This window comes from Affinundibacterium seohonense, from assembly GCF_014284305.1.
In the GTDB taxonomy this organism is placed as follows: Bacteria; Pseudomonadota; Gammaproteobacteria; order Burkholderiales; family Burkholderiaceae_D; genus Undibacterium; species Undibacterium seohonense.
The window spans coordinates 1-86,035 of the sequence record NZ_JACOFW010000021.1 but is presented as its reverse complement, the minus strand read 5'-3'; the positions used below and the strand labels follow the sequence as shown (position 1 = coordinate 86,035).

Below are 86,035 nucleotides of genomic sequence, written 5' to 3'. Positions count from 1 at the left end.
GATATCCTTGGCAAGCTCTTTTGCCAAAGCTTTCAGTTTTTCTCTATCCATTAAAATGTCCATCGGTAATTCCTCGCTCGAGAGGTTAATAGACCGTGGACATTTACACAAATTTATTCACAGGCTCTAAGCGCACATACGTATTCCTTCAGGCGACGATTACTCTAATTTCATATGCCGCGTAAAAAACAAAAACCAAAAACAAAAAAGCCGAACATAAAGTCCGGCTTTCTCGCCTAAAGCTAACCAATCGCGAATAATCTAATCACCCGCCACGACGCATCATTTCGAAAAACTCTGAGTTGTTTTTGGTTGCCTTCATTTTGTCGAGGATGAATTCCATCGCTTCGATCTCGTCCATGCTATATAAAAGCTTACGCAAGATCCAGATTTTCTGGAGTTGATCAGGCTTAATCAATAACTCTTCACGACGTGTACCGGACTTGTTCAGATTGATTGCTGGGTAAGTACGTTTTTCAGCAAGGCGGCGTTCCAAATGCACTTCCATATTACCTGTGCCTTTGAATTCCTCGTAAATCACGTCATCCATACGGCTGCCAGTTTCGATCAAAGCTGTTGCGATGATGGTCAATGAGCCGCCTTCTTCAACATTACGTGCAGCACCGAAGAAGCGTTTCGGACGTTGTAATGCGTTGGCATCCACACCACCAGTCAAGACTTTGCCTGATGCTGGAATAACAGTGTTGTACGCACGAGCTAAACGGGTGATGGAGTCCAACAAGATCACCACGTCTTTTTTCATTTCGACTAAACGCTTGGCTTTTTCCAATACCATTTCAGCGACTTGTACGTGACGTGTTGCTGGTTCATCGAACGTCGACGCCACCACTTCACCGCGTACGGAACGCTGCATTTCAGTAACTTCTTCTGGACGTTCGTCGATCAGCAAAACGATCATCGTGACGTCTGGATGATTCGTCGTAATCGCATGAGCGATGTGTTGTAGCATGACGGATTTACCAGACTTTGGTGAAGCGACTAACAAGCCGCGTTGACCTTTACCAATCGGAGCGATCAAGTCGATGATACGACCTGTGGTGTTCTCTTCGCCGCGCATGTCGCGCTCTAATTGCAAGAGTTTGTTCGGGTGCAGCGGTGTTAAGTTTTCAAACAAGATGCGGTGTTTGGACATCTCTGGCGCTTCGCCATTGACCTTGTCCACTTTCACCAAAGCGAAATAACGTTCGCCGTCTTTTGGTGTTCTGACTTCACCTTCGATCGAATCGCCAGTATGCAAGTTGAAACGGCGGATTTGAGAAGGAGAAATATAAATATCGTCGGTGGATGCCATGTAGCTGGCATCGGGCGAGCGCAAAAAGCCAAAGCCGTCAGGCAAGACTTCGAGTGCACCATCGCCAAAAATTTGTTCGCCGCCTTTGGCGCGCTTTTTCAAGATCGCGAACATCAATTCTTGCTTACGCATACGCGCAGCGTTATCGATGTCGAGACCGATGGCCATTTCTAACAGTGCGGAGACGTGTAAGGCCTTTAGTTCAGATAAATGCATGTTGTGAGTGTCCCGGGATGGGAAAGTGAGGTGGGGGAGTGAGCAGAAGTGAAAAACGAACTACTGGATGATTAAAAACTGCAGAGCGGGTTTGATGCCGGTCGCTACTTATATAAATTATGGTGCTTCAATTTCAGCGTATTGTAAGACTTAATTCAGACGATGTAAAAACTTTCTTGTAACACCGTCTGAAATAAATGCCGAAGATATGTAACTCTAACTTAGTTCTAGCTCAGATTTAACTTAGATATTACCGTCGATAAACGCGGTCAATTGGCCTTTTGCCAGCGCGCCAACTTTTTGTGCAGCTGCTTCGCCGTTTTTAAATAAGATCAAAGTTGGGATGCCACGGATACCAAATTTAGCTGGTACAGCTTGGTTCGCGTCAACGTCCATCTTAGCAATAGTGATTTTGCCATCATATTCTTTGGCAACTTCTTCCAAGATCGGTGCAATCATCTTGCAAGGGCCGCACCATTCAGCCCAGAAGTCGACCAAGACTGGTTTGTCAGATTTCAACACATCGGCTTCAAAAGATGCATCGCTTACATAAATGATATTTGCGCTCATAGAATTCTCGTTATTCTGGTTGGTCTCTAAAAGAGGGGGATTATTCAATAAATTAAAGCAGGAATGTCGATTTTGGGGTGATTCTGCTTATTTCAAGTGCCACTTTCGCGTCTGCGCAGGCATCAACATAGGAAACACAGCGGTAAATAATACCCTATTTTTTAAAAAGTGGCTTATTTACTGATTTTTGTGAATTTTTGTCCGAATTTATTGGATGCTTTTTTATTTTCACGTTCCACTCGCATAAAATGCCAGCTCACTTTGATTTTGATTGAAACCAAGCCATGGCGCGAACAACTTATCTGATTCCAGCATCTGCTCAATTTTGGTCACAAGTCGCCCAGCAGTTTTTGGCGATGCAAAAAAAGGCTGGCATCCCTAGTGATTTGTTTGCTGAACCAGACCCCGCTGCTGGAAGGGATTTTTCTCATGTACGCGTGATCGTTCCCACATTTGAACATGCGCATTTGTTGAACCGCGCTTTGCGTTTGGAGATTGGTGATCATTTTATTCCTCCTAAGATTCAAACCATGTTTGCCTGGCTCGGCATGCAGTCACCGCTGCCAGTGTCTGTTTCGGCAAATAGTCAACGTTTGATGAGTTTGTACGCGGAGTTGCGACAGCATGCATGGCTGAAAACTTTATTTGGCGCGCAACGTAATACGGATTTGTTGCCACTGGCGCAGACTTTATTGGGCTTGGCTGACGAATTAACGCAGGTTTGGTTACCGCAGGCTGTGGATGGCAAAGAACTCGATCCGCTCAAAATGCAAGCTACCTGGCATGAAGCTTTAGCGCAATTGCCTTTGCCTGTGCAAAAGTTGGTTTCGGATGAAACGCAATTGGTGTGGACACTGTGGCAAGGTCAACTCGATCAACACGATAAAACGGTACAAGAATTTCAGCAAATGATGCGTCTCGCGGATAGTGCCAATATGGAGTTATTCTGGATCGCACCAACCATGCCAGATGCGCTGGAAAATGCTTTTTTGCAAGCCTATGAACAGCGACAGGCAGTGCATGTGATGAGTGTGGATTGGCGAGGCGAGGCTTTGCCAGAGGCGATGCGGCAGGCATGGGCTGATCTATCGTCGACTTCGGAATCGAATCCCGCAGTATCGCTGCAAAAGAACTTGAGCAGCGGTGCTCAATTTGACTGGTCACGTTTGCGTTTATGCGAAGTCAGTAGTCTGGAAGACGAGGCGGAGCAAGCTGCGCAACGCATTATTGATTGGTTGCAAGCGGGTAAGCAGAAAATCGCAGTGATCGCACAAGACCGTGTAATTTCGCGCCGATTGCGCGCATTGTTGGAGCGCGCACAAGTCTATGTTGCGGATGAAACAGGTTGGAAACTGTCGACCACGCGCGCAGCAGCTTGTCTGGCTGCTTGGTTTGAAGTCGTGGCAACGCGGGCAGATACGATGGCTTTGCTAGATTTTTTGAAGTCGCCATTTTTACCGCTGGGTGTTAGCGTAATAGATGCTTCTGAAGCAGCTGAAGTTGTTGATAAAGCCGATCTGGTAATGGACATCGAATTAGCTTTGCGCAGAAATAATGTAGTAGGTAATTGGGAGGCGGTGCTCTTCACATTGGAACGTCAACCGCAAGCGAGAGAATGGATTGCGCAGATCGCGCGTTTAGCGCATCAATATGGTAGTAGCGCGGGTGCGTCACGCCGTAGTTTGAAAGATTGGACACAAATTAGCATTCAGACCCTGACAGAGCTTGGCAAGTTGAATCCCTTGCAGGAAGATCTCGCTGGTGCGCAGGTGGTGCAAATGTTGCAGGCCTTGAGTAGTGATTGTCATGGACTGGACATGCACTTTAGTTTTTCGGAATGGCGCGCATTTATTAATTTGCAAATGGAATCAACCCCATTTAAGCAGGAGCAGTTTGATCAACGGGTCGTGATGCTGCCATTAAATGGTGCACGTTTGCGAACTTTTGATGCGGTGTATTTGATTGGTGGTGATGCTAAGCATTTACCGTCAAAACCACAAGAGACTTTGTTCTTCACCAATGCGGTGCGACGTGAATGTGGCTTGGTAACGCGTGAGCAAAGACAGTTGCAGCAATTGCGTGATTTTGCCGAATTGATTTTATTGAACGATGAAGTGGTGTTGTCCTGGCAATCGCAAATCAATGGTGAATTGAACGCTTTGAGTCCTTGGGTTGAACAAGTCAGACTGCATCTGGCGCGTCAACAACAGAGTCCTTTATTGATGAGTAAGCGAGCGCTGGCCGAGCATCGCTTGGTCCCCGTCATTCCCCAACAACCGCGACCTAGTGCCGCGTCTTTGATGCCAACAACACTGTCTGCTAGCGGACTATCAAGCTTGATTGCCTGCCCATATCAATTTTTCGCCGGACGTATGCTGAAACTTTCTGCGATCGATGAGTTGTCGGATATGCCTGAAAAACGCGATTACGGTGATTGGTTGCACGCTATCTTAAAAACCTATCACGATCGCTTGTTGGCGGATCAATTGAGCTTGACCGATGATCGTGTCGGCTTATTGCAATCGATTTCTGATACTTGGTTCACGCGTGTATTAAAACAAAGTCCAGCGGCTTTGGGCTACAGCATACGCTGGCGTAAAGTGATTCCGGCCTACGTCGCTTGGGCGAATGAGCGTGAAGCCGATGGCTGGCAGTTTGCCTTTGGCGAGGTCTGGGCTGAGGCGCAATTGGCATGGGACGACGGTGCGATTACTTTGCGCGGGCGAGTCGATCGAATTGACGAACGTCATCTCGATAATGGTGAAGTCGAGCGTGCCGTATTGGATTACAAAACCAAAAACAAAACTGCGCTAAGAGCACGATTGAAAAATTTTGAAGATCATCAATTAGCTTTCTATGGTTTGTTACAAGCCAAGATTCCACAGGGTGACGATACTAATGAACTTAATATGACTGTGTTGGATCCTGTCGATACTGCCTATTACGTCGCGCTAGAAACTGAACGTGACAAAACAGGCGACGTTGAAGCGCAAGATTACAGTCTTTGGAAAAGCGAATTAGAAACTGCGATCCGACAAAATATGCAGGCGATACAGCATGGCGCAGGTTTGCCCGCGCAAGGGGTAGAAAGTGTATGTGCGTATTGCGATGTGCGTGGTTTGTGCCGTAAAGGAGCCTGGTGATGAATGAAATGAATCAGGCGCAGGCCTATGAATTAAATGGGCAAGTGGTGGACGCGATGCGTTTTACTGCAGCTGCTTGCGACCCGCACCGCTCGGTCGTGGTTGAAGCTTGTGCTGGTAGCGGAAAAACCTGGCTATTGGTCGCTCGCATGTTGCGTCTATTACTTGATGGTGCAGAGCCTGCTGAATTATTGGCGATTACATTTACCCGCAAGGCCGCACAAGAAATGCAGCATCGTTTGATGGAATTGCTACAACAGTTGGCATTGGCAGATGAAGAGCTGGCCAGCACTATTTTGCTTGAACGTGGGGTTCCTGCTTCACAATTGGCAAGCAGCCTACCACGTGCACGTCAACTGTATGAGAACTTACTTGGTAATCCGCAAGGCTTATCGATGGATACCTTCCATAGCTGGTTTGGACGTTTGCTGAAGTTGGCACCTTTGGCTTCTGGCGTACCGCATGGTTTCAATTTATTGGAATCGACCAGCAGCATACAGCGTGAAGCTTGGGGACAGTTGATGCAAGCTGCGGGAATGAGAGATGAGAATACCGACAGTGGAACAAACGGCCTTAAACAGGAATTATTGTATCTATATGAAGAGTTAGGCGATTTCAGCACGCAGTTGATGCTTGATGCGTTTCTCGCGAAACGGGCAGAATGGTGGGCGGTCAGCGAAGACGCTGCATCAAGTGATGCTGCAATTTTACAGCTGCAAGACTTGATGGGCGAGGACGCGATCAGCGATGCGCGTTTGCGCGTTTGGCAGGATGAGGCTTTGCTAGAGCGTATCCAAAACATTGGTATTTGTTTAGGCAAGGGCAGTCCAGAAAATCAAAAGCGCGGTGTTGCCATAGAGACGGCAATAACAAATGCGAGACAAGCGAACGATCTCGTCAGCGTAGAACATTTTTCTGCCTTAGCGAATGAGTTCTATAGCAGTGAAGGCGTCAATCGCAAAAATCGGAAGACTAAGAATTTGAGTGCCGCGATTGAAGCTTGGTTGGGTGCCGATAATGAATCAGCTTTTCATGATGAGTGTAATGCGATTGCCGAGACCCTGAAAGTATTTGAACGTCGTAGCAAAGAAGCGTCGGTACTACGTTTGAATCAAGCCTTGTTTGTGGTCGGGCAAGCCTATGTTGAATGCTATCAAAGTTTGAAATCAGAACAGCGCATGCTGGATTTCGCCGATCTTGAATGGCAAGCTTATCGACTATTGGCGAATGAAGAATTTGCAGCGTATTTGCATGGCAGATTAGATGCCAAATATAAGCACATCTTGCTAGATGAATTTCAGGATACCAATCCTTTGCAATGGAATATCGTCAGCGCTTGGTTGGATGCTTATGGTGCAGATACCGCGAGGCCGACGGTATTTATCGTTGGTGATCCTAAACAATCGATTTATCGATTCCGTCGCGCTGATCCACGTGTGTTTGTCGCCGCCCGCGACATGTTGGCCCAGCAAGGTGCCGTCGTTCTCCGCACCAATCAAACGCGCAGGAACGCGCCTGCGATTGTTGAGGTTTTAAATCAGGCGATGATCGGTAATGCGATTTACACGGCGCAGACTACCGCCGCAAGTAGCGAAGGCGAGGTATTACGTTTGCCCTTGATTCGTGCAGATGTTCAAAATTCTTCAGACGAAAATGTCCCAGCGTTTCCACTTCGTGATCCATTGACGACGCCAGTCGTCGAGCAAGACGATCAACGTCGGTATCAGGAAGGGCAGCTAGTTGCGCAGCAACTTTTGCAATTGCGAAAAGAGGCGTCGGAAGCTTTTCAATGGTCGGATGTGATGCTATTGGTCAGACGCCGCACCCACTTAGCGTCTTATGAAAAGGCTTTGCGTGAAGCGGGAATCCCATTTGTCTCAAATCGTCGTGGCGGTTTATTGCAAACTTTGGAAATCGCCGATCTGATTGCCTTATTGAATTTCTTGATGACACCTGGCGATAACCGCGCCTTGGCACATGTGTTGAAATCGCCGATGTTTGCCACGACCGATGAAGATTTGATTGTGCTCGCCCAGCGCGAGGAGAGCGCCTGGTGGAAGCGCTTGTTGGCAATGGACAAAGGTACGCTGCCACATTTACAAAGGGCGGTGCGGTTGTTAGCAGATTGGATGCAAGCTGCGCATGATTTGCCCGTACATGATTTGCTTGATCGTATTTTGCACCAAGGGGAATTGGTCAATCTCTATGCACAACATGCATCGGCGACTAATCGCCAACAAATAATCGGTAACATCACCGCGTTTACCGAGCTGGCGCTCAATATGGATGGCGGACGTTATCCCAGCTTGCCAAAATTCATTGCGGCACTCAAAGAATTTGACCGAGGCGCAGAGACCGATTCGCCGGACGAGTCTAGTGTTGCCAGTGGTTTGGATGCCGTACGAATTTTAACCATCCACAGCGCAAAAGGTTTGGAAGCGAAGATTGTGGTGATGTTAGATTGCAATCATAGTGAGGCAGCAAAAGACAATATTGGTGTGCTTTGCGCGTGGCCTCTACAACCGGGTGAGCAAAAGCATTTCTCGGTGTTTGGTAAAAAAGATGATCGTGGTGCGGCTCGAGATCGCTTGTTTGCAGCGGAAGAAGAACAAGCCAAGCAAGAGAATTGGAATATGCTTTATGTGGCGGTGACGCGAGCAAAGCAAATTCTCATCGTCAGTGGCATCGCCAGTGACAGAGCCACCGATGAAACCGGCGTACAAACAGGAAGTTGGTATCAACGTTTCGTGTCCTTGGAGCCAATCGAGATAGCGATGTCGGAGGATGAAAGCGACGTTGGCGCAGCGGTGATAATAAATAATGCTGCAAATGCTTCATTTGTTCTGAATTCATTTACGCCACCGAATTTGGCATTGCCAGAATCGGTATTGTCAGAGTCTAGGCGCGCATCCGTCATGTCCGCTGAGCAAATCGAGGGCGTGGCCTTGCATGCCTTGATGGAACGCCTGACCAACGATATTCGCGATTGGCCGATTCGTATTCCATCTGCAGAGGTGATTGCGGCATGGTTGCCTTGCGCGCTCAGCGTTGCCAAAGTCGTACGTGAGCAAGCCGTGGCGATTTTGAATGCTCCTGCTTTAGAGCATTTCTTTAATCCTAAGCAATTTAGTTTCGCCCGCAATGAAATGGATGTCGTGTATCAAGAGCAATTAATGCGCCTAGATCGATTGGTGGTGTTGGATGACGATCTGTGGATTTTGGATTACAAACGACAGTTATTGGAATCGGAAAAATTCGCTTATCAGCAACAATTAAACATTTACGCAGAGGCACTCGCCAATATTTATCCTGCCAAAAAGCGAAGGCTAGCCTTGATCTTGGCGGATGGACAGTTTATTCCTATGAATTAATCTCTGAGCTTCGTTGATTTGATGGTAAATGATAGAAAAATCCCTTTATAATTAATGGGTTTCTCTTTAGAGTTCAAGTTAGGACTTACGCAAAACAGACGCTAGCGTTGTTGCAGTCGCCTCGCCGTACAAAAGTACTGTCTTCGGCGACGCGCCTAGCTAGCGCAATTTTGCATAAGTCCAGTAAATTTCGCTTGATACTCGATTGCAAACTCAACCACTTGAAGTTCTTTAGATAGCCAAGATGATTTCCGAATTTGAATTATTAGCTGAAAAGCTTAATCGCCTCGCCGAGATGACGCAAACCTTGCGTTTGGAAAATGCTGCATTACGCCGGACTGCGGTCGAACTGGCGTCGGAAAATAAAGATTTGCGTGAGCGTGTATCCGAAGCACACAGCCGAGTCGAAGCTATCTTGGCGCAACTACCCAACGATGACGAGAAGGATGCAGCATGAGCGAGCCAAAATCGATTCAGATTGATGTCAACATCATGGGCTTGTCTTACAAACTCGCTTGCAAAGAAGGCGAGGATCGTGCACTGCGTGAAGCGGCTTCGTATCTGAACGAAAAAATGTGCGCGATTCGTGATGCCTCTAAAGTCAAAGGCACAGACAGAATCGCCGTGATGGCGGCACTCGGTATGGCAGCTGATTTGCTATCGACCAAGGCCCATGATGGACCTTTATCGGGTCTGAGCATTGGCGAAGTGAAGCAAAAAATTCAGAATATGAACGACACCATAGACCAAGTATTAACACCGCAAGAAAACCTATTTTAAATTTGCTCCTTATTGTTTAAAACAATCAAAAAAATCTGTAAAAGTTGATGTGATTTTTTTGAGGAAGGAGTAAACTACAGTCTCCTACCGTGTTCGCCAGTGCCATATATTCCTTGAACCATTTATGTGCATAGGCTTTGGAAATTGTTCAATGGTGTGAGCGTCGCTTATGTCCGATGAACCCGATTTGAACTGACCTTGGCCGACTTGAACCGCCGGGTTCAGGATGCCGGCATAGCGGCACTGGTGGGAACTAATTCTTGAAAAAGCACTTATTGTATTTTGCGATAAGTGCTTTTTTTTTTGCGCCTCTTTTTGCGATTTTTTGTTGATTTGATTTGAAGTGATTTGTGATTCCGCAGCAAAGCGTGTTGGTGTCGAAGGATTTCTTTTTTTGCTTAGTGGCGCGAGGGTGCTCTGTTAGTTCGCGTTCTTTGAATCTTGTAACTAAAGCGTATTTTATTTAAATAAGAATTAAAAAAATATATGTATTTTTGTCTCGTTATTTGTGCAATGGTGGACTGATCTCAAGTTTAGAATCACTTTCTTAAATTAATTGGATAAGCTTTTCTAGGCCATTGAAAATTACATCTTGGATTATCTTTTTTTCGTCTGACATAAACCACAATAACTTTGAAAAGGCATCAATATGATCAATCAATACATCGTCGGGACCGCACAAGATGACATGTTAGTTGGCTCAACCGGTAACGATACCTTGGTAGGCTTGGCTGGAAACGATACGCTATCAGGCAGTTCAGGCTATGACATGCTTGATGGAGGTGATGGTGCAGATACCTACTTGTTTGGTCGTGGCGATGGTAAGGACGTAATCTTGGCGGGCGCAAGCGCGCCTGAAGATCAAGTGCAATTTGCTCCAGGCATTAGCATGGCTGACGTGGTCGTGAGTCAAATCAATGGTGATTTAATATTGAGTCTGAAATCTAGTAATGCCACTCTGACAGTGCCAGGTTATTTTTTCTTTGCGCCGCATGAGCGCATGTCAATTCATTTTGCTGACGGATCGATTTGGGATGGGGAGACCATAGATCGTAAAATTTTGTTGAATCACGACAATCTTTACGGTACCGCAGCCAATGATATTCTCGATGGGGGTTTAGGAAATGATGTGATCAATGGCATGGACGGTGACGACATCCTGTATGGCGGCACAGGTAATGACACATTGATCGGTGGTTTAGGCGCAGATACTTATCTGTTTGGACGTGGGGATGGTCGAGATGAAGTGCTTTCTAGTAGTTTTGCGCCCGATGAAATGTTGAGGTTTGGAGCCAGCATTAACATTGCCGATGTCAATGCTAGTGAAAATAATGGTGATTTAGTTCTTAGCCTGAAAGCGAGTAATGACAGTATCACGCTGAAAGGTTATTTTTTCTCAGCTGCTCCTTATCGTATGTTGATTCAATTTGCCGACGGGACCATTTGGGACGGTTTCACTCTAGATCGTAAAGTATTTAACAGTCATGACAATCTAAACGGAACGTCCGGTAATGACATTCTTGATGGTGGCTTAGGGAATGATGTTATCAATGGTATGGAGGGAGATAATGTACTTTATGGAGGCACCGGTAACGATACTCTGATTGGTGGCGCAGGTGCGGATACCTATTTTTTTGGGCGTGGGGATGGCAGGGATCTGGTGCTAAACAGTGGCTTTACGCAAGCAGATAAAGTGCAATTTGCATCAGATATTACGATGGCTGATGTGATCCTTAACCACGACAATGGTGATTTGGTTTTGAGCTTGAAATCTGGTACGGATACGTTGACAATACAAGGCTATTTTTTCATGCCACCGCACGAAAACTTACGGTTTCAATTTGCGGATGGCAGTATGTGGGATGGCGTGAGCGTCATTCAAAAACTAAATCTCATTAATGATAATTTGTTCGGTACCCCTGGTAATGACATCCTTGATGGTGGACTAGGTAACGATATGATTTTTGCCTCGGATGGCGATGACTTACTCTACGGCGATAGCGGTGATGATCTACTCAGTGGCGGTTTTGGTGCAGATACCTATCTCTTTGGTCGTGGCGATGGAAATGACCTGGTGCAGGCGAGCGGCTTTGCGCATGAAGATACCGTGAGATTTACCTCGGATATTACGATGGGTGATGTGATGGTAAGTCAGGTCAACGGTGATTTGATTCTGCGTTTGAAATCTGGTGCAGATACTCTTACCGTGGAAGGTTATTTTTTCGAGGCACCACAAAATCGCATACGGATTCAATTTGCCGATGGTGTCGTCTGGGACGGATTGAGCATGGAACGCAAAGTCATCTCAAGTCACGATGTTCTTACTGGTACGCCAGGCAACGATGTGATTGATGGTGGATTAGGGGACGATGTTATCCAAGGTTTGGATGGTGATGACTTACTTTACGGCGCTAGTGGTGATGACGAATTGATTGGTGGTCTAGGGGAGGATACTTATTTATTTGCTCGTGGTGATGGCCACGACGTCATTTTAAATGACGGATTAACTAAGGGTGACCGAGTTCAATTCGCTGCTGGGATTACTATGCCAGATGTCAGTGTTAGTCGAGTGAATAATGATTTGGTGTTGAGCCTGAAATCGGGCACTGAGACACTGACCTTGGAGGGCTATTTTTTCATTGCACAGCAAGAGCGGATGTTGATTCAGTTTGCCGATGGTGTGATCTGGGATGGCGTCACCTTGGAGCGCAAAGTATTTTCCGATGATGACTCGCTTGTCGGTAGTTATAAAAACGAGACCTTGGATGCAGGTTTAGGCAATGATTTCATTTCAGGTGGCGATGGCGATGATTATTTATATGGCGGGGACGGCGATGACGTCATGAAAGGCGGGGAGGGCTCTGATACCTATTACTTCGGCCGAGGTGATGGACACGATACCATTCTAAACTGGATTGCAGAGCCAGGCGCCATCGATACGATTCGTTTTGCTTATGATATTAACCCCAGTGCTGTTCGAGTCATACATCCTGTAAATTCAGACAATGCGGTCTTGCACTTGTCGGGTAGTGACGATACCTTGACGATTGCTGATTTTTTCTATGGTATTGGCGAATCTGTGATTCAGCAGATTCAGTTTGCCGATGGCACGATTTGGGATACGGCGAAGATACGATTATTGTCAGTGAATCATAGTCCTATCTTATCGACCCCATTGCCAACGGTGTTGGTGAATGAAGATTCAGCATTTAGTTATACGATTTCTGCTGATACCTTTATTGATAGTGATGTCGGGGATGCTTTGACTTATAGCGTTTTCCAGTTGAATGGCGACGTATTACCAAGTTGGATAAAGTTTGATGTGGGGACGCGCACAATGAGCGGAACGCCTGACAATGCCGCTGTTGCTAGCTACACGTTTCAAGTCAATGCAAGCGATCTGTCGGGAGCGAAGGCGTCGACTACATTGTCTTTGACTGTTCAGAATGTCAACGATGCACCAGTTGTCGCCATCGCTGTGCCCGATCAAAACGCTAAAGTCGGCGTTTCATTTAATTACGCAGTACCTGCGAATACATTTTTAGATGTCGATGCTGGTGATACGCTCAGTTATAGTGCTTCACTGTCGGATGGTACTGCACTGCCTGCATGGCTGAGCTTTGATGCTGCAAAGCTGACTTTTAATGGCATACCGACTTCAGCGGGTACAGGGAAATTGAGTATTAAGCTCAAAGCGATTGATGGTGCAGGTTTATTTGGTACGGATGTTTTTGATGTTTTGATTGCGCCGTCTAATATTAACGGATCAAGCGGAATCGATAATCTGATTGGGACGAGCGGTGATGATCAAATTAATGCGATGGCAGGAAACGATAAACTCACTGGCTTAGATGGAAACGATACTCTCAATGGAGGAAGCGGTGTAGATGAGATGCGTGGCGGTAAAGGGAACGATGTTTATGTGGTGGATAGTTTGAGCGACAATGTGATTGAGAACCTGAATGAGGGTAGTGACTCGATTCAGTCTAACGTTACTTATACACTGCCAACTAATGTCGAGAACCTCAGTTTGACGGGCACCTTGGCGATTAATGGCACTGGTAATATGGCGAGTAATATTCTCATTGGTAACTCAGGAGTAAATGTGCTGTCGGGTGGCGCAGGCAACGATATGCTTGATGGTGCAGCTGGCGCAGATAGGTTGTACGGAGGAACTGGCAATGATACCTACGAAATCGATAATGCTAATGATCTTGTTACTGAGTATGCTGGAGAAGGTCTCGATATTGTGAAGTCAATGATTAGCTACACCTTGACAACCAACCTTGAAGTCTTGAACTTAAAAGGCAGTCTAGCGATCAACGGGAATGGAAATGCTAGTCAAAATCTGTTGTTAGGTAATAGTGCGAATAATACTTTGAATGGCGGCTCTGGCAGCGATCTCTTGCAAGGTGCAGCTGGTGACGACAACCTAAGTGACACTTCAGGCAATAATTTATTTGATGGCGGGCTGGGCAATGATGCTTTAACTGGTGGCACAGGCAAAGATTTGTTTATTGGTGGCGGCGGCAATGACACCATAATTACCAGTACTGGTGCAGACGTCATTGCTTTTAATCGTGGTGATGGCATGGATGTAATTAATGCGAGCACTGGTAAGGACAATACGCTTTCATTAGGTCATGGCATTACTTATGCTGATTTGTTTTTGTCGAAAAGTGCGAATGATTTAATTTTGTTGACAGGTGGTGGTGATCAAGTGACTTTCAAAGACTGGTATGCCAGTGTCAATAATCATAGTGTTGCAAACTTGCAGATCGTCATTGAAGGCACGAGTGATTACATCAGTACCTCGAACAGTCAGTTGAATAAACATAAAATTGAACGATTCAATTTTGATGGTTTAGTGACGGCCTTTGATCAAGCACGTGCAACCACTCCCGATTTGTCGACCTGGGGCTTGTCAAGCGCGCTCTTGAACTATTACATCACGAGCGGTGATACCTCAGCCATCGGCGGTGATCTCACTTACCAGTATGCGATGAACGGTAATTTATCGACGATGTCGATGACACCAGCATTAGTGTTATTAGCAGGCGCAGCATTTGGAAATAGTGGTCAAAATTTGCAGACTGCCGCAGCATTGCTTGATGGGACACCAATCTTGATGTAATTTTTTTGATTGTGGTGATGTGTTTGTGAGGAAAGATCGGGGTGTATCCCCCGATCTTTTTTGACGATGAGGTCTGCACAAAGATAGCGTTAAATATTGCATGTATTTTCTTGCCGATTTTGTTAACTAAGTGCCTTCGTGTGAAATCAAGAAAAATAGATTTCGATCATCGCCGAGGGTCTGTTAACATTTAAATCAGGAGATGCGTTCAAGCCAAAAGGCAGGATGGCAAGGCGTAGTTCGCCGCTGAGACTGGTGCCTCGGCAAGAGCAGAAATAGACCTCGCGCTGTCCATCGCGCGTTTTGGCTTGAACCCTTCGGGAATGGGCGAATTGAATAAACTCGCGGGCACATGGCGTTGTTGCAAGTCGCTTACAGTGCTCGCACTGTGGCGCGCCTTGACGCCTAGCCCTGCGCCCGTTTTTCCGCATTCGCACTCCCGATTTAAATGTTAACAGGCCCTAGATGCCGTGTTGATAGCACGGTGTTATTTTTCGCATTAAGCTGTTAGAATATCGTCGTTGGTGCTCGCGATGTGGTTCACATGTCGCAGTTCAACGGGAAGCAGGAGGTGTTTTGTCCTTACAAAATGCTCACCTGCGCTGCCCCCGCAACGGTCAAGCGGACGAGTCTTCATCGACTCCGCTTCTGTCACACAAGCCACTGGACGCCTTGAACAAGCGACTGGGAAGGCGACAGAGGTAGTCTCCGCCAGCCCGGATACCGGCCAACGAGGTTGCGATGCGTCTCGTATTCAAACGCATCGCGTGTTTTGCTTTTTCATTGTCGGGGATGGCGATGAGAGCTGATCGAAATCTTTTATTTCACATTTGATTTTATTGTAATTTGCTGAGGGCTTTAGCAAGCTTTGTCATATCGACGAGTTTTGGTGAAATGCTTTTTTGCTTACATGGCTATTGCAGATCAACTGTATGTGCAATCGCGCCTAATCATTTGGGACTATCAGATTTTTCTCTAATGATGTGCCATGAAAAATTCTGTTTTGTTGTTAAATTCGCGAGCAGGTTTCTGCTTCGCCTGCATCACTTCGTCTGTCGCCTTGCCGTTCAATTTCGTACAAGCACAAACTTCAGTAGCACCTACATTGCAAGATGTCGTGATTACCGCTAATCGAATTCCTACCAAATTGACGGATGTATTAGCCGATGTGACGTTGATTGATCGTACCGAACTCGATCTTGTTGGGCAAAGTTCTCTGCTTGATGTATTGTCGAATCTGCCTGGCATACAAATCTCTCGTAATGGCGGCTATCGTTCTTCCAGTGGTGTCTTTCTTCGCGGTGCGACATCCTCGCAAACCGTGATATTACTGGACGGCATACGCATAGGTTCAGCGACATCAGGCGCGCCAGCTTTAGAAAATATGCCATTAGATCGCATTGAGCGTATCGAAGTATTACGCGGCGCAGCGTCCGCATTGTATGGTTCTGACGCTGTCGGTGGTGTGATCCACATCTTTACCCGTGAACCTGGTGTTAAACCTGTCTACACCGCAAACATCGGTGTTGGCGGCGATGGGCAGCAACAATCTGGTTTGGCTGTGCGGGGCAGTGTTGGTGAGCTTGGTTACAGTCTGGGTTGGTCGCGTGAAAAAGCAGACGGTATTTCAGTATTGGTGAATCCTTTATCGTCAGCATTTAATCCTGATCGCGATGGATTTCAAGCGACTAGTGTGGATGCCAAATTGCGTTATCAAGTCACGCCGCAACATCAATTGAGTTTGGGCTTATTGCATAGCGATACCGATTATCAATTTGATGGAGCTGCATCACCAAATCCTTTGAAACTCACCAAGGCCAATACCGATGCTCGCGCGGATTCGTCCTTGAATAATCTGTCTGCACAGTGGCAAGCGCAATGGCTGCCTAACTGGAAATCCACGCTGGCGCTTGGGGTTGCCGAAGACCAGTCGGTGACGAAATATTTCCGCAGCACGGATGGTGCTTTCGGTGGCAGCGGCAAATTTAACACCAACCGTCGTCAAGCCAGTTGGCAAAACGATCTTAGCCTCGGCCAGGATGTACTTTCATTCGCGATTGAACAGCGACGTGAAGAAGTCGATAGCAGCATGAATTATTCGGTTAAGGCGCGTGATTTAACCGGTGCGATGTTGTCTTATGCTCTGCGCACGGGTGATTGGAGTGCGCTGGCTGTTTTGCGTAGTGATCATAATTCGCAATTCGGTTCGTTCACGAATTGGTCCTTGTCGGGCGGTTACCAATTCAATGCCAACTGGCGTGCAGTGCTGAGTTCTGGCACCAGCTTCCAGGCACCTAGTTTTAATCAGCTGTATTACCCCGGTTTCGGCAACGCAGCCTTAACGCCGCAACAAAATCAGTCGAATGAGGTCGGCCTGAAATATCGCCACGCCAATCTGAATTTTGAAGCTACGGTGTATCAAAATGATGTACGTGGTTTTATTACTCCTTCGACGAATGTGCAAAGTGCATTGGCGATTTTGCGTGGCATCAGCCTAAGCAGTGCTTGGCAAATTGGTGCTAGTCAAATCAGTGCTTCCTACGATTATGCAGATCCGCGTACTCAGCCGAATAATTTACGTCTGCTGAGAATTGCGCGTCATGTGGCGAATTTCCGTGTTCAGCACCAGTGGTCCGATGTGTCCTTATTCACGGAAGTGAAATTCTCGAGTGATCGTGAGGACAATAACTTGAGCTTTACAGGTCGCGACAAATTAGGCGCCTATCGCTTGTTGAATGTTGGTGCGAATTGGCAAATCAGCCCGCAATGGGCATTGCTGGTGCGTATTAACAATCTAAGTAATACGCGCTATGCGCTGGCGAATAATTATTCCACGCCAGGACGTAATGCCTTCGTTTCGCTTTCCTGGAAATACTAAGTGAGTGCGAATCTGTCGATTGCCCGTTCAGAGTTAATTTTGGGCGGGCAAAAAAGTGGCAAATCAGCGCGTGCAGAAATGCTGGCACAAAGTTGGTTGCAAGCGAGCCCTGATCATCGTGCGATCTTCATCGCCACCGCGCAAGCTTGGGATGATGAAATGCAGGCCCGTATTGCCCGTCATCAGGCAGATCGCGCATTACGTTTGCCAACCATGCGCACGATAGAAGAGCCGCTCGCGGTTGCGGCGGCTATTCGTGCACATAGTCAGCCAGATTGTTTGATTGTGCTCGATTGCCTGACCTTGTGGCTAACGAATTGGCTGATGCCGTTGGATCACGACGCCTTGGATTTGAATGCCATCGAACATGCGATAACAGAGCTGGTCGATGTGGTAAAAAGCGCGCAAGGTCCTATCGTCATCGTCAGCAATGAAATTGGTTTAGGTGTGATTCCTATGGGACGAGAAGTGCGTGCTTATGTCGATCATCTGGGCAAGTTGAATCAGGCATTGGCAGCAACTGTCGAGCGTGTCAGTTTGATGGTGGCTGGTATGCGGTTGAGCTTAAAAGACAAAGAGAGGTAGTCAATGAATCCAAATGTATTCTCGAAGCGAATTTTTAAACGGGGATGTCTGCGTCTAATGGTTGTGTCGGTGATCGCCTTTATAGCGAATTTTGCACAGGCGATTGACATCACGGATGATCGACAAGTCACCGTGAATTTTAAACAAGCACCGCAGCGTATCGTCAGCATATTGCCGTCGTTGACCGAGTCTGTTTGTGCTCTGGGACACTGTGCACGTTTGGTTGGGGTGGATCGATATTCGAATTTCCCTGCAAGCGTGCGTTCTTTACCGCAGGTTGGTGGTGGTCTCGACCCAGGGATTGAAGCAATTGCTGCATTGAAACCGGATGTGGTCTTGATGTCGACATCGACACGCGCCGCGGATCGCTTGCAAGCCTTGGGTATAAAAGTGTTAGCGATGAATCCGGATAGTCAGGCGGATGTCCATCGTATTTTGCTTAAGTTAGGACAACTGTTAGAAGTGCCTGATGTCGAACGCATATGGCGTGAGATGGACAATGGTATTACGGCAGCAGCGAAAACCTTGCCGGCCTCGGTGAAAAATTTGCGAGTGTATTTTGAAGTCAGTAGTGCACCGCATGCAGCTGGTGAAAGTAGTTTTATCGGTGAAACTTTGGCTCGATTGGGTGCTGGAAATATCGTACCTCGCAGTCAAGGGCCGTTTCCGAAATTGAACCCCGAATACATTGTGCGCGCCAATCCTGATTTGATCATGGTTAGCGAACGTGGCTATGCCTCTTTGCCCACACGCCCGGGTTGGTCAAGTATCCGCGCGCTACGTGAAAACCGTGTGTGCGTGTACACGTCTGCGGAATCAGATGTGCTGGTACGTCCAGGACCGCGCATGGCAGAAGCTGCAGCGATTATGGCTAAGTGCTTGTTGAGTAAGCTACCGACTGATGCAGTGGGTAAAGCACCATGACACCGATGAGTGGAAGTGCGATGGTGACGGGATTGGATATTCAGGCCAAGCTTGAATCGCATTCTGCTGCCATACCGCATCAACGCGGCAAATTATTGTTTACGCTGATCAGTCTATTGCTTCTCAGTCTGATTTTGATCGTGCTCGGATTGGGCGTTGGCAGTAATGGCTGGGAGAGTTTGTCGAGTATGTGGCAGCAGTCATTGGCTATGCAAATTGTGTGGGATATACGCTTGCCACGTACCTTGGGTGCTTGGGCTGCAGGCGCTTTGCTTGGTTTATCCGGCGCAGTGGCGCAAGGCTTATTCCGTAACCCTTTGGCGGATCCGTATTTACTTGGTAGTGCTTCTGGTGCTTCACTGGGAGTGGCGACGGCCTTGGTTGCTTTTGGTGGATCTCCATTCGCCACGGCTTGGGTGGTGCGCTTGGGGCTGACTGGTGCTGCTTTTTGTGGTGCGGTGTTGGCGGTATTTTTGACGCTGCTATTGGCTCGTGGGGTGCAACACACTTTGCGCTTGTTATTAGCGGGCGTCATCGTTGGGGTGGTCTTAGGCGCCGTTGGGTCTTTGGTGACGATGATGCGGCCGGATATTGTTCAGGCTATGCAGGCTTTTATGTTGGGCAGTACCGGCTATGTGGGGTGGTCTAGTTGTGGCGTGATGTTGTTGGTTTTCGTGATTTGTTTGGTGATTAGCCTCGCTTTAAGTCAGGTATTGGATGGCTTGTCGTTGGGGGAAGCGACTGCCAGTAGTTTAGGTTTGCCTTTGCCACAAATGCGGATGGCCTTGGTGTTGATTATTGCTTTGAGCGCAGGTACCGCGGTCGCACAAACTGGCTTAATCGTGTTTGTCGGTTTGGCTGCTCCACATTTGGTGCGTTCTATGTTGAAGACCACACATGCTGGTTTGATTGTTTTATCGAGTTTGGCAGGTGGGATTTTGTTGAGTGCAGCCGACATTCTTAGCCGCTGGATGATCGCACCACAAGAATTGCCAGTGGGTGTCGTGACAGCAATTTTGGGTGGTGCTTATCTGCTGCGATTAATGCATAAACAGCGCCGGATGGAAGGGCATTGATGATGCAATCGACTCAATCAAAATCAACTACGGTCGCAACTACGCTAGCAATTCAGACCGAACAACTTCATGCAATGCTTGATGGGGCGCACATACTACGCGACCTGAGCTTGCAAATTCCACGCGCGGCATGGACTAGCATTGTGGGGCCGAATGGTGCAGGTAAATCGAGCCTACTCAAAGCGCTGGCGGGGCTATTGGCGTGCGACGGCAAAGTGCAGTTGTTGGGGCAGTCGGTGCTTGAGATATCACGACGAGACATAGCACGATGCCTATCGTGGTTAGGGCAAAGTCAAAGTGCGGCAGAGGATATGCGCGTGTGGGATGTCGTCATGCTAGGGCGCTTACCGCATCAAGCCTGGCTGGCAGCGCCAAGTGCTGCCGATCATGCCGCGGTAGAACAAGCACTGCGCGATACCCAAGCTTGGCAGTGGCGCGAACGTAGCCTTGGGCAATTATCTGGGGGCGAGCGACAACGCGTGCTATTGGCAAGGGCTTTGGCGGTACACGCCGAGATTTTATTGATGGACGAGCCTTTAGCCAATCTCGATCCGCCGCATCAGGCGGATTGGATGGCGTTGGTCAGACAACTAGTCGCGCAAGGAAAAACCGTGGTCAGCGTCCTGCATGAGATTTCTTTTGCGCTGCAAGCTGATCATTTATTAATCATGCAGGAAGGGCAGCTAGTTCATCAAGGAGCGTGTGATGATCCCGCCAGTCATCAGGCTTTGCGCGAGGTGTTTGAGCAGCGCATAGCGATACATTCGGTGGCAGGGCAGTGGGTTGCTTTGCCAAATTGAAAGCCAAGGTCGTAGTCAACGTAATCGTCATTCCTGTGTCGCGGGATTGAAACTAAAAATGTAAAAAAATGGAGAATAAAAATGCAAATTGAAACACCACCAGCAGAGAAACCTTATGAAAAACCGCAAGGTGAGCGTCGAGGTTTAGTGATCATCAACACCGGTGATGGCAAAGGTAAAAGCACCGCCGCATTCGGCTTAGCCTTGCGCGCACACGGACGTGGAAAAGCAGTGAAGATTTTTCAGTTCATGAAGGTTCCGACCGCGCGTTTTGGTGAGCACCGGATGTTTGAACAACTAGGTCTGCCGGTCATAGGCTTGGGTGATGGATTCAGTTGGAAGAGTCAGGACTTAGATCATTCTGCGCAGCTAGCGCGTGACGGTTGGGAAAAGGCCAAGGTCGCGATCATGAGTGGCGAGTATTTCATGGTGACCTTGGACGAAATTACCTATCCTTTAATTTACGGTTGGTTACCACTGGACGATGTCTTGGCAACTTTGCGCGCCCGCCCGGTGGATGTGCATGTGGTGTTGACAGGTCGCCGCTGCCCACCTGAATTAATCGACTTAGCCGATACGGTTACCGAAATGACTTTGGTCAAACACGCGTTTCGCGCAGGAATTCCAGCGCAACGTGGTATCGAAGATTGATACACACGATGTCTGTTCATAACGCTCGTTAGAGGTCGAATGCATGTTGCTTAATTTAAGTATGTCAACTTCTGAACATGCACAGATACTCGCACTAGCATTGTTAGTCGGCTGGCTGATCGATCTCTATTTTGGGGAGCCAAAAGCTGCCTGGCATCCTGTGGTTTGGATGGGGCACTATTTAAATTTTTGCGGAAAGCTCAGTGCTCCTCTCGCTGCGCCTGAGGCGCTTGAGCTTGAAAGTTCGAGCGTTAAGCGAAAGATGTTAGCGTTTTTCTTAGGGGCTTTTTTCTGGTTGCTTGCGGCGATCGTCTTGGTCGGTATTGCTTGGAAATTACAGCAAGCACTTGGTGCATTGGCGTGGTATTGGCAGGGAATCATCTTGGGTTTCTTGCTCAAACCATTGTTTAGCTGGGGAATGTTGCGAGATGAAGTGCTTGCGGTAGAGCTGGCCTTGCAAGACTCTTTGGATGCGGGTCGTCAACAATTAGCACGTTTGGTGAGCCGCGATGTTCGCCAATTGCAAGCGCATGAAGTGCGCGAGAGCGCAATCGAAACCTTAGCAGAGAATCTAAACGATTCCGTCATTTCGGTTTTGTTTTGGTTTGTCTTGGCTGGCTTGCCTGGCGTTTTGCTTTATCGATTTGCGAATACTGCGGATGCGATGTGGGGCTATCGCGGTGAGCGTGGTGGTCGGGTGTGGACTTGGGCTGGCAAGTGGGCGGCGCATGCAGATGATATTTTATCTTGGCCTGGCGCGCGACTCACAGCATTCATGATGTACTTGAGCGTAGCCAGAATGCCGAACTGTCAGCTATGGCGAGAAGCGGGTGTCACCACGTCACCAAATGGTGGCTGGCCTATGGGGGCGATGGCATTGCTCTTAAATATACGGCTCTCAAAACCTGGCGTCTACGTTTTGCATGCCAAGGGTTTGGAAGTCGATCACCAGCACATTGACCTAGCTGTGCAATTGTGTGAACGAGCGATTTGCGTATGGTTTCTTTGTGTCGGTGTGTTGTTACTGCTAAGTGCTTGGTATTGAATTTTTGGAAGAAATCAAACTATGTTGACTGTAAAACGCCTGCCACAACAGCCGCCAATGCGCTTGCATAAAAGTGAGCGACCAGCATCGCGCATGCATGGTGGTACTGATACTTTAGGGAAGCCAGCTTACGATTTTTCGACCAATAGCAATGCGCTAGGTCCATGTCCTGAAGTGCTGACGCAGATTCGTTTAAGTGATTGTGCCAGTTATCCTGATCCTGACTATCACAGCTTGCGCAACGCACTGGCAGCATGGCATCAGGTGTCACCACAGCGCCTCATGTTCGCTGCCAGCGCGAGTGAATTCATTTTTCGGATGTCCATGTTGGTGGGGCAGATTGACCAACGAGGGCGACTAGCGCCGTCTCAAAAAAACGTTTGGATACCGCCCCATAGTTATGGTGATTATGTATTAGCCGGACGGGCTGCTGGACTGAATGTAGTCGAAGATTTTCGCGCTGCAGACTTGATCTGGGCTTGTGAGCCAGGCAGTCCATTGGGACAAAATCAAGCTGGCTTAGCGCAGATGATTATGGCGAAGTCTGACAAAGCGCAGTTGGTACTCGATTGCGCATATCAGCCATTGCGCTTATCAGGTAGTGCCAGTTTGAGTTCACAGCAACGTGACGCTTGCTGGCAATTATTTACCCCAAATAAGGCACTGGGATTAACGGGAATTCGCGGTGCTTATGTGATCGCACCTTTACAAGCAGAAGTTTGGCAGCAGGAATTGGAACAGATGGCAGCCTCATGGCCGCTGGGTAGTCATGCGGTGACAATGTTAAGCGCATGGACTTTGCCATCAGTACAGAATTGGTTATTGAAAAGTCTGGAAACCTTACGCGAGTGGAAGCAAAGGCAAATTGCCTTGTGCGCGGATTTGGGGTGGCAGATCGAACCAAGTGATACGAATTTTTTCTGCGTCACACCAAGCAGAAAAATTCAAGAACATCGTACCGATTTTTTACATGCGATGCGCGCGCAGGGTATTAAGTTGCGGCATGCCGGTTCGTTTGGACTGGATGCCTGTTTCCGAATGCGCGTGTTATCTCCACCTATGCAAGATGCTTTTCATCGTGCAGTGAAACAGTATTCACCGCATTTTTAAATTTTCTTTTTTGATTAAGTAAAGGTTCAGTATGAACGTAGTAAATGAAGCATGGTTTGCGATGGCGGATTTGCAAAATCCAGAATTGCTGGCGCGTCTGCAACATAAAATTAACAACAAAACGAAACCGCTAGGTTCACTTGGCCGAATTGAGCAACTTGCCATACAACTAGGATTGATCTTGGGCACAGAGTCACCACGTTTGACACAGGCGCAGATGTTAGTGTGCGCTGGTGATCATGGCATCGTCAAACATGGTGTGTCGGCTTTTCCTAGTGACGTGACTTGGCAGATGGTGGAAAATTTTCTAGCGGGTGGCGCAGCAGTGAGTGTGTTGGCGCGTCAACACGGGATTGCCTTGAACGTCATTGATTGCGGTGTGAATCACGACTTCGCCCCGCGTCTAGGTTTGATTATCCGCAAGGTCGGGTACGGCACAGTAGACAGTCTGAAAGAACCAGCAATGAGCGAGGAACAATGTCAGCAAGCGATGAATCATGGGCGCGAGATTGTAAAGAGCTTGCCAGGGAATGTGGTTTTATTAGGTGAAATGGGTATCGGTAATACCTCCGCAGCGGCTTTGCTGCTGGCACGTTTAGGCGACCTAGATATTGCTGATTGCACGGGTGCAGGTACGGGACTCGATCATTTTGCGATTGCCAGAAAAGTAGAGACACTGCGTTTAGTGTTAAAACGCCATGCAAGTGCGACGACACCATTAGAAGCCTTAGCTTGTCTGGGTGGCTTTGAAATCGCCACGTTAGTCGGCATCGTGTTGCAGGCCGCGATCGATAATCGTGTGATCGTCGTTGACGGATTTATTGCTAGTTCTGCCGTGTTGGTGGCAACGCGTCTGGCGCCGAAAGTGCAGCAACGTTGCATATATGCGCATCGCTCCGCCGAAAGTGGACATCGCTTAATGCTGGACACATTGCAAGCGACTGCGCTCTTGGATTTAGGCTTGCGCTTAGGTGAAGGTTCTGGCGCAGCCTTGGCATGGCCTTTATTACAATCGGCTAGTGACATTTTGTGTGATATGGCGAGTTTTGAAAGTGCTGGTGTGGCGCGAAATGAATAGGATTGCCCAATCATGATTCGACATTACTTATTGGCGCTACAGTTTTTTACCCGCATTCCCGTCACCGGAAAATTAGCGACGTGGGTAGGCTATAGTCCTACCATGTTGCGTGCTAGTGCTGGGCACTTTCCGGGGATAGGTTGGCTGGTGGGCAGCTTGACGGCATGTTGTTTTTGGGGCGTGCACGCTTTATTGCCGCAACAGGCCGCAACGGTGTTTATTGCCGTTGTGTTGAGTACTGTTTTTAGTGTGATGTTGACCGGTGCCTTTCACGAAGACGGTCTGGCCGATTTGGCCGATGGACTAGGCGGTCACGTTAGTCGCGAAAAATCTTTAGAAATCATGAAGGATTCGCGCATCGGTACTTACGGTGCGGTGGCTTTGATTTTAGCCTTATCGACTAAGTTTGCTTTGCTCAGTTTGTTGGGGCAGTTAAACATACCAGTATGCCTAATGACGATATTTTTGGCGCATGTTGTTTCGCGCACGATGCCGTTGTTGATCATCAGGAATTTACCGCATGTTGGCGACACACCGCAGTCAAAATCCAAACCGCTGGCGGATGCGATTGATTATCCAACCTTATTGGTCGCTGCGCTTTGGTGCATATCTGCATTCGCGCTGATTGTGTACTGGCATCCAAGTCGACTATGGGTAACAGGAACTGTCGGGGCATTATTTGCTACTTGTTGGATGTATCGATTCTTATCACGTCGCATTCAAGGATTTACGGGCGATGCTTTGGGGGCGACTCAGCAGGTGAGTGAGTTGGCATTTTATTTCGGCGTACTTTTAGCGTGGGCTTGATTGATGGCGCATACGCTGTGTTTACTACGTCATGCGCGACCTTTGATAGAAAGTGGCGTTTGTTATGGGCATCTTGATGTCAGTGCTGAAGTCAATGCTAACGCGCAAGATGCACAGACTATACTGGACCGCATGAGCGCACGGGGAGTGACGCCCGATATGATCTACACTTCGGATTTGCAGCGAGCGCGACAATTGACTGATGCGATTCATTCGCATTTTTTGCAAACGCCCTTGATAGCCGATCCGCGTTTGCGAGAAATGAATTTTGGGTGTTGGGAAGGCCATGCCTGGAATGACATTCCCAAGGCTGAATATGATAGCTGGATAGAAAATTTCCCCGACTATCAATTTGGCGGAATGGAGAGCTGTCAGCAGGTATTGACACGAGTGATCGATTTTTATCGTGATATGCGGGCTACATTGGAAGTGAATACGCAAGCGACTCAGCACAGTCAGCAAATTCTTTGCGTGACACATGCGGGTGTCATGCGGGCTCTGCGGTATTATCTTGAGACTGGAAATGAGACGATCAGCTCGGCATCGCAATGGCCAGCAACAGTTGCTGGGTTTGGGTGTAGTGAAACTTACATGCTTGAATAAGCAGCGTAGTTGGGTACAGCGTAATTCGCTACAATACAAGACCGAACTTTATTTGAGCGTTTATGAATTATCTGGCACATATCTATTTGGCAAGCCATAGCGACGATGCCATGTTTGGTGCTTTGCTCGGCGATTTTGTCAAAATGGATGGTGCTTCAAAGTTTGCTTTGCCCATCGCACAAGAAATTCTATTGCATCGTAAAGTCGATAGCTTTACTGATCAGCATCCTATTATTCAACATGCCCGTAGTTTATTCGCTGCGCCGCGGCGCCGGTTTGCAGGTATCGCGTTGGATATTTTTTATGACCATGTGTTAATCAAGCATTGGACTCGTTATTCAGATGGGGATGTAAGCGACTTTATTGCTGGTTTTTATCAATCTTTATCAAAGCGAAGAGACCAATTTCCGCCGACCCTAGCCTATGCGGTTCCTCGCATGATAGAACAAGACTGGTTGGGATCGTATGCTGACTTTTCTGGTGTCGAAATCGCCATTCATCGTGTTTCAAGTCGTTTATCCCGTAATGCCGAATTGCTACAGCAGACGTCGTTGGATTTATGTTCGAGTTATGAGGTCTTGGAACAAGGCTTTATAGACTTTTTTCCGGATCTGCTTGACTATGTAGTGCAGCAAAGGAAGTTAATGCTTGCCAAAACTGAGTTGTAGTTTGTCGCTAATTGTTGAAGTGCTTACCCACAAAGGAAGGTCATCATGAACAGAAGAGATTTTTTACAGTCAGTGGCAGTGTCTAGTCTGGCTTTATCTGGCAGCGTGCTGGCAGCGAACGAGGGTAAAGCTCTGTCTTATAACCTACTAGGTACGGACGTTAGTGGCAAAAAAGTCCAATTGAAAGATTATGCGGGTAAGACAGTATTGGTCAGTTTTTTTACTTTTGATTGCCCGGTTTGTACCAATGACTTGAAACTGATGCGCGAGTTTTATGTCGGTAACAGCAATAAAAAATTCATCCTGCTCGGTGTGAATATCGATAAAAATAAAAAAGAGCTCGATGAATATAATGAAGTCACGACTCTGGCTTATCCCAAATCACAACGGTTTCCCAGTGTCTGGCGTAACGATCCTGCCCATAAAGACAATTTTGGCATAATCAACACTACGCCAACTCACTTTGTCCTCAATAAGCAGCATCAATTAGTGTTCAAACGCGAGGGCGCTTTTCAGGGGGAGGATTGGGATAATTTGTGGCTATCTTTGTCATAAATTGGCGCTGCCGGGAGCGAAACTGAGTTTTTCACTATAATCGTCGTTTCCGTTTAACGCAAAGCCAATATCTTGCGATTTGGTTTTGACATGAAAGTATTCGATGACCACGTCAATTCGCCCCCGTCTCGCACCAGACTTAACGACCGTCCTGTTAGCGACAGGTTTTGTACTTACTCTATCAATGGGCGTACGTCACGGCTTTGGATTTTGGTTGCAACCAATTTCACTAGAACACCAATGGACTCGTGAAACTTTTTCAATGGCGATTGCGATTCAGAATTTAATGTGGGGTGTATTTGGGCCGTTTGCAGGCATGGCCGCAGACAAATTGGGTACGGCAAAAGTAATTGTGTTGGGTGCGATTTTGTTCGCGTTAGGCTTGGTTTGGATGGCGCTAGTCAAGCATCCATTTGCTTTCATCGCCGGCTCTGGTGTGTTGATCGGTGCGGCATTGGCATGTACGACCTTTGGTGCAGTCAGTGGTCTAATCGGTCGCACCGCACCCGAAGCCAAGCGTTCTTGGGCTTTTGGTATGTCATCCGCGGCGAGTTCGTTCGGTCAGTTTTTCATGATGCCAGTCGATCAGCAATTGATCCAACATGCTGGTTGGCAAAACGCACTTTATGTATTGGCAGCTTTGATGTTGATTGTCATGCTGCCCATGGCATGGAAATTACGCGAGCCACCGCGTGAGGCTGATACAGGCCCTCAACAAAGCACGATGGAAGCCGTACGCGAGGCATTTGCCCACAAACCATTTTTACTGTTGTTAGCGGGTTATTTTGTGTGCGGATTTCAATTGGTATTTATCGGTATGAATATGCCAGCGTATTTGAAAGACAAAGGTATCGTTGATCCTAGTGTCGCCGTCATTGCTTTGTCATTGATTGGTTTATTTAATATTTTTGGCTCTTATGGTGCAGGCAGATTAGGCGGCTTATTCCCTAAACGTTATCTGTTGTCCAGCATTTATCTCAGCCGTAGCATCGTGATCGCTTTATTTGTTTTGGCACCTTTGAGTAGCTACAGCGTGTATGTGTTCGCCGCAGCAATGGGTGTTTTGTGGCTGTCCACGGTACCGCTGACCAATGGTGTGATTGCTGGAATTTTTGGTTTGAAATATTTGTCCATGCTATCGGGTTTCGTTTTCTTCTCACACCAGTTAGGCAGCTTTATCGGAGCGTGGTTGGGCGGTTATATGTACACCAAAAATGGGAATTATGATGCGGTCTGGTTGATTGTGATTGGCTTGGGAATCTTTGCCACTTTGATTAATTTGCCTATCAATGAAGCAGCGATACAGCGCGATGCGAAATTGCCGCTTGCTGTCTAATGACTTTAAGATGAAATTCACTTCTACAACTCGTCAATTTCTGATCGTGTTTGCGATCGCAGCGATTTTTGCGCTGGTTTTTTTTGCGTATCTGCAGCCGGAGTTCGTTGTTGATTTGGCGAATCGCTATGTGTTTTGTTAAATGATATTTTGGCGGACGTAAATCTGATTGTTGTGCAATGAATGTGAATCCATCAAGAACTCAATATTGATCGAAGTTGCAAATCACCTCGCTTTGCATTTATCGACAGTGAAGTTGGGATGGAAAACTGTCTCTCTGTTTTGCTTACACTTACAGAGTCACGGTAGGTCTGGTTTTTGATACTTAACTTTGACTAATAAAAGATTTGTCACAAACCAGAAATCGCAATCTTCAACCAGTTATCCCCCACCTTTTTTTCAACATAAATGACATCGCCATCAAGGCGATAAGATAAGTGACAGCAGTGGTGCGGATGAGATAACACATTTGGATTCAAGATCACATAGCAATGACCGGATGGATTGCGCACTGAGTGTGTGATTAATCCCGGATGTCCTTCACGATGTAATCGCGTGCCTATCGCTTGGGTGTAGCTATAGTCAGTCTTGTGCATCAGTCCAGCTTGGCTTTTGTGGAAAGGGCGTAAATCGAGTAGCGCTGCATCGCAAGCGACGGTGTAAACCTTGCGTTCCACTCGCACATCCTTCTCTTGAAAACCCGCGTCCGCCAATAAGCCGAAATACCAGTGATAAGCTGTTTCATATGCGGTGGTTGCTATCGATTCGGCACCGTACCAAACGCCAAATTGCCCATCAGAATAACGACTTGCCTGCCAATGTTGAAAAGGCCAGGTGATTGCATTAAACCAATGTGCGTCTTCGAATGGTCGGTGGATGATCGGTGTGGCGGATACGAATGTCGGTGGCTTTACTTCATCCTCGACTTTTTGCGCCAATGCCCAATCTTCTGGGCTATCACTTAAGTCGTCGAACAGGTCTTGTGAAACTTGGAGGGAGACGATATTCCGAAAGACGTTTTCATGAACATCTTGCAGTTTGACTTTGGAAAATAGAGATTGCATGTGCGGAGAGAGTTAGATGGTGTCGATGAAATGCAGTGGCGACGGACGAAAAAACTAAACGCCACGAGCACGATCAAGATAAGAGCGCACCATCAACAGCCCAGTAAATCCCCATTCCCGCACAACCTGTACTGGCGACAGATTATCGAAAGCACGATTACGGGTCGTCATCCAGCAATAAGCCAGCTCACGGTTTTGTGGGAAGAGAAGTCGCAAATTTTTGTGAATGCCGAGCAGATGACCGACTCGTTCATATTGATCACGATTAGTGCCTATCGCTTCCCCTTTACGATAACGCGTCAGAGTCGCGCGATTACTAGCAGCAATGCCCAACAAAGCCGCTTGATCTTCGGTTGATAATTGCCAGTGATCCATTAGCGTCATCACCATCTTTGCCAAAGCGCCACGATCTTCGGAGGCGGGAATGTGCGGTTCTGGATGGCGTAGTAAGGTTGACATTGATGTACTCCTGATTCGAAAGAGGATCAAAATACCAAAAAGGAATTGATGTGGAACTATAGCATTTCGTTTTAATGAAAACAAATTTTGTTTTAAAAAGAACGAATTTGTATGAGTGAATTGATTTCTTGTTCTTCATTCATGTTTTGGATTAGCCTAGATCTTTCGAATTGAGTCATGTTGCTTTGATCTGGTAAAAACATCCCATCGCTAGGAAATTATTCGTGAAAAAAGTAAGCCTGCTAAACATGCAAATGTCCCTCGTCGTGATATGTAAAAATTGTCAAGCAATCTGAATCCTTTTACAATGCTTCAAATTCGTCAACACGTGAATAGCAAGTGCACAATATCTGCAGCGAAAGATAGTGTGCACTTATTTTTTTGCTCAGAATAAAGGTAGGCAGCATGATAATCGGCATTGATTTGGGTACGACCAATAGCTTGGTAGCGATCTGGCGGGATGGGAAGTCGCAATTGATACCCAATAGTCTGGGCGATACCTTGACGCCGTCTTGTGTGAGTGTCGATGAAGATGGCAGTATTTTGGTTGGACGCGCCGCGAAAGAGCGCTTACAAACGCACCCTGAATTGACCGCAGCTGTGTTCAAACGCTATATGGGGAGCGACAAAAAAATCAAATTAGGCAAGCGCGAGTTTCGTGCGGAAGAGTTGTCGTCTTTTGTTCTCAAAAGTTTAAAGGCAGATGCCGAGGCTTTTTTAGGTGAAACTGTCACAGAAGCGGTGATCACGGTTCCCGCGTATTTTTCTGATGCGCAACGTAAAGCGACGCGCACTGCGGGACAACTCGCTGGTTTAAAAGTCGAGCGCTTGGTGAATGAACCAACCGCAGCCGCTTTGGCTTATGGCATGCATGAGTTCAAAGACGAATGTCGCTTTCTGGTTTTTGATTTGGGCGGTGGCACGTTTGATGTCTCGATTTTGGAGATGTTCGATGGCGTGATGGAAGTGCGGGCCTCTGCTGGGGATAATTATTTGGGTGGTGAAGACATCACTAAGATCATGGTCGATGCCTTTATTGAAAAGCACGCATTTCCGACCAAAGTACGTAACGATCCTCGCTTTATGCAACAACTGTTCGCGGCCGCAGAGAAGGCGAAACGCGATCTCTCCTCCGAAGAAAAAGCCAAGATGGAAGTGCAGACCACGGATGCACTTCTGGAACTTGAATTTGATGAAGAAAGCTTGTCGAAATTAGCTGCGCCACTGATCAAGCGTCTCCGTGAACCAGTCGAACGTGCATTACGTGATACCAATCGACGCAGTAATCAGCTCGACAGTATTGTGTTGGCTGGTGGCGCAACTCGTATGCCGATTGTGAAGCGTTTGGTGACTTTGATGTTCGGACGTTTTCCTGCCAGCGAGATTAATCCTGATGAAGTGGTGGCGATGGGCGCTGCGGTTCAGGCTGGTTTAAAGATGAAAGATGCTGCACTTGATGAAGTGGTGATGACGGATGTTGCGCCGTATTCTTTAGGTGTGGAAGTGGCAATGCGTTTGGCGAATAACAAAAATGTTAGTGGACACTTTTCACCGATCATAGAGAGAAATAGTACAGTGCCTATCAGTCGCGTAGCGCAATATTATCCGATTGAAGACAATCAAAAGTTATTGCAGCTTGATATTTACCAAGGCGAATCACGCCTCGTTAAAGATAATATTTTATTGGGCTCATTGGAAATAAATTTGGAGCCTTTACCACGCGATCAAAACGGTGTCGATGTACGCTTCACTTATGATGTAAATGGCTTGTTGGAAGTGCAGGCAACCGTTATTCGCACGCAACAAGTGCAAAAGATGCTCATTCAAGGTAATCCCGGTTTACTCACCGAGGATGAGATCGCTAAGCGTCTGGTTGAATTGGAAAAATTGAAAATGCATCCACGTGATGCGCTCGAAGTTCGAACTTTGTTGGCGCGTGCAGATCGCGTGTATCAACAATTGAAAGGCGAGGCACGTGATTGGCTGAGTCATCAGATTGCGGAGTTTGAACGCGTGATCGAAACACAAAATCCTAAGCTGATTACACCGGCGCAAAAGCAATTTTCCGAAGCGCTTGATCAAATTGAACAAGATGTCGTGCTGCATCCCGATTTTACTGAATAATCAAAGATCGCAATATGTTTGATATACCTTCTTTTTTTATTGATCATCAGATTGATCAAGACGCCGATGAACGCACGATAAAACGCGCCTATGCCAAGGCATTAAAACAAATTGATCAGGACAATGATCTCGAAGGATTTCAGAGTCTGCGTGAGGATTATGAACGTGCCTTAGCTTGGGCGCGCAGTAAAGATTGGCGCGAACAGTATGTTGCGGAGCAGAATGCAGAGGGTGAGCAATCGACGGATTTGGACTCTACTTCTGCTCATGTGAACAGCGAGTCGAATGTCGCCACCTCTAAGGAGGATGATGTCATTGCTGATACTTACGTAGACTCGAAGAACGTAGCATCGACGGAGCATGTTTCGCAAGAGCCAACTTCCAGTGCTGTAGAAAATGGAGAAGAGCAGGTCGTTTATGCAATCGATATTGCCCGCAATATTTTCATGGAGTTTCTCCATCATCTTGGTGAGAAAGCAGAAGAAGTCGGTCAGACGGAGTTTTTGTTGCGCATGTATCTCGATGATGAGCGTTTGATTAATGTTGAAATCCGTGATTTGTTTGAATGGCTGATCGCCGAGCGCTTAGCGCAAGGCTGGCAGACGGGCAATGGCGATTTGTTTGGTGCTGCAGTCAAGTGTTTTGGCTGGCATCAAGACAAACATAGAATATTGAGATTTCACGACTTTGGGTATTACCTTGATCGAGCTGTCGATGAAATGAGTGCATTCAATTTGCAAGAAGAGGCACGCACCAACCGACAAGTTGGCTTGATACGCCTCGCTAGAAATGATGCGCCACCAACCAAACAATTTTTGCGTGAGAATATTTATTTTATCGATGAGATGTTGAGCAATTATCCGACTTGGTTGGCGATGGTGACGAAGTATGAGAATTTGCAAACTTGGCATAAACGGGCTGAGGAGTATAAGTTTTTCCAGCCGCCGAAGTTGAGTCGAAAAGCTCTCAATAATTTTTTCGAAAATAACGATTGGTCGGCCGCAATCGCTTTTTGTATTTTTGTTTTGGTGATGTCGATTGGTATCATAATGTTAGACTCTTCGGGCACTCATCCATCAAAAGATAGTTCGAACACGCAAATCATATCGACAGATGCGTCGTCGGCTAATTTGGTTATTCAAGCGATCCGATTTCTCGAAGGTAAGGACGGCTTTAGCAAAAATGAAGATGAAGCACTTCGATACTTTAAGCTGGCTTCAGATAATGGATCCTTAGAAGGTGATATTGGATTGGCTCGAATTTACCAGAATGAGAAATCAAAGCATTACGATCCTGCTTCTGCACATAGGCTCTGGTTTGGAGCCGCAGAGGCTGGAATGCCCGAAGCTTGGCTTGCTGTTGCACTTCATTTTGATGAAGGCATTGGTGTCGAAAAAGATGTGACGAAAGCTTTGTATTGGTATCGACGATCCGCAGAGTTTGGCAATGCTGCTGCGATATATAATTTAGCAATCAAGTACGAACGCGGTGACGGAGTTCCAGTGAATCATAGAGAGGCATTTGAATTGTATGAATCAGCCGCAATGAAAGGAAATCATTTAGCCCAAGGTACTTTGTCTTCAGTTTATCTTGAAGGTAAGTTTGGAAAGAAAGTGAATCTGCAGAAAGGTTTAGATTGGCTAAAGATAGTGGCGGAGAACGGTGATCCAAAATCTCAATTTCTTTATGCAGAAGTATTTGAGTTTGCTAAATATGGAGTTACACAGGATCTTGAAATGGCAGCGAATTGGTATCGCAATGCCCAAACTCTGGGACATTTGGAAGCAAATGAAGCATTGAATCGAGTGTGCGTAAAGTTAAATCGCTATGGCTGTAATGTTTAGATTTGAATCTAGGCTAAATTGAGGTGATCAAATGAAATACTGGCTAATGAAATCAGAACCCAGCGAAGTCAGTATCGATGACGCTTTGCGTCTTGGTGCTACGCCTTGGTTTGGTGTGCGTAATTATCAAGCGCGTAATTTTATGCGTGATCAAATGCAGCTGGGTGATGGGGTTTTGTTTTATCACTCTAGCTGCGATGAACCCGGTGTGGTTGGCATTGCGGAGGTCGCTAGCACACCGTATCCCGATGCGACGCAGTTTGATGCGAAGAGTCATTATTACGATCCAAAATCGACGCCAGAAAATCCGCGCTGGATGTTGGTGGATGTGAAGGCGATTCGCAAAACGCGAGTGTTGAGTCTCGCAGAAATGCGGGCTAATGAGGATTTAGCGACTATGGTGGTGTTGCAGAAAGGGAGTCGTCTGTCGATTACTCCCGTGACTGCATCGGAATGGACGGCCGTACTGAAACTTTTGGATAAGGCGTGATGTTTGGTTTTTGTGAGGCGTCTTAAAATTAATTTTGGAACTGCTGCCTGAGACTATTTTTTTGCACTTTACCCATGGTATTTCTCGGCAGCTCGCTCACAAAAAAAACTTGCTTAGGCACTTTGAAATTAGCAATTTGTGATTTTAGACGAGTGATGAGCATTGACGCATCTAATTGCGCATGCTGTTTTAGCACAATCACTGCACAAACGGCTTCGCCAAAGTCGGGGTGGGCTAAACCGATGACGGCAGACTCAGCCACTTCTGGCATGTCGTCGATGACGCTTTCGATTTCTTTTGGGTAGACGTTGTAGCCACCGGAGATAATCAAATCTTTGCTGCGTCCAACGATACTCAAATAGCCATCTTGATCAAACTTGCCAACATCGCCCGTGCGGAAGTAGCCATCTTCGGTAAATTCTTCGGCGGTTTTTTCTGGCATGTTCCAATAGCCGTTAAATACATTCGGACCTTTGACTTGGATGTCACCGATGTCGCTGGCGCTGCATATTTCTCCTTGCGAGTTCACCACACGCACGCTGACTCCGGAAAGCGCTAGACCCACCGTGCCGCCTTTGCGCTCACCAACATAAGGGTTGGAAGTCAACATGGTCGTCTCGCTCATACCATAGCGTTCCAAAATCGTATGACCCGTGCGTTGTTGAAAGTCATTGAAAGTGTCGGTCAATAATGGTGCTGAGCCGGAAATAAACAAACGCATTTTGCTACACAGTGCTTGGTCTAAGCGCGCATCTTGCAGCAGCCTCACATAGTAGGTTGGGACGCCCATCATCACCGTTGATTGCGGCAAATAGTGGAGGACTTGATCTGCATCGAACTTCGGCAGAAAAATCATTTTGCTACCGTTTAGCAAGGCACCATGCGATGCGACAAATAAGCCATGAACATGAAATAAGGGCAGGGCGTGTAGCAAGACATCTCCCTCGCACCATCCCCATGCTTCTCTTAATACGAGCGCATTTGAGGACAAATTTTCGTGCGTGAGCATTGCACCTTTACTGCGCCCCGTTGTGCCCGATGTGTACAAAATCGCCGCTAAATCATTGGTTTGACTTTGCACAGTCTCAAATTGATCTGACATGGCGCTGGCTCTATCCAACAGACTGCCGCGATTATTTCCTTGCGCAGGCGCATCCAAGGTGAAGACATGCTTGCTACCAGCTTGAAACGCAATTTGTGAAACCCAACCAAAATTTTGCGGCGAACACACTACGACTTCGGGTGCCGCATCTTGGATGAAATAGCTGATTTCTGCGTGTTGGTAGGCTGTATTTAAAGGTAGGAAAACATAGCCGGCGCGTAGGGTTGCCAGATAGAGAATCAAGGCTTCAGGGGATTTTTCCACTTGCACGGCAATCCGCGCATCGGCACTTAGCTCTAGGCTACACAGCAGGTTGGCCAGCATGGCGCTGGCGCGTTCTATATCTGACCAACTGTAAAATCGACTATCGTGTGTTTCTATGCAGCAGCGTGATTGATCGTCTGGAAAATGACTTGCGAATAGAGCGTAGAGATTGGCATTCATATCAAGAACATCGTTATTATTTACCAGTGAAAACGGGAACTTTTTTGGCTAAGAAGCCGAGTACGCCTTCTTGATAGTCTTCGGTTTGTAGAAACGAGAAGGCTTCAAGTTGTTCTTCATCGTTGAGACGTTCTGGTACAAAGCTGAGGCGACGAATAAATTTTTTATTCAAACGAGCCGCTAGTGGGGCGCCGAGCGCGATTCTTTGTGCGGTTTCGAGTGCTTCAGCTGGAATATCGTCAGAAAGTCGTTGCACCAATCCTTTTTGCTTGGCTTCGATAGCATTTAGTATGCGACCTTCTAGTAATATTTCAGAAGCAACAGCTTTGCCCACTAAGCCCAATAAGCTTTGCAGCTCTTTTGGTGCTAAAGGGAAACCTAGTTTGTTAATGGGAATGCCAAAACGCGAGCCGGGTGAGGCGATACGAATATCACAGGAAATCGCAATTTCTAGACCTCCACCCACGCACACACCTTCAATTGCGGCAATCACCGGATGCTGGCATTCGCTGATCGCTTTTAAAGATGCTGCAATCACTTGATTGTGATAACGCATACCGTCGGCTAGTGTATTGCGTACGGTGGCAAATTCTTGTACATCAGCCCCAGCAGCAAAATTACCGCCGTCACCGCGGATGATAATGCAACGTAGATCGTCATTCTGATGCAGCGTTGTGAAGTGCGTGGTCAGCGCATTCCACATCGCCATATTTAGCGCATTGAGTCGGTCTGGATTGGATATTGTAACAAAGGCGATATTGCCTTCTATTTCGCAGCGAATATTGTCCATCTGGCTGTCTCCTCTTGTACGGGTTTATTTTTTTTGTTTTTTGGTTTTTGAACTCGATGTCTTGGTTTTGCTTGCCGGGGCAGGTGATGTTTGTACTGGGGTGAATTTGCCCGCATAGGCTAACCATAGCAATAAAGCGCCGACTAAAATCATCGGCAACGACAGCATTTGTCCAGCCGAGATCGTCATGCCAATAAAATTCACTTCATAATCCGGTGTGCGGAAGTATTCAGTAAAGAAGCGGGCGCAGCCATATAGCATCACAAATACTGCACCGACTGCCAGTGCTGGTCGTGCTTTGCGAGCAAATAGCCAGACGATGATAAACAGTAATACACCATCGACCAACATTTGATAAAGGGGTGATGGATGAACTGGGTAGGCAATCCCTGGCCAATTCATAGACCAAGGAAGTTCGGCAGACGCCGCGCGGCCTGGCAATTCGTGGTTGATGAAATTACCGAAACGGCCTGCCGCGTAACCAAGGGGTACTAAGGGTGCGATAAAGTCATACACATGCGCCAGTGGCATTTTTGCGTGGCGCGCCCACAAGGACATCGCAATTAAGACACCGAGAAACCCACCGTGAAAGGACATGCCGCCTTTCCAGACCATAAAAATCTCTAAAGGATTTTGTAGGAAATACATAGGCTGATAAAAAATCACTTCGCCCATGCGACCACCAATAATGACGCCGAGTACGCCATAAAAAAGCATGTCGTCGATATGCTCCTTGGTCCAACCAAGTGCTGCCACGTGTGGCATCCTTAGGCGCAAACGACCTAATAAGATGAATTGTGCGAACGCGATCAGATACATGATGCCGTACCAATGGATTTTGAAGAAGCCGAGATCGAGCGCGACAGGATTAAAATTAGGATGATCCAACATGAGTTTATTCTTCTAAAAGGTCTAAAAAAGCTTGAATAACGGGTGAATGGGTATCTCGACGCCAGGCGATCCCTAATTCAACGCAATACTGCATGGACTGTGATAATTCCAGCGTTTGATAGTGCACACCAGCACGCTGTAAATTGGCGACCGATTCTGGTACTAGCGCCATTCCCATATTGGCAGATACCAAGGCAATAATTGTTTGCATTTGTATCGCCTCTTGCGCGATCACTGGCGTTAAGCCAGCTTCACGAAAGCAGCCCAAAATGGTGTCGTGTAAAGCAGGCGCAATTTTGCGCGGAAAAAGTATTAATGGCAAATCTTTATAGGTACTTAATTGTTCTGCCATGGGTCGGCTTTCCAAACCATCCGGTAATGCCAAGATCAAATTTTCGCTGCGGATTTTACGATAGTTGAGTAAAGTAGTTAGGCGATCTGGAATGGGCGGGATGAGTAGAGCGAGATCGATCTCATCATTTTCTAGCAGATCAAGTTGCCGATCACTCGTCGCCTCGTGTAATTCTATCTTGACACTATGATAGTGCTGGCGAAAGCGGCGTAATGCCGGAGGTAAGATGCTGTAATCGGCAATTGAGACGAACGCCAAACGCAGTTGTCCTATCGCGCCAGCGGCAGCTCTCTGCGCCATCGCTGGTAGCAACTCGGCTTGTGCCAGCAGGCGCTTGGCTTCTGGTAATAAAACTAGACCGGCAGCGCTTAATTGAATTTGGCGTGTGGTTCGATGAAAAAGTGCCGTGCCTAATTCTGCTTCCAAGCCTTGAATTGCTTGCGATAACGGTGGTTGCGTCATGTGCAGTTTTTGTGCAGCACGACCAAAATGAAGTTCTTCTGCAACGGCGACAAAGTAGCGCAATTGCCGCAATTCGATTTGCATGAGGACGGTTAAAGATGAAAGCAGCTAGAGGTTGATGAAATCGAAACAGATTGATGTTGGTCTTATTTTCTGTTATTTTTGAAATCACGTTTAAGTCTTTCTTTGCGCATTTTTTCGTGCAGCATTTCGTCTTTACGTTTGTCCAGACCCAGCATGCGTTCAAAAAATTCAAACCATAAGAAAGCGGCCAGTCCCAAGCCATTGATCCACCACCATGAGATATTCTCCATGAAGCTTAATTCAAGTAATTTCATTCCATATGCGAGCAAAACGAGGATCAGAAGTTTCATAGTATCGGTAGGCGATTGGATAAAGATGTTGAAATGGGAAGACTACAAAACTTTATCATAGGAATAGTTGCTGTAGTGGTCAACGAAGCAGAATTGAATCACGTTGGACACATCAGTATCATGGAAAAAGCGGTAAAATACCACGATTGATTTTTTAACTGGAGATTCTTGATGAAAACATTGTTAACGTTGGCTGCTAGTTTGTCGATTGTTGTATCTGGTTCTGCAATGGCAAATTCAGATTTGGCAAAATCTAAAAATTGTATGGCTTGCCATAGCGTTGATGCTAAGTTGGTCGGTCCTGCTTTTAGGGACGTTGCGAAAAAGTATGCTGGTGATAAAAAAGCAGAAGCAATTTTGGTGACTAAAGTGTTGAAGGGCGGTAGTGGTGTTTGGGGTGCAATTCCAATGCCAGCGAATGCTCAAGTGTCAGAGGCAGATGCGAAAACATTGGTTAAATGGATATTGAGTGTTAAATAATTTTTGATTCTCAATGGAAAGCTCGGTGAAGACCGGGCTTTTTTTTATTTAAGCTAGATCTTCAGCACTTCATGTTTTTCGTATTTTTTCCTAAATATGCCTAAATTTCACACACTCGATAAAGTTGATCGTAAGCTGCTCAATATGCTGCAAAAGGATAATCAAACGCCGACCCGAGTGCTGGCTGAGAAATTACACATCTCACAGCCGACATGTCTGCGAAGAATTAAGACTTTGCGTGATGCTGGTGTAATTAGTGCCGACGTCGCCATGGTGGATCCGTTTTCTCTCGGTTTTGGTATGTTGGCTTTTTTAGAAATTTCTTTGCAAAATCAATCAGATGAGCATATGCGTGATTTCGAGGCATGCATGAATCATGAGCCTGAAGTGATGCAGTGCTATTTTGTATCGGGAGAGATCGACTATTTTCTGGTAATCCACGTGGTTGACATGGAAGCATATTATCAGTTTGTGCGCCGGGCGATCTCAGGCTCAGGCAATGTTAGGCATTTTCATTCACGTTTTCCAATGAAGCGCGCCAAGTTTTCTACTCGCATTGCCTTTGATGAAAAAGCCCCTGAGTTGAATGTCAGGGTAGGCCGATAATTAACGGTTTATGATGTAGTACGATGACTACTTTTGATCTTACTTAATTCTTGTGTCACTGCGCGTGTCACCACTTCTTCGATGCTGTGTCGTAGCCCAGCACGAATATCATCAGCCAAACGATCTACTGCATTTTGCAACACCTCTGCCAAGCTGTCGCTGACTCTGTGTTCGAGGACAAAGTCGACGCGAGATAAAACTTGACGCAGTACGTTTTCTCGCACTGTGAGTTCTAACGCTTTCCAATCTTCCGCGCTGATGCTTGCCGCTTTTTGATCTTCCGTTTCGCTGTCAAATAGCACGGGCTGTGCTAGCACTTCTTGTGCCGCGACGATGGCTGCGTTGAGAGGCTTGTTAGAAATGGTTGGCGTGCCGCTACTCGGCGATGATAAAGGGAAATGTGGTTCTGATGGCTTCACTTTAGCGCTAGTCAGATTGCCATCTGGCGAGGCGATGATTTCGGTTAGTACTGGGATGCTTTCATCGATTTGTGTATTCATGAGGTACTCGCCACAATATGTGAAGGTTTTATACTTTGCTGTTGATACATGCGAAATCGTTGTCGTCCTGAATTGGCATCATCCTCATGCTGTGAAACGACTTCGATTACGCGATTAAATTGGCTAAAATTTTCCGGAAATCGTTGACTGAGATTAATCAATAGATCGTGATGCGGAAAAGGTGCATTGAGATCCGTGGTGATGATTATCGGCGTATGCGCGGAGAGTGGATCGCTCAACATCACATGCGGCAAAAAATCGACCGGCGAAAAACGCCAAAGGGCTTGATCTAACTCGTCTGCTTGGTCGGCATTCTCGCTGAGAATAAGGATCTGACAATTCGCCACGCGTGCCTTACGGATCAAACGGCAACTGTAATTAATTTTGTCTTGAACCTGACTGTGGAAATCAACTCTGGTCATAGAAAACGATCAAAAACGAATGCCAGTTGGCGATGTCGACTGCGGGCGAAGCGCTGGCTTGGGTGTGTTATCAACCGGTTTAGAGGCATCAAGGACCGGTGGTGCCGCAGGTTCCGGCTCAGGATAGCGATACTCTTTGGGAAGCATATTGGTTTCTGGGTAGCCGGCTGCAGTTAAGGCATTGCGCCAGTCAATCGCTTGGAAGCCTGAGAATTTTGACTTGTTGATCAACATGAAAGGGATATTGGTATCGCCACTGACTTGTTTGAGTTTTTCCACATCTTCTTTCGAATCGATCGTCTTTTCAAAAAAAGGAATGCCGCTTTGTTTCAGTAAACTGCGTGCTTCATTGCAGACCACGCAGTTTTTTGCTGTGTAAATCGTGACGGGATTTTTGGCAACCGCCGCTGCCAATTCGAATGGCAGTCGCACATTGGAAATACTAGCGCTGCTTTCTATCGCTTTCGTTCCGAGTTTTTTTGCATTCGCTGGCGGTGGTGTATCGCTGTATACAATCTTGCCATTGGCATCGACCCATTTGTGCATTTGCGCTTGTGCAGGTGCAATTTGTACAAACATGCCAACGATTCCAGATATGAGGGCGCAAAGTAAAAGTGAGCTTCGAGTCTTTTGCATTGAGGCGAACATGTCTTTAATCTCCAAGAGAATATGTTATTGATTCATACCATTATGGCGCAATAAGGCATCAATGGCAGGCTTTCTGCCGCGAAATGCAACAAAGGAATCGAGTGCAGGGCGGGAGCCTCCCATTTCCAAAATCTCAGTTTGAAAAGCCTTGCCGACGCCACGCGACAAGCTACTACCTTCGTTCTTTGCCGCTTCTTCAAATGCACTGTAGGCATCCGCCGATAAAACTTCTGCCCACTTATAACTGAAATAACCAGCGGCGTATCCGCCTGCAAAAATATGACTAAACGAATGCTGGAAGCGATTAAATGCGGGCGGTTGAATCGCGGCGACTTGGTCTCTCACTTGTTGCAGAGTTTCTGCCACGCTGTGTTTCGTCGTGGAAGGGTTAGCACTGTGCAGGCGCATGTCAAATAAAGCAAACTCGACTTGGCGCAATGTTTGCAAACCAGATTGGAAATTCTTGGCTGCGATCATTTTGTCGTAAAGTACGCGCGGTAACTGTTCACCGCTATCAACATGCGCAGTCATTTGCTGTAATACATCCCATTCCCAACAGAAATTTTCCATAAACTGTGATGGCAATTCCACGGCATCCCATTCGACACCCGAGATGCCAGAGACGGAAATGTCTTCGACTTTTGTCAGCAATTGATGCAGACCATGTCCAAATTCATGGAATAGCGTGATCACTTCATCGTGGGTGAACGTGGCGGGTTTAGTGACGCCATCAACAACGACCGGGGCATTGAAATTGCAGGTTAAATAGACCACGGGCGTTTGAATGCCGTGTGCCTTGCGACAACGTGCGCGGGCGTCATCCATCCATGCACCACCTTGTTTGGCGGCGCGTGCATATAGATCCACATAAAAATGACCGACTAATTCGCCTTCGCGTTCCACGCGATAGAACTTTACGTCGGGATGCCAAGTCGCGGCGCTATCTGTTTTGATATCAACCGCGAATAGCGTTTGGATGACATTAAATAAGCCAGCGACCACTTTGTGTTCTGGGAAGAATTGTTTCACTTCTTGTTCTGAAAATGCATAACGTTGTTCACGTAACTTTTCTGAAACAAAGGTCGTGTCCCAAGCCTGTAAATCGGCGATGCCAAATTGTTCTTGGGCGAATTGACGTAGTTCGACCAGATCTTTTTCTGCATATGGTTTGGCTTTGAGTGCTAAGTCGAGTAAGAAACTTTCGACCTGCGTTGCGCTTTCAGCCATCTTGGGCAGCAAAGATACTTCCGCGAAATTCTGGTACCCGAGTAATTCAGCTTCTTCTTGGCGGAGGCTTAATAATTCGTCGATGATGCTTGTGTTATCCCATTCAGGATGACCACCTAATTCAGAAGCCTTGGTGGCATTGGCGCGATAAATGGTTTCGCGCACGCTGCGATTTTCGGCGTATTGTAAAAGCGGAAAATACGACGGGAAATGCAAACTGAATTGGTAACCGGTTTTGCCATCTTGTTCTGCCGCGTTTTGCGCAGCTTGCAGAACCTCTTCTGGCAGACCCTTTAATTCCGCAACATCGGTGACCAGTAATTTGTAATCATTGGTTGCATCTAAAACATTTTCAGAGAATTTTGTCGACAGGGCAGCTAGCTTCTCTTGTACTTCAGCGTAACGTTTCTTTTTGTCGTCTGCTAGCTCTGCGCCGCCAAGTTTGAAATCGCGCAAGGCATTGCTGATGATTTTTTTGCGGGCAGGACTTAAGTTTGCATAGTCGGGGCTCGCATTAAGTTCTTTGTAATGCTGAAATAAATGCAGATTTTGACCTAGCTCGGTCCAGAACTCGGTGACCTTAGGTTGGTTTTCATTGTAGACCGCACGCAGTTCTGGGGTGTCGCGTACCGAATTAAGATGACTAACGATGCCCCAAGCGCGCCCAAGTTGTTCAGTCACCGTCTCTAGCGGCGTGACAAAATTGTCCCAATGAATGTCCGCTATAGGGCCCTCCAATTGCGTCACAACCTGACGACACTCGGTCAATAACGCATCAATTGCTGGACTCACATGCTCCGGCGTGATTTGGTCAAAGTGGGGCAGGTCGCTGAAGTCGAGCAGGGGATTTGCTTGGGTCATCGGTTGGATCGTGAATGGAGTCATCGTGTCGGTCATCTTATTAAGTTCTTTCGGCAGCTTCTATCGTGTTGACTAATAACATCGTGATGGTCATCGGACCAACGCCGCCTGGTACTGGCGTAATGTAGCTAGCCACTTCTTTGACATTCGCGTAATCCACATCACCACACAATTTGCCTTCATCATCGCGGTTCATGCCGACATCGAGTACCACAGCGCCCGGTTTGACCATGTCTGCGGTCACAATATTACGTTTGCCAGTAGCTACAACAAGGATGTCGGCGTTGCGGGTATGTGCACCTAAATCACGTGTCTTGGAATTACATATGGTGACGGTGGCGCCAGCTTGCAAGAGCAACATCGCTTGTGGTTTACCAACAATATTAGAAGCACCAACGACAACGGCATTCGCGCCTCGTACTGGATAGTCGATGGACTCCAACATCTTCATCACGCCATATGGCGTGCAAGGACGGAATAAAGGTTGTCCTGTCATCAGCAAGCCAGCGTTGCTGATATGAAAACCATCAACGTCTTTTTCAGCCGCAATCGCTTCGATTACTTTGTTGGCGTTGATATGTGCGGGCAAAGGCAATTGCACCAAAATACCGTTGATCTTAGAGTCTTTATTTAAGCGCTCTATGTGCGCTAATAAAGTCGCTTCGCTCAAGTCGGCATCGTATTTTTCGAGGACGGAATAAAAGCCGCAATCTTCGCAAGCTTTGACCTTGTTACGCACATACACTTGAGACGCGGGATTTTCACCGACCAAAATCACGGCCAATCCAGGTTGTTTGCCCTGTGCTGTTAATGCAGCAGCGCGCTTTGTGACGTCTTCACGAATTTGTTGAGAAAGTTGGGTGCCGCTAATGATTTGTGCCGTCATGATATTGGACTCGGAAAAGTGGCTGGGAATGAGGTTAATTGCTTACTAGTTAACTTCAGTTGAGCCAAGATTGCAAAGAAAGGGTAAGGCGTGATTATAAAGGATGGTGGGCTTTTTCATTCGGAATTGCAGCTAAAAACCTGTTCAATCGCCTGAAAAACCAGTGCAATGCTCACGGTTCAGCTTTTACTTTCGGTATTTCAGTCTTTAATTAATTTATATGGAATAAGCTTGGAAGCGGGTGCTTGTCAGTGGCGTGCGAGATTCAAATTTTATCGCGCAAGAAAACGGCATACAAAAAATGCCCGGTTTTGATCCTCTTTTGAACGTGTTTTATCAGTGATCGATTGCAGCAATGTCAATCTTATGTCAATTTTCTTGCTGTCAATGCGCGATTGACTCAAGTAAAAATCGAGCCGTATTTTCTAAAAAAATAGTAAAAAGACAGCGGTTGCGTATGTTGCGCTGCGACACAAATATCACATTATGAAATCACATATCGTAATTTGAAATTTGCGAAAACTGCTGTTAGAATGCTTCAGTTTTAAAATTCAGACCTAAAATTCATTGAGCTTTTGGCGTATTTCAGACAAGCTAGAAAATTGACGCAAAGTGACGAAGCAATGTAAAAATGCTGCCGTCTAAAATAATGAAAAAGTAGCAATGAATACAGGTGAATTCAGCTAATGTAGATGACGAATGTCAATTGCGAATTTAAGATTAATTAACGAGGAGACCGTATGTCACAAATAGACCAAATTTTGGCGCAAGCCGTGAATGACCCTGATGTGATCGAGACCAATGAGTGGCTCGACGCTTTAGAGTCAGTGATCGATACGGAAGGTCCGGATCGCGCGCATTATTTGATGGAACGCATGATGGATCTGGCGCGTCGTCGTGGCGCGAATATCCCGTTCTCTAGCAATACAGCTTATGTAAATACGATTCCTGCTGATAAAGGCGCACATTGCCCAGGCAATTTGGAAATCGAAGAACGCCTGCGCTCTTATATGCGTTGGAATGCGATGGCGATGGTGGTCAAAGCGAATCGTCTTGATGGCGACCTCGGCGGTCACTTGTCTAGTTTCGCGTCTTTGGCGAATATGCTCGGTATCGGTTTTAATCATTTCTGGCACGCGCCAACAGCAGAGCACGGCGGTGATTTGCTTTACATCCAAGGTCACTCATCTCCTGGTATTTATGCTCGCGCTTTTCTTGAAGGTCGCTTGAGCGAAGATCAGTTGATTCACTTCCGTCGCGAAGTTGATGGTAAAGGTTTGTCTTCTTACCCACATCCAAAATTGATGCCAGATTTTTGGCAATTCCCAACGGTATCGATGGGTCTTGGTCCACTGATGGCGATCTATCAAGCACGTTTCCTGAAGTATTTACATGCACGCGGTATCGCTGATACTGAAAAGCGTAAGGTTTGGGCTTTCTGTGGCGATGGTGAAATGGACGAGCCAGAATCCATGGGCGCAATTGGTATGGCAGGCCGTGAGAAGTTGAATAACTTGGTGATGGTGGTTAACTGCAATTTGCAACGTCTCGATGGCCCAGTACGCGGCAACGGCAAGATTATTCAAGAACTCGAGTCAGATTTCCGTGGTGCTGGCTGGAACGTAGTCAAAGTGATCTGGGGCTCAGGCTGGGATGAGTTGTTGGCGAAGGATAAAGAAGGTGCTTTGCGTAAGATCATGATGGAAACCGTTGATGGTGAATATCAGAATTACAAAGCTAAGGATGGTGCCTATGTTCGTGCTAATTTCTTCGGCAAAGATCCACGTACTTTGGCGATGGTAGCGCACATGTCAGATGACGATATCTGGCGTTTGACTCGTGGTGGTCATGACCCACATAAGATTTACGCAGCATTTAAAGTAGCACAAGAAAGCGTCGATCAACCGACAGTTATTTTGGCGAAAAGTATTAAAGGTTTTGGCTTCGGTAAATCCGGTGAAGCGCGTAATACAGCGCACAATACGAAGAAATTGGATGATGAAGCAATTAAAGCTTTGCGCGACCGTTTCCAATTGCCGATCGCCGACGAACATTTACCTGCAATCCCATTCTTCAAACCTGCTGACGACACGCCAGAAATGAAGTACCTGCAAGAGCGCCGTGCAGCACTTGGCGGTTACTTGCCACAACGTCGTCAACAAGCTGATGAAATGCTGACGGTGCCGCCATTGTCTGCGTTCCAAGCAATGTTGGAACCAACCGCAGAAGGCCGCGAAATTTCCACGACAGCGTCTTATGTGCGTGTTTTGACATCCTTGCTGCGTGATAGCAGTCTCGGTCAACGCGTTGTGCCTATTATGGTCGACGAATCCCGTACTTTCGGTATGGAAGGTTTGTTCCGCCAAATCGGTATTTTCAGTCAAGTTGGTCAATTGTATGAGCCTGTCGATAAAGATCAGGTGATGTACTACCGCGAAGATAAAGCCGGTCAGATTTTGCAAGAAGGTATCAATGAAGCCGGTGGTATGAGTTCATGGATCGCTGCGGCGACTTCCTACTCGACCAATAATCGCGTGATGGTGCCGTTCTACACTTACTACTCCATGTTCGGTCTGCAACGTATCGGTGACTTGGCCTGGGCCGCAGCCGATATGCGTGCACGTGGTTTCTTGATCGGCGGAACAGCCGGTCGTACGACATTGAACGGCGAAGGTTTGCAGCATGAAGATGGTCACAGCCATGTGATGGCATCGACGATTCCTAACTGCGTTCCTTACGATCCGACATTTGCGCATGAAGTTGCAGTCATCATTCATGATGGTTTGCGTCGTATGGTTACTAACCAAGAAGACGTGTTCTACTACATCACTGTGATGAATGAGAACTACGCACATCCAGGCTTGGTAGCGGGTCAAGAAGAGGGCATTATCAAAGGTCTGTACTCCTTCAAGAAATCAGAAGCACAAACGAAACACCGCGTGCAGTTGTTAGGTTCAGGTACGATCCTGCGTGAAGTGATTGCTGCTGCTGATTTGTTGATGAACGACTGGGGCATCGCGGCTGATATTTGGTCCGCACCTTCCTTCACATTATTGGCGCGTGATGGTCAAGACGCTGAGCGTTGGAATATGTTGCATCCAACCGATACGCCACGCGTTCCTTACATTGCTGAATGCCTGAAAGATACTGCGGGCCCTATCGTGGTTGCCACCGATTACATGCGTACTTACGCAGAACAAGTCCGTGCATTTATTCCTAAAGATCGTAGCTATAAAGTTTTGGGAACTGATGGTTTTGGTCGTTCTGATAGTCGTGCAAAATTGCGTGAGTTCTTTGAAGTGAATCGCTATTTTGTGGCGATCGCTGCATTGAAAACTTTGGCGGACGAAGGTGCAATTTCTGCTTCTGTTGTGGCGCAAGCGATTGAGAAATATGGCATCAATCCGAATAAACCTAATCCGGTGACTGTGTAATTATTGTTGATGCGATTTTAAAGAATAGCAAAGTAGGGTGCGCCGTGCGCACCAAACCGAGGTGCGCACGGCGCACCCTACCTGAAATAGTGGAGCAAACATTATGAGTACAGTAGAAGTCAAAGTCCCGGATATCGGCGATTTCAAAGAAGTTGAAGTGATTGAGTTGATGGTAAAAGTCGGCGATACGATCAAAGTTGATCAGTCATTGATCACTGTGGAATCCGATAAGGCGAGTATGGAAATTCCATCAAGCCACGCGGGTGTCGTGAAAGAAATTAAAGTCAAAGTGGGCGATAAAGTTGCTTTGGGTTCCTTGGTCGTGATTGTTGAAGCCGATAGCGCTGCTGCAGCGTCCGCTCCACTTGCAGCCGCACCAGCTCCTGCGGCGGCTCCGGCTTCAGTGCCTGCTGCAGCCCCAGCCCCTGTTGTTGCTCCGGTTCCAGCAGTTGCGGCGCCAGCGATTGCAGGCGTTGCCACGGCAGCTGCAGGCAAAGCACACGCTTCACCGTCCATTCGCAAATTCGCACGTGAGCTCGGTGTCGATTTGAGTAAAGTACCAGGCACCGCACCTAAAGGTCGCATCACTCAACAAGACGTACAAAATTACGTGAAGGGTGTGGTGGCGGGCGCTGCCAATGCACCAGTTGCTGCAGCCAACACCAACGGTAGTGGCTCAGGTATGAATCTCTTGCCGTGGCCTTCATTGGATTTCAGTAAGTTCGGCACAACTGAATTATTGCCATTGTCCCGCATCAAAAAACTCAGCGGTCCGAATTTGCATCGTAACTGGGTGATGATTCCACACGTCACGCAATTTGACGAAGCGGATATCACAGGTCTCGAAGATTTCCGTAAATCATCGAACGATGCCTTGGCGAAATCTGGTGTGAAATTGACGATGTTGGCATTCGTGATCAAAGCTAGCGTAGCCGCTTTGAAGAAGTTCAAAGCTTTTAATGCGTCTCTGGATGCGACAGGCGAAAACCTGATTTTGAAGCAATATTACAACATCGGTTTCGCGGCAGATACGCCGAATGGTTTGGTGGTGCCGGTCATCAAAAACGCCGATCAAAAAACCTTGTCACAAATCGCTACAGAAATGGGCGAGTTATCCGCCCAGGCTCGTGACGGCAAATTGAAACCTGCCGACATGCAAGGTGCGACCTTCACGATTTCTTCTCTGGGCGGCATTGGCGGTACTGCTTTTACACCGATCATCAATGCACCTGAAGTCGCCATTCTCGGTCTGTCTAAATCTTCAATGAAGCCAGTGTGGGACGGTAAACAATTCGTACCGCGTTTGATGTTGCCTTTGTCCTTGTCCTATGATCACCGCGTGATTGATGGCGCGATGGCGGCAAAATTCACTGCATATCTGGCGGATGTTCTCGCTGATTTGCGTAAGACGATGCTTTAAGAAAAGCGTAGGGTGGGCACGGTTTTGTGCCCACGCGTAGGGTAAATTTTGACGAAAAGCGGTGGGCAAATGCCCACCCTACGAAGAATAAAATCGGAGCAAATACTATGAGTGCTATTGAAGTCAAAGTCCCGGATATCGGTGATTTCAAAGAGGTTGAAATTATTGAAGTCATGGTCAAAGTCGGTGATACGATTAAGGTCGATCAATCTTTGATCACAGTTGAGTCAGACAAAGCCAGTATGGAGATCCCATCCAGTCACGCTGGCGTCGTGAAAGAAATCAAAGTAAAAGTCGGTGATAAAGTTGCAGAAGGTAGTTTAGTCGTCGTGCTCGAAGGTGCAGCAAGTTCTGCTGCCGTTACAACATCTGCCCCTGCTGCACCAGCGGCTGCTGCGCCTGCGCCATCGGCTCCAGCAGCACCGGTCGTCAGCGCACCAGCCGTGGTTGGTATCGTTGAAGTGAAAGTGCCAGACATTGGCGATTTCAAAGAAGTTGAAGTCATCGAATTAATGGTCAAAGTCGGCGACACCGTCAAAGTTGATCAATCTTTGATCACAGTCGAATCGGACAAAGCCAGCATGGAAATTCCATCCAGCCACGCTGGTGTGGTGAAAGAAATTAAAGTTAAAGTCGGCGATAAAGTTGCCGAAGGTAGTTTGTTAGTCTTGGTCGAAGGTGTTGGCGCAACGGCTAGTGTTGTAGCGGCTCCTGCGGCTCCAGCACAGACTGCACCAGCAACACCAACGATTGCAGCACCAGCTGCATCCGGATACAGCGGTGCGATCGATGTGGAATGCGACATGATGGTTTTGGGCGCGGGTCCTGGCGGTTACTCCGCTGCTTTCCGTGCTGCAGATCTTGGCATGAATGTGGTTTTGGTCGAGCGCTATGCGACTTTAGGCGGTGTCTGTCTGAATGTCGGCTGTATCCCATCCAAAGCTTTGTTGCATGTCGCTGCAGTGATTGATGAGACAGCGAGCATGTCTGGTCATGGCGTCACTTTTGCAAAACCACAAATCGATCTCGACGCTTTACGTGCGCACAAAGATGGCGTCGTGAAGAAGATGACGACAGGCTTAACCGGCATGGCGAAAGCACGTAAAGTCAATGTGTTGCAAGGTCTCGGTCAATTCCTTAGCCCTTACCATTTAGAAGTGACGGCAAGCGATGGAAGCAAGAAAGTTGTACAGTTCAAACAAGCGGTTATTGCGGCCGGCTCTAGCGTCGTGAAATTGCCATTCGTACCGGAAGATCCACGTATTGTCGACAGCACTGGTGCATTGGAATTGCGTCAAATTCCAAAGCGCATGTTAGTCATCGGTGGTGGCATCATTGGTTTGGAAATGGCAACCGTGTATTCAACACTCGGTGCGCGCATTGATGTGGTTGAAATGATGGATGGTTTGATGCAGGGCGCTGATCGCGACATGGTCAAAGTCTGGCAGAAGCATAATGAGAAACGCTTCGATAACATCATGACCAAGACCAAGACAGTCGGTGTTGAAGCACTTCCAGAAGGTATCAAAGTGACTTTCGAAGCGGCGGAAGCAGGCGCCACAGCTCCAGCGGCGCAAATCTATGATTTGGTCTTGGTGGCTGTTGGACGTAGCCCTAACGGCAAAAAAATCGCTGCAGACAAAGCGGGCGTGATCGTGACTGATCGCGGTTTCATCAATGTTGATAAGCAAATGCGCACCAACGTACCGCATATTTTTGCCATTGGTGATTTGGTTGGTCAGCCTATGCTAGCACACAAAGCTGTACATGAAGCCCATGTGGCTGCAGAAGCCGCGGCGGGTCATAAAGCTTATTTTGACGCGACCGTGATTCCATCTGTTGCTTACACCGATCCAGAAGTCGCTTGGGTAGGCGTAACCGAAGATGAGGCGAAAGCCAAAGGCTTAGCAATCGAGAAGGGTGTGTTCCCATGGGCGGCTTCAGGACGCGCTGTGGCGAATGGTCGCGCAGAAGGATTCACTAAGTTAATCTTTGATGCTGAGAACAAGCGAATTATCGGTGGTGGCATTGTCGGAACACATGCCGGTGACATGATTGGTGAATTGGCAGTCGCAATCGAAATGGGTGCGGACGCTGTTGATATCGGTAAAACAATACATCCACATCCGACTTTGGGTGAGTCTATGGGAATGGCTGCTGAGGTGTACAAAGGTGTGTGTACAGACTTGCCACCTCAACGAAAAAAATAGTCTGCACCAATAGAGTTACATGGGCACGCTATCGAAATTAAACTGAAAGCTATGTTTTAGTGCTCATGATTTTAGGGCTCATGCATTGGTAGAGAATCCCTGATACTTCTTTTGGTATCAGGGTTTTTTTTAGACAAAATGTAAATGGCGATTGTACAATTCCGCTTCATTTAGAAATTGAATATCAGTACAAGTGATAATTCTTTATGCAAATAAGATGAGTAGGAATGCTCACTGTGTTTGCTAGACTGAACAATGTGAATAGGGCGCGATCATGATCAAACATTTTTATACCTTGGCGAATTATGGTTACCAAAAGCAGTTGGTGAAATATGCTGGGAAGATTTACGAACTTGATGTTTTTAATAAAGATCCACATTTGGCGAATGCGATTTCTGAAGCCGTGTTTTTAAACCAAGGTGTTGTTGATGAGCGCGCAGTCAGAGCATCTGCTGGATTGACGATGATGGCGGCAATTTGGGTATTTTGTCTTGCTTTCTTCTATGGGTTATTTCTGCCAATTACCTTATTTGCGACGTATTCTTTTTTTGATTTTGTGTTGAGAGTCTTTGTTGGCGTGCAGTATTCCCCAACGATGTTGATCTCTGCGTGGATTAGTCAGCGCGTTTTGAATATGCAACCTGAATGGGTTTCCGCGATGCCAAAACGTTTCGCATGGACGATCGGGGTGATACTGTCTGGTGTTGTCGCCTTCCTATTTTGGACTGGTAGGAATGGGCTGAATACGCAATTAATTTGTGCCGTATGCGTATTGTTTACTTGGATGGAGTCAGCGTTTTCTTATTGTGCGGGCTGCCATATCTACAAACTGTTTAACTTAAAGTCGGAAGCTTGTAATGGCGCGAGCTGCGAATTGGTTGGTGACTAGACACCAAGTTCCCGTCGAATTTTTGGTTGTTTTTAGCAAGCGTTGTTTGCTATGTTGCTTAAATCAAGTTAAGGATTCAAAACAATCCAATCCGCCGTCTCTGTATTGATAAATCCGCATTCACGCAATGCTTTGGCAAAGCTGCCATCATCAATGTAGCGTTTAAGTTCAGGAAAAATTGCTTCAGCGAGCAGGTTCGAATGGGCGCACTTTCCACAAGCAAAATGACGTGAACCATGCAGCGCGATGCGCAAACCTGGCACGGGAACCAACTGGCAATCATCTAGTTCAATTGCCATCTCATGATGGGTCGCAAACGGTGCAAGGAGGGCGTCGACTTCGCCGCTGCTAACCATGTACAGCATTTGTCGCCATGTTTTGACATCGACGCAATGACTAATTCCTAGTTCTGTCAATGTATTCCAATCTGCGCTCCAATCACGATTTGATACCAAACGCAGCTGTCTAAAGTCGTCTAGCGATTTGCAGCGTAAAGCGATTTGATTGTGCGGATCCGTATAAATGCCCACCACCGATTGACCATCGGCGATCATCGCATCTGACATGCTAATTTCTTCGGCATAAGCAAGCAAGTCGGATTGCCAGCACGTGGTAGCAAGGGCAGCGATGCTCGATGTGCGTAATTGCTCCAGACCATTAGCATAGCTATCAACCGCAACTAACTCATAGGGATGGCTTGTCAAAGTGGTGTTGAATGCCCGAATAAAAAAAGCCAGTTCAACGACGTCGCGGCGGCTATGTTCTCCCGAAAAATCTGATACTTGTTCAAGTTTGCGATCGCCTAAGAAGGATTGGTAGTCTTCCAGAACGTCTTTGGGCACTCCCAATTTGAATACGTATGGATTATCTTTGGGGGCAATTAAAGGCAGCAATAAACGAATGCTGGTACCTTCACCCGGTAAAGATTCAATGTCAATTTTTCCACCGAAAATTTGCGTTACCACGGTATGGGCTAAATGCATGCCAAGCCCGCTACCGCCTTTACCTAATTTGGTGGTGAAGAAGGGTTCAAAAACACGACGAAGTACACTCGCGGGAATGCCATTGCCGTCATCACTGAACTTGATCTCGACCATGTCATTGTCCAACGCTCTTGCGCTCAATAGCATGTGGCCTTGGGGAATATTCTCGAAGGCATGCAATAAAGAGTTGTTGATGAAGTTGATAAAAATCTGACTTAAAGGGCCTGGGAAGGCATCCATTATTAGCTCTGGTGGAATATCGATAGCTAGCACATGGGATGTCTGGCGAATGCGCGGATTCATTGCCAATTGGGTTTCTTCAACTACATCAAGTAGTCGAAATTGCCGCCTCTGCTCAGAATGTTGATCTGCTGATAGTTGCTTAAAACTGCTGATTAAAGTCGCGGCGCGTTCCAGATTTTCTTGCAGCATCACTGTGCCTTGATTCGCATCTGCAAAAAAATCTCGGAGTGCTTTGCGAGTCAGTTGTGATTCACTGATGGTTTCCAATTCTCTCACTTTATCGGAGAGTGTACTGCTCACTAGCAGCGCATTCCCGATTGGCGTGTTGAGTTCGTGCGCAACACCGGAAACGAGTGCGCCAAGTGCTGCGTTCTTTTCATTCTCGACTAATTCGTAGCGGGTTCCTTCTAGGTTTTGGAGGGTGTCGATTAATCTAGAATTACTTGCCGCTAAGGCACGGGTGCGTTCCTCTACCTTTGACTCTAATTCTTCATTATTTTTCTCCAAGGCTTTTTTAAGGCGATCTGATTCCCGCAATTCTTGTTTGGACTCACGCCATTCCCACGCCAGATAGGCGAGAATAATCGCCAGCCAGAAAAAAATGAGTCCAAGCCGGAAGTTTTCAGTCGAAATCCACAATCCAACAAATTCTGCCGACTCAACTGTAATGCTATGTTTGCCTGGCGTGACGTTGCCTCCTGTGGTGAAACTGATGGCGAGCACACGATCTAATTGCGGACCAAGATGCTCTATGCTGGTCGGGTTTTCTTGGGTCCACCATGAAGCGACCATGAATTGACTGAGCTGAAATTCGACTGCCGCGGCATTTTTTTGCGGGTCGTACACGATTTCATGTGGTTTCAAAGTCGCGGCAGAGTCGGCGACGGAATAGGCAGGATTGAAATTCCTTAAAAACACTCTTACTGGATTGTCTTTCTCCGGTCCCTCGCTGTGAAGCTTTAAGCGTAAGCTATCAAATTGATTCAGATTGATGCCAGTGACATCATTACCCAACTCGATTGCGAGTTCGCAAAATGGCCATTGATATCCCGGGATGATGTCGCAATCAAGGCGCACATTGTTAGTCGTCTTGGAGAGACGCGCGATGCTCTTGCCGCCTTGGCGACGATCATCAATCACCGATACATTTGAGCTGGAATGCAGATCAATGGTGAGATAACGTTTCATCCAATGTTCATTGGCATACAGCGCCAATAAGCTGAGTAAGACCAAGCCTAAGGTGAGGCGCTGTAGTAGCTGGCGTTTAGAATGATTGTGGATCAGCGGATTCACGATAGATGAGCATGGGCGGCTGCTAACGGGGTTGATTCTACTCGTATTTTTGCTGGTTTTTGTTGGAAAATATCCAGTCTTAAAAAAGAACTTGTCGAATGCATGATCCGCGGGGATACTAGTACATATTTTTTAAATATATCAATGTTTGCGTGCGACTTTTCAATTCTTTTACAACCGACAGGATGGAAATGAAACTTATCTACCTTTTTCCCGCGACTTTATTATTAAGTGGTTGCAATATGCAAAGCCGTGATTTGAGTTTGGGATTATTGAGTACCTTTGCTGTCCTTGCGCTGTTCTTTATATTGACCTGGGCGAAGCGCCTGTATGCAATGCGACGAGCTGGTGTTGAATGGCATTGGCCAAGACCAGTTGAAATTCTGATCGGCGCTATTACGGATTTTTTTGATACCTTGGGTATTGGTTCTTTTGCGCCCAGTACTGCTTTTTTTCGAATTGGCAAACTGGTTCCTGATGAGTTAATCCCGGGTACCTTAAATGTTGGTCACACCCTAGGGACGATTACCCAAGCTTTGATCTTTATTCAGATTGTTGATGTGGCGCCAGCAACCTTACTGCCGATGATCTTGGCGGCAGGATCAGGCGCTTGGTTAGGTACTTCGGTTGTTGGTAGGCTACCGCGGGTTCAGATTCGTCTCGGAATGGGGATCGCTCTCTTGGTCGCGGCCTTGATTATGCTCTGTTCCTTGCTAGGCTTATTGCCTGCGGGCTTGGATGCTTTGCAACTGACTGGCTGGAAGTGGTGGGTTGGCGTGGCTGGTAACTTTATTTTGGGTCTGTTAATGCCGTTGGGAATTGGACTCTACGCACCTTGCATGATCTTAGTGAGTTTGCTTGGTATGAGCCCTTTGGCGGCCTTTCCTATCATGATGGGATCGTGTGCATTTTTGATGCCGATTAGTAGTTTGGGTTTTATCCGCAATCAAAAATATCTACCATCAGCTGCACTCGGTTTGGCGATTGGTGGGGTGCCAGCGGTTTTGTTAGCTGCTTATATTGTGAAGTCACTGCCACTCGATTATGTGCGCTGGATTGTGGTGCTCGTCGTTATGCTTGTGGCATTTACCATGTTAAATGCCGCGCGACTTGAGAGAGCGAGAGATCACATGAATTGAGTCCCTAAGACTTTTCAATAATGTGCCCTCTATCACTAAGTCAAACAATCGTTTGATTTATATGCTAGGATGCGCAACATGAAAAAAAGCACATCGAAGACAATAGACTCGACAACAGTGAGCGAAAAGGCGAAGCACAGTGGTGCGATTCCTAAAAAGCCGACTGCGGAAAAAGTTCAACGCATCGACGGTCAAGAAGCCCGGGAACGCTTGCTCACTTGTGCCTTAAAGTTATTCGCCGAAAAAGGTTTTGCTTCCACGTCCACACGTGAGATTGCATTAGCGGCACAAGTAAATATTTCCGCCATTAGTTACTACTTTGGTGATAAAGCAAATTTGTACCGCACTGTTTTTAATGATCCCCGCTGCAATCCAACTATTCATCCCAGCCAATTTTTGCAAGCCGACTTGAGTCTGCGTGGCGGGATCGAACTTCTGATACAAACCTTTGTCGACAGCTTCAAACATGGTGAGCTTGCGCAAAACTGTATGAAACTTCATATCCGCGAAATGCTAGAACCGACAGGGCTGTGGATGGAAGAAATCGATCATCAAATTAAGCCCGCCCATAAAGCGCTGGTCAAATTTCTCGCTAAACATTTAGATGTGAAACGCGAAGATGATGATTTACATCGACTAGCCTTCGCACTCTCAGGTTTAGCACTGACCTTGATGGTGAGCAGTGACGTGATTTTTGCTGTGCGTCCATCTTTGATTACCAAAGAAAAAGCCATCGATGACTACGCTTCACGTTTGGTTGAATACGCCCTGTGCATGTGTGAGCAAGAGCGACAGCGTCGACTCAGTGCATCCACGTAAAGATTGATAAATTAAATTGATGAAAGAGGTTACGATGAAAACGATATCAATACCATTACCGTTGTTAGTACTAGTCTTTATGTCGGTAATCGCACCAGCAAAGGCGCAGAACGCTGCTAGTGCCAACGCCAAGGCGGTCAGTGCCAGTGCAAAGCCCTCGTTGACAGTGACGGCGACACAGGTTGGCCAAGCGCAAATGGCGACCAAACTAACCGCAAACGGTAGCCTAGCCGCTTGGCAGGAAGCCATCATTGGCTCCGAGTCCAGCGGCTTGCGAATTGCGGAGGTTTTAGTCAATGTCGGTGATGTAGTCAATCGAGGACAGGTCTTGGCACGTTTTGCCAGCGAGGCAGTTAATGCCGATGTGGCGCAGGCAAAAGCCGCATTGCTTGAAGCAGAAGCGACCGCGGTTGAGGCTGTCACGAACGCCGACCGAGCCCGCGGACTGCAAGCAAGTGGTGCGATTAGCAAACAACAGATTGGCCAATATCTAACCGCAGAACAAACTGCGAAAGCCCGAGTTGCTGCAGCTAAAGCGAGCCTCGATGTGCAGCAAATTCGTTTGAAATACACGCAAGTTCTGGCACCTGACGCAGGCATTATCTCTGCACGTACCGCGACGGTGGGAGCGGTCGTTGGTAATGGTGCTGAACTATTTCGACTGATACGTCAAGGACGTCTGGAGTGGCGCGCTGAAGTCACTTCCGCAGACTTGAGTAAAATCGCTAGCGGCATGTCCGTCACCGTGATTGCGCCCAATGGGGAACAGGCGCAGGCTAAAGTTCGCATGGTTGCACCGACCGTTGATGTCAATAATCGCATTGGTTTGGTGTATGTCGATCTCTTGCCAGCCAAAGACAAAAAACTCAGTAACGCATTTAAACCAGGTATGTTCGCCCGAGGCGAGTTTATGCTCGGAAGCTCTGCTGCGATGACGATTCCCCAACAAGCCGTAGTGGTGCGTGATGGCTTTAGCTATGTGTTCAAACTCAATCCTGATCAGCGTGTGACCCAGGTTAAAGTGCAAACAGGGCGTCGTATGCAAGTCAATGGTGCAGAACAAATTGAGATCCTCGGCGGCATTAACGCGGGTACGCAAATCGCTGCAAGTGGGGTCGGCTTTTTGAATGATGGTGATCTGGTGAAATTGGTGGCCGCACCCATCACACCAACTGCCAATCCAGTTCCTGCGACAAAGAAATAGAGGCGGACTATGAATTTTTCCACGCTCTCGATCAAAAATCCCATCCCAGCAATCATGTTGTTTGCCTTGCTGAGTCTGGCAGGGATTTTGTCTTTCCGTAGCACCATTGTGCAGGATTTTCCTGATATTGAACTACCTTTGGTGACGGTCAATGCCAGTTTGCCTGGTGCCGCTCCCGCCCAGTTAGAAACGGAAGTTGCACGCAAGATTGAAGATGCCGTAGCTAGTTTGCAAGGTGTAAAAAATGTCTACACCAAAGTCTTAGATGGCAATGTTTCCGTCACAGTTGAGTTCATCCTCGAAAAGGTTTTGTCCGATGCCGTGAATGAAGTCCGTGACGCCGTGGCAACCGTGCGGGCGGATTTGCCGAGCGAAATGCGCGATCCGACGGTGACAAAAATGTCGACCGCCGGACGTGTCATTTTGACTTACACCATCGAAGCGGCACCGCCAGCAAAAGACAATCCCAGCGTCGCTGGCGATAACACCACGCCCGACGAACAAGACTTGAGCTGGTTCGTCGATAACACTGTATCTAAACGTTTGCGCAGTGTGCCGGGTGTGGGTGCCGTTAAACGTATGGGCGGGGTTAATCGTGAAGTGCGAGTGGAATTGGACGCCAACAAAATGGCGGCCTTGAATGTCTCTGCAGTGGATGTTTCGCGACGTCTAAAAATTGTGCAAAAAGAAGCGCCTGGCGGGCGCGGTGACGTCAGTGGTGCAGAGCAAGCTGTGCGTACGATCGCCACGGTCAAAACGGCCGAAGAATTGGCAAACATGGATATCCCTTTGCCGGATGGACGTCATATTCGTTTGGATCAAGTGGCCCAAGTGTTAGACACTGTGAGTGAACCACGTTCTCGCGCTACTTATAATGGGAAATCGGTGGTCGGATTTGAAATCTTCCGCACCAAGGGCGCATCGGAGGTGGATGTTGCCAAGGGGACTCGAACGGCCATCACTGAGCTGCAAAGAAATAATCCCAAGTATTTATTCAAACATGCAATTGATAACGCCCAACCCGTAGAGGAAAACTTCAATGGCTCGATGGAGCTCCTCTACGAAGGTGCTTTGCTGGCGATTTTGGTGGTGTGGTGGTTCTTGCGCGATTGGCGTTCGACCTTAGTGGCGGCAGCGGCTTTACCTTTGTCTGTGATTCCAACATTTTTAGGATTACAGTATTTCGGCTATACCTTAAATACCGTGACACTCTTGTCCCTGGCGTTAGTAGTCGGTGTTTTGGTCGATGATGCCATTGTCGAAATCGAGAATATTGCGCGCCATTTACAGATGGGCAAAACACCGATGGAGGCGGCGACTGAAGCCGCTGATGAAATCGGGATGGCGGTCATTGCCACCACCTTTGCCTTAGTCGCCGTATTTTTACCGACGGCATTTATGGGCGGTGTACCTGGACTCTTCTTTAAACAATTTGGTTGGACGGCCGTGATTGCGATTCTCGCTTCGTTGGTGGTGGCACGTTTGCTCACGCCGATGATGGCCGCTTATATTTTGAAAGCACCAAAGAAAGATGCAGCCGGCAATATTCACGATAAACCTGACGGTTGGATGATGCAGCGTTATATGGCGACTATGCAATGGTGTTTGCGCCATCGCCTGATCACGATCATTTCTGCTGCGGCCTTTTTTATGGCATCGATAGGATTGGTCGGTTTGTTACCGACAGGTTTTGTGCCTCCATCAGATCGCGCGCAAACGCAGGTGAACATTGAACTTCCACCTGGAAGCACCCTAGCAGAAACCAGCACAATTGCCGAACAAGCACGTCTCGCCATCATGTCGGTGAAAGGAATCACTGGCGTATTTAGCTCTATCGGTGGCGGTTCTAGTGGCGATGCTTTTGCACCTGGAGCGGCTGCAGAAGCGCGGCGTGCGGTATTGACCGTGACAGCTGTGCACAGAAATGACAGAAAAGAAGCGATGACAGATTTGGATAATGTGATTCGCAGCAAAATGAATGACATTTCTGGTGCAAAGTTCTCAGTCGGCCCACTTGATACTGGCGTGAAATTACAGCTGGTATTAAAGAGCGAAGACCCAGTTGCGCTGTTAGAAACAGCACGTCAAGTCGAACGTGAATTGCGTAGCCTGAAAGGGATCGGTAATGTCAGCTCCAGTGCGTCATTAGTCCGTCCAGAAATTATCGTCAAACCAGATTTGGCCAAAGCCGCAGACCTTGGTGTTACCGCTGAAAGTATCGGTGAAACGGTGCGTGTAGCAACGGCTGGCGATTACGATATGGCACTATCGAAAATGAATTTGGCGCAACGTCAGGTACCGATTCGAGTAAAACTGCCGGATGAGGTCAGGGCCGATTTAACAGCCATTGAGCGATTAACCGTTCCGGGGCGTCATGGTCCAGTGATGATCGGTAGTGTCGCAACGGTCTCCATGGATTCGGGCCCAGCCCAAATTGATCGACTTAATCGCAGCCGTAACGTGACTCTCGACGTGGAGTTAGGTGGGCGTCAATTGGGCGAAGTTAACGAAGAGGCGCGCGCATTACCGACTATGAAAAATCTGCCACCATCGGTCAGTATTGCCGAGTTGGGGGATGCCCAAGAAATGGCTGCCTTGTTCGCCAGTTTTGGTATTGCTATGTTGATCGGTGTCTTGTGTATCTACGGTGTCTTGGTTTTGTTATTTAAAGATTTCTTGCAACCCGTTACGATTCTCGCCGCATTACCGCTCAGTATTGGTGGTGCCTTTGTCGCCTTGCTGATTACCGGACGTGCGCTGTCAATGCCGTCGATGATCGGTTTGATTATGCTGATGGGGATCGTCACCAAAAATTCGATCTTGCTGGTTGATTACGCGATTATTGCGCGTAGTGCTGGCATGGATCGATTTGCCGCCTTAGTCGATGCCTGCCACAAACGTAGCCGTCCGATCATCATGACCACCATTGCCATGGGTGCTGGCATGATGCCGCTAGCATTAGGCTGGGGCGCTGATCCTAGTTTCCGCTCGCCAATGGCCATTGCCGTGATTGGTGGATTGATTACCTCGACGCTATTGAGTTTGTTAGTTGTGCCAGCGGTGTTTACCTACGTTGATGATTTTGAACATTGGATTAAACGTCTGCTTGGGAAAGGGAAGCATCGTTGAGGTTTTGGATGAATGTATTTGCCTTTAAGTGTTGAATTCAGTTTGGTGTTCTGTGTCTACGGATAGGAATCTCCAACAGTCTTTTGACATCATGAATGAAGGATGAAAGCGAAACAACAGCACAGTATGTCATTCCTGCGCAGGCAGGAATCTAGCGTCGTTCGTTGTCTGAGCAAAGTCGCTGGGCTCCTGCCTACGCAGGAGCGACCCTAATTGTTTTTACTGTTTATTCGACTCGTGTGCCTTGAAGACCGCTTGATCCTTATAGAGAAGCGTCTTCTGACCTCATGAAAAAAGGCGAAACGAGAAGCAACAGCACAGCTTGTCATTCCTGCGAAGGCAGGAATCTAGTGCCGTTCGTTGCCTAAGCAAAGTCGCTGGACTCCAGCCTACGCAGGAGCGATGCTAATCCGCCTTCGCTGGAATGACTCACTATCGAAATTTAGGCTTTCCAAAATTTTGAATTTATCAGCAATAAAAAAGCCTCGTTACCGAAGTAACGAGGCTTTCTCTTTTGTGTGTGTAGTGTGTATTACATTTACTGCTTGTGCGAACAAATTGCATGATGCATTGAACAGACTTTCTGCTCAATGCATGCGGGCAAAATTACATCATGCCGCCCATACCACCCATGCCGCCCATACCACCCATGTCGTGACCACCAGCAGCTGGTTTGTCTTCTGGTAATTCTGCAACCAATGCATCAGTTGTCAAAATCAAGCCAGCAACAGATGCTGCGTTTTGCAATGCAGAGCGTGTTACTTTAGCTGGATCGAGAATACCCATTTCGATCATGTCGCCGTAGGTATCGTTTGCTGCATTGAAGCCGTAGTTGCCAGTGCCGTTGACAACAGCATTGATCACTACACTTGCTTCGCCACCAGCATTCGCAACGATTTCACGCAATGGTGCTTCGATTGCTTTCAAGACTAATTTGATACCTGCGTCTTGATCTGGGTTGTCGCCTTTGATCACGCCAGCTGCTGCACGTGCGCGGAGCAATGCAACGCCACCGCCAGGAACAACGCCTTCTTCAACCGCTGCACGTGTTGCGTGCAATGCGTCTTCAACGCGTGCTTTTTTCTCTTTCATTTCAACTTCAGTAGCAGCACCAACTTTGATCACTGCAACACCGCCAGCCAACTTGGCAACGCGTTCTTGCAATTTTTCTTTATCGTAGTCAGATGTTGCTTCTTCGATTTGTGCGCGGATTTGCTTTACGCGGCTTTCGATACCAACAGCTGGACCTGCACCGTCGATGATGATGGTGTTTTCTTTGCTGATTTCGATACGCTTAGCTTGACCCAATTGATCCAAAGTTGCCTTTTCCAAAGTCAAACCAACTTCTTCTGCAATCACTTGGCCGCCAGTCAAAATCGCGATATCTTCCAACATCGCTTTACGACGATCACCAAAACCTGGCGCTTTAACAGCTGCTGTTTTCAAGATGCCACGGATGTTGTTCACAACCAAAGTTGCCAATGCTTCGCCATCGACGTCTTCTGCGATGATCAACAATGGACGGCCAGATTTTGCAACTTGTTCCAATACCGGGAGCAGATCACGGATGTTAGATACTTTTTTGTCGTACAACAAAACAAATGGGTTATCCAAAATCACAGCTTGTTTTTCTGGATTGTTGATGAAGTATGGTGACAAGTAGCCACGGTCAAATTGCATACCTTCGACGATATCCAATTCGTTTTCCAATGACTTACCATCTTCAACAGTGATCACGCCTTCTTTGCCGACTTTGTCCATTGCTTTAGCAATGATGTCGCCGATGTTTTGATCGGAGTTTGCAGAGATAGAACCAACTTGAGCGATTTCTTTGTTTGTTGTTGTTGGGCGAGCGATGTTTTTTACTTCCGCTACCAACGCTACAACTGCTTTGTCGATACCGCGCTTCAAATCCGTTGGATTGAAACCAGCAGCAACATATTTAAAGCCTTCGCGAACGATAGCTTGTGCCAATACAGTCGCTGTCGTTGTACCGTCACCAGCGTTGTCAGAAGTGCGGGAAGCCACTTCTTTAACCAACTGTGCGCCCATGTTTTCGAGGCGATCTTTGAGTTCGATTTCTTTAGCGACAGACACACCGTCTTTAGTCACTGTAGGCGCGCCGTATGAACGCTCCAAAACTACGTTACGACCTTTAGGGCCCAAAGTTACTTTAACTGCGTTGGCCAAAACGTTAACACCGTTAACGATTTTTGCACGTGCGTCATCGCCAAATACTACTTGCTTAGCTGCCATATTAATTCTCCGAATTGTGATAAGTGGTAAGAGGTATGTTCAATTACTTCTGAACAATCGCGAAAACGTCTTCTTCGCGCATTACCAAGACTTCATTGCCGTCAACTTTGACAGCTTGACCAGAATATTTGCCGAACAACACGCGGTCGCCGACTTTAACTTCTAAAGCGCGCACTGTGCCGTTTTCCAATACTTTGCCGTTACCGACAGCCAGTACTTCACCTTGATCTGGTTTCTCTGCTGCTGCGTCAGGCAAAACGATACCGGATGCTGTTTTTGTTTCTTGATCCAAACGTTTAACGATAATGCGATCGTGCAGGGGACGAAGATTCATACTAACTCCTAAAAAAATTACAAAAGTAAAATTACCAAAGTAAACAAGATTGCAAAAATGTGAGCTTAATTGTTTTGCGCTCAATGCTATCAAGCCCATTATATGGGTGCTGCACAAGCCATTTTCAAGCCCTCAATTCCACACGGGAATATGTTGCCAAAAGAAAATGCTGATTTGATTGTTAGCACTCTCTTTCGCTGAGTGCTAATTATATGGGCGGGGTAGGGCTTTTTCAAGGAAGAAAGTTGAAAATAGCGGTTTTATTTTAAAAATCAGGGGCTTAGCTGAGATGTTCGGTGTTTTTTGAAGCTCGAATGTTTCTTTATTTGAATGTATTTGTCTTGGGATTGAAGCACAAAAGCACTATTTGTCGAGACTGTCGAGCGGACTGCGCACTCCGCCAGCGATTTTTAAAACATGGGTGTAAATCATCGTTGTACTGACATCTGCATGCCCTAATAAGTCTTGAACAGTACGAATATCGCAACCTGATTGTAGAAGATGAGTTGCAAAGCAATGGCGCAAAGTATGTGGGCTAGCAGGTTTATGAATTCCTGATTGCTTGAGAGCCGCCGTAAATGCCCGTCGAAATGTTTGTGGAAAAAGGTGGTGCCGTCGAATGATACCGCTGCGCGGATCGGTCGAAAAAACATGCTGCGGAAACACCCAAAACCAAGCCAAGCTATGCCCAGCTCGCGGATATTTTATATCCAAGGCAAACGGCATTTCCACACCACTCATTTGTTGTTCGGTGTCTGATTGCCAGCGCAGTTTGCAGCGAGCGACTTGCGCCATTAAATCGACACGGAGACTTTCAGGTAGCATGACCACACGATCTTTGGCACCTTTTCCCTCACGAATGATGATGGCTGATCGGTCAAATTCGATATCCTTTATTCGTAGTCGGGCGGCTTCCATAATTCGCATACCTGTGCCATATAAAAGTTTAGCAAAGAGTGCGTGTTCCGCATTGATCACTTCTAAATTGCGCAATACAGACTGCACTTCCAATGCTGTTAATACGGTCGGTAGTCTTTGTTCGGTTTTTGGGCGACCAATTTGCTGCATCCAAGGTAGATCGATCTGAAGTACTTCTTTGTATAAAAATAATATTGCACTCAAGGCTTGCTTATGGGTCGCTGCAGAGACATGCCGAACCGAGACTAGCATAGTCAAAAAAGCTTCAATTTCCGGTGATCCCATTTCTAGTGGATGACGCATCCCAGACCAACGAATGTAGAAGCGACACCAATATAGGTAGACCTTTTCAGTCGATAAACTGTAATGCTTGTACCGCAAACGATCACGCATCTGATCAAGCAATTTTGGTTTTGGTGGATTGATGTTTTTGTCCATTTGGTTGTAACTGTATATTTAATCAGTATATTGAAATATAACCAGCATCCATGCGGCTTGCAAGCGTAAAGAAACAAATTGTCTTTTTTTTGATGTTCGGGTATCTTTTCATTTTGTAAAATTAAATCACGTTAGGCAGCATGCATCTTCAGCCGCTATTGTTAACCGCCGTTTCGAACGTTTCGCACATTTCGAGCCAGCGCGGACAGTTCACAGAGTTTGGGTTCTCGTCAAGCTACGCGACAGTTTCCCAAGCGCGAGCTTTTGGACATCTATGTCCGAAGGCAAACACGGAGATCACGCTCGCTATGCCCGGGCAGGATCGTTGGCGGCACATTTACGGCTGGCTTGATCACTCAAGCAAAAAGGTACTCGTTCCCTATTTCTGGGAGCGCTCGGTGGCGCTACTTTTTATTAGCGCCCTATCCTTTGTGTTCATACCCTTCTTTTTGGGCGGCGCCTGGAGCATGCGCCAATCGTCTTGGTTGTATCCCTTCGCCTTTTCGTTCGGAGCGCTGCTGGTAGGCTTCGTCTGGGTGTTGGTCGTAAGGGATTTTTTGGTGGCGCAGGCAGCACGCAAGGCTCTTACAGCGCTCGCCACATCGTTGCGTGCGTCAAACAATGCGGCCTAACCTATTGGTCAAGCGGACCTGCGCCAGCTCCGCTGGCTTGTCCGCTTACCGCAAACGTTAGGGGTTTCAATGGATCTTGATGCATTGGTCGCCGCAATAAGTCGAACGTCTAGCGATCCAGTCGTGTTGAAACTCGCAGTCTTGCTATCTAACTGGAAAGACGATGAGAAGAATACCGAAGAACTTGAGGTCATCGTCGAGCGTTTCATCGGTTATACATGGATCGAAAGTGAAATGGAACACAAAAAAATCTACGGTTTGTGGTCTCAGTTTCGAGATAAAGCGATTCACGGAATTGGGCGTATGACAATGAACGAGAGGCTGTACTTCTTTAGCTTGCTTAATCGGTGGGATAGCGCACAAACCGAAGAAGAGCGAATGGCAATCTATGCAAAATTACTAGCTAACCCCTAACATGACTTTCGAAAATGACGCGCGAACATGCGTTTTTCTAAAACTTATTGATCGGCGCGCGCGCCTTTCAAATCAACGTTAACGTCCCGTTTGACGGTGAGACTAAGCGCAGCCATGGAAAGGTCCATCGGAGCTTAGTTTTGCAGCTCTTTACTTTTTGGTGGCGATTAAAATTTGTGACGCCAGCAAAATGATGTTTAACTTGCCAATCGATCCCGACGCTTCCCGCCGTTCATTTTTACGTTAGGCCGCAAATGAAGAGCCTCTTCCTCATCCTATTGGTTGTGTTGCCCTACCACACCGCGGGGGCCGCGTCGTCGGCGCTACCAAAGGATGTTTCTACCTTTCTTGAGCAGCGCGAATCGTGCGATCACTGGCGCGGCGAGTATGGGTACGATGAAGAGCGTCAAGCCGACATCAACTGGGCGATCTGCCAGTCTTGCTCGGGTACTGACTCAAAGCTTGCTACTCTGAAGAAGAAGTATCGCGCCAATCCAAGAATCATGAAAAAGCTCACTGAACTGGATGAGCATATTGAACCGAAAGACAAAGCTGATACCAAACGATTCTGCCGTGGCACGCGAAAACCAGAATGGATGAAATAGACATGCGGCCTAGCGAGTGAGCTTAGATCGTGACGCAAAGCGGCCACGATCTGAGCTGTTTGTTGTGCTAGTCCGATTTAATTGTATGTGTTTGGCGTTGGCTTATGCAAATGGCCTTTGCTTCCGTACACGGTTGGATGGAATGTCGCTGCTTTGACTTTGGTGAGTTCTATCTGAGTTTGAAATTCACGTCGTTTTTCTGGTGATTTCCTCACTTCACCTTTACCTCCTATTGACTGGTTTTTCTTAATGTAAAGACGAGTTTATCTGGCCATCCTTCTACGGTTTTTTTGGGGGACTAGAACACTTACGTGATGATCGCCTTGTTGGTAGGAACCACATCTGAAATAAATAAATTCTTGGCATTGGGACGATATCGAGATTCGATTCGCGTTTGTAGGATACGTTTCATACCACCGCAATAAGCACAAATCATGATCAGTCTTGGCGGCAACGTGATTGTTTGCCGTCGACTACTGATTTATCCGCAGTTGCCCAATGGTCTCATTGTGTTCTCAGTTAGAATCCTTTACACAGATTTGACGATTAATATCGATGTAAATTTTAGGAGAGATGAAGATGACACAAGTGCTGATTCGTGACGCAAGGCCAGACGATTTCGTGTCTATCGTCGCGTTAAATGAGGTGGAAGTTCAGCAGACTAGTGCGATGGATGAGTCGCGTTTGCAGTTGTTGTCGAGTATGGCTTGCTATCTTAAAGTGGCGGTGGTCGACGATACGGTAGCGGCTTTTTTATTGGCGTTTCGTGACCATGCTGCGTATGAGAATGCGAACTATGAATGGTTTGCAGCTAGGTTTCCAACATTTGTTTATGTTGATCGTATCGTTGTTTCTAGCGCGTTTTTCGGTCTGAAAATTGGCAGTTTGTTATATCAGGATTTATTTGCTTTTGCCCAGACGCAAGGAATCAGTGCCATTACCTGCGAATATAATATTCAACCCCCAAATCCTGCTTCAAAAGCGTTTCACGATAAGTTCGGCTTTAAGCAACTTGGGAGCCAATGGGTGGCAAACGGTACGAAGGAAGTTAGCTTGCAAGCCGCAGAGATTTGATCACATCGCTTTGACTTGCGTTGCGATTTGAATTATCCAGAGAAGGTTTTATTTATGCTGTGTTTTAACAAGAGTTGGATGCAACACAGATACTCGCCGTAAGATTCCTGCTGCCAGCATGCAGGAATGACGGCGATTGTAAAATCCTCTGCGACTTCTTCAATGCACGTCACACCTGTTTAGACCTTCGCATCAACATCATCAACGGTGGGTAGGTACCTCGAATCGGTCGGAGTGACTTTGTGGTCACTCCTCAGTTTATGAAGTCACTGAAAAATCAATCACAATCTCGCCAGGCTCGCGTGAGATGTAAGCCATTTTGATTTTGTCACCAAAATGTTCACCGATCTGATTTAACAAAGGAAGGGGATCGTGGTCATTGCAAAATCGCATAATTTCTCCCGGCATCAGAGCTGACAATGCCCCAAAAATTGCGGCATGACGAAATCGTTTGGCGACACCTCTTGCATCAAAAGCATAGGTGCCAGCGTCAGTGTGGGGGAGTGAGCAATCATGTGACATAGTAAGCCTCTTAAATACGTTAGGAAACATTGTTTATAGTTGGTATTGCGTTATCGCGGGTAGCGGCAATAAGCCTATAGCGGATTGGCGGCAGGGGCGAGGAGAAGCTGCAGTTTCGAAGTGTTCTCTTGATGTATGTCACTTTTTGAAGGACCACGCATAAGAGTCCATCGTCTAGCCAATTGTGAGGCGAAAGCGAATTATTGTTAAATCCGTATTCATTGACTTGACCAGAAATCATTTGTGTTTCAAGATGCCTTAGTTATTTTTAATTGATGATAAGTGTAATTTAAATATTACCTTAATCTCTTTGAACTGCAAAAAGTGTGTGTATAAGCCAGGAAACTTTTTGTCTGATCTGAAGGGCGCTAGCGATTGATTTGCTACCGCCATTTCTTTCTTAGTTTGATTCTTGGCTTGAACCTGAATTTGAAATTTTGTGATGATCTCGATACAACAGCGGAGAAATATGATGAAACAATATGGTGCGGAATTTTTTGGAACGTTTTGGTTAGTTTTTGGTGGCTGTGGCAGCGCCGTTTTAGCGGCGGGTTTTCCAGGATTAGGAATTGGTTTTGCGGGTGTGTCTTTGGCCTTTGGTTTAACGGTAATGACGATGGCCTATGCGATTGGGCATATTTCAGGATGTCATTTGAACCCAGCGGTATCGATCGGTTTGTGGGTCGGCGGGCGTTTTCCAGCAAGTAAATTATTGCCTTACATCGTTGCGCAGGTGGCGGGTGGCTTCATTGGTGCCGCGATTTTGTTTTTGATCGCTAGTGGTACTGTCGGGTTTGATGCCAGCAAAGGCTTTGCCTCAAATGGCTTTGCGGAACATTCGCCAGGTGGCTATACCATGATGGCTGCATTGTTGATTGAGATTGTGTTAACGATGTTTTTCTTGATTGTGATTTTGGGTTCGACTGACAAGCGCGCTCAAGCTGGCTTTGCACCAATTGCGATTGGCTTATGCCTGACCTTGATTCATCTGATCAGTATTCCTGTTACCAATACGTCTGTGAATCCTGCTCGAAGCACAGCCGTTGCACTGTTCGTCGGTGATTGGGCGGTCGCGCAATTATGGTTGTTTTGGGTAGCACCTATCGTCGGTGCTGTATTGGGTGCAACGGTCTATCGATTTATCGGTGCCTCTGACGAAAAATGAGTCCTCAGAGCTAAACTTGTTTTTAAACGACACCGTTTGAACGGCAATGAAAATCCACCAGCGGCCTTGGTGGATTTTTTTTGCCTACTTGTTAGAAAATCCTAACCCCCTTGCTAGCCCCAGCCTCAGACCTGAATTGGCGTGGTCAATCGAAGCAGCGTATGAACATAATGGCTCTGATAAGTGGAACTACAACGTGCGCTCAGTTATTCGCAAGATAGACGATTTGCACAGGCAAGATCTCACAAAAATTGGCGATGAGTGGTGGCGACAGTTTGTGAATGCTGGTGAAGCGTTTAGTAAAACTGTTAGCTTGGATACTCAGTTTCCATTGAAGCGATTTATCGCTGCGGCACCAGATCTGAATGTGAGTTTCTCCGTAGCTAAAAGCTGGACGACGATGTCGAATTTGCCAAAACCAGATAATCGACTCACTCCAATATCGTTGACAGCAAATTCGACGATTGACTACACCGCCAAAGATTTTCCTTTGAGCCTCGGTGCGAGTCTGCGCTATCGCGATGGCAATCCTTTATTGGTGAATTTGAGTCAACGTGAATTACATCAAGCGCAAACCAATCTCGATATGTATGGTCTTTGGAAGTTTGATAAAAAGACGCAACTACGTCTCAGTATAGATAATGTGCTGAAACGAGCTTATGCCACTGGTTTTGAGTTTTATGAGAGGGAATTCATCACCACGAGGATCGATACTCAGAGGCCTTATCGCTTGGTGAGGTTGAATTTTGAGTATGGTTTTTGAGTTGTGCATACGATATTATGACTTTTTGATTCGTCAATTACACAATTCGTCAGACACAGCTATGCACATATACCTCTCTCGATTTTTATTCCTAATTTTGCTTTTGAGTTTATTTGCCTGTGATGGCATTCAATACTCAGTAAACCGAGAGCCTGCGCGTCTGATATTGACATGGGAAGAGCCATTTGATCCTGGTACGAGTTTGGAACAACAACTTCAAATTCGACATGATTTGGAAGAAAAATTGAAAGGTGTTGGTGAGTACAGCACTAGTTCAACGGTATCTTTAAATGAGGACGAGTCTAAACGAACTTTTAATGTCGAATTTATCCTCAATTCTGACGACGGCGACACAAAAATTGTAAAGAGGATGCGAGAGATATTCGTCGGTAGGTCATTTTCTGTGAAAATAATTGGTGCGAAAGTCACCCAAAAAATTGGTATTTGAAGCTGCGCGTATTGACATCGCTGATCGATTGCCCACGTTTCTGCACTTTTTCATTGGCCACTTAATTTTACTCAAAAGTGTCTTCATGATCATGGCTATCTAGTGCGCAAAATTTTGCGGCGACCATACTGTTGCCGCTGGTAATTCTGCGGCGATTGGACATCATGAGTATTTCAATGTTTGAGATGCGTTTTGGAATTTATACAAAAGAATACTCAAAACAGAGTGGCGTGAAAGTCACAACGCTGCTTTGAGTAGGTTTAGCACCAATTTTTAATTCAGGAGAAATTTTGTCTACTCCACAAAAAATATTTTCTCTATTGGCTTACCAAATAATTTGCTAATGGTGAATGCCAGCGGCAAGCTGGGATCATAGCGACCGGTTTCAATCGCGTTGACGGTTTGGCGTGATACTTCCAAGTGATCAGCCAAGGTCGCCTGACTCCATTCTTTTTCTGTGCGTAGTTCTTTGACGATATTTCTCATTGTTCACGCTCCAAAATGAATTTACGCACGAGTGTGATCAGAAACCAGCTTGTCATAAAGATGCCATAAATGATGAAACCGCTGAGTTTGGGATAGTCCATGCCTTCTAAAAAGCCATAGCTAAAACTAAAGAGCGCGGTGATGCCGCCAGCGAGGGCAATGACTTCTAATACCCACACCCGCATGTATTCGTCCATGCGTCGAAAATGACGAATGATTGCCCAAAATGCGCCGAGGAAAGGGAGCGTTGGTGTTAACACGATCAAGGTTCGCAGCCAGCTGTTTTCCATTGGCTTTGCGATCGCAATGGAGCCAAACAGGACAATCATATAAATCACGAGGCTGATTCCTAGCTCGTTGCCGTATTTCTTTGCATTGATTTTGTCTTTTTTTGAATATTCATTATTAAACATAAAAATTCCTTGACTTTGTGAAATTGCATGTAAAGCGTACTTGACATATGGTCGCATAAAAAAAGCAGGGCGAGACCATGCCATGCTCATCAGCTTACTTTACATGTTCAAAAAACGTCTTTGCTGTGTAAAGCATGATTGACATAGTAAACGATTGAAAATTTATGTCAAGTGTCCTTTACATAAAAATTGAGAATGAGTTTAAGTATTGCCACTAGATATAAGTGATTTATGTCTTCCTTAATGATTAGCATTGTGATTGACGATCTATCGTCCGAGGTGGCATTCAATTTGCTTAGAGGAGCTAGAAATCCTTGAGTCTGTTCCTAAAAGCGACGAATAAAGAAATAAGTTTTTAGGCAATTGACTTTATTAAGCCTAGATAGGAAACTCTTGCCCTATTAGTAAGTAAAAATGATACGGTTTGTTGGGAACTTAGCTTGATTTTTAGTTTGTATTGATAATCGAAATTGAAAAGGAGGGAGAGCATGTCGAATATTGCAGGTAAGGCTTATTCCATGAATGTGATTACGCCAATTCGGTGGTACACAACATGGCTGAATAAATTAATCTTCTGGATCGCTTTAAAGAAACCATCGACTTTGCGTGGCTTGATTACGCTGTCGTTAATTCATTATGCGCGTTGGGTGATTATTGGTAGAGATAAGTTTCCACACTTAGACCCCAAGCAACCAAAAGAGGAATTGAATTACTCTTACATGCTGTTTTTTAGTAACTTTAATGGCAGCTGGGATCAATATGTAGACTCGTTCACCTTTGCGATTCCCGGTGGACTCGACTTGTTTTGGAAGTGGAATATTCGTTATCCGAAATCAGTACCATTGACACCGTTTCACAACTACATCCGTTACAACCAGATCGAAACGATTCATTACTACAACGCCTATCCGCTGGCGGCATCGAATGATATCAAGAGCGCTAAAGCTGTGAAGGACGCTTTGATCGCTTTTCAGAAGCAGCCTTTAGACGCAAGTGATGACGACTTTATGAAACGCTATAACGCCTTGGTACGTGGCTTGCAGCACGATTTGGGGGAAATGCATCCGACGCCGATTATCAGTATGTCTGCCTATCAAGTCGAACGTCGTCAGCGTTGGCATGATGGGCGCTTGAAAAAAGAAATCGCAGAAAAGGCACTGTTAGAACGCAACATAGGCAAGCCAACGCAAGGAGAACAACATGGCGGGTAATATCAGTGGTCGCGCTTATGCCTTAACGATTTTGTCGCCGATCAAGAGCGGCTATACGCAAGATGAAATTGCTTATGCAGACGTGATCCGTGACCATCTACAAAAGTGGAATTTTGAAGAGAATAGTCCAATGGCCAAAGTGCCGCAGACTTACCTCTGCCGGTTTTTTGTACTCGATGATGTGTACACGGAATCACAACCGACGGGCGGTGCTCCGGATACGTTTAGTGATTTCCTACCGGCAGTTCCTGATTCGATCAGAAGAAATACAGTGCCGAGAGAAGACCATTTAAAAAATCGGTATTTAGTTTTTTCTAGTAATTTTCATGGTGGTGAAAACGGCGATTTGGATGGTTATTTACGGGGTATGTGGAATGCCATCAGCGATCGCGTGAAGGAGCTTTGGCATCATTGCTATGGCTTCGAAAAAGTGCGGGATGCGGATTCTTTTATTCGCTATATGAAACAGTGCCAGTTGCCCGCGTCTTTGTTTTTTAATGGCTCTAATGATGAGCCATTAGAAGAGCAATTAAAGGCCTTGTACTTGAAACAGGAACTTGCAAAATTCACGATAGATAATCAAGGTTTAGACGCCGCAACGATCAAGATTAATCTGCAAGCGTTCATGCAACGTGTCGCTCCGACCAATCTCACCGCGCCGACTTGGGCTGCTGGTAAATACCGACTTTAATCAGGTGATACTGTGACTAAACAATTAGATTTGACTGACATTCAAGGTAATGTGATTCGCGCATATGGGCGTTTTGGGTATCCGGTAGCGCGCTATGTCTTTTTAAATATTCGTGATTCTGCCAAAGGACGTGCCTTTGTCGGCGCGGTCACTAAACGTGTGACGTCCTCGGTGGAGTGGGGTGATGGTCCAGGGCAGATTAAACAACCAAATTGGACTGTCAATATTGCTTTTGCCTACCAAGGATTAAAAGAGCTCGATTTGCCTCGTTCTTCCTTGATTGGTTTCTCGCATGAATTCGTCGCCGGGATGAAAGATCGACGCGATATCCTAGGAGACGATGGGCCAAGTGCACCGGATAATTGGGATCCAATTTGGGCGGGAAATCGCGAAACGCGGGAGCAAGATGTGCATATCTTCATTTCACTGAATGCGCGCCTGCCCGCGCTGCTGGAAGAGAGCTATGCTTGGCTCAAAGCTGTGGTGGCAGACTACCAAGATGGCGTCGTTATTCTTGGTGGTCATCTAGGTGAGGATGGCGAGCTATTTGACTATCAAGATGTGAATGTGGTCATGGAGAATGGCCGGCCGACCTCTAAAGAGCATTTTGGTTATACCGACGGCATTGGTGATCCAGTCTTTGAAGGCACGCCAAATTATGATTTGAACGTGCATGGCCGTGGCAAACAAATGGAGGACGGTAGTTGGGCGCCGTTAGCAACGGGGGAATTTCTGCTTGGTCATATCGATGAAGCCCATGAATATCCACCCGCGCCACAACCAGTTTTGCTGTCTCGCAATGGTACCTATATGGTTTACCGAAAATTGCATGAAAACGTGGCGACCTTTGATGCTTATTTGGAAGAACACGGCAAAAAATATCCAGGTGGTAAAGAGCTATTGGCAGCGAAATTTGTTGGTCGCTGGCGTGACAATGGTGCACCTTTGGTAAAAGCGCCAGACACTGAAAGCAAAGCAAAATTTGATATGGCTTTCATGGGCGCTGACGACAAAGGTAAAGACAAAATGCTTAGTGACTTTACCTATGATGAGGATATGAGTGGCGCAAAATGTCCATTCAGTTCACACATCCGCCGCATTAATCCACGCGCTTCGCTGGAAATGGTGAAAGGCACAAAACCTGGAAGTATGATCTTTAATGAAGGTGCATTTGATACACCTGGTGCATTGACGAATCGTCGTCGATTACTGCGTCGCGGTCTACCATATGGCCAGGTGAAAGATCGTACCCGTGATGACGGCAATCACGGCATCGTCATTATGATGCTCAACGCCGATATCAATCGTCAATTTGAATTCGTGCAGCAACAATGGATTAACTACGGCAATGATTTTCAGGCTGGCAGTGATAAGGAAATCTTGCTAGGCAATCATAGTACTGATGAACAATTTCCTAGTAAGGCAGTCTTGCAGGTAGATCCAGACAGCGATCAGGCTCCGTATTTCTTGAGCAAGATTCCACGCTTGGTGGAAACGCGCGGTGGGGAATATTTCTTTATTCCTAGTTTGACGGCACTACGTATGATAGCGATGGGTGTGGTGGATCCGACATAATCGGTGTGTTACCTATAGCAAAAAGCGCAGTATCATCTGCGCTTTTTCTTTTACAATCTTACTCAAATTCTTCCGCCAAATTTTTCCATCCTTTGGTCTTCGCAAATTGGCAAAACTCTTCGGGTGCTTCTAAGACGATCATTTTACGCTCTTGTAAAGTTGGATCGGTCGCGAAAAAATCTGGCCCCACATACCCAACACTACGCAAACGCGTGAGGATTTGTTGGATTAAAACCGTGTCGCGAAAACTACCCGCTTCCATGTTTGCCGCAAAATCGACAAAGACATCAATAATTCCATAGCCTTCGTCATAAATGCGAATACCTTTGATGGCGTGTTCTTTGCCGTTGGCATCAGTGGCTTTGAAGGCACCGCAGATTTCTATATCTGTACTATTGCTCATATGAATTCGTTTCCTGATCAGTCTAGATTGTTCGAGATTATACGCATATCGACAGTTCGTTTGGCGCTATGTGCGTATTTGAACGGTAGTAAAAGAATGGGAAGTCGGGAACTTTCTTAGGGATTTCCCTTCCAACCGCAGGATCTTAAAAGAGATTCGTATTAATTCTTTAGATCCATAATGTATAAATTAGCAGTTAAGCATAATAACGACAAAGGAAATTCGAGACGATGAAAACGACAAAATTTTTACTGGCAAGCATGGCCTTTTGCCTCACCCAAGCTTATGCCCAAGAGACAACTAGCGCAGTCACGCCAACACCGAATCCAGCACCGAATGACAAGGCCAAGTCCGCAAGTATTGCAAACGAAAGAATTTTGCCTGCTGAATCAGCGGTACATTCTAATGGGCAGGTGAATATTAAAGGTAAGGCTGTTCCTTATAAGGCGACCGCAGGCACCCAGCCAGTGTGGGATAAAGATGGCAAAGTAATTGCCTCTTTGTTTTATACCTACTATCAGCGTAGTGATGTTAGTCAAAAGGACAAGCGACCACTGGTGATCTCATTTAATGGTGGACCTGGTTCCGCATCGGTGTGGATGCACGTTGCCTACACTGGCCCTAAAATGCTCAACATTGACGACGAAGGGTATCCGGTACAGCCCTACGGTGTGCGCGATAATCCACATTCGATTTTAGATGTGGCTGATATCGTGTATATCGACCCTGTGAATACCGGCTTTTCTCGCATCCTTGACCCCAAAGCAGATCGAGCGCAGTTTTTCGGCGTGAATGCGGACATCGCATATTTAGCTGAGTGGCTCAACACCTTTGTGTCACGTCATAGTCGTTGGAATTCACCGAAATATTTAATTGGCGAAAGCTACGGAACCACACGCGTTTCTGGTTTGGCGAAAGAACTGCAAAATAATCATTGGATGTATTTAAATGGTGTGATCTTGGTCTCGCCGACGGGTTTAGGGATTAAGCGCGATGGCCCAGTCAACGACGCATTGAGCTTACCTTACTATGCAGCGACCGCCTGGCATCACAAAGTTTTGCCTGCCGATTTGCAGAAGCGCGATTTAAATGAGGTTTTGGCAGAAGTCGAAAATTTCACGCTAAATGACTTCATTCCGGCGTTGTCAAAAGGTGGCTTTATCGACCCAGTTCAACGTCAACATATTGCCTCGAAAGTGGCGCGATACGCTGGTGTCTCTGAGTCTGTGATCTTGCAACACAATTTAGCCATGCCGCCAGCGTATTTTTGGAAGGAATTGCTACGTAGTCGTGGACAAACAGTGGGGCGACTAGACTCACGTTATCTGGGTATTGATCGTAAAGAAGCGGGCAGTGGACCCGACTACAATGCGGAGTTGACGTCGTGGTTGCATTCCTTCACGCCTGCGATTAATCATTATCTGCGTGATGTGTTGAAGTATAAGACCGATGTGAAATACAACATGTTTGGCCCCGTTCATCCTTGGGACAGTAGCAATGACAATACTGGCGAAAACTTGCGTTTAGCGATGGCAGAAAATCCCTATATGCGTCTGATGGTGCAATCTGGATATTATGATGGCGCGACGAATTACTTTGATGCCAAATATACGATGTGGCAAGTCGATCCCAGCGGCAAGATGAAAGATCGCATGGAGTTTAAAGGCTATCGCAGTGGTCATATGATGTATCTACGTTCAGAAGACTTGGCGACTTCCAATGAACACATCCGTGAGTTCATTAAAAAAGCAACGCCAGCCGCTGGTCAGGCTGCTAAGTATTAAATTCGGATTTAAGCAAATGACTTAGTTAAGTGAGTTGAATAAACGAGTTGAATAAATGCGTTGAAAAAGCGGCGTCTATTGCTAATCAAATGGACGCCGTTTTTTTTGAGTGATGGAGCCTGACAAACGTCCGTATACTTGTCTAAGACATTGAAAGTTCAAGCAGGAAGTCTCTATTTATGGATTTGGCTTCATCATGATTTTTCGGACGACGTCGTTAAAAACCTGCACCATCTCGGGATCAAACTGCGTGTCACTATTGGCATTAATTTCGGAAATCGCGCTGAGCAAGCTTTTCTTAAAGGTACGGTCTGAACGTTCAGTGGTGATAGAGCAAAAGGTATCGACTATGGATAACATTCTGGCGCCTTGGTGAATCTGTTGACCGCTTACGCCATTTGGATAGCCTGAACCATCGTAGCGTTCGTGATGATCTAATACCATCCGCGCCGCTTCGTCCCAACCACCAAAGCGTAATAAAAACTGACTGCCAATCACAACATGTTCTTGGATCTTGCGAGTTTCTTCTTTCGACAGAGCGCCTTCTTTGTTGAAAATATTATGCGGAATAAAGCTCATGCCAACATCGTGCATTAATGATGCGGCCTGTAGTTGGACTGGATCAACCGGTAAACCCATGGCTTGATTTAATTGCTCTGTCATTTGCACCACTTGATCACTGCGATTTTTTCTATAGATGCTGAGATTATCAATGTGTCCGGATAGATTGCACATGAATTCAAGATCGGGGGGAACTTCAAGTAATACTTTTTTTGTCTTGTAGTTGGAGCTTGTGCTGCGCTCTTTTTTGTCGAGTAAAGTAATGGCTTGTTGAAATTCAGCATCGACATTGCTTGGCGTCAGTTCTCGTAGCAAATTTTCACTGACACGGCACAGCAGCAGTCGACGAGAGTTGTTTGCTTGCCTAGTGTTGATTAACTCTGACAACAAATCTTCGATCTCGTCGGTCGCTAGTAGCAAAAATTCGCCTACGGCGGGAGTATACGGAATAGCCAATGAGCGAATTCTGGCGACAATATCCTCGACTTTGTGTCAAGGCTCAGTGAACGGCGTTAAACCCACCATCTGGCAATTACCTTTTAGTGAATGCAGAGCGCGGAATAAGCGATGGATAAAATCATGCCCAGCCCCTCGGTCTAAGGCTTTGACACAGGTTTCCGTTTCAGCACAACTCTCTCTAGTGCAAGAGACAAAATCATCAATAATTGTGTGTTCCATCGCTAGGAACTCCGGGCACACTAATGCTTCTTGCTTGTCGTAGTCGTTCATGGAACAAATTCCTTAAGTGGATAAAGATGAATTGATCCGCTATATTTTCACATCAGTGTACGTCAAATTTTGTTATTTTTGCTCTGATGTGAGTGCACAGTGAGACAAATGGCGCTACGTCTGCTTCCACGGAGTTCTGCTTGGTTCTCTGTTACTGGCTCATGCATTCCGTAGATAAGTGCTTCGTTGATAGACTTTCGTTTTGGTATCTATTTCACGATCGAGCAAGGTATTAACTACAATACGCCATAAAAACCACATTCTAGAGGTGTGACATTAGCCGCCGCTGTAAGGCCAACTTCTACGGAGGCAGCGATTAGCTTAATTGGGATTTATGAAGCCGAATTCGGTCTCATTTCAGAGGGAACACAATAAAAAAAGCGACCATGGATTGGGTCGCTTTTTTTACTTTACATTGGAGAAAGCCACTTGTTGATTCTTACTCACTTGGTGGCACATAACCTTGTGCTGCATCGGCACCGTCGCCGAAGAAGTGTTTTTCCATTTGCGTCGCCAAATATTTACGAGCACGGGTGTCTGCGAGATTCAAACGGTTTTCATTGACTAACATAGTTTGATGTTTTAACCATGCAGCCCAAGCTTCTTTCGAAACACTCTCGTAAATTTTCTTGCCCAGTTCGCCTGGATATGTTGGAAAATCTAAGCCTTCAGCTTCTTTGTCTAATTTAATACAGTGGACCATGCGAGCCATAATCGGTACTCCTTCAATAATTCAAAATTCTGGGGTGACAACGGATACTTATCAATCGTGATTATACGTTTGAATCCCCATTCAAGTGTAAGCTAGCATCAAAGCTGCTTGATCAAAACCAAGGATTTACGCTGCCAGTTATACATTTTTTGGCGGTCTTTTGGTAGATCGTCAACGCTCGCTTGCACGAAGCCGCGTTTGAGAAACCAGTGGGCTGTGCGTGTCGTTAAGACAAATAAAGAGTGAAAGCCCGCACGACGTGCACGTTTTTCCATATGTTTGAGAATTCTCTCGCCATCACCTTGGCTTTGTACATCTGGATTCACCGTTAAGCACGCCATTTCACCCATTTTGTCGAATGGGAAAGGATAAAGTGCCGCACAGCCGAAGATCACGCCATCATGTTCAATCACCGAGAAATAATTAATTTCGCGTTCGATTAATTCACGACCACGTTTGACCAAAGTACCGTCAGCTTCTAAAGGCTCGATTAGCTTAATAATGCCGCCGACATCTTCAATCGTTGCTTCGCGCAAACTTTCCAGATTTTCAGTGGAAATCATGGTGCCGACGCCATCGTGTGTGAACAGTTCTAACAAGGCGGAGCCGTCAATTTTATACGGCACGATATGGATACGGGGCACGCCGCCACGGGAAGCTTTGACCGCATGTTCCAAATAGAAGGCCGAGTCAGAAGGAAGATATTTTTTTTCTAATTCAAACTCAGCTTGTTTGTACGATAGCTCACGAATTTCATCGCCGTCCTGATCGACCATCATTGGTGTTTCAGAGATGAAAATTAATTTGTCTGCGCGCAGTGCCGTCGCCGCGGATACAGCAACGTCTTCCATCGTCAAATTGAATGCTTCGCCCGTTGGTGAAAAACCTAGCGGAGACAATAAAACCAAGCTGCCAGCATCTAAAATACGATCAATGGTATCGTACGCAACTTTACGGGTCGTTCCGGTCAATTGTAAATCGACGCCATCGACAATGCCTATCGGTTTTGCAGTGACGAAATTGCCAGAAATAATTCGGATCGCCGCATGTGCCATAGGCGTATTTGGAAGACCTTGACTAAATGCGGCCTCAATATCCAAACGCAATTCACCCGCAGCTTCTTTGGAGCATTCAAGCGCCGCCGTGTCGGTGATACGTAAGCCATTATGAAAACGGCCTTCAACATTACGCAGTGCTAGTTGCTCGGCAACTTGTGGACGCGAGCCATGCACGATCACGATTTTGATTCCTAGGGCATGGAGGAGCGATAAATCCTGCGCCAAAACGGGCAGGGCGCCGGCCACCACGAGTTCCCCCGGAAACGCGACCACAAAGGTCTTTCCACGGAAGGCATGAATATACGGCGCGACGGAGCGCAGCCAGTGAACGAATTGAACAGAATTTTCCATGGACGGATTATAATCGCGTCCGCTATGTCTGATAATAAAACTCCCCAAAAATCGCCAAAAAAAATGCCTCCAGACTTGAAGGCTTTGCGTGACAGCCTGCGACAAGCAGCCCAACAACAAGTTAAACCGACTAATTTTCCCAAAAAGGAAAAATCTGGTGCGACGACGATGCAGCAAAGTCGTAATGAAAATGCTAGTAAACCGGTAAATGAAGCCCACTCTAGATCTGACTCCAAGTCTTCAGTGGGCCAGCAAAAACCTAAGCAAAAGCCAGAAACTCGACCCGAGCCTGCGCTGCCATTCCGTAACCCGCCGCCTGTAATCACTTATCCTGAAGAATTGCCCGTTTCAGGCAGGCGCGATGAAATCGCCGAGGCATTGAAGAAAAATCAGGTCATCATCGTCTGCGGTGAAACTGGTTCAGGTAAAACCACACAATTACCCAAAATCTGCTTGGAACTAGGACGCGGTCAAAAAGGCTTGATCGGTCATACGCAACCACGTCGTATCGCTGCCTCATCGACGGCGAAGCGTATCGCGCAAGAATTGAATTCTCCATTGGGCGAGCACGTCGGTTTTAAGGTTCGCTTTACGGATACCTTGACCAAAGGTGCCTCGGTCAAGCTGATGACCGACGGTATTTTGCTGGCTGAAACACAGACCGATCCGCTCTTACGCCAATACGACACCATCATCATCGATGAAGCGCATGAACGTAGTTTGAATATTGATTTCTTGCTCGGCTACTTGAAACAGATATTGCCTAAGCGTCGGGATCTCAAAGTCATCATCACCTCCGCGACGATTGACGCACAACGCTTTGCGAATCACTTTGGTGAGAACGGTAAAGCCGCGCCTGTGATTGAAGTATCGGGACGTTTGTATCCGGTCGAAGTACGTTATCGCCCAATTCAAGCGGATGAAAAAGATAAAGAACGTGATCTGATGGTCGCGATCACGGATGCTGTGGATGAATTATGTCGTCTAGGTTCAGGTGATGTGCTGGTGTTTTTGCCAGGTGAACGTGAAATCCGAGATGCAGCAGAAGCTCTACGTAAGCATCATCCACCGCATGTAGAAATTTTGCCTTTGTTCGCACGTTTATCAGCCCAAGAGCAAGAACGAGTCTTCAAGATTTCGAATGCGCGTCGTATCGTCTTAGCGACCAATGTTGCCGAAACTTCCTTGACCGTGCCAGGCATACGTTACGTCGTCGATGCCGGTTTGGCGCGCGTGAAGCGCTATAGCTATAAAAATAAAGTCGAGCAATTACAAATCGAAGCGATCGCCCAATCCGCAGCGAATCAACGTGCTGGTCGTTGCGGTCGTGTCGCGGCTGGTGTGTGTATTCGTCTCTACGATGAGCAAGAATTCAAACAACGCACGGCATTTACCGAACCCGAAATTCTGCGTTCGTCTTTAGCCGCCGTTATTTTGCGGATGAAGTCTTTGCGCCTGACGGATGTTGAGAGTTTCCCATTTATCGAACCACCACCAGGTCGTGCCATTGCTGATGGCTATCAACTCTTGCAAGAGTTGGGCGCGATGGATGACAGCAATCAATTGACCGCGGTCGGAAAAGAGCTCGCAAAATTGCCTTTGGATCCGCGCGTAGGCCGCATGATTTTGGCCGCACGTGATAATCAGGCTTTGAGTGAAGTCTTGATTATTGCAGCAGCCTTATCGGTACAAGATCCACGCGATCGTCCGATGGATGCGCAGACTCCAGCCGATTTAGCACACAAAAAATTCGCTGATGAAAAATCAGAATTCACGTCCTATCTCAAAATCTGGAAATGGTTTGAAGATGCGATTGAGCACAAAAAAACCAATCGTCAATTACAAGACAATTGTCGCAGCAATTTCCTAAGTCAAATGCGTCTACGTGAATGGCGCGAGGTTCATTCGCAATTGCTCACCATCGTGAAAGAGCAGGGCTGGCGTATCAACGAAGCGCCAGCGACGTATGAACAATTGCACTTAGCCTTATTGACAGGTTTGCTCGGCAATATCGGATTCAAATCGGAAGAGGATTCACATTACTTAGGCGCACGCGCTATTAAGTTTTATATTTGGCCTGGTTCCTACTTAGCGAAAAAAGCGGGTAAATGGCTCATGGCTGCGGAGCTGGTCGACACCACTCGCTTGTATGGTCGCTGCCTCGCACAGATACAACCCGAATGGCTAGAAAAAGTCGGCGGGCATTTACTCAAAAAGTCCTACGGCGAACCACGCTGGGAGAAACGTACTGGTCAAGTTTCGGGCTTTGAACGAGCAACTTTATACGGCTTAGTCGTGTACAGCCAGAGACGCATACAGTATGGCTTAACGCATCCTAAAGAAGCGCGTGAGATATTCATTCGCGATGCACTAGTTGAAGGTGACTTCGATACCCGCGCGCCGTTCTTGGCCTTCAACCAAAAACTGATACGCGAAATTGAAAACATCGAACACAAATCACGTCGGCAAGACGTGCTGGTCGACGATCATTTGATCGCGGCGTTTTACGACAAGCATTTACCTCAAGACGTGTATAACGCAGTCTTGTTTGAGCAATGGCATAAAGAAGCGACCAAGGGCAATCCTAAATTACTCTATCTGAACAAAGATGAGTTAATGCGCCACGAAGCGGCGGGTATTACCACTGATGTGTTTCCTAAGACTATGCAAGTCTCAGGCGTGGGTTTGCAACTGTCATATCACTTTGAACCTGGCAGTCCGCGTGATGGCGTCACGCTGTGGATACCTTTGTTCTCTCTGAATCAAGTATCAAGTGATCGTTGCGAGTGGTTAGTGCCGGGCATGGTCAAAGAAAAAGTACAGTTGCTGATTAAATCATTGCCCCAAAAAATCCGCCGCCATTGCGTACCGCTGCCCGATTACGCTGCGGGATTCTGTGAACGTAATGAATTCGGCCGAGGTAATTTCTTAGAAACCCTAATCGCCGATATCCGCGAGCAAAAAGGCTTACAGTGTTTGAGCACCGATTTCAAATTTGAATTGCTTCCAGCGCATCTCACGATGAATTTCAAAATCATCGATGAACACGGACGCCAACTAGAAATGGGCCGCAACCTCGCCACACTACGCGCCGAGTTTGGATCACAAGCGCGTGAGAGTTTTCAGAAGATTGCTAGTGCGGATAAATTAGCATTGTTAGATAGCTCTAAATCATCAGCAACCGAATCCTATGTTAACCGTCATTCCCGCGAAAGCGGGATTCCAGCGTCGTCAAGTTCAGCGAAACAGGTCGGCAAAGCAGAAACAAAAGCCCCAGCAATCCAACAAGAAAACTTAACAGCCTGGACATTTGACGAACTCCCAGAATTATTAGAAGTCCAACAAGGCAAACAAACCCTAATCGGTTACCCAGCCCTAGTCGACAAACAAACGCATTGCCACATCGAAGTCTTCGATGACCCCGACGAAGCCGCGCGTGTTCATCACGCAGGCCTACGTCGTCTGTTCGCCTTACAGATGAAAGAGCAAGTCAAGTTCTTAGAAAAAAACATCCCAGGTTTACAGCAAATGGGCATGCAATTTATGTCCTTAGGGTCCCAAGAAGAGTTACGTGAGCAGATCGTTACAACCGCTTTAGATCGCGCCTTCATGCAATCGCCGCTGCCGAAGAATTCAGGCGAATTCAACAAACGCCGCGATGAAGGCAAGGCCAGACTTAATTTATTAGCCAACGAAATCGCCCGTTTAGCAGGCTTAATTTTGGCCGAATACTACAGCCTGCCGAAAAAGCTACAAGGCCTCAAAGCCCATGCGCAGGCAGCGGCAGATATGCAACAGCAACTGCAAAATTTAGTCACCAAACGCTTTATCGCCGAAGTCGATTTCGCACAGTTAGCGCATTATCCACGCTATCTCAAAGCGATCACCGTACGCATGGATAAACTACGTGCGGATCCAACGCGAGATGCGAAATTACTCGCGGACTGGAACAGCGTCGCCCAGCCGTGGCAACGCACGCCGCGGAAATCGGGAGTGGATGCTGACCCTAAATTGATTGAATTTCGCTGGTTATTAGAAGAGCTGCGCGTGTCTTTGTTTGCTCAGGAATTGAAGACGCCTATGCCAGTGTCGGTTAAGCGTTTGCAGAAGGTTTGGGAGAGTTTGTTGCGGTAGATTGGAGTAATGTTGCTGGAGAAGTTCACCTGCGTTCAATAATGACGATATCGGAAGTGATATGAAAATTGTGACATGGAATTGTAATGGTGCATTTAGAAAGAAATTTCGAGAGATCGAGAAAATTCGTGCCGATATTTACATTATTCAGGAGTGTGAAAATCCAGAGTTCGTCATAGGTGAATTTAAAGAATGGGCAACGAATTATCGATGGGTGGGGACAAACAAGAATCGAGGCTTGGCGATTTTCGCGAATCAGCAAATTAACTTAAAAAGCTTAGATTGGGCGAGTGATAATTTAGAATTATTCTTGCCTGTTCGAATAAATAACTCGTTCAATTTAGTAGGTGTTTGGACGAAACAGGCGAACTCTCCAACATTTGGATATATCGGACAACTTTGGAAATATTTGACATTGCATAAGTCAAGGTTTGCTGAACCAACGATTCTTTGTGGTGACTTTAACAGTAATAAAATATGGGACGTCTGGGATAGATGGTGGAATCATAGTGATGTGGTTCGTGAGTTGGAGCATGTCAATATGAGTAGCCTCTATCACCGCTTTACCGGTGAACTTCAAGGAGAAGAAACAAGACCTACTTTTTTTCTTCAGAAAGAACTAGAAAAGCCATATCACATAGATTACGCATTTGCGACTAATGATATGTTTGAATGTAATGAAAATTTAGTCGAGATATTTTCGCCGCAAGAGTGGCTAAAGTTTAGCGACCATATTCCGTTGGTTTTTACGGTCAAGGTTTCCAAGAAAGAACGCTAAAGCCATGTAGATACTGTCTCGCCCGTCAAGCGAATTCTGGATTAAATGGGATCTTGGATTTTAAAATAGCGAAGGCCAAAGAAAGAAGTTTCCTCATGCAGGCAATGATAGCGATCATCTTTGGTTTTCCAGCGACGAGTAGTCGTTGA

The 86,035-nt window shown here is 46.7% G+C and carries 72 protein-coding genes, 1 other RNA gene and 1 riboswitch; of the genes, 47 read left to right on the top strand and 26 right to left on the bottom strand.

Annotated elements, in window-relative coordinates; all coding sequences use genetic code 11:
• Positions 1 to 265: 265 nt before the first annotated feature.
• Both rho and trxA read right to left on the bottom strand, forming a co-directional pair.
• Complete coding sequence (gene rho, locus H8K52_RS16325) at positions 266 to 1,528, bottom strand: transcription termination factor Rho (protein ID WP_186923969.1); 1,263 nt, start codon at positions 1,526 to 1,528, stop codon at positions 266 to 268.
• 243 nt (positions 1,529 to 1,771) lie between these two features.
• Entirely contained in the window at positions 1,772 to 2,146 is a 375-nt protein-coding gene (gene trxA / locus H8K52_RS16320; RefSeq protein ID WP_186923968.1) for a thioredoxin TrxA, read from the bottom strand.
• A 236-nt stretch (positions 2,147 to 2,382) separates the two neighbouring features.
• Between trxA and H8K52_RS16315 the strand changes: the two genes are divergently transcribed.
• The 21 genes from H8K52_RS16315 to H8K52_RS21630 all read left to right on the top strand — a co-directional run bounded on the left by H8K52_RS16315 (position 2,383) and on the right by H8K52_RS21630 (position 28,784).
• The gene (locus H8K52_RS16315) at positions 2,383 to 5,241 is read left to right on the top strand and encodes a PD-(D/E)XK nuclease family protein (protein ID WP_186923967.1); all 2,859 of its coding nucleotides are present in this window, start codon (positions 2,383 to 2,385) and stop codon (positions 5,239 to 5,241) included.
• A complete protein-coding gene (locus H8K52_RS16310; protein ID WP_186923966.1) occupies positions 5,241 to 8,612 on the top strand; it encodes a UvrD-helicase domain-containing protein in 3,372 nt (1,123 codons plus the stop codon). Before H8K52_RS16315 ends, H8K52_RS16310 begins: the two co-directional genes overlap by 1 nt.
• A 244-nt stretch (positions 8,613 to 8,856) precedes the next feature.
• On the top strand, positions 8,857 to 9,069 hold the full coding sequence (locus H8K52_RS16305; RefSeq protein ID WP_186923965.1) for a DUF904 domain-containing protein: 213 nt from the start codon (positions 8,857 to 8,859) through the stop codon (positions 9,067 to 9,069).
• The gene (locus tag H8K52_RS16300) at positions 9,066 to 9,392 is read left to right on the top strand and encodes a cell division protein ZapA (RefSeq protein ID WP_186923964.1); all 327 of its coding nucleotides are present in this window, start codon (positions 9,066 to 9,068) and stop codon (positions 9,390 to 9,392) included. The genes H8K52_RS16305 and H8K52_RS16300 overlap by 4 nt, the downstream gene beginning before the upstream one ends.
• Before the next feature lie 78 nt (positions 9,393 to 9,470).
• Positions 9,471 to 9,649: non-coding RNA, 6S RNA (gene ssrS, locus H8K52_RS16295), on the top strand.
• 392 nt (positions 9,650 to 10,041) lie between these two features.
• Positions 10,042 to 14,526 carry a calcium-binding protein gene (locus tag H8K52_RS16290; RefSeq protein ID WP_186923963.1) on the top strand — a complete coding sequence of 1,495 codons (4,485 nt, stop codon included), beginning with the start codon at positions 10,042 to 10,044 and terminating at the stop codon, positions 14,524 to 14,526.
• Between the two features lie 505 nt (positions 14,527 to 15,031).
• Positions 15,032 to 15,272: riboswitch (cobalamin riboswitch) on the top strand.
• 242 nt (positions 15,273 to 15,514) lie between these two features.
• On the top strand, positions 15,515 to 17,404 hold the full coding sequence (locus H8K52_RS16285) for a TonB-dependent receptor domain-containing protein (protein WP_186923962.1): 1,890 nt from the start codon (positions 15,515 to 15,517) through the stop codon (positions 17,402 to 17,404).
• Entirely contained in the window at positions 17,405 to 17,989 is a 585-nt protein-coding gene (gene cobU / locus H8K52_RS16280; RefSeq protein ID WP_343044229.1) for a bifunctional adenosylcobinamide kinase/adenosylcobinamide-phosphate guanylyltransferase, read from the top strand.
• Between the two features lie 57 nt (positions 17,990 to 18,046).
• Positions 18,047 to 18,913 carry an ABC transporter substrate-binding protein gene (locus tag H8K52_RS16275; protein ID WP_186923976.1) on the top strand — a complete coding sequence of 289 codons (867 nt, stop codon included), beginning with the start codon at positions 18,047 to 18,049 and terminating at the stop codon, positions 18,911 to 18,913.
• 5 nt (positions 18,914 to 18,918) lie between these two features.
• Positions 18,919 to 19,989: a FecCD family ABC transporter permease gene (locus tag H8K52_RS16270; RefSeq protein WP_425507551.1), complete on the top strand. Its 1,071-nt coding sequence runs from the start codon at positions 18,919 to 18,921 to the stop codon at positions 19,987 to 19,989.
• Positions 19,989 to 20,789 (top strand): ABC transporter ATP-binding protein, encoded by an 801-nt coding sequence (locus H8K52_RS16265; protein ID WP_425507550.1) that lies wholly within the window; start codon positions 19,989 to 19,991, stop codon positions 20,787 to 20,789. The genes H8K52_RS16270 and H8K52_RS16265 overlap by 1 nt, the downstream gene beginning before the upstream one ends.
• Positions 20,790 to 20,870: 81 nt before the next feature.
• Positions 20,871 to 21,440, top strand: coding sequence for a cob(I)yrinic acid a,c-diamide adenosyltransferase (gene cobO, locus H8K52_RS16260; protein ID WP_186923960.1), 570 nt, complete (start codon positions 20,871 to 20,873; stop codon positions 21,438 to 21,440).
• A gap of 61 nt (positions 21,441 to 21,501) precedes the next feature.
• Positions 21,502 to 22,485 (top strand): adenosylcobinamide-phosphate synthase CbiB, encoded by a 984-nt coding sequence (cbiB, locus tag H8K52_RS16255; protein ID WP_186923974.1) that lies wholly within the window; start codon positions 21,502 to 21,504, stop codon positions 22,483 to 22,485.
• Between the two features lie 21 nt (positions 22,486 to 22,506).
• Positions 22,507 to 23,595 carry an aminotransferase class I/II-fold pyridoxal phosphate-dependent enzyme gene (locus H8K52_RS16250; RefSeq protein WP_246464613.1) on the top strand — a complete coding sequence of 363 codons (1,089 nt, stop codon included), beginning with the start codon at positions 22,507 to 22,509 and terminating at the stop codon, positions 23,593 to 23,595.
• A gap of 31 nt (positions 23,596 to 23,626) precedes the next feature.
• Positions 23,627 to 24,673, top strand: a complete 1,047-nt coding sequence (gene cobT / locus H8K52_RS16245) for a nicotinate-nucleotide--dimethylbenzimidazole phosphoribosyltransferase (protein ID WP_186923959.1) — start codon at positions 23,627 to 23,629, stop codon at positions 24,671 to 24,673.
• 12 nt (positions 24,674 to 24,685) lie between these two features.
• Positions 24,686 to 25,480, top strand: a complete 795-nt coding sequence (locus H8K52_RS16240; protein WP_186923958.1) for an adenosylcobinamide-GDP ribazoletransferase — start codon at positions 24,686 to 24,688, stop codon at positions 25,478 to 25,480.
• Between the two features lie 3 nt (positions 25,481 to 25,483).
• Positions 25,484 to 26,083, top strand: a complete 600-nt coding sequence (locus H8K52_RS16235) for a histidine phosphatase family protein (RefSeq protein WP_186923957.1) — start codon at positions 25,484 to 25,486, stop codon at positions 26,081 to 26,083.
• Between the two features lie 62 nt (positions 26,084 to 26,145).
• The gene (locus H8K52_RS16230) at positions 26,146 to 26,751 is read left to right on the top strand and encodes an acyl carrier protein phosphodiesterase (protein ID WP_186923956.1); all 606 of its coding nucleotides are present in this window, start codon (positions 26,146 to 26,148) and stop codon (positions 26,749 to 26,751) included.
• A gap of 45 nt (positions 26,752 to 26,796) precedes the next feature.
• Entirely contained in the window at positions 26,797 to 27,306 is a 510-nt protein-coding gene (locus tag H8K52_RS16225; protein WP_186923955.1) for a peroxiredoxin family protein, read from the top strand.
• Between the two features lie 103 nt (positions 27,307 to 27,409).
• The gene (locus tag H8K52_RS16220; RefSeq protein ID WP_186923954.1) at positions 27,410 to 28,642 is read left to right on the top strand and encodes an MFS transporter; all 1,233 of its coding nucleotides are present in this window, start codon (positions 27,410 to 27,412) and stop codon (positions 28,640 to 28,642) included.
• 10 nt (positions 28,643 to 28,652) lie between these two features.
• Positions 28,653 to 28,784, top strand: a complete 132-nt coding sequence (locus H8K52_RS21630) for a hypothetical protein (protein WP_281387964.1) — start codon at positions 28,653 to 28,655, stop codon at positions 28,782 to 28,784.
• 208 nt (positions 28,785 to 28,992) lie between these two features.
• On the opposite strand, the gene H8K52_RS16215 is transcribed toward H8K52_RS21630, so the two are convergent.
• Positions 28,993 to 29,706: an RES family NAD+ phosphorylase gene (locus H8K52_RS16215; RefSeq protein ID WP_186923953.1), complete on the bottom strand. Its 714-nt coding sequence runs from the start codon at positions 29,704 to 29,706 to the stop codon at positions 28,993 to 28,995.
• A 54-nt stretch (positions 29,707 to 29,760) separates the two neighbouring features.
• Complete coding sequence (locus H8K52_RS16210; protein ID WP_186889895.1) at positions 29,761 to 30,165, bottom strand: MbcA/ParS/Xre antitoxin family protein; 405 nt, start codon at positions 30,163 to 30,165, stop codon at positions 29,761 to 29,763.
• 405 nt (positions 30,166 to 30,570) lie between these two features.
• Between H8K52_RS16210 and H8K52_RS16205 the strand changes: the two genes are divergently transcribed.
• The 3 genes from H8K52_RS16205 to H8K52_RS16195 are packed head-to-tail and all read left to right on the top strand — an operon-like array spanning position 30,571 to position 34,623.
• The gene (locus H8K52_RS16205; RefSeq protein WP_186923952.1) at positions 30,571 to 32,289 is read left to right on the top strand and encodes a molecular chaperone HscC; all 1,719 of its coding nucleotides are present in this window, start codon (positions 30,571 to 30,573) and stop codon (positions 32,287 to 32,289) included.
• A 14-nt stretch (positions 32,290 to 32,303) separates the two neighbouring features.
• The gene (locus H8K52_RS16200) at positions 32,304 to 34,133 is read left to right on the top strand and encodes a tetratricopeptide repeat protein (protein ID WP_186923951.1); all 1,830 of its coding nucleotides are present in this window, start codon (positions 32,304 to 32,306) and stop codon (positions 34,131 to 34,133) included.
• Between the two features lie 31 nt (positions 34,134 to 34,164).
• Positions 34,165 to 34,623: an EVE domain-containing protein gene (locus H8K52_RS16195; RefSeq protein WP_186923950.1), complete on the top strand. Its 459-nt coding sequence runs from the start codon at positions 34,165 to 34,167 to the stop codon at positions 34,621 to 34,623.
• 28 nt (positions 34,624 to 34,651) lie between these two features.
• Here H8K52_RS16195 and H8K52_RS16190 read toward each other — a convergent pair whose 3' ends face one another.
• The 5 genes from H8K52_RS16190 to H8K52_RS16170 form a co-directional block, all read right to left on the bottom strand.
• A complete protein-coding gene (locus H8K52_RS16190) occupies positions 34,652 to 36,169 on the bottom strand; it encodes a malonate--CoA ligase (protein WP_186923949.1) in 1,518 nt (505 codons plus the stop codon).
• 16 nt (positions 36,170 to 36,185) lie between these two features.
• On the bottom strand, positions 36,186 to 36,959 hold the full coding sequence (locus H8K52_RS16185) for an enoyl-CoA hydratase/isomerase family protein (RefSeq protein ID WP_186923948.1): 774 nt from the start codon (positions 36,957 to 36,959) through the stop codon (positions 36,186 to 36,188).
• Positions 36,960 to 36,983: 24 nt separating this feature from the next.
• Positions 36,984 to 37,850 (bottom strand): prolipoprotein diacylglyceryl transferase, encoded by an 867-nt coding sequence (lgt, locus tag H8K52_RS16180; RefSeq protein WP_186923947.1) that lies wholly within the window; start codon positions 37,848 to 37,850, stop codon positions 36,984 to 36,986.
• Between the two features lie 4 nt (positions 37,851 to 37,854).
• Positions 37,855 to 38,748 carry a LysR family transcriptional regulator gene (locus H8K52_RS16175; protein WP_186923946.1) on the bottom strand — a complete coding sequence of 298 codons (894 nt, stop codon included), beginning with the start codon at positions 38,746 to 38,748 and terminating at the stop codon, positions 37,855 to 37,857.
• A 62-nt stretch (positions 38,749 to 38,810) separates the two neighbouring features.
• Positions 38,811 to 39,038, bottom strand: coding sequence for a TIGR04438 family Trp-rich protein (locus tag H8K52_RS16170; RefSeq protein ID WP_186923945.1), 228 nt, complete (start codon positions 39,036 to 39,038; stop codon positions 38,811 to 38,813).
• Positions 39,039 to 39,209: 171 nt separating this feature from the next.
• Here H8K52_RS16170 and H8K52_RS16165 point away from each other — a divergent pair, with 171 nt between their 5' ends.
• On the top strand, positions 39,210 to 39,518 hold the full coding sequence (locus H8K52_RS16165; protein ID WP_186923944.1) for a c-type cytochrome: 309 nt from the start codon (positions 39,210 to 39,212) through the stop codon (positions 39,516 to 39,518).
• A 96-nt stretch (positions 39,519 to 39,614) separates the two neighbouring features.
• Positions 39,615 to 40,124 carry an Lrp/AsnC family transcriptional regulator gene (locus H8K52_RS16160; protein ID WP_186923943.1) on the top strand — a complete coding sequence of 170 codons (510 nt, stop codon included), beginning with the start codon at positions 39,615 to 39,617 and terminating at the stop codon, positions 40,122 to 40,124.
• An 8-nt stretch (positions 40,125 to 40,132) separates the two neighbouring features.
• Here H8K52_RS16160 and H8K52_RS16155 read toward each other — a convergent pair whose 3' ends face one another.
• From H8K52_RS16155 to folD, 5 genes are all read right to left on the bottom strand, one after another.
• On the bottom strand, positions 40,133 to 40,624 hold the full coding sequence (locus H8K52_RS16155; RefSeq protein ID WP_186923942.1) for a hypothetical protein: 492 nt from the start codon (positions 40,622 to 40,624) through the stop codon (positions 40,133 to 40,135).
• Positions 40,621 to 41,046 (bottom strand): DNA polymerase III subunit chi, encoded by a 426-nt coding sequence (locus H8K52_RS16150; RefSeq protein WP_186923941.1) that lies wholly within the window; start codon positions 41,044 to 41,046, stop codon positions 40,621 to 40,623. Before H8K52_RS16150 ends, H8K52_RS16155 begins: the two co-directional genes overlap by 4 nt.
• Before the next feature lie 9 nt (positions 41,047 to 41,055).
• A complete protein-coding gene (locus H8K52_RS16145) occupies positions 41,056 to 41,625 on the bottom strand; it encodes a glutaredoxin family protein (RefSeq protein ID WP_186923940.1) in 570 nt (189 codons plus the stop codon).
• A gap of 93 nt (positions 41,626 to 41,718) precedes the next feature.
• Positions 41,719 to 43,818, bottom strand: coding sequence for a M3 family metallopeptidase (locus H8K52_RS16140; protein WP_425507549.1), 2,100 nt, complete (start codon positions 43,816 to 43,818; stop codon positions 41,719 to 41,721).
• 4 nt (positions 43,819 to 43,822) lie between these two features.
• The gene (gene folD / locus H8K52_RS16135) at positions 43,823 to 44,668 is read right to left on the bottom strand and encodes a bifunctional methylenetetrahydrofolate dehydrogenase/methenyltetrahydrofolate cyclohydrolase FolD (protein WP_186923939.1); all 846 of its coding nucleotides are present in this window, start codon (positions 44,666 to 44,668) and stop codon (positions 43,823 to 43,825) included.
• A 740-nt stretch (positions 44,669 to 45,408) separates the two neighbouring features.
• On the opposite strand from folD, the gene aceE reads away from it, so the two are divergent.
• From aceE to H8K52_RS16115, 4 genes are all read left to right on the top strand, one after another.
• On the top strand, positions 45,409 to 48,102 hold the full coding sequence (gene aceE, locus H8K52_RS16130; RefSeq protein ID WP_186923938.1) for a pyruvate dehydrogenase (acetyl-transferring), homodimeric type: 2,694 nt from the start codon (positions 45,409 to 45,411) through the stop codon (positions 48,100 to 48,102).
• 103 nt (positions 48,103 to 48,205) lie between these two features.
• The gene (aceF, locus tag H8K52_RS16125; RefSeq protein WP_186923937.1) at positions 48,206 to 49,522 is read left to right on the top strand and encodes a dihydrolipoyllysine-residue acetyltransferase; all 1,317 of its coding nucleotides are present in this window, start codon (positions 48,206 to 48,208) and stop codon (positions 49,520 to 49,522) included.
• Between the two features lie 107 nt (positions 49,523 to 49,629).
• The gene (gene lpdA / locus H8K52_RS16120) at positions 49,630 to 51,732 is read left to right on the top strand and encodes a dihydrolipoyl dehydrogenase (RefSeq protein WP_186923936.1); all 2,103 of its coding nucleotides are present in this window, start codon (positions 49,630 to 49,632) and stop codon (positions 51,730 to 51,732) included.
• Between the two features lie 274 nt (positions 51,733 to 52,006).
• On the top strand, positions 52,007 to 52,621 hold the full coding sequence (locus tag H8K52_RS16115; RefSeq protein WP_186923935.1) for a DUF4395 domain-containing protein: 615 nt from the start codon (positions 52,007 to 52,009) through the stop codon (positions 52,619 to 52,621).
• Between the two features lie 68 nt (positions 52,622 to 52,689).
• Here the strand turns inward: H8K52_RS16115 and H8K52_RS16110 are convergent, their stop codons facing one another.
• Positions 52,690 to 55,140: an ATP-binding protein gene (locus H8K52_RS16110; RefSeq protein ID WP_186923934.1), complete on the bottom strand. Its 2,451-nt coding sequence runs from the start codon at positions 55,138 to 55,140 to the stop codon at positions 52,690 to 52,692.
• Positions 55,141 to 55,331: 191 nt separating this feature from the next.
• Here H8K52_RS16110 and H8K52_RS16105 point away from each other — a divergent pair, with 191 nt between their 5' ends.
• The 4 genes from H8K52_RS16105 (at position 55,332) to H8K52_RS16090 (ending at position 61,431) form a co-directional block, all read left to right on the top strand.
• A complete protein-coding gene (locus H8K52_RS16105) occupies positions 55,332 to 56,279 on the top strand; it encodes a sulfite exporter TauE/SafE family protein (RefSeq protein WP_222613806.1) in 948 nt (315 codons plus the stop codon).
• Between the two features lie 78 nt (positions 56,280 to 56,357).
• Entirely contained in the window at positions 56,358 to 57,098 is a 741-nt protein-coding gene (locus H8K52_RS16100; protein WP_186923933.1) for a TetR/AcrR family transcriptional regulator, read from the top strand.
• 34 nt (positions 57,099 to 57,132) lie between these two features.
• Positions 57,133 to 58,302, top strand: a complete 1,170-nt coding sequence (locus H8K52_RS16095; RefSeq protein WP_246464611.1) for an efflux RND transporter periplasmic adaptor subunit — start codon at positions 57,133 to 57,135, stop codon at positions 58,300 to 58,302.
• A gap of 9 nt (positions 58,303 to 58,311) precedes the next feature.
• Positions 58,312 to 61,431 (top strand): efflux RND transporter permease subunit, encoded by a 3,120-nt coding sequence (locus H8K52_RS16090; protein WP_186923931.1) that lies wholly within the window; start codon positions 58,312 to 58,314, stop codon positions 61,429 to 61,431.
• A gap of 606 nt (positions 61,432 to 62,037) precedes the next feature.
• On the opposite strand, the gene groL is transcribed toward H8K52_RS16090, so the two are convergent.
• The 3 genes from groL to H8K52_RS16075 all read right to left on the bottom strand — a co-directional run bounded on the left by groL (position 62,038) and on the right by H8K52_RS16075 (position 65,377).
• Entirely contained in the window at positions 62,038 to 63,687 is a 1,650-nt protein-coding gene (gene groL, locus H8K52_RS16085) for a chaperonin GroEL (RefSeq protein ID WP_186923930.1), read from the bottom strand.
• Between the two features lie 43 nt (positions 63,688 to 63,730).
• A complete protein-coding gene (gene groES / locus H8K52_RS16080) occupies positions 63,731 to 64,021 on the bottom strand; it encodes a co-chaperone GroES (protein WP_186889009.1) in 291 nt (96 codons plus the stop codon).
• Positions 64,022 to 64,384: 363 nt separating this feature from the next.
• On the bottom strand, positions 64,385 to 65,377 hold the full coding sequence (locus tag H8K52_RS16075; RefSeq protein WP_186923929.1) for an integron integrase: 993 nt from the start codon (positions 65,375 to 65,377) through the stop codon (positions 64,385 to 64,387).
• Between the two features lie 140 nt (positions 65,378 to 65,517).
• Here H8K52_RS16075 and H8K52_RS16070 point away from each other — a divergent pair, with 140 nt between their 5' ends.
• The 4 genes from H8K52_RS16070 (at position 65,518) to H8K52_RS16055 (ending at position 68,102) form a co-directional block, all read left to right on the top strand.
• Entirely contained in the window at positions 65,518 to 66,009 is a 492-nt protein-coding gene (locus tag H8K52_RS16070; RefSeq protein ID WP_186923928.1) for a hypothetical protein, read from the top strand.
• Between the two features lie 69 nt (positions 66,010 to 66,078).
• Positions 66,079 to 66,423, top strand: coding sequence for a hypothetical protein (locus H8K52_RS16065; protein ID WP_186923927.1), 345 nt, complete (start codon positions 66,079 to 66,081; stop codon positions 66,421 to 66,423).
• 254 nt (positions 66,424 to 66,677) lie between these two features.
• Positions 66,678 to 67,028 carry a hypothetical protein gene (locus H8K52_RS16060; RefSeq protein WP_186923926.1) on the top strand — a complete coding sequence of 117 codons (351 nt, stop codon included), beginning with the start codon at positions 66,678 to 66,680 and terminating at the stop codon, positions 67,026 to 67,028.
• Positions 67,029 to 67,607: 579 nt separating this feature from the next.
• Positions 67,608 to 68,102 carry a GNAT family N-acetyltransferase gene (locus H8K52_RS16055; RefSeq protein ID WP_186923925.1) on the top strand — a complete coding sequence of 165 codons (495 nt, stop codon included), beginning with the start codon at positions 67,608 to 67,610 and terminating at the stop codon, positions 68,100 to 68,102.
• 258 nt (positions 68,103 to 68,360) lie between these two features.
• On the opposite strand, the gene H8K52_RS16050 is transcribed toward H8K52_RS16055, so the two are convergent.
• A complete protein-coding gene (locus tag H8K52_RS16050; RefSeq protein WP_186923924.1) occupies positions 68,361 to 68,624 on the bottom strand; it encodes a DUF2249 domain-containing protein in 264 nt (87 codons plus the stop codon).
• A gap of 472 nt (positions 68,625 to 69,096) precedes the next feature.
• Between H8K52_RS16050 and aqpZ the strand changes: the two genes are divergently transcribed.
• The 3 genes from aqpZ to H8K52_RS16035 all read left to right on the top strand — a co-directional run bounded on the left by aqpZ (position 69,097) and on the right by H8K52_RS16035 (position 71,000).
• Positions 69,097 to 69,789: an aquaporin Z gene (gene aqpZ / locus H8K52_RS16045; protein WP_186923923.1), complete on the top strand. Its 693-nt coding sequence runs from the start codon at positions 69,097 to 69,099 to the stop codon at positions 69,787 to 69,789.
• 46 nt (positions 69,790 to 69,835) lie between these two features.
• Positions 69,836 to 70,552, top strand: a complete 717-nt coding sequence (locus tag H8K52_RS16040; RefSeq protein WP_186923922.1) for an outer membrane beta-barrel protein — start codon at positions 69,836 to 69,838, stop codon at positions 70,550 to 70,552.
• A gap of 103 nt (positions 70,553 to 70,655) precedes the next feature.
• Entirely contained in the window at positions 70,656 to 71,000 is a 345-nt protein-coding gene (locus tag H8K52_RS16035; RefSeq protein ID WP_186923921.1) for a hypothetical protein, read from the top strand.
• Positions 71,001 to 71,294: 294 nt separating this feature from the next.
• On the opposite strand, the gene H8K52_RS16030 is transcribed toward H8K52_RS16035, so the two are convergent.
• Both H8K52_RS16030 and H8K52_RS16025 read right to left on the bottom strand, forming a co-directional pair.
• Positions 71,295 to 71,486: a helix-turn-helix transcriptional regulator gene (locus H8K52_RS16030; RefSeq protein ID WP_186923920.1), complete on the bottom strand. Its 192-nt coding sequence runs from the start codon at positions 71,484 to 71,486 to the stop codon at positions 71,295 to 71,297.
• Complete coding sequence (locus H8K52_RS16025; RefSeq protein WP_186923919.1) at positions 71,483 to 71,899, bottom strand: hypothetical protein; 417 nt, start codon at positions 71,897 to 71,899, stop codon at positions 71,483 to 71,485. Before H8K52_RS16025 ends, H8K52_RS16030 begins: the two co-directional genes overlap by 4 nt.
• A 488-nt stretch (positions 71,900 to 72,387) precedes the next feature.
• Between H8K52_RS16025 and H8K52_RS16020 the strand changes: the two genes are divergently transcribed.
• Genes H8K52_RS16020 through H8K52_RS16010 form a run of 3 tightly spaced genes read left to right on the top strand, consistent with a single transcriptional unit; the run spans position 72,388 to position 75,376 of the window.
• Positions 72,388 to 73,110 carry a hypothetical protein gene (locus H8K52_RS16020; protein WP_222613805.1) on the top strand — a complete coding sequence of 241 codons (723 nt, stop codon included), beginning with the start codon at positions 72,388 to 72,390 and terminating at the stop codon, positions 73,108 to 73,110.
• Entirely contained in the window at positions 73,100 to 73,801 is a 702-nt protein-coding gene (locus tag H8K52_RS16015) for a hypothetical protein (protein ID WP_186923918.1), read from the top strand. The genes H8K52_RS16020 and H8K52_RS16015 overlap by 11 nt, the downstream gene beginning before the upstream one ends.
• A 12-nt stretch (positions 73,802 to 73,813) precedes the next feature.
• Positions 73,814 to 75,376, top strand: coding sequence for a peroxidase (locus tag H8K52_RS16010; RefSeq protein WP_186923917.1), 1,563 nt, complete (start codon positions 73,814 to 73,816; stop codon positions 75,374 to 75,376).
• A gap of 58 nt (positions 75,377 to 75,434) precedes the next feature.
• On the opposite strand, the gene H8K52_RS16005 is transcribed toward H8K52_RS16010, so the two are convergent.
• Positions 75,435 to 75,779 carry a hypothetical protein gene (locus tag H8K52_RS16005; RefSeq protein ID WP_186923916.1) on the bottom strand — a complete coding sequence of 115 codons (345 nt, stop codon included), beginning with the start codon at positions 75,777 to 75,779 and terminating at the stop codon, positions 75,435 to 75,437.
• 230 nt (positions 75,780 to 76,009) lie between these two features.
• On the opposite strand from H8K52_RS16005, the gene H8K52_RS16000 reads away from it, so the two are divergent.
• Complete coding sequence (locus H8K52_RS16000) at positions 76,010 to 77,563, top strand: S10 family peptidase (protein WP_186923915.1); 1,554 nt, start codon at positions 76,010 to 76,012, stop codon at positions 77,561 to 77,563.
• Positions 77,564 to 77,740: 177 nt separating this feature from the next.
• Here H8K52_RS16000 and H8K52_RS15995 read toward each other — a convergent pair whose 3' ends face one another.
• The 4 genes from H8K52_RS15995 to argA form a co-directional block, all read right to left on the bottom strand.
• Positions 77,741 to 78,544, bottom strand: a complete 804-nt coding sequence (locus H8K52_RS15995) for an HD-GYP domain-containing protein (RefSeq protein WP_186923914.1) — start codon at positions 78,542 to 78,544, stop codon at positions 77,741 to 77,743.
• 72 nt (positions 78,545 to 78,616) lie between these two features.
• Entirely contained in the window at positions 78,617 to 78,853 is a 237-nt protein-coding gene (locus H8K52_RS15990; RefSeq protein WP_186923913.1) for an Hpt domain-containing protein, read from the bottom strand.
• Positions 78,854 to 79,292: 439 nt separating this feature from the next.
• Positions 79,293 to 79,565: an oxidative damage protection protein gene (locus H8K52_RS15985; protein ID WP_186889198.1), complete on the bottom strand. Its 273-nt coding sequence runs from the start codon at positions 79,563 to 79,565 to the stop codon at positions 79,293 to 79,295.
• Positions 79,566 to 79,663: 98 nt separating this feature from the next.
• A complete protein-coding gene (gene argA / locus H8K52_RS15980) occupies positions 79,664 to 80,974 on the bottom strand; it encodes an amino-acid N-acetyltransferase (RefSeq protein WP_186923912.1) in 1,311 nt (436 codons plus the stop codon).
• Between the two features lie 63 nt (positions 80,975 to 81,037).
• Here argA and hrpA point away from each other — a divergent pair, with 63 nt between their 5' ends.
• Together hrpA and H8K52_RS15970 are read left to right on the top strand one after the other, a co-directional pair.
• On the top strand, positions 81,038 to 85,108 hold the full coding sequence (gene hrpA / locus H8K52_RS15975; RefSeq protein ID WP_186923970.1) for an ATP-dependent RNA helicase HrpA: 4,071 nt from the start codon (positions 81,038 to 81,040) through the stop codon (positions 85,106 to 85,108).
• 61 nt (positions 85,109 to 85,169) lie between these two features.
• Positions 85,170 to 85,886 carry an endonuclease/exonuclease/phosphatase family protein gene (locus tag H8K52_RS15970; RefSeq protein ID WP_186923911.1) on the top strand — a complete coding sequence of 239 codons (717 nt, stop codon included), beginning with the start codon at positions 85,170 to 85,172 and terminating at the stop codon, positions 85,884 to 85,886.
• The last annotated feature ends 149 nt before the right edge of the window (positions 85,887 to 86,035 follow it).

Coding starts and splice junctions, on each gene's coding strand:
- H8K52_RS16205 (WP_186923952.1), top strand. CDS start 30,571: ATGATAATCGGCATTGATTTGGGTACGACCAATAGCTTGGTAGCGATC.
- H8K52_RS16050 (WP_186923924.1), bottom strand. CDS start 68,624: ATGTCACATGATTGCTCACTCCCCCACACTGACGCTGGCACCTATGCT.
- H8K52_RS16065 (WP_186923927.1), top strand. CDS start 66,079: ATGGATCTTGATGCATTGGTCGCCGCAATAAGTCGAACGTCTAGCGAT.
- H8K52_RS16145 (WP_186923940.1), bottom strand. CDS start 41,625: ATGTTTGTACAAATTGCACCTGCACAAGCGCAAATGCACAAATGGGTC.
- H8K52_RS16290 (WP_186923963.1), top strand. CDS start 10,042: ATGATCAATCAATACATCGTCGGGACCGCACAAGATGACATGTTAGTT.
- H8K52_RS16060 (WP_186923926.1), top strand. CDS start 66,678: ATGAAGAGCCTCTTCCTCATCCTATTGGTTGTGTTGCCCTACCACACC.
- H8K52_RS16095 (WP_246464611.1), top strand. CDS start 57,133: ATGAAAACGATATCAATACCATTACCGTTGTTAGTACTAGTCTTTATG.
- H8K52_RS16220 (WP_186923954.1), top strand. CDS start 27,410: ATGACCACGTCAATTCGCCCCCGTCTCGCACCAGACTTAACGACCGTC.
- H8K52_RS16070 (WP_186923928.1), top strand. CDS start 65,518: ATGCATCTTCAGCCGCTATTGTTAACCGCCGTTTCGAACGTTTCGCAC.
- H8K52_RS16240 (WP_186923958.1), top strand. CDS start 24,686: ATGATTCGACATTACTTATTGGCGCTACAGTTTTTTACCCGCATTCCC.
- H8K52_RS16270 (WP_425507551.1), top strand. CDS start 18,919: ATGAGTGGAAGTGCGATGGTGACGGGATTGGATATTCAGGCCAAGCTT.
- cbiB (WP_186923974.1), top strand. CDS start 21,502: ATGTCAACTTCTGAACATGCACAGATACTCGCACTAGCATTGTTAGTC.
- H8K52_RS16265 (WP_425507550.1), top strand. CDS start 19,989: ATGATGCAATCGACTCAATCAAAATCAACTACGGTCGCAACTACGCTA.
- H8K52_RS16210 (WP_186889895.1), bottom strand. CDS start 30,165: ATGTCAACCTTACTACGCCATCCAGAACCGCACATTCCCGCCTCCGAA.
- H8K52_RS15990 (WP_186923913.1), bottom strand. CDS start 78,853: ATGAACGACTACGACAAGCAAGAAGCATTAGTGTGCCCGGAGTTCCTA.
- H8K52_RS16200 (WP_186923951.1), top strand. CDS start 32,304: ATGTTTGATATACCTTCTTTTTTTATTGATCATCAGATTGATCAAGAC.
- lpdA (WP_186923936.1), top strand. CDS start 49,630: ATGAGTGCTATTGAAGTCAAAGTCCCGGATATCGGTGATTTCAAAGAG.
- H8K52_RS16090 (WP_186923931.1), top strand. CDS start 58,312: ATGAATTTTTCCACGCTCTCGATCAAAAATCCCATCCCAGCAATCATG.
- cobO (WP_186923960.1), top strand. CDS start 20,871: ATGCAAATTGAAACACCACCAGCAGAGAAACCTTATGAAAAACCGCAA.
- rho (WP_186923969.1), bottom strand. CDS start 1,528: ATGCATTTATCTGAACTAAAGGCCTTACACGTCTCCGCACTGTTAGAA.
- H8K52_RS16230 (WP_186923956.1), top strand. CDS start 26,146: ATGAATTATCTGGCACATATCTATTTGGCAAGCCATAGCGACGATGCC.
- cobT (WP_186923959.1), top strand. CDS start 23,627: ATGAACGTAGTAAATGAAGCATGGTTTGCGATGGCGGATTTGCAAAAT.
- H8K52_RS16300 (WP_186923964.1), top strand. CDS start 9,066: ATGAGCGAGCCAAAATCGATTCAGATTGATGTCAACATCATGGGCTTG.
- H8K52_RS16195 (WP_186923950.1), top strand. CDS start 34,165: ATGAAATACTGGCTAATGAAATCAGAACCCAGCGAAGTCAGTATCGAT.
- H8K52_RS16030 (WP_186923920.1), bottom strand. CDS start 71,486: ATGAGAAATATCGTCAAAGAACTACGCACAGAAAAAGAATGGAGTCAG.
- H8K52_RS16315 (WP_186923967.1), top strand. CDS start 2,383: ATGGCGCGAACAACTTATCTGATTCCAGCATCTGCTCAATTTTGGTCA.
- H8K52_RS16150 (WP_186923941.1), bottom strand. CDS start 41,046: ATGACCAGAGTTGATTTCCACAGTCAGGTTCAAGACAAAATTAATTAC.
- H8K52_RS16040 (WP_186923922.1), top strand. CDS start 69,836: ATGAAAATCCACCAGCGGCCTTGGTGGATTTTTTTTGCCTACTTGTTA.
- H8K52_RS16020 (WP_222613805.1), top strand. CDS start 72,388: ATGTCGAATATTGCAGGTAAGGCTTATTCCATGAATGTGATTACGCCA.
- H8K52_RS16155 (WP_186923942.1), bottom strand. CDS start 40,624: ATGAATACACAAATCGATGAAAGCATCCCAGTACTAACCGAAATCATC.
- H8K52_RS21630 (WP_281387964.1), top strand. CDS start 28,653: ATGAAATTCACTTCTACAACTCGTCAATTTCTGATCGTGTTTGCGATC.
- H8K52_RS16105 (WP_222613806.1), top strand. CDS start 55,332: ATGAAACTTATCTACCTTTTTCCCGCGACTTTATTATTAAGTGGTTGC.
- H8K52_RS16075 (WP_186923929.1), bottom strand. CDS start 65,377: ATGGACAAAAACATCAATCCACCAAAACCAAAATTGCTTGATCAGATG.
- groES (WP_186889009.1), bottom strand. CDS start 64,021: ATGAATCTTCGTCCCCTGCACGATCGCATTATCGTTAAACGTTTGGAT.
- H8K52_RS16235 (WP_186923957.1), top strand. CDS start 25,484: ATGGCGCATACGCTGTGTTTACTACGTCATGCGCGACCTTTGATAGAA.
- H8K52_RS15985 (WP_186889198.1), bottom strand. CDS start 79,565: ATGGCTCGCATGGTCCACTGTATTAAATTAGACAAAGAAGCTGAAGGC.
- H8K52_RS16160 (WP_186923943.1), top strand. CDS start 39,615: ATGCCTAAATTTCACACACTCGATAAAGTTGATCGTAAGCTGCTCAAT.
- aceE (WP_186923938.1), top strand. CDS start 45,409: ATGTCACAAATAGACCAAATTTTGGCGCAAGCCGTGAATGACCCTGAT.
- aqpZ (WP_186923923.1), top strand. CDS start 69,097: ATGAAACAATATGGTGCGGAATTTTTTGGAACGTTTTGGTTAGTTTTT.
- H8K52_RS16285 (WP_186923962.1), top strand. CDS start 15,515: ATGAAAAATTCTGTTTTGTTGTTAAATTCGCGAGCAGGTTTCTGCTTC.
- H8K52_RS16225 (WP_186923955.1), top strand. CDS start 26,797: ATGAACAGAAGAGATTTTTTACAGTCAGTGGCAGTGTCTAGTCTGGCT.
- H8K52_RS16305 (WP_186923965.1), top strand. CDS start 8,857: ATGATTTCCGAATTTGAATTATTAGCTGAAAAGCTTAATCGCCTCGCC.
- H8K52_RS16100 (WP_186923933.1), top strand. CDS start 56,358: ATGAAAAAAAGCACATCGAAGACAATAGACTCGACAACAGTGAGCGAA.
- H8K52_RS16275 (WP_186923976.1), top strand. CDS start 18,047: ATGGTTGTGTCGGTGATCGCCTTTATAGCGAATTTTGCACAGGCGATT.
- hrpA (WP_186923970.1), top strand. CDS start 81,038: ATGCCTCCAGACTTGAAGGCTTTGCGTGACAGCCTGCGACAAGCAGCC.
- H8K52_RS16185 (WP_186923948.1), bottom strand. CDS start 36,959: ATGGACAATATTCGCTGCGAAATAGAAGGCAATATCGCCTTTGTTACA.
- H8K52_RS16000 (WP_186923915.1), top strand. CDS start 76,010: ATGAAAACGACAAAATTTTTACTGGCAAGCATGGCCTTTTGCCTCACC.
- H8K52_RS16115 (WP_186923935.1), top strand. CDS start 52,007: ATGATCAAACATTTTTATACCTTGGCGAATTATGGTTACCAAAAGCAG.
- H8K52_RS15970 (WP_186923911.1), top strand. CDS start 85,170: ATGAAAATTGTGACATGGAATTGTAATGGTGCATTTAGAAAGAAATTT.
- aceF (WP_186923937.1), top strand. CDS start 48,206: ATGAGTACAGTAGAAGTCAAAGTCCCGGATATCGGCGATTTCAAAGAA.
- H8K52_RS16025 (WP_186923919.1), bottom strand. CDS start 71,899: ATGTTTAATAATGAATATTCAAAAAAAGACAAAATCAATGCAAAGAAA.
- H8K52_RS16165 (WP_186923944.1), top strand. CDS start 39,210: ATGAAAACATTGTTAACGTTGGCTGCTAGTTTGTCGATTGTTGTATCT.
- H8K52_RS16310 (WP_186923966.1), top strand. CDS start 5,241: ATGAATGAAATGAATCAGGCGCAGGCCTATGAATTAAATGGGCAAGTG.
- lgt (WP_186923947.1), bottom strand. CDS start 37,850: ATGTTGGATCATCCTAATTTTAATCCTGTCGCGCTCGATCTCGGCTTC.
- H8K52_RS16005 (WP_186923916.1), bottom strand. CDS start 75,779: ATGAGCAATAGTACAGATATAGAAATCTGCGGTGCCTTCAAAGCCACT.
- folD (WP_186923939.1), bottom strand. CDS start 44,668: ATGACGGCACAAATCATTAGCGGCACCCAACTTTCTCAACAAATTCGT.
- H8K52_RS16055 (WP_186923925.1), top strand. CDS start 67,608: ATGACACAAGTGCTGATTCGTGACGCAAGGCCAGACGATTTCGTGTCT.
- H8K52_RS16190 (WP_186923949.1), bottom strand. CDS start 36,169: ATGAATGCCAATCTCTACGCTCTATTCGCAAGTCATTTTCCAGACGAT.
- argA (WP_186923912.1), bottom strand. CDS start 80,974: ATGGAAAATTCTGTTCAATTCGTTCACTGGCTGCGCTCCGTCGCGCCG.
- H8K52_RS16170 (WP_186923945.1), bottom strand. CDS start 39,038: ATGAAACTTCTGATCCTCGTTTTGCTCGCATATGGAATGAAATTACTT.
- H8K52_RS16215 (WP_186923953.1), bottom strand. CDS start 29,706: ATGCAATCTCTATTTTCCAAAGTCAAACTGCAAGATGTTCATGAAAAC.
- groL (WP_186923930.1), bottom strand. CDS start 63,687: ATGGCAGCTAAGCAAGTAGTATTTGGCGATGACGCACGTGCAAAAATC.
- H8K52_RS16250 (WP_246464613.1), top strand. CDS start 22,507: ATGTTGACTGTAAAACGCCTGCCACAACAGCCGCCAATGCGCTTGCAT.
- H8K52_RS16140 (WP_425507549.1), bottom strand. CDS start 43,818: ATGACCGACACGATGACTCCATTCACGATCCAACCGATGACCCAAGCA.
- H8K52_RS16175 (WP_186923946.1), bottom strand. CDS start 38,748: ATGCAAATCGAATTGCGGCAATTGCGCTACTTTGTCGCCGTTGCAGAA.
- H8K52_RS16015 (WP_186923918.1), top strand. CDS start 73,100: ATGGCGGGTAATATCAGTGGTCGCGCTTATGCCTTAACGATTTTGTCG.